A 115,343-nucleotide genomic window follows, 5' to 3' on the forward strand; every position below is an offset into this window, starting at 1 on the left:
AATTGTCGCACCTTTTAGAGAACCTTTTTCATAAATCAAGCTGTGGTCAAAATCATCACAGATATCCTTCAAAGCATTTTTTAAATCAGAAAAATCCACAAGCATTCCTCTTGTCTGACCCTCATCCTTTAACTGGTCTGCTGCTATTTCAACAACAACTCTCCAGCGGTGACCATGAAGATTCCTGCATTTTCCGTCATACCCCTTCAGAAAATGTGCAGAATCAAAGCTACTCTCGGTTTTTAAATAATACATTTTAGTTTCTCCTCTAATTTATTGTGGAATAAAAACAGAATTGCTTAGAAAAGAACGTGCCCCACTGTGAGCACATATAGAAAGCCCTGTAAATGTATACACACCTACAGGGCTAAATTACATAAAAAGTCTTCTTAGCAGCCCTGGTTTTATTTAACGACAGGATGGTACAAACGAACTGTCGCGCATTTTTATGCGATATGTCTATTATAAATATTTTTCTGGATATGTCAATGTAAATTTTCCCCCAGCAGCTGCACCTTTATCACGTTCATTATGCGTGCCGAGTATGTTTCCTGAATTTCTCCTGCAAATGTTATTGAAACCATATCATTTACTACCAGGTCAGACAGCGCAATCTCTGTTTCCTCCTTCGTCCATGAAGTTTTATATTTGACCCTATTAAACCAATCCTAAACCGATTAATCTTTTAATATATCTTATCAACCTCATCTTCATACACTGATTCAGTATGAGTATCAAATAGCACCCATTCCACCAGATCAAAACAATCTGGATTATCCTGCAAGAACCGGTTTACTGTATGTACCGCAATCTTTGCCGCCAACTCAACAGGAAAACTATATATTCCCGTTGATATTGAAGGAAATGCAATAGACCTGATTCCATTATCCATTGCCAGCTTCATAGAATTAAAATAGCAGTTAGCAAGAAGCTCCTCTTCTCTATCTCTGCCTCCATTCCATATCGGTCCTACAGTATGAATAACATAATCGCATGGTAAATTATAGGCTTTTGTTATCTTTGCTTCTCCAGTCACGCATCCGTGAAGTGTCCTACACTCAGCCAGAAGTTCCGGTCCTGCGGCTCTATGAATCGCACCATCTACACCGCCTCCGCCAAGAAGAGAGTTATTTGCTGCATTAACAATTGCCTGCACATCTGTTACTTTTGTTATATCTCCTTTTACTGTCTTAATCAAATACATCTTTCTTACCTGCCTGTTTATTATATTACCTCTGCCCCAAATGGCATCAGAGACAATTTAGCAATTTTGAAAAACTGCTTTCCGAAAGGAATTCCGATAATTGTTATACAACATATCAGACCTGCCAAAACCCACGACAGTCCACTCAACAATCCACCACATATAAACCAAAGTATATTTCCTAATATGCTCATATCAATATTCCTTCTCTATTTCTCCATCTATTCCATACATTTTCTTGAATGCATCAAGGTCTGCCTGATTTTTAATCAGCATAACCTCCTCTATCTTACCTGTATGAATGTCCTTAAAGCCTGCAACCTGCTCACCATTACATATGCTTGCCTTGATTACCGGTTTCTTATTTTCTTTATCATATGTCTTTATAACTGTCTTTTTCTTAAAAAGTCCCACTCTGAGCACCTTCTTTTGACTTTGCCATCAGTATAACAACTGCTTAAACCATTCATCCTTCGTCATATCATCACCACAAATCGTATGGTTTCATGGTTTCTGAATTTCGATATTCATGTTTCTCATAATATCCTATCAGCTTACTCTCATCTCTGAGTGCCACCATGTAAACATCTTTATTCTGTTTCTCATTATGAAAAGTATAAACGATATTATGGCTTTCATCTGCTGCAAACCAGTCCACGACCTGCTGTATTTTATCTCTTGATTCCGGACTATGACAATCTAACAAACTTCTTCCAATAAGTTTATCTCCGCCTCGCTTCGCATAGCTGGTAACAGCTGCCGGATTCATGTAGATAATCTCATGTTTGAGATTGCATATAACAACGGTTGCCCTGTCCTGATCAACAATACTCTTATAAAAGCTGACATAGGATTTAAACTTAATTACCTTTTCATTATCCAGCCTCTTTTGAAGTTGTGGTTTCTTTCTTCGATAATAATCGTATATCTCTTCATCAGGTATCCAGATTTGTGCCTCATTTATCTTATCAAGTACAGCTTCAACAATCTGTTCATCTGCCAGTAAATCAGGTACTTTATCATGCTCTGTTACATACTTTTTGTATTCTTCATACACCCATCCTGTAATCTTATCCTTCTGCTTCATCTTTAGATTACTAAATTGTTTGTTCATCTGTAAAATCTGACCATCAATCTTTTTATGTATTTTAGTTTTCTTACTTTTTGCCATCTTCAGCTATCCTTTAAAACTTCACTATTTCCGGTTCATGGGTAAATGATGAGAATGTGGCTGTTGCATTCTTGAAATAGAATACCTCGGTATTTCCATCATCTGCTGAGTACATATTCTGTAAAGATGGATAAGCATCAAGCATAGACTGTCTTGCTTCTCTTCTGTCATCTTCTACAAGTTCTCCGGCTACACGAAGCCACTCGCCATTTTTAAATGCACAAATTTCTACCTTCGGGTTTGCGTGAATCTGCTTTGAAACATCCTTTACCTTGCCAGTCTGAATATACAGCTTTCCTTCAAAAATGTGTGCTGTTCCAAAAGGTCTTACCCTTGGCTGGTCGCCTTCTACTGTTGCCAAATAATATGTCTCTGCTTCTTTTAAAAATTTAGCTACTCGTTCCATGATGTAATCCTCCTGAATTGATTAATATCGTTTCATATTTACAAACAGTTTCATTTTATTGGTTATAAAAGTATATCTTCAATAAATCTGTTGTTGCTTTGTCATTTATGACGGCCCGTCCTATTGTTATGCCATTGCTGATGATAATATATTCTCCGTTTTCATATCTGGCATTTACCAAATCATCTTCCCCTTTTAAGTCTATACATATACTTGATATAATTCCGCAAATCTCCTCTTGTGAGCTTCCGCTTTTTATCTCATAAGCATAATCCGCATCTCCTATCTCATTCAGATCAGTTACCAAACAATACTCCGCTCCATTCATCAGCATTTCTTCATTCAAAGTGGGTAATTGAGCCGTCTTATACTCATTAAATAAAAAGATAACTACAAGCGCAATGAATGCCGGAAAAAAGATACCGCCAAACCGCTGTGCATAATTTTGTTCTTCCCACCGCTTGCTATGACGACCAAACAGCGGTATTTTCATCTGCACCAAACCTGCTCCTATACTTACAAGCAAAAAATAAAATATAACTTTTATCAAAGACTCATCCCCCATTTAATCATTAATAAAAATATCGTTCCTAAAACGACGCCTACTAACCATATAAAGCGAAACACCTTGTTATATCTCGAACTATTAGAACAAGGAACAAGCCAATATTCCTGTGGAAACTCCAAAATGTATTCTTTTAATTCCTGCTTCAATTCCATGACTATACTCCACATTAATCCAAATAGCACAATGCACACCGTTCCATAATATGTAATTGATGCATTTGTAACCACAGCAAAGAAATAATGTGCCATCTTAAGAAGGAAGATACACCACGCAATACAGCATGAAATTGTAAACGCCCTTTTCATTTTCCACTTCAAACCAAATATAACCTCTGGAACGAATACAGTCAATGCCCCCATCGGCAATCCTCCTGTTCGTCCATGTGTGAAATCGCTCTCCGACTCCAAAGACCAAATTCCTATCAATACTATTACTGCTGGTATTAGTATGGTGCAGAACAAGTTATATGCAATAATCAACACATTTTCATTGTCGTCGTTCATAACTTAGCCCCAAATCAGTTCATCAAGCCTGATAGCCACTCTTCCTGATAATGAATAATACAATGCTGTTAGCTTTGCCTTGTCGTACAAATTTGCATACACATTATAATAACATAGCGATATTGACATACCGAAGCCAAATATTTTTAAGGGTATAGACGTTACATCAAGTTCTTAGTATATGAAATTTGCAAATTATTCTTGGATTTGGCTCAAATCAAATGCACCGTTCTCAATCAACTTCAAAATTGTGTCTACCAAGTTGTTTTTTACAGTTTCACTTTCATTTTCAACGCCAGAATACTCTACGTAAATAGTGTTCTCTCCCATATCAAAGGTTGCATAATATATTACGGTTTTGATACCTTGACTATTTGACTTTGTTACGAAATATCCTGCATCGATATCAACGCCGTCTACACTTGAAGTGATTGTATTTCCATCAATGATAGTATCTAATAGATTTACACCCTGTTTAGATACTACCATTCTTGTATCACTAATTTTTCCCTCAAAACCCAGAATATTATGATTGTCAGCATCAAAGTAAGCATCTGCGGTAACAGGCAGGTCTGCAAAAAGCATTTCAATCTCAGCATTGCTCAAAGGTCTTGTTGTTACATTTAAGTTAATTGAAGATTGTGATAAGTCATTTTTAACAAAAGTAATTGTTTCTCCACCATCCAGCGTGGCAATATCGTTTTTTGTACCAAACAGATTGCTTTGAAAAACTCCCACTCCAATCACAACAACGAGTACGAAGCAAGCAGCAACAGACACCCATTTTTGCCGATTAGTAATTTTACTTGTTTTTTTCATAGGTTCAGCCTCCTTAATATACTGATTATCGACATTTCCCAATGCCCTTAAAAGTTTCTTTTCTTTCATACAGAGATACCTTCTTTCTCTAATAATTTTTTAAGTTCGTTCCTTGAACGAAATAATGACATCTTGATTTTGCTCTCACTCATACCATATTCCGTTGCAATTTCTTTAATGGGCGATAAATACCAATATCTTCTCATAAAGATTTTTCGCTGTTCTAATGACAGGGAAGAAAGAAAGCGGTTGAGAATATCCGTTAGAGCAATTTCTTCAACAATGTTTTCTGTACTATCCAACGATGGTATGCACTCTTGTATTTCATCAAAAATCAATGACATTTGCCCGCCATTACGTTTCTTTGCATTGAGCAGTTCGTACCTGTCCAAAGATAAGTTGCGAGTAATCTTCCCTAAAAAAGTTTTTAGGACAGATGGACGGTTAGGCGGTATGCTGTTCCAAGCTCTTAAATAAGTATCATTTACACATTCCTCGCTATCTTCGTCATTGTGAAGAATATTAGAGGCTATATATCTGCAATACTTTCCGTATTTTTTTGAAGTTTCGGATATAGCAGCTTCGGAGCGCTCCCAATATAAATCTAATATCTGCTTATCATCCATAAGCTTCTCCTCCTTCCCCTTGTATTAAGGTCTTTCACCCTAATAGACGAGAAAAATGTGTCAAGCGTCACTTAAATTCAAAAAATATTTATTCAAAGATTAGCTTTCATTTTTTGAAAGAATATAATAAAACAGCAAAAGACGTACACCAACAAGTCTCTTAATATTCAATGCGGAAAAAGTTATTTCAAATGGGGGTTTAATTTTGCCCCCTCCAGGGTATTATACTGGTTCCACCAAAGGCGGGGTTTCGCAACACCATAATTACTTGTTGCTTCCTAAAGGAAGCTCATTACTTCCTTCCATCTTCTTACTTATCGTTTTCTTCCTGTTCCTGTATGTATTTTCTTACCGTTTCTTCATTCACATTTCCTACTGTCGATACGTAATATCCTCTCGCCCAAAAATGTCTATCTCCCCACTTGCTCCTATATTCCGGATGTCGGTCAAACAACATCAATGTGCTTTTTCCCTTCAGATATGACATAAACTCTGAAACACATAGTTTCGGTGGAATTGCAATGTACATATGTACATGATCAATACATACTTTTCCATCTGTTAGTGTTACCTATTTCATCTCACACAATTTTTTGATTGTTTCTACTAAATCTCTCTTTGTTTCACCATACATTATTTTTCTTCTAAACTTTGGAATAAAAACAATGTGATATGTGCAATTCCAGCGTGTGTGTGTTATACTTTGATTATCCATTTGGATACCTCCTGTGTTTTGATATGGTCTGCGAAACCAATATCATTATAACACGCAAGGTTTTATTTTCTAGCACTCTAGGTAACGCTACAGCTTTGCCTCGGCCCCCATTTCAAATGGGGGATTAACAAAACTTTTCATTTACGGTTCATCCGGGAGCTGTACTACCTCTACAATTGCTTCAATTGTTTCAACCGGAGCATCACTCCATGGATATGCCGCATCATCACAGCCTGCCTGCTCAAGTAATTCTTTTGCATCAGGACCTAATAATTTCTGATATGCATCATACACAGATGCAAGCTTATTCGAAAATTCCACCTGTTCAGAGTTTCCTTTATCAGAAAGCCATGATACTGTCTCTTTTTTAATCTCATCTGTGGTCATACTGGTTCCAACTCCCCAGTTAAGCAAATGTGCTGCAGTTTTAATAGAATTCATTCCATTTCCGGCTGTTCCCGGCTGAATATCCAAATCAATTTCATCTAATACACCTCTGAATTCTTTATATGACGGCTTCACATCCTGTAATTGATTTTGTTTCTTCGTCTCTGTTTGCTCCATCTTATTATCTTCTGCTGTTGCCAGCTCACTATTATCTTCGCTCGTAACGACCTGTTCTGTACTGTTTCCGGTATTAGTCATAGTTCCGGTTTCCTGCTGCCCACATGCGGTCAATGAACATACCATAACTACCATGATCATCAAAAATAACTTATTCTTCATATCTTTTTTTCTCCTGTCATTCTACATTATTATTCGTTCCATGATGTATAACTGCCCATCTTTATATTCTGCGGTAATGTCACCTCCCATTCTTTCAGTCTCTACTCTCATGAAAACACTCTTAAAACATCTGTATAATTCTTGCAATCTCCATAACTACAATCTTTAGCATCACTCCACCGAACATCACATAAAACCATATCTCACGCATATGCTGTGACTTTGCAATTGGTGTTGCTATTGCTGCAATAATTATGATTGCAGCTCCAACACATCCAACGATGTTCGGGACACTCACAAGTGAAAATATTCCCGGATTACAGCTTCCATCTATCGTATACTGAATTGTTTTATCCAATCCGTCCCTTGCCACTGCAAAGCAGCATATAACAAGTCCATATGCCAAAACAAACAGGCTCCTTCTGCCCCAGAAACTAATGTTGCTTCTGTTACTGATTGAGTATCCAACAAACCCAACCAACGATACAATCATAAGTGTAGTAACTGTTGTTACCATATTCCCAAAATAGAGTTTCATCCTTGACCTCCCATAATATAAATGACGCAGTGCAAAACTGTAATATTACAATCTGCACTGCGTCTTAGCGTCTGGCTTCCTTTACTATAAATTTTTCTGCGTCAATCAGGCTTTCTTCTTTACACTTTGGACAAAACAGAGGAAAATTTGTTAATACCGTATCCTTCCTTGCCAGTGTACTGTTTGTCGGGGCAGGCATCACGGAACATGACCAGCATTGCCCCTGTACCACAGCCACAGTCCAGTACGTCCTGACAGGGTTCTTTCAAAAGCTCCTCCAACAAGTCGGGGTAATCCTTGCGGCACAGGTTGTACACGCTGGGGTCACTGTCATCAAATTTCTCCGCCGCAGCGTCAAACTCCCGCAGAGTGAGATTTTTGTATTTTTGGTTTGTCATAATAGCACCTCTGCATATTCATTTGCCATTTAGTTAGTTTATACTAATCGAATATTATCATATTTCTACATAGTTTTCAACATCCTATCTGTGTCTGTAGTCTATCAGCAACTTGACCCTTTCTATTTTTATAAAAAGCTTAGATTTTTGTCTTGACAACTGAGCCACTATAGAGTAACGATATATGAAAAAGATGTGAGAGGAAAATCATGAAGGTTGAAACATTATCAGAAAAAGATATCAATGCGATCGGGCATGCATTCGGTTATTATGAATATGCTCAGGGCGAAAAGGGGCTTGTTTCCGCATACAGCAGCAAAGACGCAGTCGTCAGTTATATCAACGGCTATGTGGAAATGGTACTGCAGGCAGGTATGCTTTATACAACCGGTCCGCAGCAGGAAGCATTTATTGCCTATAAGCGCTGTGATGAAAAAGTGGGACTGAAGGCAGGTCAAAAGCTGATAAAAGGGATGTTTGCAGGATCATCCTTTGGTGAAGTGGTACGGATGCTCAGCATTCTCGGAAGCGGTGGATCATCTTCCATTGAAAAGAAACTGAAAAAGAAAAAACAAAAATACCTGTTTGTCGGATTGGTATGTGTGCGGGAAGAATACCAGGGGCAAGGCTATATGAGGAAAGCGCTGGAGCTTGCGTTTGCCGAGGGCAACAGACTGGGACTCCCGGTCGTACTGGATACCGATGCCAAACTGAAAAGTGATAAATACAGACACCTTGGCATGGAACTGGCAGGCGTCCGTACCTGCAAAAACGGCAGTAAATTATACGAACTGATCAAATATCCTGATTCCACGGTCTAATGAAATTAAAAATCATACACTGTCTAATGAAATTGGAATTTAATAATTAGTTTTTTTCGCAATCAAGACTCCAACAGGAGCTAAACCGCCATCCACCAAATTCACTTTGACAACTGTAAAGCCATAATCCGTAATAAACTCACAAAAATTTTCCTTGTTCCATTCTTTGTATGCTTTAAATCCTGTAATAGACATCAATCGCTTTCGTAAACCACTTGATTTTTTCTCTGCCCATAAGAAGGTTGGTGCGTACAAAATGCCGTCTTTTTTTAATACTCTACGAATTTCCTGCATTGCTTTTTCAGGCTCTGGCATAATGTGCAGTGCATTTGAAATTACTACACAATCAAAATTTTCATTCTCATATGAAAGTGCCGTTGCATCGGCTACGCAAAAACTAAGTTTTTCTGTTGTACCTCTCCTTTTCGCTTGCTTAATCATATTTTCCGAAAAATCGGTTGCCGTCCAGCTATTAGTACAATCAGACAATGGGAAAGATAGCTGCCCTGTTCCACAAGCTAATTCTAATACATTCATATCAGATTTGAGATAATCTCTAATATATCCGCAGATTGCATTATAAAATTTCTTATCTGACTCCATCAAAGGTGCATATATTTTTGCAAGTCGTTGCCAATAACCCTTGTTTGCCTTGTCTTTCATATCAAAATCTCCATTTTATTCAATAATACAACTTCTGAGTTATAGTGCTATTTTTTTCCATTTTCTAATCTTAGTTCTAAATGTTCCGAATGGAGCAACTGTGTTAACATGTATGAACTTGTATACTTCCCAGACAGCTGTCTTAGTTGCTTCGCCAGCCCATTTTCTCATATGTGGTTTAAATAATTCTTCCTCACTTAGCGAATCGATCATTGCATAAATAGAATTAATATTATCATTCAACATATCTTTCAACTCCTGCAGTGACAGATACGCATATGTATCTGTGAACCATTGATATAATTCACCAAGCTGATTCCATTTAAAATCATCTGAAGGAGTTTTGACATGAAGACCTTTTCTTTCATCTGCTTCCCATTTAAGGACGAGCGTTGTCCATCCAACTTGGTAAGCGAGATTTTCTGCCGGAGTTCGGTCAACTTCATCAACCCTCTTATCCTTTAAAGATTCTGGAATATCATTAAATTCAAAAATATACTTTGCAAAGCTTTTATTTATCTCTTTTTTAAGTTCGTCTTTATTCTCGTATGTTCTCAATAGTCTATTTCTCCAAACTTGAATTTGGAACGTGCTTTATAAATTTTTTCCGATCCCCTCAAGTTCGTTCATGGAATCCTTGTTTTTTTCAAGTTCATCTCTGGCTGTTGCGTAATATGATTTTTTGAAAAGCATATCCCATGAAAGATATTTTGCCATACAGTCAAACTGCTTATCAATCAGCTCATACTGGATACTGTCTACGGGAGAACCGCCTACAACAATCGTGCCAACTTTTTTATTTTTTAACTGCAATCCACGGCAGTAGCACTTATCAATGATAAGTTTCAATTGTGCTGACATTCCCCACCAATAAACTGGTGTAGCAAAAAGAATCATATCTGCGGCAGCAATTTTATCAATTGTAGGATTTGTATCATCCTTATCGACACATCCCTTAGAGCATTGACAGACACCACATCCCTTGCATGGTGCAATGTTGAGTTTGTCAGGTTCAATGATTTCAATTTCATTCTTTTCTGATGCTCCTTTTATAAATGCATTGATTGCTGTCAGCGTGTTTCCTTTTCTGGCACTTCCATTAATGATTACAATTTTCATGCGTGTATCCTCCAACTTCCGATTTAGTGTCCTTTTATAACGGTTGCATCATCTCAAGAATGATTCCATCCGGGTCTCTGAAATAAAACGCTCTGCTTTCCCCAAATCCATCTGCCCTGAAATCGAAATACTGCGGTTCAGACAAGCACTCCACATGATTTTCGATAAGGGCTTTGTAGACAGAATCAATGTCATCCGTATAAAAGCATACTTCCGAGATAGATGTCGTAAACAAGTCTGATTGTTCTTTGTGGATTTTGCTGTCTACAAATTGAATCAATTCAACAGGCGGTGTTTCAATATTCTCAGAACCATTCAAATAAGCAACCCTTGCCTTACAATTTTTCTTTTGAAACATTTTATCTGTCTCTTCGCCAACCATCATGATTTCTCCTTGATATTTAAGTCCAAGTATATCTCTATAAAATGCAATTGATTTATCTAAATCTGAAACCGTCAATCCTACATGATATATTCTTCCAACCATTTACTATTCCTCCTTAACAAATGATAAATACCGATTTGCAAAACACATTCTTTTTTACATAGGCGCAGTATACCACATTTCCTGTGCCTATGCGATATCATTTAATGCTTATTCCGATATGAACTCATCTTCTCCACAGTGACCTCCGGATAAAAGTAAGTAAGAATCGTTGCTTTCGGAACTCCTGCGGCAAGTGCTTTTTTCACCTCTTCCTTCTGCTCCGGCGTATATGACCAGTGCAGCATTCGGTTAGTGATGTTCTTTCTTTGGTTATGAAGCTTAATGAACAATCTTCATTGAAAATATCTGCTGATAAGGATAACAGATTGCTTTTATTTAATGAATGTATTAAAAAAATCCGCTAAATTGCGGATTTTTTCTTTAATCTCTTGACCTATGTTTAAATTATACAGGAAGCTTTTCTGTATTTAAGAGGTGATACCCCATACATTTTCTTAAAGCTGCGTATAAAGTAGCTCACATTCTGATATCCACTGCACATTGCAACCTCAGTAACGGATGTTGCTGATTCCTCCAATAGCTGTCTGGCATGCTCCAGCCTGAGATGATTGATATACTGCGACAGAGTAATATGAAAATGCTCTTTAAAGTAGCGTGATATGTATTTTTCTGACAAATGAAACTGTGCACCAAATTCCTTCAGTGAAATTTCCCTTGTATAGTTTTGCCGGATATACGTTATCATTTCTTTTTCTATTGTGTTGGTGCCATTTGTGCCATTTTCCAGTATCAGATTATTGCTCCACATTTTCTGGATGAATTTGATGAGAGTTATTTTGGTTTCAAATTGCGCCTCTATATTTGCAGCATCTGTGTTTTCTGCGTTTTTCCCTGATATCTGTGCATTTATCTCTATCAGCCGCTCGCATATATCTGCTGCTGTATCATTTATCTGAGGACTAATCATAAGTCTGCCTCGTTTGAGAGGGGATAGGATTGATTTTTCCATGAGATCGTCCGTCTGAAATGATATATATTCAAGAGGAAACAAAAATGTGTAATAATCTGCATCTCCTGTCGGCGAGCCCATGAAATGCAGACTGCCCGGAGATACCACAAATGTATCCTTTGGGCTTCCTATATAGTTTTCACCTGATATGGTCACATGCAGCTTGCCCTGCTTTACATATATAATTTCCAGCTCATCATGCCAGTGTACCGGAATCTGGAATGCACGCTTTACATCACTGATATGATATTGACTGAACGGATTTTCCGGTGTGCCGTGTGGCCGGTTTTCCTTTAATTCAAAATACATTTTTCTACATATTCCTTAGTCTCTTTTAATCCCCATCCGGTTTGTTTACTGTAATAATTACATATCAATTATTTTTTATTTTAACATATTACATGCATAAGGTGTGCATTTTTTATTTGTTCCCTAGGATTTAGTGAATCTACGCTGTGGTATGAGCATTAACTTAGTAATAGATAAAGTAGAAATAGTACAATTTTCCCTTGAAATAATACAAGAATTATTTGTGATAATGTAATATATTGATACATGCAAGCTTCTCTTCTTTATATCTTCCTCTCCCAAATGAAGCTTATAACGAGAAGTTTGCTTTCATTCTGTTAATATCACAAGGTATACATACATTATAAATGAGGTAAAATCTATATGCAGGTTCAAAGAAAAACACTTACACAGCTTTCCATTCCAATATGCTTCGAAACACTTTTTTACATGCTGGCAGGCATGGTTGACACTCTTATGCTGTCATCCGTGAGCGACCAGGCGGTTGGTGCTGTCGGCACGGCAAATACATACATCTCCGTTTTCATCATCATGTTTGGTGTCATCTCAAGCGGTATGGTTGCTGTCATGACGCAGAATATCGGTGCCGGAAAACCGGGTATAGCATATCAGGCAAGGCAGCTTGGGCTTATATTTAACGCTGTAATAGGTGTGCTCATGGCTGTTTTTCTGGCTGTTTTTTCCGGAAATATTCTCAAAATGGTCAGCATTGCACCGGCGCTTTTTGATTCGGCAAATACTTATCTGCGCATTGTTGGAGGTGCCTGCTTTTTAAATGCTCTCATACCGATTTATTCAAGCTACCTGAGAGTTTTCGGCTACACAAAGCAGTCACTTTGGGCATCAATTATTGGAAATGTCATTAACTTTATACTTAACGCTGTTTTTCTCTTTGTAATGCACTGGGGCGTTATGGGTGTTGCCACTGCAACGGTTATCTCACGTATTGTCAATCTGATTATTGTTGCCACAATGGGCGCTGTGCTCATCAAGGCAAAGAACAGTCCTGAGCGCATAGCTCCCGGAAAAATTCTCAGACAGATTATAAAGATTGGCTTTCCGTCTGCCTGTGAAACCGCACTTTACAATATCGCCATGACTCTTGTAGTGCGTTTCATGAACCAGATGGATGCTGACGGAATGAACGTCACAGCGCGTTCCTATGCCTCACAGATTGCTAACTTTTCGTACTGTATCGGTGCTGCCTTAGCTCAGGCAAATGCCATTCTGACCGGCTGGCATATCGGTGCAAAGGAGTATGACGAATGCGATAAGGGCACTCGCAAGGCCGCTATCTATGGTGTGATTACGGCATCCTGCCTTTCTATCACATTTGCGCTTTTGGGTAACTACATTGTGCGAATCTTCACGAATGACGTACAGATGATAAACCTAGTCACAAAGCTTCTCGCCATTGATGTTGTGCTGGAGCTTGGAAGAGTCACCAATCTGGTCTATGGTCAGGCACTGAAGACAAGCGGTGATGCCGTTTTCCCAGTTGTCATGGGTGCCGTTTTCATGTACCTTGCGGCGGTCGGCGGAACATACTTCTTCGGACTGCATCTGGGGCTTCTCGCAGTCGGTGCTTACATCGGACTCGCAAGTGACGAGTGCATCAGGGCTGTCGGCATGGTGCTGCGCTGGAAGAGCGGAAAGTGGAAGAACAAGGGACTGGTTGATTAGAATATTCGGTGCTTTGTGCCGTGTTTCGATTTTTAAACCGATTCAAAAGTCAAGTTCCTCTTAAAAATTAAATGTTTCTGGGTCAGAACCGTGTTTTTCGTTCTTGTTAAGCTCATTTATGGCATTCATATCACCATCAGACAATTCAAAATCAAACACGTCAAAATTAGAAATAATTCTTTCCTGATGCGTTGACTTTGGAAGTACAATTATTCCTCTCTGAAGCTCCCATCTTAAAACAATCTGTGCAGGTGTCTTACCATACTTGTCAGCCAGTGCAATAATCACCTCATTTTCAAGTGTTCCTGCTCCGTTGCCTCCAAGTGGGCTGTAGGCTTCTATTGCAATACCATTCTTCTTAGCATATTCAACATTTTCAATATTAGCGTAATAAGGATGAATCTCAATCTGGTTAACCGCTGGTACAACTGTCCAGTTTTCACTGAGAGTCTCAAGATGGTGAACATTGAAGTTACTTACACCGATTGCCTTGATTTTGCCAGCCTTGTACAGGTCCTCCATATCTGCCCACGCCTTCTCATAACCGTTAGCTGGCCAGTGAATAAGATACAAGTCTATGTAATCAAGTCCCATGTCTTCCAAGCTCTGTAAAAATGCTTCTTTAGTTCTTCCCTGTCTAATATCCTCATTCCAAAGCTTAGTTGTAACAAATATATCCCTTCTGTCAATGCCACTCATACGTATGCCTTCGCCTACGCTTTTTTCATTGCCGTAAACCTTAGCTGTATCAATATGTCTGTATCCAGCCTCAATCGCCCATTTTACTGCATTAGCTGTATCAGCTCCGTCTGGTGTTCTAAAAACACCAAGACCTATCTGTGGAATTTTAACTCCATTATTTAATGTAATATAATTCATATAATTCAAATCTCCTTTATCTGTTTTCTTTCATTTTACACCATGTAAACGTTCAATTTCAATTATAGTATTGAGTCCTCTTACCTCAAAATTGATATGAAAAAATAGGACTTAAATCATTCAAGCCCTTGTTTTATAAGGTTTCTCTTGATTTAGTCCTATTTTAACGTATGCCCCTTTTATAATTAACCTCCATATATTTTATGGTTATATTATACACCGTTTTACACTTTTATGAGGAAATCCATAATTATACTCTCAGCATTCTGTATCCTATACCAATATGCGTCTGTATATACTGCGGGGAATTGACATCTTTTTCAATTTTCTTTCTTAATGTTGCCATAAATACTCTAAGTGATGCCAGATCATTTTCCCATGAACTGCCCCATATATTCTTAGTAATATAAGTGTATGTCAGCACTCTTCCGACATTTCTTGATAATAATATGAGAAGCTTATATTCAATAGGTGTAAGATGCAGCTCCTCTCCATTCAGATATGCACAGCCAGCTGCATAGTCAATTTTTAAATCTCCATTCTCGAATACACTTGTATTCTGAGTCATATCCGTCTGCATAAGTGACAGTCTTCTTACTGTTACACGCAGCCTTGCAAGAAGCTCATCTACTGAAAACGGCTTTGTAAGATAATCGTCTGCCCCTGCATCAAGTGCTTCTATCTTATCCGCATCTTCAGTTCTTGCGCTTATAACAATTATTGGTGTATTAGTCCATGTTCTTATCTTTTTTATAACTTCCACCCCATCTATATCAGGAAGTCCTAAGTCTAGCAGAATTATATCAGGATTATGTGATGCAGTCTGTGAAATAGCACTCTCTCCATTCACAGCAGTTAAATACCTGTAATTATTAGTTTTTAATGTTGTTGTTATGAGATTTCTTATTGGTGAATCATCCTCAACTACAAGAATCTGTGTTTTATTCATTTAAATGTACCTCACTTAACTGCAGTTTGAATTCGAAAATGCATCCATGTGGTGTATTATCCCTTAATTCCAGTTCACTTCCATGTGCATTTATAATAGTTTTACATAAAGATAACCCAAGTCCGAGACTTCTTCTGTTATCTGCGATTTCATTGTTACAGGTAAAAAATGTATCAAATACATTTTCTTTCATATCATCAGGTATTCCCTCGCCATTATCTTCAATGGATATAATTACATATCTGCCTTCTTTTCTTGCTTTAATATATATATCAGAGCCTTCCTGTGTATACTTTATCGCATTATCAACTATGTTAATAATAACCTGTATTATAAGTCTGACGTCCATTCTCACAAGAAGCAGTTCTTTGCCGCAATCCACATGTATTTTATGTTCACAGCTTTTTCTGTTGATATGTTTTAACGCTTCAGCAATAACTTCATCTATCAGCTGGTCAGACATATTAAGAGTTACTGTTCCATCCTCAAATCTTGTTACAAACAATATATTCTCTACAAGACTGATTAACCATTCTGAATCATCATATATATCTGTAAATATCTGCTCTCTCGTATCATTATCAAGCTTATCATAATTGTACATAAGATTATTGGCATTACCTGATATTGATGTGAGTGGTGTTCTTAAATCGTGTGAAATCGTCCTTAAAAGATTAGCCCTTAACTGTAGTGTCTTTTCCCTGTAAGCAGCCTGTTCTGACATACGAACATGTTTTTTCAGTTTAGATGCCAGAGTTCCTGTAAGCATTGACGCAGCAAGCATAATAACACATGTGAGCGGATATCCTGTGTCATATGTATGTAAAGTAAATCTTGGTTCTGTCAGGAAGAAATTCATCAGAACAACACTTACAAGCGAACCCGCCACACTCCAGATATATCCATTAGTGAATATCGAAATCAAAAGCACGCACAGAAGATATACCATAATAACATTTGATTCTGTAAATCCAATATATATAAGCAGCATTCCTATTACTGTTGCAATGCTTAAAAGGCCTATTGTTATTAAGAATTCTTTTACAAGTTTTTTTAATGTCTTTTCCGTTATAATTACCACCTTATTTTATTTTGTATATAATAACACATTTTCAATTTAATATCTCTTTTTTTCGTTATCATCACTTTCATTCAATACAGCATTCATTGTATCTTTGTCATTGGTTCTTCTTGTTCTGTTCATAAATCCGTCTATTTTATTCATAACATACCATCCTGCTGCCATAAATAATAATATCACAACTATCAGTACTATTATAATTAATCCCGTCTTCATGCTCATGCCCCCTAATCTTAAACTTTAAAGCATTTTTTCAGATTTTTATAATCTCCTAACACAAGTAATGTAATATCTTCTGTAAGTACAATATCTGGTTCAACATTTACATTTATTGAGTCATTATGCTTTATAGCCATTATGTTTACTCCATATTTTTTTCTTATATCAAGTTCAATAATACTTTTTCCTAACCACGACTCAGGAACTTCCACTTCAAGAATTGCATGAGTATTATCCAGTTGTATTAAATCAAGAATATGGTCCGCAGTGTAGCGTACTGCAGCCCACTTTGCTTCGTGTTTTTCAGGATATACAACCGCATCTGCACCATTGCGCAGCAGGAATTTTTCCTGTACATCCCGCTCGGCTCTTGATACCACATATCTGGCGCCAAGTTCCTTTAACAGTGATGTTGTTTCCAGCGAATTCTGAAAACTGTCACCAATTGTCACCATACACACATCAAAATTCCCAACACCTAATGATTTTAAAAATTCAGCATTCGTGCTGTCTCCAATCTGTGCATTTGTGACTATATTCATAACATCGTTAATTCTGTTCTCATCAGTATCAACTGCCATCACCTGATGTCCAAGCTGATTAAGCTGCATAGCCATATGTTTTCCAAATCTTCCGGCTCCTATAAGTAATACATTCTTTTTCATATTGTGCTCCTATCCTATATTAATCTTTTCTTCAGGAAATTTTGAATAGCTGTTTCCATTTCCAGAAAAAGCAGCATATATTAAAGTAAGACCACCAACTCTGCCCATAAACATAAGAATAATAAGAACAATTCTTGATAATATTCCAAGCTGTGGAGTAATACCTAATGTCAATCCGACCGTACCTACTGCTGATGCTGTTTCAAAAAGACATTTCCCTAATGAAATTCCATCTGTGACATTTATAATAAATGCGCCTGTAACAAATAATGTAATGTACATCATAGCTATCGTAGCTGCATTTTTAACTGTATCGTTATCTATTCTTCTTTCAAAAAAATGAATATTCTTATTTCTCTTAAATGTTGCAACCATGTTTCCCATAAGAACTGCAAATGTAGTTGTTTTCATACCACCTGCTGTTGAACCTGGTGAACCACCTATAAGCATAAGAGCTATCATAATCATTACAGATGCCTGTTTCATTGCATTAAGGTCAACCGTATTAAATCCCGCAGTCCTTAATGTCACTGATTGAAAAAGTGCCTTAAATACAGGCATTTTCTCGTTTCCAGTCATCATATCATTTATCATAAATATAATTGCAGGTACTGTTATAAGAACGGCTGTTGTAACAATTATTAATTTGCTCTGCATCTTATATCTTTTAAAATGATACTTATTATTCTTAATATCTTCCCACGTAACAAATCCAATTCCACCTATCACAATAAGAAGCATCAATGTAATATTAATAACAGGATTGCAGGCATATGTCGTCATTGAAGCAAATTGATTATCCGCTGTTCCTAGCACATCAAATCCTGCATTACAGAATGCTGATATTGAATGAAATATTGCAAACCAGATTCCTTTCAATCCATAATCTCTGCAGAATACCGGCATCATAAGCAATGCTCCTGATAATTCTATAATGAATGTTCCTTTTAATATAAATCCGGTAAGCCTGACGACTCCGCCAACCACTGGTGCTGATACAGATTCCTGCATAAAGCTTCTCTGCATTAAAGACACTTTCTTTCCTGACAATAAAGAAAATGCAACAGCAACAGTAATTACGCCAAGCCCTCCTATCTGTATAAGCGTAATTATTACAAGCTGTCCAAATAAAGACCAGTAGCTTCCTGTATCCAGTACTACTAATCCGGTAACGCATACCGCTGATGTAGATGTAAATAATGCATCACCAAACGGTGTTACACAGCCACTGGCTGATGAAACCGGCAGCATAAGAAGCAATGCTCCTAATATAATTAATCCACCAAATCCAATTGTTATAACCCGGAATGATGACAAATGTTTTCTTATCCTGTTGTCAAACATAAAAAATTCCCCTTTTCTAACATAATTGAAATCTACCAGAATTATGTTAAAAAAGGGGTTAAGCATTTTTATATGATATTAAGATTATATTAAGATTATTATCTCTCCCGAATCATGATAATCAGAAGATAAGCTGCTCCGAATACAACTATACTCCCAGCCATGATTAAATACATCTGTGGCACGCCAACAACACGTCCCCTGAATACAGGATTACAGTCGAGAGTGTTCCTTATGACTGTGACCGCTTCTGACGGAAGCCCTGTGTCTGCCATCTCTTTATACACTCCGTTTAGCATATGGTTCTTAACCAGGGAAGTTCCGTATGTACCCGGAAGGTAGGACAATGCTTTCTGCAACCCTGAACTAAAATTAGATATCGGCATGTATGCACCACACACAAATCCATACCCTGCACTTACGATTGTTCCAACCGCCGACAACTGCCCCTGCGTCTTTAGCGGATAGCTTACAATGCTTGAAAGCGTGCTTCCAAATAACACCAGCAGAATCATATCCAATATAACAAATATTACATCTGACGCACTCATATACCAGCCCATCTTCAATATGTAAAGCAGGCATAATGCAAGTGCTGTGCCATTAACCATAAGCGAATTAAGTACTGTTGATAAGAAATATCCTATATAAATCTTTGTTTTGCTTACAGGCGAAACATCAAAATCTTTTCTTGCTCCGCTGGCTCTGTCCTGAACCATCGTAAGATTGACGCAGAATGTAACAGTTACACAGCTTACTGCAAGAAGTGCTGCAGCTAACTGTGCTGCCACTGTGCCGTTAATTATTTTGTCTGATAAATCAATCATGTCCTTAGTTGCAGAAACGAAGGAGTCCTTGTATACATTTGCTAAAAATGTTGCATACAAAACAATAAGAATTACCGGAGTTATCATTGATGAGAATAACATTCCTTTGTCCTTAAAAAAGAGTTTTCTGTTTCTGCTTACAAGTGCGGTTATCTCTTTCATCACTGACCACCTCCCAATATTTTCCCAGTCACAGCAAGAAATACATCGTCCATACCACCTTTTACGACTTCATAATCACGGAATATCTCCTGATGTTTCACAATCATTTTCGTAGCTTCAAGTGTGTTCTTAACCTGAATCCTGTAACCATCACGGATTGCTTTGTACTCTGTTTTCAAAGCTTTAATCTCATCCTCTGTAACTCCATACAAAGATATCGTATCATGAACATATTCATTCTTTAATTCCAAAGGAGTTCCCTCTGCCACGATGCTTCCCTTATCAAGAATCACAACATATCCGGCACTTGCCGCCTCCTCCATGTAATGAGTTGTAAGGAATACCGTCATGTTCTCCTCTGTACGAAGTCTCTCAATAACATTCCATATAATAAGCCTTGTCTGTGGGTCAAGTCCCGTCGTCGGCTCATCAAGAATCAGTATCTCCGGTCTGTGAATCAGCGCCCTTGCAATATCAATTCTTCTTCTCTGTCCGCCTGACAGCTTACCAACCGGTCTGTTAATGTAATCCCCGAAATCAAGTATCTCCACCAGTTCTGCCAGTCTTTTTTCAAATGCATTTCCAGTAATTCCATACAACGCCGCCCTGCTTTTGAGATTCTCCTTAACTGTAAGAGGTTTATCAAGAACACTGTCCTGAAACACAACTCCCAGCAGCCTCTTTGTTTCACTGCCTGCCCTGTCTGCTTCTTTATCCTTAATCCACACATTTCCGCTGTCCTTGCGTAACTGCCCGCATATAATAGAAATCGTTGTGCTTTTTCCAGCACCATTTACACCTAAAAATGCAAACAATTCTCCCTTCTTTACGCGGAAACTTAAGTCATTAACTGCCTTCACATCGCCAAAACATTTATTCAGATGTTCTATCTTAATAATATCCGACATACGCCCCTCCTTATTGAGAATCACTTCATGTATTTATTAATCCATTTTACCACATCCAGCATGCCAAGTTGCATTCAGACAAAAAAGACACAAAGCAATGTACTTCGTGCCTTAAAAATCATATTAGTTTCATAATATTTTCAGAATAAATCCAGCATATTATCCAGATATATCTCTTCTCTTACATGTATCTGGTACTCCGGCTTTATCATGTAATACAACAGGAATTCCAGCACCAGTGCGCTTCCAAGTCCCCGTCCTTCAATCTTAAAATTGGAAAATCCCATTGGCATATATGTATTCCTTATATCATCAACACTGATAAATGCCGGATTCTCCATTGCCTTAGAAAAGCGGTATCCACTCTGTGAATCAGGTGCAACGCATACATGATCTGGACAGTCCTCGCCAAGATTCTGGCGGCTCACAATCTCATAGCAGTTCTTTCTGTCGTAACATCCGAACCAGCAGCACTCATTACACAGGAATTCCACCTTATCCTTTTCTTTATCTGTCAGCTTCGCCAGCTTATCAAATGCTTTATTCAGCCTGAAATCCGGCACTACATACTGGAAATCTTCTCTTTTTACTTCATCCAGAAAATCATTGAAATCCGTCAGCACCTTCGTTGTCGATGATACAAGATAAAGATTGGGATAATGCTTTTTTATATACCCGGCAAGAAGGTCTGAATGTACAATCACGCCATTGCTGACTGCATTCCTCATGCCTTCGCTTTCATTAAGTGCCTTACATAACGCATTACATTTTTCATCAGCTAAATGTTCTTCGCGAAGCAGTGAATTGCTGAATGTCAGCCTTGCCGATATCCCATACTCACTCATCAGATTCATAACTTCCTGCACACCATGTTCACCGGAACCGATTCGTCCGCCGCCCCAGATACAGTCTGCAGGCGCACCATATATTGAGCCAATCTCACACCAGTCATAGAAATATTCCCTATGCTGGCGATATACCGGCAAAAATGCTTCGTACAATTCATAGAATTCAAACAACCCCGGAAGATGGTAATATGCCTTCTTTATACTATTCATATAATGTATCTCCCTTCCTGCTGTCTACAATCCCATAATTTCATATATATACTTCATATCCATATTTTCACGGATTGCATCTGCCAGCTTGTCATACTCTCTCTGCTTATATTCTTCAAAACTCATGTCTGAACCGCCGTGTATCGCAATCCCACATCTTTTACCAAGCATATTTATAAAACTGTCACAGAATTCTTTCTCATCAAATATTCCGTGAAGATAAGTTCCTGCCACATTCCCACAGACACACCCATCCATATATTCCGTTCCATCGACAGTATTATATATTTTTGCAAATGCATGCGCCTGTCCTTCACCCACAGTACTCTCTCCCATATGAATTTCATATCCGGCACATTTTTTCTTCCCAAGCATTTCCCACATTCCAGACTGGCTGCAGATTATTCCTCTTGCTCTTGTACGGTGCTTAGACAGTGTAAATGTAGTTGTAACTGGTAAAAGGCCTATTCCCGGAATAACCTCACCGGTTTCTGCATTACATGAATCATCAATAACATTTCCTAACATCTGGTAACCACCACATATTCCAAATACAGGTATCTCCTGCCTTGCACATTTTATAATCTGTGCTTCAATTCCATTCTTACGCAGCCATTTTAAATCATTAATGGTATTCTTGCTTCCCGGAAGAATTATAAGATTGGGATTTCCTATCTGTTCTGCCTTATCGACATATCTTAAATTAACCTCCGGCAGCCTTTCGAGTGCATTAAAATCTGTAAAATTCGAAATATGAGGCAGTCTTATTACAACTATATCCAGCTTTTCCCCTGAAACATCTGAGTCCGATGTTTCAAGCCTTGAAGCAAGGCTGTCTTCATCTTCAATATCAAGCCTTACATAAGGAATTACCCCGGCAACAGGAATCGGACATATGTCATATAACTGTTTTATACCTGGCTCAAGTATCTTCCTGTCTCCACGGAACTTATTCATGACCAGACCTTTTACACGCCTGCGTTCCTTTTCTTCAAGAAGCATGATTGTTCCAACAAGCTGCGCAAACACGCCACCACGGTCAATATCTCCAACAAGAAGCACCGGTGCATCTACAAGCTCCGCCATTCCCATATTAACAATATCATCTTTCTTAAGATTAATCTCTGCCGGACTTCCTGCGCCCTCAAGTACTATCACATCATATTTTCTGTCAAGAGTGTCATAGGCTTTTAATATGTCAGGAATCAGTTTCTTTTTATACTGGAAATATTCTTTAGCCGGCATATTTTTAAGCGGTGTTCCGTTTACAATAACCTGTGAACCCACATCGCTTGTCGGCTTTAACAATATGGGATTCATTTCTACACATGGTGCTATTCCTGCCGCTTCTGCCTGCATAACCTGTGCTCTTCCCATTTCCAGACCATCCGCTGTTATGTATGAATTCAATGCCATATTCTGTGATTTAAAAGGTGCTGCATTATACCCGTCCTGCTTCAGCACTCTTAATATTCCTGCCGTTATAATGCTCTTTCCTGCATTAGACATTGTTCCCTGAATCATAAGATTCTTTGCCATAATCACTGCACCCTGCCTTTCTTTTACACTTCCAGTATCTGTCTCATATTATTAATAAGAACTTCATTATCCGCATGCTGCTTTACTGCTATACGGTAGCAGTCAGCCGGCATATTATGATAACTCCCACATGACCGTATAAGTATCCCATGCTTTAATAATTCTTCCTGTATCATGCATCCTGCTTTACTTTGTGGCAGTCTGAATGTTAAATAATCTGCCTGTGACGGATAAACAATACATTTCATATCTGATAATTCATTGAAAAGAAACTGCCGTTCCCTCTGAATAAGTTCATGCGTATACTTCTCATAATCTTTATCCGCAAATGCCGCAATTCCTGCACGCTGTGCCACAGACGACACATTCCATTCCGGAAGCTGTAATGAAACCCTGTTAATTAATTCTGTATTGGCACTCATCATATATCCTAATCGAATTCCCGCCATTGCATAAAACTTTGTAAATGCATTTATAATCACAAGATTATCATAATCATCCAGAAATCTTTTACAGCTTATAATTTCATACTGCGGATTAAACCTTAAAAAGCACTCATCAGCTACAACTACAATGTTCCTGTCCCTGCATATATCAAGTATATTAACAAGAATATCTTCAGGTATAAGGTTTCCTGTAGGATTATTGGGATTACATATAAAACACATCTGGATATCCATATCCTTAAGCTGACCGCATACATCTGCATACCCAAATCCATTCTTTTCATCAAGTTTATAATATTGGATGCCGGCACCATATGCACTGACAGCGCGTTCATATCCCGAAAAAGATGGGGCTGCAACTGCACATTTATAAGGTCTTACTGCCCTAACCACAGCCATTATAAGTTCAGAAGCACCATTTCCACACAGTATTCTATCTGCCTGTACCCTCTCCTTACCGGCAACTGCCTCTCTTAACGCCATATACATGATATCAGGATATGTCTCATATCCGTTTATATCATTAAGAATCGCTTCCTGCACTCCATCCGGCATTCCAAGCGGATTAATATTAACCGAAAAATCAAGTGACACTTCCTTGTCATAGATATTCCCGCCATGTATCTGTTTTTCCATAAATGATAACCTTTCGTCTGATTAACAGAAATAACACATCACTGCACTTCTTATAATGAGCACAATAATAATCACAATAAATGCGGTGATATACAATAAAATATTACTTCTTTTTATATCTTCAATTTCCAGCTCCCGGATTGAATCTCCAATCTGCGGCTTATGTACAAGTCTGCCAAAATAATAATTGTCTCCTGACAGAGAAACCTTCAATGCTCCTGCACATGCCGATTCTGTCTGTGCGGAATTAGGACTGCTGTGTTTCATTCTGTCCCTTAAAAAAATCTTCCATGCATTTCCCATGCTGTAATGTGATAAATCTTTATTCCTTCCCATACACTTTTCTGCAAGCTGTGCAATTCCGGCAGCTGCAACCATAAGACATCCGCCTGCTCTTGCAGGAATAAAGTTCACAACATCATCCATTTTAGCCGCAAATCTTCCGAAATGCAGATATTTATCATTCTTATAGCCAATCATTGAATCCATGGTATTAACTGCCTTATATACGAAGCCCCCGACAGCACCGAAAAACATCATATAAAACAATGGCGCAACAACACCATCTGATGTATTTTCCGCAACCGTCTCAACAGCCGCACGCGTAATACCATGTTCATCAAGCTGGCTGGTATCTCTTCCGACAATCATTGATACAGCCTGTCTTGCCTGTGGAATCCCTTCATTTTTCAAAGCATAATATACTTTCATGCTCTCTGTTTTTAGTGATTTCACAGCAAGAATCTGATAGCACATAATCGTTTCGACTACACATCCAAGCACTATATTAATATAATAGCAGACCGCAAGTATGCCCGCTGTAACAATACCTGTTATTAATGGTGTTAAAACTGCCAGAACTATGCCTCTTTTATATTTCTTTGCTTGTGAATACTCTTCTTTTAACAAAATGCTTTCCAGCCATGAAATCATTTTTCCTATCAGGCGTACCGGGTGATACAGCCAGTGCGGATCTCCGATAATCAGATCAAGCACATATCCACACATGATTGCTATAGTCTGACATGTAAATATACATGTAAAAATATTATTATTCATTATTTCTCCGTAATCTTTTTTATTGTACTTATATGTCCTTCCTCAGTAACATCGCAGATATATCCATCCCCATTGCCACAATGATAATCATAATAGTATCCACCATAGATTTCTGACAAAACCGCCATTATAGTTCCTCCATGAACAACACATGCAGCCGTTCCCACCCCTGATTCCATGCACTCATTAACAACCTTGTTCCACGCATGGACACATCTTGTCCTGAAATCAGCTATATCTTCTCCCTGCGGAAAAGGTATTGTTCCATTACTGTCAATCCATTTCTGGTAATACTCATCGCCCGTCAGTTCTTTATAATTCTTTCCCTCGAATTTACCAAAGTCACATTCCCTGAAATCCTGCACAATTATCTGCTTCATGTCAGGATATATAAATGCTGCTGTCTGACTGCATCTTTTTAAAGGACTTACATATAATGCCTGTACCTGTGGATAACATCTGTCACTCATATACTCGTGTATCTGTGCCGTTCCTGTATCACACAATGGTTCATCCGTAGTTCCTATATATCTCTTTTCAATGTTTCCTGCTGTTGCTCCATGTCTGATTAATACAATCTCCATATTCCTTACTGTCCGCCTTTCAGACACTGTCCTATTCCACAGATTACTCTTTCCACATGCACAGCCTTCTTAACTGCACTGCAAAGTACGCGTCCGACTGCTTCCCTGTATATTCTGTCCTCTTTTTCTAACGGAACAATTCCGCTTCCAACTTCATCACATATTATAATAATTTCCGGATTGATATCATACAGACTGTCTATCAGAGAGTCTGTTGATTTTCCTTCTTTAACATATCTTTTTATAAGCAGATGCATATGATTTAATATTTCAGCATTTTCCAGGTCTTCAATATTACAATCTGCCCCATCTGCCACAACCGACATATTTTTCTTACTACATACATAATCAAGTTTTCCCTGATAAGCCCCACCAAAATATACTTCCATATTATCTCCATTCTGCTGGCTAAATTAATGTAATTACTGCAATTGCAGCCGTCATGCACAACTCACTCACACAAAGCAGATAGCCCGCAAGGTCACCTGTCACCCCGCCAAACTGCTTATATGCCATATGCCTGTAATAGAGTAAAACAAGGAATGCTACAATGACAACAACTATTGCTGTTATAATACTGCACATACACATACATGAAATACATAATATAAGCTGCATTACAAGCATTATATTTACCCTCTTTCTGGCTGTAACACTTGTAAATGTATGAAGCATTCCGTTATTTCTTGCACCGCGGAAATTAACTGCTGCCAGTCCGCTGATAATTCTCGACAGATAAAAAGTAAATGCCATAATAATAATCTGCATATTTCCCGCCTTCTGTACAACAATAAATGCAGCAGCAAAATACAGCACATAATAAACCAGAAGTTTAATAACTGCAAATGCACCAATATGCGAATCCTTTAATATTGCCAGTTTCTTTTCCCTGTCACCATATGAATTAAGTGCATCACATGTATCCATATAACCGTCAACATGGATTCCCCCTGTTATAATAACCGGCAGTATGATAAGTACCAAAGTCCTGCTTATATCCGGCACATATAAAATTTCCCCGGCATATATCCATCCATAAACATAAGCTCCAGTTATAAGTCCAATCAGCGGAAAGAATCCCATTACATATTTCATGTCTTTTTCATCTAATTCAAGATGTGGCATTGGTATTTTGGAATACATTGAAAATGCAATCACCAGTGATTTAATTATCGACATCGCCAATATCCCCCTTTAAAAATACAGGAATTGAATATACAACTTCTACAACTGCATCTGCTGCTCTGGAAAGCCTCACATTAATCTCCCCAAGCCGCCTGATATAATCAGTTGTACCGGCATCATATTCACATCCGTCTGAAAATACTTCATTTGTTACAATAACAAGATGCCTGCATCCTGAATACAGTTTCATACAGCCATCAAATATATCATCTGGTTTTCCGGCTTCTCCAAAACATTCGTTGGCAAGAAGGTTAGACATGCATTCAACTAATACCACCGGTCTTTCTTCTTTATCACAGCAATCCAATGCACTGCCTATATTCTGATACTGCTCTATCGTTTCAAAGCCTTTTCCCTCACGCTGCCTTTTATGCTTTTCAATTCTTATTCTGCCTTCCTCTCCGAAAGGCTGCATGGTTGCCACATAATATTTTTTATTATCTCCGGCAAGCCGGCAGCATATCTGTTCAGCATATTCTGACTTGCCGCTGCCGCTTACCCCTGTAATTATAATCAACATTTTCCATAATCCTCATATGCAGCTATCTGTATATCGTCAAATGTAGTATTTTCCCTGTACACCTGCAAAGCCATGTCAAAAAGCGGAAACATCATAACTGCCCCTGTTCCTTCTCCTAATGCAAGCTCTGCATGAATAACAGCTTTCTTTCCCAGACTGTCAAGAAGTGCTTTCATTGCCGGTTCTTTTCCCTGATGAGATACAATAATATAATCATTAATCTCCGGCTGCAGCTTCACGGCAATAAGCGCTGCAACCGCCGCGATAACACCATCAGCAACAACCGGTATCCCATACACTGCTCCGCCGATATACACGCCCACAAGTCCTGCTATATCAAGCCCGCCTATACTCTGTAAAAGTTTTAATGGATTGTCTGCGTATCTGCCATACATTTCTTTAGCCTTTGTAATGACTTCAACTTTCCTTTTAAGCCCTGAATCATCAAGTCCTGCACCTCTTCCGGTAACAGCTTCTGGCTCAAGGTTTAATAATATACTTGCAAGTGCTGTACTCGTAGTTGTATTGCCAATCCCCATCTCTCCTGTAGCAAGAATATTATATCCTTGTTCACTGCACCATTCCACCTGCTTAATTCCTTCGTGGACTGCCTGTATGAGCTGTTCCTGTGACATTGCAGGTTCTTTAAGGAAATTTCGCGTACCTGTCATAACCCGTCTGTTTACAAGACCTTTATAAGTTCCTACATCTGTTCCATCCGCAAGTTTATCTGCTGCAATACCTATATTTACAGGAATCACTTCTGTTTTACTGCAAGCTGCCATTCTGCATACACTCGATATTCCATCTGCCATATTGCAGCTTACAACTGCAGTCACATCCTGTCCTGTCTGTGTAACTCCCTCTTCAACTATTCCGTTGTCTGCACACATTACAATAACAGCCCTTTTGTCTATATGTACATCAACTGTATTCTGGATTCCTGCTATCTGTGTTATTATTTCTTCCATAAGCCCAAGACCATGTAATGGCTTTGCTATTCCATTCCAGTGCGCTTTTGCTTTAATCACAGCATCTCTATTAATACCTTTTATATTATCCAGCTCCGGAATAAGTTCTGCTGCCTGTCTGCTGTTCTCCTTATACTTCATACATGCATCCATAAATCTCTCTGCCACATTTTCATTACCATAAAAATAAATGTGTGGAAATCCTGCATATAAAGTATCACTTCCGTAACCGGCAGAAGCTGTGCTGTTATCAGAAGCCTTTATGACTTCATAATCACTACCCGGACAGTCACTGTTCCAATAATGAAATTCATGTGCACGGAAGCTTTGATTTTTATCTGCAAGCATTGTATCTTTTGCAGCCTTAACGCTCATATACCCGAAACGCTGTAATTTTCCGGCATTATAACCTGTTCCTCTGATAATTCCAGCCATTGGATATTTTTCTTTTTCCGGAGTTTCAAGATACTCATGCAGATATAGAAACCCGCCACACTCCGCTATACATGGAAGACCTGACCGTATTCTGTCAGCAATATCCTTTCGCATTGATATATTTTCTGACAGTTCTTCTGCATGAAGCTCAGGATATCCCCCATATAATAATAATCCGTCTATATTATCAGGAAGACTGCTGTCTTTAAGAGGACTGAAATATGCAAGTTCACATCCACTCTGTCTTAAATAATCAAGGTTATCTTCATAAAGAAAACAGAATGCTTCATCCTTTGCAACTGCTATTCTTAGATTTCTCTTTTTCTTTTCTTTGTAATGGATTTCATTCTCAGAGGCGTTTTCTGCAATCTTAAGAATCCCGTCTATATCCAACGTTTCTTTCATCTGACTTGCAATACAGGTGACTTTTTCCTGAAAATGTTCAACCTCTGCGGATGTAACAAGTCCAAGATGACGGCTTTCAAGAACGGCCTCCTTCTTATATGGCAGATAGCCTAATGGTTCTATCCCCATCTCTTTAACCATCTGTGCAGCATCTTTATATAATCTGGATGATAAATTGTTAAATATCACACCTCTGATATGACTATCTTTTTCATATCCTGTATATCCTTTTATGACTGCACCTATTGAATTACTCATCCCACGGCAGTTTACTATAAGTATAACCGGTGTATCCGTAATGCCTGCTATATCATAGGAGCTTCCCTTCGTGCCAAAGCCCTGGCCGTCAAAGTATCCCATAACGCCCTCAACTATGGTTATATCACTCTCACATTCTTTGCGTGCAAGCAGATATTTTATTGTCTCATCATCACAGAACCAGCTGTCAAGATTGCCTGTACGCATATTCAGTACACGAGAATGAAACATAGAATCAATATAATCAGGTCCGCATTTTAATGCTGATGTCTTAAGTCCCATATCTTTAAAGCACTGGCATAAACCACAGACAATTGTTGTTTTGCCACACCCACTGCCTGTTCCGGCTATCATTATACGACTCATTGCATTCTCCTTCCCTCTATAATAAATACTGGATTATTTGCAGACATCATATGATATCTGCCTGTTTTCTTTATCTGTGTTACAGCAATCTGGACTATATCAAGTACGCTCATATTATTCTTTTCCATTAATGAAATCATATCCTGTAGTGTTTCTAAAGTTACTGCTGTAGCCACAACATGGACATTGGGATTTTTTCTAAGAATACTGTCAAAAATGTATTCTGATTCACCGCCACTTCCACCAATAAACACTTCATCCGGCACTGGAAGATTATCAATTACATCTGCTGCATTGCCATGTATAATCTCTATGTTATTAAGTCCGAATTTCTCTGCATTACGGGCAATAAGACTGCATCCTTCTTCTGTTCTCTCAACCGCATATACAGTTCCGTATGGTGCATGCAGTGCAAGCTCTACCGAAACAGAACCTGTTCCTGCGCCTATATCATACACACATGAATTCTTTCTGACTGCCATACGGCTGATTACACTTGCCCGTATTTCCCTCTTAGTCATTGGCACATCTGAACGGATAAAATAACTGTCAGGAATTCCTGTTATAGTAAATGTATGTGAATAATCATTGTATACTGCCATTACAGTAAGCCCTGCTGACTCATATTCTGTAAATTCTGACACTTCACCACTGGATATCTTTTCATTTTCATATGAAAGATTTTCCCCTATCCAGACATGTGCCTTTGAAAGCCCCACACTCTGAAGCTGCTTACATATCTGTGATACATTTCCCTGTGTCAGAAAATATGTCATCTCATTCTGTAAAACTACAGGTATGTAACTCTGTTTTTTTCCATGCACACTTACAAATGCCGCATTTTCCCAAGGCTTTCCTATTCTTGCGGCAAAATATATTACAGAAGATATTCCAGGCAGGATACGGTATTCATATTTTCCTTCAAGCGCATCTGCAAGCTTTCTTGTTCCACTGTAAAATCCGGTATCACCAGACATAAGCACAACATATTCTTGTGCCTCTTCCTGCTCGATAATACTTACTATATTATCTGCTGTTACAGCATAAAATGTCTTTTTATCCGGATATTCCTCTATCAACCGCTTTGAACCTATTATAATTTCTGCATTATCAATTGCAGCTTTTACTTCCTCTGTAATGCAGCTTTTACTGCCCGGTCCCATTCCAGCTATAATTACCCTTTTCATTACTCACTCCATCTTAACCTGTTAACACTGTGAATCAATATTTTCTTCAAGATACGCTATAATTTCTGAAAGATTCTTACCACCATTTTCCAATGGCCGCCTTATTACAATGCAGTCAGTTCCTGTATTTAGTGTAGCAGATATTTTTTCTTCATATCCACCGTTATTTCCTGATTCTTTTGTAACAAGTACCCCGATATTAAACTGCCTTATTACTGCTTCGTTTAATTCCTGTGAAAATGGTCCCTGCATTCCAATTAAATGTGCCGGCATAATCCCTGCCTGTATTGCACTTTCCATCATCTGTGGATTAGGCAGAAGGCGAAGATACAGCCTGTCCTTAAAATCCTTAATATGGACATACTCAGGTATGTTCTTGCTTCCTGTCGTCATAAGAACGTTTTTATGAATATATCTGTCTTCATTCAGCAGCCTGACTGCATCCTTCATTGTTTCAGTATATATGATATTGTCTGCATTATTACCAGCTTTTTCTATATTCTCTTCTCTTAATACCCTGACATAAAAAATGTGTCTGCTGTCACATGCCTCTTTTATATTGTGGGTAACCTGTGTGGCATACGGATGTGTTGCATCAATAACTATGTCAGGATGGATTGCCTTTATCTCATCAGACATCTGTTTCTCATCCATTTTCCCGACATGTATATGCACATTATTCTGCCCAGGAAGCAGTTCTTTTCCATACTCAGTAGTTACATACACATGGGTAATACATTTTTTAACTGCAAGAAATTCACATATTCTGCGGCCTTCCGTTGTCCCGGCAAAAAGCATTATTGTCTTTTTCATACAACCTTATATCCTCTCGGTGTAACCATCTTTCCATTAATAATCTTAGTATGGCTGTTTCCAATATAAACTGTCGTGAACATATCTGCTTTGAAATCAGCCAGCTCCTTTAATGTAAGAACCCCGGCTGTCTCATTATCCCTGCCTATATTCCTTACATAGCCACATACTGTATCAGCCGGCTGTACTTCCATTACAATGTCACAGGCTTCTTTTAAATATCCTGCTCTCCTACGGCTTGAAGGATTATATATGCACATTACCATATCGCTTTCAGCCATTGCCCTGATTCTTTTCTTTATCAGTTCCCACGGAGTCATACAGTCACTTAAGCTTATAACCGCAAAATCATGTGACAAAGGTGCTCCGAGACAGGCAGCACCACTATTGGCGGCTGTGACACCTGATATTACCTTAATATCAGTTCCTTCATCTGCAAGTTCATATACCAGACTCGCCATGCCATATACACCACTGTCTCCACTGCATACAAGTACTACATCCCTGCCTTCATTTGCCATGTCTATGGCATACTGACAACGCTCCTTTTCCTGCATCATATTAGTTGAATAATATTCTTTATCTGGAAAATACTGCTTCAATATATCAACATAAGTATTATAGCCAACTATTAACTGTGCTGACGATATTGCAGCTGACGCTTCCAGTGTCATATTATCTTTTGCACCACTTCCAAAACCAACTATCTTAAGCATATCATACTCCTTAATCTATACCATTTTATATACCGCAACAGTTATTCCGTTATCTGCCGTTTTTCCTGCAAGCTTTCTGCCTCCACCCGATGCTGCACATGCGCTGCGCTCACATACATTATCCACACCTATCTGCTCATTTACAAAAGCTGATGATGAAAAATCTCCCTCAATCTCTCTTAATGCTTCAGGTGTATATGTCCTGTATGGAACTTTAAATTTCCTTGCAAATTCAATAATTCCCTGTTCATCCGCTTTTCTGTCAACAGAGGCAGCTACTGCAATAGCTTCTGGCATCAGATTATTCATATCAAAAACCTTCTTAACCACCTGCTCTATCTCTTCTGCTGTCTTTCCCTTTTTGCATCCGATTCCAACTGCCAGATTTTGTGGCACAAGTTTTAATGTTCTCTTAAATACCACATTTTCATCAGGATGAGAAATTATCTGTACACCGCTTTCATATTTACCGTCTGCATTATCTGTATATGTAATCTGCCCATTCCATTGTTTTTCTGTCTCTCTTAACATTTTGACAAATGTTTCATCTCCTGTAATTCCAACAGCTTCCCCATTAAGTATCCGGCCTGATATATCCTGTATCATGACAGGATTAACTATTTTCATATTATGCTCTGCTGCAAACATATCAACCGCAAACATTCCTCTTGTATCTGTAGCTGTAGTAATTACAGGTATTGCACCAATACTGTCTGCAAGTTCTTTGCACCATTCATTGGCACCACCTATATGCCCTGAAAGCAGTGAAATAAGAAATTTGCCACTCTCGTCTGCAACAAGTACTGCCGGATCTGTTACCTTACTTTTAAGATATGGTGCTATTGTTCTTACCGCTATTGCAGCCGCACACACAAATAATATCCTGTCGCACATTGCGAACTCGCTCTTAATAACACTGCCGACAGTGGCAAAAGAAACTGCATCTTCCCTGTAATCATCCCCACATCTTTTGTGGCAGTAAATTGTAACTTCTTCATCCGTCACCGTGGAAGCCTTTTTTGCCACCTTCATTCCCTCATGTGTAAATGCTATTATAACAGTTCTCATTTTCTATACTCCGTTTTAAATTCAGGATCATATAACTTGGAAAATGAATATTTATCTCCTAAGAATTCTCCCACCATTATAAGTGCTGTCTTTGTAATTCCTGCCTTTTCGGCTTCTCTGTCAAGATTTTCCAATGTGGTCTTTATACATTTTTCATCCTTCCAGCTTGCCTTATAACATATTGCACATGGAGTATCCGGTGTATACGCTCCCTTATATAATTCTTCCTTAAGCTCCTTTAAATGTGATGAACTTAAGAATATAACCATTGAGGTTCCATGTGCCGCCAGCTTTGCAATGCTCTCATTATCCGGAACAGGCGTCCTTCCCGGCATCCTTGTAATAATTACTGACTGTGCAACCTCCGGCACTGTATATTCACAGTTCATTGCAGCTGCCGCAGCAAGAAAGCTGCTGACACCCGGACATATTTCACATGTAATTCCATGCTTTGCAAGTTCCTCAATCTGCTCCCTTATAGCTCCATAAAGTGAAGGATCTCCTGTATGCAGTCGTACTATATTCTTTCCTTCGCTCTCCGCCTTCACAATTACATTAATGACCTCATCGAGATTCATGTATGCACTGTTATATATCTCACAGTCTTTTTTGGCATATTCAAGCAGTTCTTCATTTACAAGTGAACCTGCATATATAATCACATCTGCCTCATTAAGCATGCGCATGCCGCGAACTGTAATTAAATCTTTAGCTCCGGGTCCTGCCCCGACAATTTTAACCATAATTATTCTCCATTATATCTTCTAACAGCATATCCGCTGTTTTTGTCTTACCTAATATTCCATATTCATTAGAGAATACAATTGCCCCGATTCTTATTTTACCGCCACTTCTTCTTTGCAATACATCCTCTATGCGGATCATAAGCTGCTTCATTGTATTCTCAAGCATGTCCGATTTTTTCAATATATCAAGTGCAGCCTCTGTCGTGACACAGTCAAGTATTTTCCTTGCAGTATCAGCCTCTGCACCTGCTCTTATGGCACAGGCTGCCAGGACTTCCATACGCCCGTCTGCAGCTTTTGAATGTGTATTCATTATTCCTGCACCCAGTTTTACAAGTTTTCCTATGTGTCCTACAAGAAGCATCGCTTCTGCGCCTGCATCACACACCATATCTATTGTATCACCTATATAATTACTGCATTTGATACTTCTTTTAAGTTCAATTCCAAGAGTATTAAGCAGAAAATCCTGCCCATAATTTCCCGGTGCAATCAGAAGAACTTTTTCGCCTTCTGCTATATGCATTTTAATTTCTGTCCTTATTGTATCAATAAGTGCCTGTTCACTCATAGGCTCTACTATTCCTGTTGTTCCAAGAATTGATATTCCCCCTGTTATTCCGAGGTTCGGATTAAATGTTTTCTTTGCAATTTCAACTCCCTGTGGTGCTGATATTACAACCTTTAAACTTCCCTCATAAGAATAATTCTCTGCTGCTTCCGATACACCTTCTTCAATCATTTTAAGCGGAACCGGATTAATTGCCGCTTCTCCTACCGGGCGCGACAGCCCTTTTTTAGTAATTCTTCCTACACCTGTTCCTCCATCTGTTACAACTCTTTTATCTGTGCTGTCACGTTCTATATAAGAAACACTGGCATATATTAATATTCCGTTAGTCACATCAGGATCATCCCCGCTGTCTTTTTTTATAGCACATGTAACACTGTCCTGTTCCATTGTTATTTCATAAACAGGCAGCGTAAGTTCTACTCCCATCGGAGTAATCACACTGACACTTTCAATTCTCCTGCCTGACAAAAGCATACATGCCGCCGCTTTCGCCGCTGCGCATGCACATGTTCCTGTTGTATATCCACATCGCATTTTTTTCTGATTCTTATATACATATCTCTCTAACATCTGCGCCACTCTTTATCATCATCTGCTGCCATATAAAACAATGCGTTCATAATTGCCGCCGCAACATTGCTTCCGCCTTTTCTGCCTCTTGCAACTATATATGGCATACCGCTTTCAATTATTTCTTCTTTTGCCTCAACTACATTTACAAACCCAACCGGAACTCCGATAACCAGTCTTGGAGCAAATGTACCTTCATCATACAGTTCTCTTATTCTCATAAGTGCTGTTGGCGCATTTCCAACTACCATAATACATCCCGGATTGTCCTTTGCCGCCTTCTCCACACTGACCACTGCCCTTGTTGTCTCACGGCTTGCAGCTTCTTTTGCAACACCTTCATCTGCCATATAACAGTTAAGTGAGCAGCCGAATTTTTCAGCTATCTTATGACTTATACCTGATTTTGCCATGTTGGTATCGGTCACAATCTCCGTACCCTCACGTATTGCCATCAGTGCTTTCTCTATAACGCCATCTGAAAACATCATGCTTGTCTCATATGAAAAGTCCGCTGTTGTATGAATAACTCTCTTAACAACCGGCTTGTATTCAGGTGGAATATCTGTTGTAAGTTCTTTTTCAATTATTGCAAACGACTGTTTTTCAATATCCATTGGCTTCATAATATCTATTCTCCTGTGAATAATGATTTCAATGTATCTATGTCTGGTTTTTTAAGAATAATTTTTTTCTTTTCTGCTGCATACTCCAGTACATCCTTTAACATGGCATTCATCTGCCCTACCGGACACCCCGTATCTATTACATAATCTGATTCATCAATCTTTCTGCATGCTGCTTCAAATGTATCTTTTCCTATAGGTTCAAACATTTTTTCTGTAATAACTTCTGATGCCAGTGCTTTTGCTACAGGAAAATCACAATCATTTTCATAAAGAATTCCCGCTCTGAATGCTATTCCTAAACGCTGTAATTCCCTGTATATAAATACACCTGTTCCTGCACCACCGGCTACGAAAACTTTCGGCGTTCCTTCCGGCTTCTTTAATTCTGTGCTTCCATACATACAATTATAAGTTCCATGTATAAGTCCGTAAAGACTGCTTATCCTGTCATCCGTAAATATTTTTTCCGGTCTTCCGAATTCAATCTTTCCATCTGCCCCGACACACATAACATAATCTGCTATTTTCGCCGCCAGTTCAATTTCATGTAATGATACTATAACTGCAACATTATCTTTAACCGCCATCTCCTGCAATATATCAAGCAGTTCTATCTTATGTCTTATATCAAGAAATGAGGTTGGTTCATCAAGAACAATGACCTCCGGTTTCTGGCATATTGCCCTTGCAAGCATAATACGCTGGCGCTGTCCGTCACTAATCTGTGAAAAATCATTTTCGGCTATATCCAGTGCTGACACTTTTTTAAGTGACTCATTTACAATCACTTCATCTTCCTTAGTCAGTCTGCCAAAATAATTAGTATATGGATATCTTCCCATTGCCACAACATCACGGCATGTCATCATTTCTGTTTTAATTTTTTCCGTAAGAACAACCGACATTATCTTTGCGTATTCTTTACTTGTAAAGTCACTTATCTTTCTGCCCTTGACATATATATTACCGCTTATCGGGTTCATTTCTCTTATAATATTCTTTATTATTGTTGATTTGCCTGCACCATTAGGTCCGATTAATACAAGAATCTCGCCTTTTTTTACCTTCAATGCTATATCTGACAAAAGGACTTTTCCATGATATCCAACGCTTAAATCCTCTGTCTGCACATATATCTGTTCCATATATTTCTCCACTTTTTATCCAATATTACTTTTTCTGCTTTACCATAAGCCAGATAACCACTGGTGCGCCAAATACAGCTGTAACTGTTCCTATTGCCAGTTCTGATGGTGAAAATATTGTTCTTGCAATAAGGTCACAGAACATACAAAAGACTGAACCACACAGGAAAATCGCTGGAATCGTAACTAGTGGTTTTGTTGTTTTAAGTGATAATCTTGTAATATGCGGAACTGCTATCCCCACAAACGATATCGGGCCTGCAAGTGCTGTAACACAGGCAGAAAGCATACTCGACAGCATTACTATACACACCCTGAAAAATCTGATATTAATTCCCATACTCTGTGCATATCCCTCTCCCAACAGATAAGCATTAATTGGTTTTGAAAATAAAAAAGTAATGAATGATGTTGGAAAAACAACTATAGCTGCAAGCTTTACAGCAGTCCATGAGCTTCCGGAAAAGCTGCCCATAGCCCAGTGGGTAAGATTGGCAATATCTGAATCATTTGCAAATGTAATACATAAATCAGTTATTGCAGAGCATATATAACTTATCATAATTCCTACAACTAAAAGCATAGACATGCTCTTTACTTTATTGGCAAAAAGTAATACATACAGCATTGCAAAAAGTGAACCTATAAATGCTGCTGCAATCTGAGCCCATAATGGCATTCCTGACACATATTTCAGCAAGAAAATCATTGTAATGGCAACAAACATTTTGGCACCTGACGAAATACCAAGCACAAACGGACCTGCTATAGGATTTCTGAAAAATGTCTGTAATAAAAATCCCGACAATGACAATGCACCGCCAAGAATAGCAGCCATACATAATCGTGGTAATCGTATTTTCCAGATAATATTATATTCTGGTGTTCCAACATAATCCTTCAGAAATATTATCCTGAAAATCCTTATGGGAGATATATTTATATTGCCTGTATTAATATTGAATATGACTGCTGCAACAAGTAATATCACAAGCAGCACATAAACCAACTGATAACGGAGTATCTGTTTTATCTGCATTTTTTCTCCATTCTTATCTCTATTCTCAAAATGACTGCCTCATTAAGTACTATTTGCTTAATGTGACAGTCACTTTCAGACATAAGTTTTATTTTAACTTCTTTAAGTATGTAAGCTCTGATGTATCAGCATCAGCATTTAACATAAGATTGATATCGTTAATCATACTTCCAATTGTATCTGCAATCTGGAAGAAATCTGGTGTTGTACACCATACATTTCCATCCTTAACAGCCTTTATATCAGCAAGAATACTGTTATATCCTGTAAAATCATTAAGAGTTGATGGCTTTCCGCCTAAGTTCCATACATAAATTATATAATCTGCATCCTTTGCCTTTTCATAAAAGCTTTCTATTCCCATTTCCTGTGTGCCTGTTTTATCAGCATTTAAATCTGAGAAAATGTAATCTCCACCTGCTATATTTACCATCTGTGCAAGATAATCTCCTGCATTTCTGACATACAGCTTACCCTTTGATGTAATATAAAATACAGCTACAGATTTTCCTGTTTTTTCCGCCTTTGAAAGAGTATCAACATATGCAGCCTGCGCGTTAAACATATCTGTTGCAGCATCCTCTTCATTACAGAGTGCAGCATAAAGCTTAGCCCACTCTACTCTTCCTAATGGATGATCTTCATAAGTAGACTGGTCTAATATGTAGTTAATTCCTAATTCTTTTAACTTTTCTGCAACATCAGGAACACTTGTAAGCATTGTTGAAAATATTGCAAGTGTAGGGGCACCTGCTATTATTGTTTCATAATCAGGAGCTTTATAATCTCCTACATAAGTCAGCTTTCCATCATCAAATGCCTTCTTAACGGCATCAATATACCATGATTTTTTATCGTAAGTAACCTGGCTTATGTTATCAAGACAATTGCTTGCATTCATAAGAGATGTTACAGGTGTAGATGAAACAAGCATATTAGTCACAGGTGTTTTTAATATTACTGTGTCAGAATCAACTCCTGATGGTGCAGACATTCCGTCCGGAACCAGTAAAAGCTTTGACTGCTTTGATACGATTGCTGTATCCTCATCTCTGTTAGTTATTGTGATGAGTTTGTAGCCACCCTTGTAATAATCTACAGAGAACAGCTTGGCATACTGTAATTCCATTGAATGGTCGTATACAAGTTCTCCATCATAATTGCCCTCGTTACCTGATTTCTTTTCTGTTCCACATCCACTCATTACAAGTGTAGACACAAGCATTACAAGCATAAGTATGAGTGACAGAAATCTTTTTTTCTTCATTTTCATTCTCCTTTTCCTTTCTCATGAAGTGATTGGATGATTCCGTCATTATCTGCAGAAAAGGAACAGACACTTGTGTCTGCATAAAAAACAATAGTCAGTTGTTCTCGCAACGACTATTATGGCTCTGCCTGTAAGCCGGTCTTCTGACTCACAGATCATAAGCAATATCCGCCTTCCCAGAATAAGAATAAATACTTCTTCCAGTGGCATAATGGATATCGCCTCCCTGTATACAGCAGCGGAACTGTTCAGGATTCCCACCTGATTCCCTGAAGTACATATATACTTCGCTTACAGTGATTATTTCGTTATCATCTGGATTATATCCAGCGTTTATTATTCCATATTATTACTAGAAATGCAATTGTTTTTCTTTTTTACTATAACTGTTGTAAGATACCCTTGTGCCTCTTCAAGTTCATCCAGACCATGATATATCTTTTCATTGTCCATGCCACAATTCGAAACTGCATTTATTTCATATGATTCCCCTGTTGTTTCCTGTCTGAGACGCAGTGCTGAAATCAACGCTTTCAGCCCCTTTCCCGACTTCATATACACACATGTTCCATCATATGAAAATGTATCCTCAGGTTTATACGCTGACGGGATAATATGAATTTCTTCATTCTTCTCTCCAAGTGATATCCCAAGTCTTGCTGCAACAGAGCAAAATGAAGGAACACCAGATATTATCTGTGCTCTCCAGCCATTTGCTTCTGCTCTTTTATGCATGTACATATATGTAGAATATATAGACGGATCACCTATTGTAAGCATTCCTACTTTCTGGCCTTTGCTCAAATATCCTTCTATGTTTTCATATATTTTATTATGTGAAATTTCAAGTTTTCCTTCATCCTTAATCATTGGAAATGGCATGCATAATACAGGCTTTTCCGAAATTTCATGATAAGCCTGCTCTGCTATGCGGTATGCATAACACTCTTCCTTTGACACTGCCGGAATCACTATCAGGTCGCACTCCCTGATTACCTCCAGTTCCTGCAATGTCATCTGCTTCGGATTACCTGTGCCAACTCCAATACCATACAATATGCCTGATTGTTCATCCGGTATGTACTCAAGCTGTGTTACGGCTTTCTGCAAATGTGACAGATACACCTGTCTTACTGCCGGATATTCGCCAATTCCTTTCAGGACACATTCCGGCGCATATCCTTCTTCTTTTAATATACTTGCAAATGAATCACTCTCTCCTGCCATATCATTATTGGCATGATCTCCTGCCACTAACATAAATGGTGCAAGAACTACTCTTGTATTAACAATCCCTTCATCTTTCATCTGCCTGATTACATCCTGAATTGTTCTCTTTCCCTCAACTGTTGCAATATAAACAGGATGTCTGGCATACGCCCTTAATGCCTGCTCAATTATCATATAGCTTTCATCAGCCGAATGCTCCGTTCCATGCCCCATAAAAATCAAAGGTGAATCACCGGCTATTTCCTTTAATGACTCCCACAGTGCCTTCGAAACATCTGTGTAATCATCCACATTTGACAAAAGTGCATCAGCTGTAACTATCTTTTCAAAAAAAGTTCTGCATTGTTCAACTGCATTTTTCATCTGATTATTCTCTATGCCATCTATTACATGAGTTGGAAATACCACAACCCCGGTTACGCCCTGCTCTTTTAGACTCATAAGGGCTTCCAGCGGACTTTTTGCATCAATATGCTCATCCTGCTTCATATGATTTCTTACAATCCTGCTTGATACAGCCTCTTCTATAATCGTATCAGGATAAAACATTGATACCTGATTCTTAATAGCTGTAATATTCTTTATTCTTGTCTCTGTATATGTAGTTCCAAAACTTACTATAAGAATAGCCTTTTTCATTGTGAGTTTCTTCTCCTATCTCATCTTTTCAGATAAAAACTTTACTATGTAATCATAATTTTCCGGAATATGCGGAAATGTACAATTCGTACAATCCTTTATCCGTTTCCCGCTTTCTCTTGTTATATACCGCGGTGTTCCCGGACAATCCTCATAGCAGTTCATGGGACAATAACAAAAAAGGCAGTTGAAATCCTGCCCTTCTTCTATCTTATGACATGGGTAATATTTACACTGGTCGTTCTTAAAATACCTGTAGCTGTTCTGTGTCATAACAGTCTCCTTATAACCTCACCAATATCCTTATTAACACATACAGATTTGTCCCTAATCTCATCCGGCGCATATGCCTGTCCATAGTTAAGACATATATAATGCGCATGCTGCCATTTATCTGTCATCTGCCAAAACGGATATTTTATTATAACAGGTGTATTATACCCTATACCAAGTTCTATGAAAACAATATTTTAATTTTTATGTCTCTCTAAAAACTGTTCATACCTCTGCACATATTCTTCTGCATTTTGTCGGTCTTGCCATATCTTCTCAGCCATTTTCTCAGCTTGTTACAGTAATAGTTTATAACAATAGTACAATACAGATGTGGGTGAATGCTTATATTTTTGTACAATCCATTATGATTTTCTGACACATATCATATCCTAACACAGAGCTGTTCAAAGCCAGTGTATAATTGCCTGCCATTCCCCATCTCTGCTCCGTGTAAAAGTTATAATTTGTCATACGTCTTTTATCTGTGTCTGCCATCATTTTGACTGCTTCCTTCTCTTCAACATTATATAAGCCCATGATACGCTGTACTTTTTCTGGCATATCCCCATGAATAAACACATTTAACACATCATCCCTGTCTTTAAGAATATAATCAGCATTTCTTCCAACGATTACGCAAGGCTCCTTTCCAGCCAACTCCAAAATAACTTTTCTCTGTGCTTCATATACAATATCTTCTATGGACTTTCCTGTAATGTCACGTCCAGCAAATGCATATGCAAATAAACCTTTCTTTGGAGATAACTCAGCATTTTCCTTAATATACTCCGGTGATAAGCCTGACTGTTCTGCAATCTGTCCAATGATATCCTTATCATAATATGTAACTCCAAGTTTCTTTGCCACTTCTTCACCGATAAATCGACCACCGCTTCCAAATTCCCTGCTGATTGTAATAATCCTTTTTGCCATTTACGATTCCTCCTTAATTTAAAACATCTACTTTATTCTTTCTGATTCTCTTTAAAAATACATATCCTGCCAGACATGAAACAACCTCAGTTATTGGGAATGCCCACCAGATAAGAGAAACTCCCATCTGACCATTTCTGACAAACACAGAAAAAATTCCAGACAGTGGCAGGATAATGATAAGCTGTCTCAGAAGAGAGATAACCAATGATTCAACGCCGCCATCCAGTGCCTGATAAATTCCCTGATAAGCAACATTTATTCCAGCAAACAGAAAGCTTATTGAGATTATCCTCATTGCTCCAATAAAATATTCTCTTGACTGTCCTGCATTGAACAAAGTTGCAAAAGCTCCAGGAAAAATTTCCGTAATTGCAATTCCTAGAATCATTAGTACAACGGTATAGAGCAGTCCATACCTGATCCCATCCTGAATTCTCTTTTTACTTCTCATACCATAAGCAAATGCAATAATCGGAGTGATTGCATCTCTAAGCCCAAAGGCAAGGAACAATACAAACTGCTGTACTTTATAGAACAATCCATATGCAGTCTGTGCTGAAGGGCTGAATTTCAAAATCAGATTCATCACATATACCATGATAGACATAAGTGCCTGTGCAATAATTGCAGGAAGTCCAATTGCATATATTTCCTTGATTATTCTGCTATCCGGTTTCATATACTTTACATCATGTTCAAATTCCTTATTCAGTTTCATATGAAATACAAACAATAATATTGCAGACGCAACCTGTCCAATAACAGTTGCATATGCAGCCCCCTTAACTCCCATTTCAGGAACCGGTCCAATACCATAAATCATAATAGGATCAAGAATAATATTTACCACTGCTCCAACTACCTGACCAATTGTAGAATAAAGAGAACGTCCGGTTGCCTGCAGCAGCTTTTCAAATAGTGAAAAGAAAATAATTCCAAATGAAATTACACAGCATATTCTTAAGTAATCTGTTCCCATTAATATAACTTCAGGGTCAATTGTCTGTGATGAAATATATGCTCTTACTCCAAAAATCCCAAACAACAGGCACACCACATAAATAATCACTCCAAGAAACAAACTGTTTCCCGCAACTTTTGCTGCTTTTTTACCATTTCCCTGTCCAAGTGTTCTTGCAAGAAGTGCATTTGTTCCCACACCTGTTCCGATTCCAACTGCTACCATGAGCATCTGAACTGGAAACACCAGTGTAAGTGCATTAAGTGCCGCCTCACTTCCTGATCTCATGTTTCCAACAAAGGCACTGTCTACAATATTGTAAACCGCTTGCAATGCCATAGATAAGATCATCGGTATTCCCATCTGAACCATGAGCTTATTTACCGGCATCTCTCTCATCTTGTTACTTTCTGCCATTTTATAATCCTCCTTGTTTTGCGAAGCAAAATCCGACCCCTTTGGTGAGGAGAGGATTCAGCCTCCTTTTTTTGCATAAAAAAAGTGTGTACTTATCTCATAAGCTGGACTTACGCTGATAAGCTACACACTTTAAAATGCATTATATATTTTCATAATGTGCGACAGCAGACGCACAAAAAACGAGCAGCAAAACTGGATTTACGCTAGTCTGCTACTCGTTTAGAAGTTATTATATTTTTCTTTTTGAAAATTGTCAAACAAAAATTATCTTAACCCTGCCAGATATGTACGATCAAAATGTGCCATATTCTGTTTGCCAATAAATGCTCGCAATGCGATTGCTTTTTCAAATTATAACTGTTATAATTTATGTGGTGCTACCCTACACGGTAGGCGGTTATCCTCCATCAGAGAGTTATAGCTCTGTTTACATAGAAATCCGACTTGGAAATCTATCAAGGAGGTTTGTGCTTATGCTTACAACGGAGCTTTTTATAGCCATCATCAGCTTATGTATTACTTGCTTTGCTCTTGGTTATACTATTGGTTCTAAGAGCAAAAAATAAACACAAAACAACCGCCACGGTCTGCTAAACTTGGCGGTTGTTTTAACCAAAAAATATATCAGGCTAACCGTCTATCGGTAGCGCCTCTTTAATTATATTATCATTCAACGGGTTTTATGTCAAACATGTTATCTTTATTTCAGGTTCAAAATCTTTTGAACATCATTAGCCGTCATGCCAATTAAGCACGCTCACGAGCTCATCAATCAACTTTTTCAACCGGCCATGACTTTCTGAGTGCCACATAGGAAATCAGAAAATTTGCAAACCAGCCGGCTGGTACAGCAAGCCAGACAAACTCTATACCAAAACGCGGTGCACAAATCATAGCAACTGACAGACGGATTGCAAGGTTAACCATATTAGCTATAAGAAATGGCCGCATGATTCCCAGCCCACGAAGGACTCCATCCGTTGCCATCTTGATACCCATGAAAATGAAAAAGTAACCTAACCATTTCATGTAATCCCCTGACACCTGATATGCCAAAGCTGTTCCATCTTTACCAAGGAACAGCGAAGAAATGTGTGTATGCAGTGTCTCAATGACTATGAAAGCAAGGACTGCAAAACATATATCTAACACGAGTGCAGCATGATATCCTTTTTTGATACGCCCAATTTTCTTCGCGCCAAGATTCTGGGAAACATAAGGTGACACTGCATTTCCAATGGATACAAATATAAGAGCAAATACATTTTCTACTCTCATTGTCGCAGCATAACCTGCGAGTGCCTGTGTACCAAAAGGATTTACAACTGCCTGTACTATCATCATGCCAATTGATACTGTGGACTGCTGAAGAATTGATGGTACGGCAATCTGAAGCATTGAACGTAACTCCTTCCTGTCAAACCATTCAAAGTGACTTTTATACCTGCGCATCCGGCAAAAGAAAATTATAAATGAAAATACTGCTGAAATACCCTGTGCAATCAGGGTTGCAAGAGCTGCGCCAAACACGCCAAGTCCTAAACCAGCAACCATCCAAAGATCCATCAGAATATTTAAGATGGAAGAAAATATCAGAAGCACCAACGGAATCTTTGATTCACCGATTGAAGTAAACATTGTTGAAAGAATGTTGTACATAAACAGAAACGGAAATCCCACAAAATAAACACGAAGATACAGTACTGCTTCATCCAGTATATCAGCTGGTGTCTGTAATAAACTCATCATTGAATGTGATAACCCGAAACCAAAGATTCCCAATAATATACTTAGAATCAGGAAACTGATTAATGATGTTGATACAATGGTCTTCATTTTACTATAATTTCTTGCACCAAAATAACGGCTCACAAGCACCCCGGCACCTACCCCGGCGCCAAGTGCCACACAAATAAATACATTTGTGAGAGCAGCACAGGCTCCGACAGCCGCAAGTGCAGATGAACCGACAAACTGACCGACAATAATTGAGTCAGCCATATTATATACCTGTTGGAAAAAACTGCCCAGAATCATGGGCATGGCAAAAACAGTCAGTGCTTTAAGGGGCGCATCGGTAATTAAATATTCATCCTTTGACATTCTCTTATTTCTCCTTGAATTTCTCGTTTTTATTCTCTCCCCATATACCCCCTGATATAATTCACAGCATCACTTATTTCATCAATAATCTTATCTGGAATCTGCAGATTATACTGTCTTAAATCCACATCCTGTAATAACTGTCCAAGGCTTGTACCCTGATTGTATTGAACAATAAACAGGCTGTATAGAGGTATTTTGTCCCCGAATACATCCATATAATTATTAACAAGTGAGAAGTTGATAGTTCCTAGCATTGTGTGACATTCAACAAGATACAATTTATCGGGAATGTAGTCATACACATGCATTTTATCATTCTTAATCTCTTCTAACAATAATTCCTGCCCATTTTCTGATTCAGCATCCGTATCTTCTTCATAAAAATCTGATTCTGACGCAGCAGCTGTATCCTCATTTGAAGGAATTTCTTCTGCTGTCTCCGGGAATTCTGATATATCAATTCCTTCAAACAAAGTACTCATATCCCCCAGATTATTATCTTTTTCTCTCTCCCCAGCCTTGAGATCCCAGTCATCAACAAACTGCTTATAATTGCCATAATTGTTCTTAAGAAATTCCATGTTATCATATATTTCCTGTTCATTGACTCTCATCTTTACAATGGTAAGAATTGCATTGCCAAGCTGATCAATCGTTCCCACATATTTGCCGGTAAATACATCGTCCTTTAACACAAGCGACAGAAATAATGGTTCTCCTGACATATTTTTATAACCGGTATCAACAAATACATTGGTTGCATCATAACTTGTTACCATCTTAAGCTTAACATCCATATATATAATATGTTCATATGGATCAGCCAGAACATAATCTATTATCTTTGATATGGTTGGTGTCTCCACTGTTTCATCCACATTTTTTCTAATATTATATAAAACTTCTTCTTCTTTTCTCAAATAAATATTCTTATATATATTGGTCATTGCCCCTGCCTCCCCTCTCACTGTAAAAGCTTCATAAGTTCAGGAACAACCGCCTTCAATTGTTTCTGTACCTCATAAGGAATCTTTCCATAATCAATATTATCTGCCATATGAATTATTGCAGTATACTGATATTGCGGAATTGTTAATGTATATGCACTTCCGACAAACAAAGAATTAATAATACTTACATTAATCTTTCCAAATAATGTCGTTATCTCCGCTATTACATATGTACCCTTCTTAACCTCATAGACAACCGGCAAACTATTAATATTCATGCTCTGGATAATTGTCTGCTCCATCTCCACAGCATAATTACTATCGTCACCGGTATACATCATCTCCTGCTTCTCTTTTATCTTGTTACTAATAAAATCGACAGTTTTAGGAATCAGTGGCTTTAGCTCTCTTTTAGCACGCTGCCATCCAATCAGATAGCTATAATAAACAATATCATTCTTGTGTGCCTTATTAAATGGCAGTATGGACAACGAAGCTGCTATCTTGTTAAGCGTCCCACAGTAGCTTCCTACAAATGCGTCGCCTCTCTTAGTAAGATTAATATAAATAAGTTCTTTAGTATCAGGTTTTATATATCCGGTTTCAACCAGGGCATTAGTCGCTTTATGAACACTTTGTGGAGCCATTGAAGCATCCATATGATAAATCCTGTTTTCTATATCTTCATTGACATATGAAACAATATCTTCAACACTAATCTGACCAGCGTACACATGGAGCAGATAGGCTATATTATTCTTAAGACTCTCGATTCCCATAATTGTATAGCCTTCTGCAATGGTAACATTCCTTGACTCCACACTGACCCCTTTACTTTGATTACTAAAAACTCTCTTATTTCCTGATGGACAATAAAATGTGAGGTATTTGGCATCAATTTGTGCAAAATAATTCTCAATATCAGCATTCGCTTTTTCTAATGTCCTGATACATTGCCTTTTTCTGCTCTTCTCAAGTCTTCTGTTATCAAGAATCATTGCCAGCTCATTTGTCGGAATCCTTGTATCATCAAATGACCACTTGATAAGCGGTAATCCAGCATCTTTTAATCTTTTATTAAGGTTATTCGGATTCTGTGAATAATGTGTATCACTTATAAATGCTTTAATTTCCTTATGCTTAGGTGCATTAACATCATATAATGCCTCACTGTTCTTATGCATTACATGCCTCATGTCAGAGGCCCATTCAAGTACATCACACTGCTGTTCTGTCAGGCTGTCAGCCAGATTCGCAGATGTAGCTATTTCCTTGTTGCGCTCCATTCGCATTTTTACATATTCTTTTGATAAACTTATAAATATCCCTTCCTTCTATATTATTTTTAAACTTGACAAATGCTGTTTATATTATTTCACTCCCAGTTACTCTCTGCTTCATCCAGCTTCTTTACAAGTGTATCTTTAAGAGCTGTAAACGCAGGAATAAAGCTGTCGCGTATCAGCAGAATCAATTCATCTACTTCCTCCTCATTATATATATGAACAGAAATGTTGCGCTTTTTTAACATAAGCAGCCATGTTTCTGAATCATCTATAAACCCAAATTTATAACCAAGCTGCAGAATCTCTCGTGGTGATCCAGCAGAAGAATCTTCTACACCATGTTTTCTCATAATCTCCTGCAACGCTTTCCATGCAAGTTCAAAAGTAAGATTAAATTGTCCAATAACCCCTGTCCGGTATATATCATTAGTTTCTGCCATCTTAAAATCCGCATTAGCTAATATAGTCAGACAATTACTAAAGTTATCAAGCTTTTTCATAAATCACTACACCATCCTTTTCTATCTCCTCTTTTAATTCATCTGAAATTGATACATCTGCCTGTACAATATCGAACATCAGCAGAGAATGTGTTTTTTCCTTTACATCCCAATAAAAACCATCGAAATCTCCACCATACACAGCAATATCTATGTCACTTCGTTCCGTGTTCGTACCTCGCGCACGAGAACCAAAAAGTATGATTTTAGTAATAGAATGTTCCTTCGCAAAAGAAACAATTTCTCTTAATATCCGGTCTGGTAAATTGTATTTCATATTCAATATTGCCCCCTTATCTGCACTCATTATACTTAATTCTGTCCATAAGCACAATAAACTTACCCCATTGTTTTCCGATAAAACATATATGAATAAACTACTGACAAAATGCATGGTACAATGACTAGAGCAAAAGACACCATAATAACTGTATAAATCTTTTCTCTCAAACTCTGCTATAAACACACTAACTTCCTATAAATTCATGATTAATCTAAATCTTATAGGTATATTCCGCAATTCTTCTCAAAATTCTTCTATAAAAATGCTGTTTTTCAAAGATTTTTCCTATAAATGTATCAATTTCCATGAATTTATAGGCTAATTATTCAACTATTATTATAAACATTTTTCTTTTCTACCTATAAGAATCATAAAGATACGACTACTTATAGGTATCACGTTATTTTCATGATTCTCCTGCTACTTTTAATCCCATGAAACCGCCAGATAAGATAATCACAATTATATCACAATACATTCATAAAAATACGTTGGTTAAAAAGGGTGGGAAGAACCTAATCTTCCCACCCTTGTACCCTTACTATTCTTATTTATCGTATTCCAGATAAGCACCCTTCATTGGGCTTGCTGCAAGTTCACTGAATAATCTTAATACGCCCTTCTTATATTTACGTTCTTTAGGTTTCCACTGTTTTCTTCTTTCCATAAGGATCTTATCTATCTCTTCAGGTGTCATTCTCTTTCCTGCAACACCTACTATGTTAAGCTTTCTTTCCTCAACATCGATTTCAATAAGATCTCCTTCTTCAACGAGTGCAATAGGACCTCCATCTACCGCTTCCGGGCTGCAGTGTCCAATTACCGGACCGGTAGATGCTCCCGAGAACCTTCCGTCTGTAATAAGTGCTATACTCTTACCCAGCTCCTTATCACTGCTTATTGCCTCTGATGTATAGAACATCTCAGGCATTCCACTTCCTTTAGGTCCCTCATATCTTATAAATACAGCATCACCCTTCTGAACCTTATGATGAATTACTGCATCAAGACATGCCTCTTCGCTATCGAATGGTCTTGCATTAAGTACTGCCTTAAACATTTCCTTAGGGCAGGCTGTATGCTTAATTACTGCTCCCTCTGGGGCAAGATTACCTTTAAGAACAGCAATGCTTCCATTCTCTCCAATAGGCTTATCGTATGGTCTGATTATATCTTCCTTGGTAACATTTACATTGTAGCGCTTGTTGAAATCATCAAGCCACTTATTACATCTTTCATAGAATCCATTTGACTTAAGTTCTTCAAGATTCTCACCAAGAGTCTTTCCTGTAACAGTCATTACATCAAGATGGAGATGTTCCTTAATTTCTTCCATAATTGCTGGAACACCGCCTGCATAATAGAATACTTCTGCTGGCCATCTTCCTGCTGGACGTACATCAAGAAGATAATGTGCACCACGATGTAATCTGTCAAATGTATCTCCTGTAATCTCAATTCCGAATTCATGTGCAATTGCAGGAATATGAAGCAGACAGTTAGTACTTCCTGATATTGCTGCATGTACAAGAATTGCATTTTCAAAGCTATCCATAGTTACTATATCTGATGGTTTCATATTCTTCATCTTTGCAAGCCTTACTGACTGTCTTCCTGCTTCTCTTGCATAGGCTAACAGGTCAGGACTTGTAGCTGGCATAAGAGCACTTCCAGGCAGTGCTAATCCAAGTGCCTCTGCCATTATCTGCAATGTTGATGCTGTTCCGATAAATGAACATGCACCACAGCTAGGGCATGCATTACATTTTGCCCAGTCAAGCTTCTCTTCGTCAATCTCGCCTCTTTCATACTGTGCACTGTACATTCCAAGCTGCTCAAGTGTAAGCATTTCCGGACCTGCATTCATTGTACCGCCTGGAACAAATACAGATGGAATATTAACTCTTGCAAGTCCCATCAGATTACCAGGAACTCCTTTATCACAGCTTGAAAGATATACACCTGCATCAAATGGTGTTGCATTTGCATGTATCTCTATCATATTAGCTATCATTTCCCTGCTTGCAAGACTATAATTGATACCGTCAGTTCCCTGACTTTCACCATCGCATATATCTGTACAATAGTACCTTGCTCCGAATCCGCCTTCTTCAGCAACACCCTTTCGAACCTCTTCCACAAGTATGTTAAGATGTCCGCTTCCCGGATGACTGTCACCATATGTACTTTCTACCATGACCTGTACTTTTCCAAGGTCTTCCTTCTTCCAGCCTGTGCCAATTCTCAAAGGATCTAATTCTGGGGCTAATTTTCTCATTTCCTGACTTACTAAACACATAATAATTACCTGCCTTTCTTCTTATCTTAATAAATTCATCTGTTCTAATTTTTCGTACACCTTGTCTTTCTCAGTATCATCCACACACATCTCTACATTGTCAAACTGTGGAAGACTGAATACTCCGAGCATCGACTTGGCATCAACTAAATACTTACCACACATAAGGTCTACATCTTTATCGCAACCTTCTGCTATCTGTACCAGATGCTTTGCATCAGTCATATTGTTCAAACATACCGGTATTTTTACCATTTGCATCCTCCTGTTTTATATCTTCTTAATTAAATAGTGACCTTTAATAATATCTAAGCAAATATTGAAATAATCAGACTTACAATTAATGCTGTTATACCTATAAGTGTTTCCATAATAGTCCACGACTTTAATGTAGTTTTCTCATCTATCTCAAGAAATGTTCCTACAAGCCAGAAACCAGCATCATTTACATGACTTAATGCTGTTGCACCACCACATATTGCACAACACATTGCTGCTCTGTATAACATGCTTGTTGCCATAACTGCAGGCATAGTTGCCATTATTCCTGATGCCATAGTCATTGCAACCATAGAACTTCCTACAGATGCTCTTACAAGTAATGCAATAAGAAATGCTACAAGTATAAGTGGCATTCCGCTCTTCTCCAATGCCGGACCTATTATATCTCCAAGTCCTGAATCCTGAAGCATCCATCTGATTACTCCACCACTTGCTATTACCAGAAGTATCATTCCGACTGGGCGTAATGAATGATCAAGTATCTTCTTTAACTGGGCTCCTGTATATCCTCTTTTTATTCCAAGGAAATACATTGCAGCAAGTGTTGCTATTGTCAATGCAAGGAATGGTTTTCCAATGAATCCCAGCACATTTTTCACATCAACCGGAATCGGCATGTATTTAGAAACAGTACTTACCAGTATTAATACAAGTGGTATAAGAATCACTCCAAGCACCAGTCCAAATGGAGGCAGTTCCTTAGAATCTTCCTTAATCTCTTCCACATTAACCGGTAATTTAGTAAACACTTTGTTTCCAATGAATCGTCCCCATATTACACCTGCTACTATCATACATATCAATGCAGTTGGGATACCAACCATAATCATCACTCCAAGATTAACTCCAAGTGAATCTGCCACGAGAACAGAACCTGCTGATGGTGGAACAAATGCGTATCCACTTGCAAGACCTGCAAGAAGCGGTATTGCATAATATAATGTTGACTTCTTAGTCTGCTTTGCAACACTGAATGCAAGTGGTATAAGTACAACCACACCTGCTTCAAAAAATACTGTTGTTCCTATAACCAATCCTGTAATTCCCAGTGCAATTCCAGCCTTCTTCTGACCAAGCTTATCAATAAGTGTCTGTGCTATTCTTTGTGCCCCGCCACTTACCTCAAGAATTCCGCCAAACATTGAACCGAGACCTACAAGTAATGCTATTCCCTGAAGCGTTTTGCCAACACCCTTTTCAACCGTATCTGATATCATTGTAAGCGGCATCCCTGCTCCAACACCTATGATAATAGCTGCTATCATCATCGATATAACAGGATGAAGCTTAAATTTGATTATTAACAACAGTAACACAATAATTCCGACTGCTGCCGCTATCAGTAATCTGGTTGGATTTGCAACAAATACTGTCTGCTCCATATCGTTTTACCTCCTAATCATCTGATGTATCTTAGTTAATACATCATACCTTTTCTTTGTTTCTTGTAACTTTTTTGCCTTTTTCTGAGATTTATTTCGAAATTCATCTGATGTATTTAATATAATACATGGTATTTAGAAAAACAATACTGTAAAATTGCTCAATTTTTCTGTGCTTTTTTGTGCATTTTTTCATTTTGACAATTAAATAGAAGCATTATATCATTAATATTACTAACATAGGAGCATAGGAATCGTATGATGAATTTTGAATCTGATGAGAGAAATCTTCCACAGAAGATTTCCGAAGACATAATATCTTTTATATTAAATGAACATTTACAGCCAGGTGACAAGCTTCCTAATGAAGCACATCTTGCTAAAGAACTCAATATTGGAAGAAGTTCTCTTCGTGAAGCCATGAAATTACTTGCTTCACGTAACATTGTGACAATCAGACAGGGATCTGGAACATATGTAGCATCATCACCCGGTGTAGTTGATGACCCTCTCGGATTTACATTCATACCTGACAAAAAAAGCTTGTCCAAGATCTGCTTGAAGTCCGTTTTTTACTGGAGCCAGCTATCGCAGCTATGTCTGCAACGTATGCAGATAATAATGATATTAAGAAAATTGTTTCTTTGTGTGATGAGGTTGAAGAGCTTCTAAAACAGAAAAAAGATCATACCCAGAAAGATATAGAATTCCACACCGCAATAGCAATGGGAAGCAAGAATCTTATTATCCCAAGACTCATTCCGATTATCAACAGCTCAATTCCTCTTTTTGTTGAGACAACCGGTAATGTTCTTAAAGTAGAAACTATTGAAACACACCGTGAAATAGCTACTGCCATTGCACAGCATAATGCAATCAAGGCACAGGATGCCATGACCATGCACCTTATGTACAACAGAAGATGTATTAATTCTAAACAGAATTTATAATATATTGTAAACAGCCTTAATATAATGCTTTACATTTATATGAATATGTGCTTTAATAGTGCCTGTACAAATCAATTATATAAGCAGAGTAGGAATATGTGCGTTAAGTGCCATATGGACAGGGAGTTGCCATACGGACGAAAAGATTTCTTGCGATACATAATCCGCATCCCGCTGCTACATATACTGGTCAACAGCCTCTTATGTAGTGCGAATACTACTGCAAAGGAGGTTATTTTTATGTCAATTCTATTAAAGAATTTTGCATTTTCAGCAAAAGAGTTCAGATGTCTCAAGTCAATTGTTGCTGCGGCACTTCTCGTCGCACTTCACACTGTTTTAGCAGTTTTTGTATCTATTAATGTAACCCCGGCACTCAGAATTTCAGTATCTTTCCTTGCCAACTGTGCAATTGGATACATGTTCGGTCCTGTTATGGGATTCATGTGCGGAGGACTTGGTGATATAGTCCAGTATATCATTAAGCCAACCGGTCCTTATTTTCCGGGCTGGACATTAAGTGCTGCTTTAGCTGGTCTTATCTATGGTTTATTTTTCTATGACTGCAACATCAAAATTTCCAAGAAAAAAGTAACAGGTGAAAAACGCAGCCTTTTAGATATTATAGATTTCAAATTCCTTATTAGAGTTGTGCTTGCGCTTACTATTGATACACTTCTTGTAAATGTTCTTCTTGGAACATACTGGTGCAGCATAATGTACGGCAAAGGATTTATGTTTTATCTTACAATGAGATTTACCAAAAATCTTATCCAGCTGCCTATCAACATTTTCTTAACTTACAATGTTATAGGAATCGTTAAAGTAATTAATAATAAAATATATAAAAACGAATAAACAAAACGCAGGATATAGTGACTAACTCCCATATATCCTGCGTTTTTTGATTTATCATTGCTTACTGCGTATTTAAGCCGCTCTCCTGTTAATCTTTGCATGGCTTCAATTATTGATATGGAACTCTTATGAAACAATATATCCTAAAAAAGTGAGATTTCCCCTGTTTATACCCTCTTATAAATAATTGGTTCATCATATCCAAAAGTTCTTTTTCCGTTAACTTCCATGCTTTCAGATACTTCCAGGCAGCTATCAGAAAACTTTTCCCAAAGCTTAAATGTCATTACCGGTGAAAACTGGCTTATGCTGCCTCCCTCCCAGATTCCACTCTTTTCATGATAAAGTGCGGGTGTAAACTTTTCAGATTTTTTCAGTTCAGCATAATCAACATTCTTCATAGAATTATATGAAAATGTATTCTTGTCTTCTCCTGCTGGAATTTCATATGAAGAAAGAACAATTCCGTCGTCAGTTTCCATAATAAGGAAAATATGTGGTGATGCATGGCGTTTTCCATTGGTTTCATAATAACTTTCTTCAACAACAAATTTTCCATTAAAATCCTTAGGAATGTTTTTTATTTTATCATTACATATAGTATTGATGTGTTCTGCATAAGGATATATTTTTCCTGCCTTCTGCATCATATCAAACTGTTCTTTGTTATCAAAATGTCCTGTCATCATTCCTATAAATTTATCAAGTTTCATCTTATTTTTGCCTCCATCTTTAAATTTTATATAATTAATTTCGATGATTCACTACTCCATACCATCCTTAAGCCATTTGGCAATATTGGTGAAATCTATCTTAAGATTATCATCATATATATTCACCGGAACTGGCTTGTCAAATCCATAAATAACAGGATACACATCACTCTCGAAGAAATACACCAGAACCTTCTCCTGCATGTAATCAACTATCCAGTATTCACGCACCCCTGCTTCAATATACTTGGATAACTTCAAAGTGTAGTCCTTTTTCTTAGTAGATGGAGAAATTACTTCTACAAGAAAATCCGGTGCACCATATACACCAAAACGCTGAATCTTAGAAGAATCACATACAATGCCGACATCTGGCTGAACCATAGTCTTTTCATCACAATCAAGCTGTACATCTACTGGTGCAATAAAAGGACGACAGTTACCACCATTCTCCACAATAAAATTAGCAATCTGACGATGAATCTCTCCTCCAATTGACTGATGTCCAAAGGTTGGTGAAGCCATATCATAGAAATATCCATCAATCAGCTCAACCCTCTGTTCATCAGGCAAGGTACGGTAATCATCTACAGTATAACTTCCGTTCCTCTCATATCTGTTGGATACATGCTCTCTTACCTCAAGCGGTTCTTCAAAAAAATGCTCCAAAGCCATAAGCGTATCGTATCTTGGATTCACCGTCTCCCCGGAAAAAATCTTCTGCACAGTACCTAATGGTACACCTGATAAATTGGCAATCTGTGCATATGTATAACCCTTTTCCTTCTTCATGTTATGCACTTCCATATTTTAACCGTTTTATGATTGAAATAAGAACATTTACCGATAAATTATCCGACATAACCACATTTGACATGATAACACTGTAATGAAATTATCAAGATGATTGCCGGAGATGGAAAGATTTAATCTTTCTGAGAAGGACGCTGAGCAGACTATCTGGAAAGATGACAAGCGACGCGCCGACAACTACCACTACTATACAAACCGTATGTTAGGCGCTGCTGGCAACTTTGATATTACACTGAATACTGAACTTGGCTCTGATTATATTTTTTCTCTTCCAACCAGTTCTCCCCAATCATATTCCCCATCAAGCATCAGATCACCGTTAAATTCCATTGCCCGTTCTTCCAGTGATTTATGTTTATTACTAGTTGTTAATTTGTCATATAAAATAATCTCTTTTCCTGTATTTAAAAGCGAAAGATTCGCATTCACACAATCTTTAATATTTCGCAAAAACTCCAATCCCCCTATACATATAAAAAGGCTCTGCCTCACATCAGCAGAGCCTCTGACATTTTCCTTCAAAACCTATGGTTTCTAGCCAGATTGTGGTAAATGTCAAACCCGTATAAAGCTCATAAGGCACTGCTCTCTGGCACAACACCTTACTTCTTAGCTTGGCAGGTACTCAAGTTACCTATCTTTAATATTATATTACCTATCTTCAAGAAATATGTCAATTACAAATATTTTATTTTACTAAAAATTTATAATTTGTATTTTAAAAATCAAAACCCCATCTTCTTAAGTCCCGCAACAACCTGCACATAAAATTCCCGAACATCAAATCCTTTAATGTTCTCCCTGTTAAGATCTATCATATCACCATGCGATATACCTCTTTTACCGCTGACAGTAAGAAACTGATAGTTCTGTCCCCATCGAAAGGATTCTTCTCCAACAAGTCCGTCATTAGGTCCGTCAAAATATTTCACCAGTGGATATGTAAAATTAAGTGGAAATCTTCCCGAAGCCGGATGGTTTAGTTTAGAACCAACTGACTGATAATAAATGTCTGGATTATCCTTTATTTCATTGTTGAATTCACTGCATTTTTCTGATGTAAGGTCATATACGGCAGCAAGAAAATCAGGGTTAATGTCTCCGAGTTTAGCCGCTCCAGCGTTATATGCATTTGCAACCATCTGCTGCTGTTTTTCAGGAATTTTGCCAAGAAGATAATCAGCAAACTGACAGCCCCTGTGTGGTGTATTTATCGTTGTAAGAGAAGCCACATAAGGTGCAATATCTGTAAGTGCTATCGCTGCCCTCATGTCCAGTCCGCCTTTTGAATGGGCAATTACATTTACTTTCTCACAGCCTGTCTTAATGACAATCTGGTGAATCCTTTCTGCCAGCTCTTTAGCACTGTCTCGCACGGCCGCCGCACTGTTATGATTGCCATAACAAATCACTGCACCATTAGCCTCAAGCTCTGCCGGTATTCTTCCCCAGTAATTAAGATGTTCAAAATCCCTGAAAAATACGCCATGCACCATAAGAACAGGATATTTAGTACTGCATATCCGCTGTTCTTTGCGCTGCAGATTTCTCTTAGCACGCATTTCCTCCATGCGGACTTCCTCACCAACTGTCTTTATAATAATATGAAGCATGACAAGATGTGCAACAGGTATCCATCCACACACGATTCCAAGCACTCTCCATCTGATCCCAAGCTGCTCAGATGTCGCATACACCATAATAATTCCTATCCAGAAAATAATGCTTTCCACAAGAATTCCTATCCCTGCCCGGATAAGCCAGTAAACTGGCGTTTTTACTATTCCTGCCGGACCGCCAAACCATTTTTCATAACAGCCTGTAATACCTAATATAAGATATATTGCTAATATTACTGTCGTCCAGCAGAATATTTTCAGCATAATTCTGCCAAAGTTACATACTTTAATTCTCCCCATAATTAATCTCCCCTATTGTTTTTCTCAACTTTCTTGCCGCCGAACTCACCGGGTGTCTGCTGTCATAGACAAGACATATATTTCTCTTCGGAATATTATCCTTAAGAGATATCTTCACAATCTCTTTCTTATCAATCGATTCCTGCGCCATTGTCTCTGGTAAGAATGCAAGTCCTAATTCACATTTTACAAGAGGAAGTATCTGGTCTGTTGTCGCAGCCTCCGTATCAGGCTCTAATTCAACCCCATGTGACATAAATAAATCTTTATAGAATCTGAATGTCATAGTCTCTCTGCCAAGGCATATCAGTGGATAATCCGTCAATTCTCTTATTGATAATTCCTGACTTCCCAATGCTGTAAATGTAGTTCCTCCGACAAGTATTTCCTGAAAAGAATGCAACACCACCGTCTTTAGTGATGAATCTGCGTACACAGGTGATGATACCACTGCAAAGTCTACCAGTCCATTTTTTACTGCATCAATCGCCTCCGGCGTTGAATGATTATATATCTTAAGCCGGATTCCGGGATTGACCATGTGAAATGCTTTTAACTTATCAAGAAGAAATATATTAAGCGCAGTCTCACTTGCCCCTATGGAAATACTGCCATGTGAAAGACTTGCACTGTCCGCAAGCTCTTCTTCTGCTGCCATAAGCTGTGTCATAGCCGCTGTAACCCTTATATACAGTTTTTCCCCCTCTGGTGTAAGCTGTATTCCCCGGTTATTTCTTACAAACAGTGTTGAATTAATCTGCTGTTCCAGACAGTTCATTGCCCTTGTAACATTAGGCTGGCTGCTTCCTAACGCCTGAGCGGCTTTCGTAAAATTCTTGTACCTGGCTACATAATAAAATATCTTGTAATACTCAAAATTAACATCCATAACTTATCGCTCCGTAATATCTGACATATCATATTGTTATAGCATTTATATCAATTATAGTTTTTACTTATTTCTACCACAATAGTATAATCTAGCCGAAAATGAAAAACAAGAAGGAGCTGATGATTATGAAAGAAAAAACTATCTTTCCAAGAGAAGAAAAATCTGAGGTTTTATTTGATAAAATTCTAAATGACCCATGGGCTTATAATAAACTTTTCCAGACATTCTGTAACAATCTGTTTTGCAATGATGATTCTGAAGCAATACTTTCTCCGCTTCAATTCACGGAAGCATTATTCAACTGCTATTCTAATAAAGACTTATCTGCATTTCTTATGGCTATCACGCAAAATACCATGTTTGATTTACTGAGAAATTCATTTCTTATTCCATACCGCTTCAACGCTGATGGAAAGCAGAATCCCATAATTATGACCGACGATAAAGGTATGCTTCTTCCAGAATTTGCTGATTCTGTTCACGAAAAAGACTATCAGCATTTTTATAACATTTATAAGAACCTTGATAATAATAAAAATATGTTTCTTGCCGAGGCTTACAGATACAGTCACACATATGGTGATGACCCGTCTGTAGTGGAGCAGCAGGTTCTTGAGCGAAGCACTGGTATACTGCTTATCCGCGAACTGCCTGACACTGTCAGAATGAAGGAAACCGAGGCAGAGGCCTATAGTGCTGTATGGGATCTTATGCTTGAGCTTGAGAAGAATCTTCCAATGGCATACATATTCTATGGTCAGGATTCATTCGTTGAACACAATGAACATTTTGACGAACTTGGAATTTTCCTTCCCAATTCTATATTCTTACGAAACCTTGAACACCATGTTAAGAAAGCAGAGGCGATTATATATGCCAAGGACTAATTACATTGACATTATGGAAAAAAATCATATGGAAATTCCGTGGCACGACTATACGAATGCCGACAGCAATGCATTAATTGCTAATGCAGACCTTATAGAAAAAGCCTCCGTTATCGGTCGTGTAGGTCTGATTATGCTATCATGCGGCACTGGTGCATGGCGTGTCCGTACATCTATGAATAAGCTATCCAAGGAACTTGGAGTAACCTGTACCGTGGATGTTGGCCTTATGTCTATTGAATTTAACTGCTTTGATGGTAATGACTGCGTATCACAGTCGTTAAGCATTGCCAATACCGGTGTTAATACCTCCAAGCTTTACAGAATGGAACAATTTGTTGACAATTTCCCTAATGAAGAGGCCCACCTTACAGGTGAAATGATTCATAAAAGGCTTGATGAAATTGAACAGATACATACCCTGTATTCACCGGTAAAGCTTGGACTTGCCGCCGCTCTAGCATGCTGCGGATTCACATTTCTGCTTGGCGGCGGTCCTATAGAGATGCTTTTCGCATTCATTGCAGCCGGAACAGGTAATCTTATTAGGACAAAGCTTATTAAACATCATTTTACACTATTCATGAATATAGCAGTTTCTATATCTGCATCATGCCTTATATATGCAATTCTGCTTAAACTTGCTATTCTGATGTTTAATATCCCTTCTGTACATGAAGCCGGATACATATGTTCCATGCTTTTCATAATACCGGGATTTCCTTTCATCACCAGCGGCATTGACCTTGCAAAGCTCGACCTACGGTCAGGTATTGAAAGGCTGACTTATTCAATAATTATTGTACTGGTTGCTACCGTATTTGCATGGATTATGGCTTTGTTACTGCATTTGCAGCCAGAAGAATTTACTACATTACATATTGGAAAAATGTTACATCTGATATTAAGACTTATTGCAAGCTTCTGCGGTGTATTCGGATTCTCTATCATGTTTAACAGTTCTGTTCCGATGGCGGCTATGGCTGCTCTTATTGGTTGTATCGCCAATACGCTGCGTCTTGAACTTGTTGATTTTACAGGCATGCCTGCCGCTGCTGCCGCATTTATTGGTGCTGCTACTGCCGGATTACTTGCCTCATTTATTAAAAATTATAATGGATATCCTAGAATATCACTTACAGTTCCTTCCATAGTTATTATGGTACCCGGACTTTACTTATACCGCGCAATATACAATTTCGGCATAATGTCCCTGACAGAAGCGGTCTCATGGTTTACATCTGCAATTATGATAATTGTTGCACTTCCGCTCGGACTTATATTTGCCAGAATTATTACGGACCGCACATTCCGTTATTGCACTTAGTATTAACTATACATTTATATAAGGAGGAATTATTATTATGCTTACTTCTGTAACAGGTATTAACTGGGGCGACGAGGGCAAAGGCCGTGTAATTGACCTTCTTGCTGAAAATGCAGATATAGTCGTCAGGTATCAGGGCGGCAATAACGCCGGTCACACTGTTGTAACTAATCAGGGAAAATTCGTTCTTAATCTTCTGCCATCAGGAATACTTCACTCCGATGTTATATGTATTCTTGGAGACGGCATGGTTGTTGACCTTGAACACCTTGCCAACGAAATAAAGCAGATTGAAGACAGAGGAATACAGATTAATCCAAAACATTTGAAATTATCTAAAAAAGCTACAATATCTATGCCATGGCACAGGGTACAGGATGAACTTGAAGAAAACAGACTAGAACGAACCGGCTCTGCTTTCGGTTCTACAAGACGAGGCATAGCATATGCCTACAGTGACAAATACAGAAAAAAGACTCTGCGTCTTGGTGACCTTCTTCATTTGGATGATACAGCTGTACAGGCAAGACTTACAACTATTCTTGAGTCCAAGAACCTTGAGCTTGCCGGCTGCTATCATCAGGAGCCAATGTCTTATCCGGCACTTCTTGACTGGTGCAGGGAACAGGCTGAAAAGTTCAGTAAATACATATGCGATACAGGCACATTTATAGACAAAGCATTATCCTGTGGTAAAAAAGTTATTCTTGAGGCACAGTTAGGTGCATTAAGAGATATTGATTACGGTATCTTCCCTTACACATCAAGTTCATCAACCATATCAGCCTATGGTCCTATAGGTGCAGGAATCCCTGGAAGACACGCTGACCATGTTGTTGGTGTACTTAAAGCCTATTCTACCTGTGTCGGTGCAGGACCTTTTGTTGCTGAAAATGCTGTTTCAGAAAAATGGCAGCAAGACTTAAGAGCAGCCGGTGGTGAATTCGGTGCTGCAACAGGCCGTCCTCGCCGTGTTGGTCCTTTTGATGCAGTCGCAAGCAGATATGGACTCAGATGCCAGCATGCAGACAAAATCGCACTAACCAAGCTTGATGTATTAAGCTCTATGAAAGAAATTCCTATAATTACAGGCTACAATGACCCAAACGGCTCTCTGGTTGAATTCGACCCAACTGATAACCTTGATTCATGCACTCCTGTTATATACAAAGTTCCCGGCTGGGAAGAAGATATATCACATTGCAGGACATTTGACGAGCTTCCTGCTAATGCAAAAAATTACATTAAAACAATTGAGGATATGCTTCATGCAGAAATCAACTTTATATCTGTCGGTGCTAAGAGAGATGAATATTTATTAAAAGGAGAGTGGCTATGAGACATCTGATAACCCCTATGGATCTTTCCGTTGAAGAAACTATGAATATATTAGATCTTGCGGAGCGGATATCCATTGGACCACAATTATATAAGCATGTTGCCGATGGCAGACAGCTTGCTACACTTTTTTACGAACCAAGTACCAGAACCCGTTTATCTTTCGAGTCTGCTATGTTAAGTCTTGGAGGACAGACGCTGGGCTTTTCAAGTGCAGCTCAGTCTAGTGCTTCCAAAGGTGAAACCGTTGCTGATACTGCAAGAGTTGTAAGCTGCTATGCAGATATAATTGCGATGAGACATCCAAAAGAAGGTGCTCCACTGCAGGCATCAATATATTCACGCATTCCTATAATAAACGCAGGAGACGGCGGTCATGCGCACCCTACACAGACACTTATTGATATGATGACTATAAGACAGCGTAAAGGAAAGCTTAATAACCTGACTATCGGTTTCTGTGGCGACCTGAAATTCGGACGGACGGTACACTCCCTTGTCAGCAGCCTTACTCGTTTCTCTGATAATAAATTCTACTTCATATCTCCCGAAGAATTACGGATTCCGGATTATCTGAGAGACGATGTATTAAATCCATCTAATTCAACTTATGAGGAAGTGTCAAGCCTTGAAGATACTCTTCCTAAACTTGATGTTCTATACATGACAAGAGTACAGAAAGAAAGATTTTTCAATGAAGAAGAATATCTCCGTTTAAAAGATGTCTACATTCTTGACGAAGAAAAGTTAAAGCTGGCTGATAAAGATATGCCTGTTCTTCATCCTCTGCCACGAGTCGATGAGATTTCCCTTGATGTCGATGACGATCCAAGAGCTGCATATTTTGACCAGGTCCAGAATGGTAAATATATAAGAATGGCACTAATCATGGCATTGCTTGGTATTACTGATCCGGTAACCGGCAGAACAGTTCTTGATACACACAGCCTATAACTAAACATTCCATATAAAAACTGCCATCCGCTAAACTTAATGTTAAACGGACGGCAGTTTTATGTTTTTATATATTTATCCCCAGACTTCTTTCGGTTCTGCGTTATGCTCCCCAATCATCTTCTCCATCCACACCATATCGAACCACTGGTTAAACTTATACCCACTGTCATGAAAACGACCAACTTCTGAAAATCCCAATCTACTATGGAAGCGGATACTGTCATCATTAAGATACTTGCTTTCCTGTACAGGGCATGCAATATCCGGCATATGCATAACCGACAATCTGTCCATTGTCAACTGCCTTGATATATGGATATCTGTCTGAAATATTCACAATTCTTTGTCTGAATTCTTCTACCGAAGGCACATCATATTCAAATGTTATCGCTGTATTCTTAACATATGGTGCATATATTTCAAGAAGCTCCTCTGCGTCTTCAATTGTTACATTCTGAATTTCCATAATTTTCTCTCACTGTTTCAAGATTAGTTATCAATGCATATATTACCCTGCCATATCGTCCATTCTCAACAATTCTTCCATGGTCAAACACCTGTATATGCCCGCCATCTGCTTTCTGCATATTAAAATGCGTATAACCATTAGTATGTCCTTCATCTATCTGCTTCCATATATCCGCTATAACAGCTTCCCGTTCATCCACTCTAAGATATTACGGAAACTTCTTTTTGTATATTCAAGCAGTTCATCCATGTTCTTACAGCCTGCAAATCTGATAAATTCACGGTTTGCAAAAAGAATTTCATCATCATTCTTATCTGCTTTGTATATGATAAATGCTCCTGGAAGATTTTCAGAAACATCTTTAAGTGCAAAACCAAGCTGTGTACGAATCTCCATCCTGAGTCCGTTCTTATATGCCATGCAGCCATTTTTTCCACGAAGTTTCACCTCATAAAGTGCAGTATCAGCACAACGCATGAGCTTTGATGGCTTGTCAGCATGAACCGGATATTCAGCATATCCAACTGATATAGTGAACTGCTGCTCTTCACCTTCATATTTAAATGAACGTTTTAACTTTGTGAATTCCTCAAGTTTTTCCTTAACATCTGCACATGTGCAGTCTGGCAGGAAAATACAGAATTCATCACCACCATTTCGTCCTAAAACCACATTTTTATCAAAAAACTTCTGCATTCCCTCGGACAATACCTTAAGTGCCACATCGCCATAAACATGGCCATACATATCATTGATAGTCTTAAAATCATCAATATCAAATTCTACTCCTACACAGTGATTATCCGGATTCTGCTTAAGATACCTTGTTACTCTTTCATCATATCCATGACGGTTATATATTCCTGTCAAAGCATCTGTTATAGCCAGTTTCTTAAACTTCTTTCTGTGTTTGTCAAGCACAAGCAGAGCACATGTAAATCCTGTAAGAAGCAGAACAATAATAACTCCGCCTATTCCAGCCGCATACAGATATCTTCTTTCAGACTGAGTCTTATATGGCATTATATCAAGCTTCCACTTGCTGTCTCCTATATCAAATGTATATGAAACAGGATTCTTTAACTCTTCTTCCGAGCCATACACTTCTTCAAATTCAGACCCCCACGGAAAAGCAGTTTTATATAATATATAATTATAACCAAAATCAGAAAGTGCCTTCATTGAATCAGCAAAAATCTCAGGAACACGGATTATAACTATTGCAAATCCCCAGAAATCTTCATGTCCGTTTTCTTCAATATATACAGGATTTCTTACAACTATACCATATCCCCCTTGCTTTAATTGAAATGGTCCCTGCATTGTAACAACTTTATTATCTCTTCCATAACGGCATATTTCACCACGATCTTTGTCATTTAACAAATCAATCTTTCCCGCATCATTGCCTTCCTGAGGATAAATATCTGTCACAACACCATCTGGTGCAATCTGGATACTCTGAACAGAATCTGCCATCATCTCCTCTGCTATCTCACAGAATTTATTAAGCTGTCCATCTTCACTTATAATTATCTGTCTTAATGAGTCCGAAACGGCTATGCCTTTCATAATATCCGTCTTCATACGCTCTGCATAAGTCATTGCGTTAAGATTCGCCATTGTCCTGTTCTGCTTATTCTGCTCGTTATTTATGCTGCATACAATACCTGCCACAGCACTCATTCCGATTATAAATACAACAAGTGGAATAATAATATTTTTCTTTATAAAATGCATTTCATTCACTCCAAACTGCTGATTTGTAAATATTTATTTATTATATCACTTTAAATTTTATTCCGCATTAAAAATGACGCAGGAATTTCCTGCGTCACTGCATATGTCCTTATATGAAACCGCTTTATATATTAAGGAAATCTTTTCTATAATCCACCTTAAAGAATTCTGCAAGCTTAATCATATCTTCGTCTTTTATTGTATTCTTTCTCTCAAGTCCAGCTGTAAGCATATATATCTGTGCAGCTTTTTCAACAGTTTCAATAAGTCCAAATGTCTCATCAAGAGTTTTTCCAGCACCATATATTCCATGCATTGCCCATATAACAAGTCTGAATTCTTTCATTTTTTCTGCTGTTGCCTCGCCTATTTCATTAGTTCCGCAAAGCATCCATGGGAGAATACCTACACCATCCGGGAACACAACTATACACTCAGTACACATTTCCCAAAGTGTATGCGTAAATTTCTTCTCGTCAAGTTCATGAACATAATTCATGGCAAGTGTATTAGTTGGATGTGAATGTATAACAACTCTGTTATCTTTATCAACAGAAAGTCTTGCCATATGACTCATAAGATGCGCTGGTAATTCGCTTGTGAATTTTCCTCCATCCTTATATCCCCATAATAACTGCGCTGTTGTTCCATCTTCAGCTATTCTTATTATTCCAAGATTATTCTCTGGATCTGTCTTTACATTTTTAAAGTACTTACCTGTACCGGTTACTATAAATATTCTGCCAATAAGTGCATCTGCTTTGAAACCCGTCGGAATCTCTCTTAACACATGATTAATATCAAGATATTGTGCAACTTCTTCTTCATCAAGCATATAGCTGATATTACCACCATTTCTTTCGTCCCAGCCAAGACGATACATATTAGCTGTAGTATCACACATTTCTTTAACAAAAGGTGCTGTTAATATATCTTTCATTATCGTGCCTCCAATACTTTCTTTTCGTAATCCATAACCTCACTGACATAATCAGCTGCCACATTTTCTCTATTAAGATATTCCTGCCATATATCTCCAAATGGCATAATCTTTAATTCTTCCTGTGCTGCCATAAGTTCTGTGAACCTTCCTTCGTTCTGAAGATTGCGAAGTAATTCTGGCTCTAACAATGCATACAAAAGAGCTTTCTGAACACTTCTCATTCCGGTTATCCATGCAGATATTCTATTAATTGATGCATCGAAATAGTCAGTTGCTATAAATACCTTGTCAAGCGCATCTGCTCTGACAATTTCTTTAGCAATCTCTCTGGTTTCGTCATCATATAAAACTACATGATCGCTGTCCCATCTTACAGGTCTTGTAATATGTAATGCTAAGTGGTCATTGAATAAAAGCATTGATGATACCTTATCTGACACAACCTCTGTAGGATGATAGTGTCCATTATCCATAAGTGGGGTTATGCCTGCTCTTGCTACATAATTCATGCAGAATTCAGACGAACCAACTGTGTATGATTCAACGCCTATGCCAAATACTTTAGATTCAAGACACACAAACACTTTGCTCTTATCATATGGAATTGAAAGAATTTCATCTAAAGATTCTTTAAATCTCCTTCTTGGTCCAAGTCTGTCTGCCGGAATATCCTTATAGCCATCCGGAATCCATATGTTCATTACACATGGCTGTCCTGTTTCATTAGCAAAATATTCTGATATCTCAATACATCTCTTGCCATGTTCAATCCAGAATTTTCTTACTTCTTCATCTGGTGAGGATAATGTAAGTCCATCTTTAACCATTCTATGTGAGAAAAATGTTGGATTAAAATCAATTCCCATATTGTATTTCTTAGCAAATTCAACCCATCTGGTAAAATGTTTTGGTTTAATTGAATCCCTGTCTGAACCGTCATCTATAATGGCATAACTGGCATGAAGATTTAGCTTCTTCTTTCCAGGTACAAGTGTCAATACTTTGCTTATATCCTGCATAAGCTGCTCAGGAGTAGCTGCTCTTCCCGGATAATTTCCAGTAGTCTGTATACCACCTGACAGACTTTCTCTGCTGTCAAAACCAATTACATCATCTCCCTGCCAGCAATGCATTGATACCGGCACATTCTTTAATCTATCTAATGCAGCCTCAGTATCAACTCCTATACTCTGATATATCTTCCTTGCTGATTCATATCGTTCATTAGTCATATATAGCATTATCCTCCTTATATAATCTGAAATTTATTATCTTTTCTGCTCAAATCGTTTAATATCAAAGGAATCTCTTACACACGCTCTTGCTTCCTTCAAATTCTTAAACACACTATCTGCTATCATCTGCGCCATAATATTTCCAATAGCAGTAGCCTCTGCTGGTCCCGCTACTACTGTTTTCCCAGTCGAATCAGCCGTAAGCTGATTAAGATATCCAGCATTAGCACCTCCACCTATTACATATATTGCATCATATGTAATGTCCAGATTCTTTTCTATCTGCATAACTGTATCTGCATAACTGTCAGCCAGACTCTTATATACAACTGCTGCAATCTCTCCGGCTGTGTCAGGTATAATCAAATCATTATTATTGCAGTATGATTTGATTGCCTCTGTCATATTCTCTGGTGCAAGAAAGCATTTATTATTAACATCTATCCTTGATGTTATATAGTCTGTCTCCTCTGCTTCCTTACAAAGCTCTGCAAATGTATATCTGTCTTCAAATTCATGCCTTACAGATTGTATAATCCAGAGGCCCATAATATTCTTCAAATATCTAAATCTATAATCGTATCCACCTTCATTGGTAAAATTACATACCTGGCTTTTCTCATCACATCTTGCCTTTAGAAGTTCTGTCCCCATCAGTGACCATGTTCCAGAACTTAAATACAAAACATTATCTGCTACTGTTGGAACAGCCATAACTGCGGATGCTGTATCATGACTTGCACACATAACAACCCTTGTATTGTATCCAACAATCTTCTTAATACCATCAGTTAATTCTCCCAGTATTGTTCCCGGCTGCTTAAGCTCCATAAACATATTTCTGTTGATTCCAAGCATATCAATCAGTTCATAATCCCATTGTTTAGTTTCCGGATTAACAAGCTGTGTTGATGTTGCATTGGTATATTCCGATGCTTTAACCCCCGTAAGAAGAAACTGAAAATAATCTGGAAGCATAATAAATGTCTTCGCTTCCTTTAACTGTTCAGGTCTTATAAATTTATCCGACATGAGCTGGTAAATTGTATTAAACTTCTGTTTCTGAATACCTGTTCTCTTATATAATTCTTTTTCGGATATCACCTTATAAACTTCTTCATCCATTCCATCTGTACGTTCATCCCTGTATCCATATACATTTCCTATGCATTTGTCATTATCATCAAGAAGAACATAATCAACAGCCCATGTGTCAATCGACATGCTTACTGGAATTTTCCCGAGTTCTTTACATTTTTTCATTCCTTCAATAATATTGGCAAACAAGCTGTCAACATCCCATAACTTGTTGCCATTATCATTAATCATGCCATTATCAAAACGATATACCTCTTCTATTGTCATTCTGCCGTTGTCCATGGATGCAAGAATATGTCTTCCACTTGAAGCCCCAATATCAACGGCAAGGTAATATACCGGTTTCATACAATCTTACCTCCTGTATTAAATTCATGTATTAATCAAGATGAAAAACACACCTTAAATCATCACTCACAGGACTGTCGTCTGGATTAACCCTCATAAGAGGCGCCATATATTTCCACCACTTTCTGTTGATCTCCGTGTCTGCTGACTGTGCCCACTTTTCTTCATCTTCAATCTCTATATATCCATATAATATGTTAGTTTCATCATCTAGAAATATAGAATAATTATGTCCGCCATATTCATGTATCATTGCCTTCATTTCAGGCCATAATTCATTGTGACGCTTTTCATATTCATCAGCACATCCAGCTTTAAGATACATTTTAAATGCTTTTCTTATCATTCTGTAATGCCTCCACTAAAGCCAGTATTGTAAGTGACTGTCCATATGCCATAGGCGCTATAAGTATGTTCTTATAATGCTCCGCATCATATCCCATACCAGTTCCTCCAGATACATTAAGCACTGTTCCATCTGAATCAATATTTTTAAGTATTGCATTTATCGCTTTGTCAGCAACATCTATATAAGAATCATCAAGTATTCCCATTCTGATTCCCTTTAATATACCGGCTGTAATTGCAGCACTTCCGGATACTTCTTCATAACTTGATGAATCTGTAAGTACTGTATGCCATAATCCGCTTTTACTCTGCAGCTTCTTAAGAGCAGCTGTCTGGGCTTTATAAGCATCTATTATTATCTCTTTAACACCACTGTTAAGTGTTCCCTTAAACATATCAACATAATCAAGAATTCCTAATGTGAACCAGCTATTCCCTCTGCACCAGAATATACCACCGAAATTATTCATTTCATTAAATGTCCAGCCATGATAAAACAATCCTGTCTTGTTGTCGCAAAGATACTTTATATGCATAAGTACCTGATGTATTGACTCATTTATCCAATCCTGACGATTATACTTCTGACCCATTTTATTAAGGAATAAAACTGTCATAAACAGAGTATCTATCCACATTTCATTCTCATTGAGTCTTACTCCCTGTCTGTCTCCATTCGCACTTGTAACATGCTGGAATCCACGTTCCTTTGTTCTTGGAAGGCAGTTCATAAGCCACTCTGCCCATTTGATACACAGTTCCTCGAACTGTGTATCATTGTAATAGTTATTTAATTCAACAAGAGTAAGTAACGGTGTTGTTGTGTTGATATTCTTTGATGGAAGACCTTCTGCTATATTTTCTTTAAACCATTTGTAAAGAAATTCTCTATACTCATCATTGCCATTAATCTGCATTATCTTAAGCAATCCATATAAACCGACCCCCTGTGGCCAGTCCCACTCTTTAATTCCAAAGTCTCTTTTAAAGAAGCCTATTGACTCACCGCCTTTTTCCAGCTCTTCATCATTATCAGGTCTGCCAAGATTCATAAGCTTATCAATTACAAGATTAAGCTTATTCTCAATTTCTTTCTTGTCAGGTTTTTTATTGTTCATATATATGTCCTCCGTTTTTATCTTATTTTTATCCCAACAATCCAAATACTGTTGGCAGCCACATACTAAGCTGTGGTACAAATGTTACAAAAAGAAGTGCGACCAAAATTGCTACAAAGAATGGCACCAGTTTCTTAATTACCTCTTCTACCTGAAGATGCGATATACTACAACCTACAAATAATACGCTTCCTACAGGTGGTGTAATTGTTCCAATTGAAAGATTCATAACCATCATTACACCAAACTGAATAGGATTCATACCTAATGCCTTAACTACAGGAAGGAATATAGGTGTGAATATAAGTAACGCCGGAGCCATATCCATAAATGTTCCTACAATCAGAAGTATCAGGTTAATAATTAACAGAATAACAATCTTATTATCAGACACACCCAGTAATGCTGCACTTATAGCCTGTGGAAGACCTGTGAATGATAATACGAATGACAATACTGATGAAGCTCCTATTATAAGCATAACTATTGCTGTCATAACTGCTGTTTCTTTTAAAATTCTTGGAATATCTTTAATCTTAATGCTCTTATAAACAAACACAGCCAGTATAAATGCATACACAACAGCTACACCAGATGCTTCTGTCGGAGTAAAATATCCTGATAATATACCACCAATAATAATTACAATGAGGAAAAGACTTGGTATAGCATCCCAGATTGTCTTTAATACAACCTTAGCTGTAAGATGATCTCTCTTGATTACATATCCATGCTTTTTTCCATATACGAAAGCAACTACCATACACAGTAATGCCCATAATAATCCCGGAATCCAGCCAGCCATAAGTAATGCTGCAACTGAAACTCCACCACTTGCTGCTGAAAATACAATGAATGAAGCTGTTGGTGGAATTAACTGTCCTACTGGTGCTGAAGCAACATTTGCTGCTGCTGAAAATGCCCTGTCATATCCCTGTTCATTCTCAAGTGGCTGCATAACACCACCAATTGCTGTTGCTGCTGCAATACCTGAGCCTGATATAGAACCAAACATTGCGTTACCTGCAATGTTAGTCATTGCTAAAGAACCTGGAACCTTACCTAAAACAAGCATTGCCAGATTAATAAGCCTTTTTGCTATACCACCATTACTCATTAACAGACCTGCAAGTACAAAGAACGGAACTGCAAGTAATGTGAAGCTGTCAATACCTGTAACCATTTTCTGAGCTGATATAAACACACCAAAATGTGGTGTAAGAAACATAATTAATGTAACAAGTGATGCTGATATAATACTGAATGATACTGGAACACTAAATGCCAGTAATAAAAAGAATACTATTATCAATACAATTGCTGCCTGTATTTCCATATTGCCTCCTTCTGCATATATATGCATTATTCAATCTTAATTCTGTCTTAATTTCTTAAAATGATCTACAATCTTAAACACTCCGTAAATAACCATGAGAACTCCACATACCGGAACACATACATAATAGACCTGCATAGGAATCTGCATAGCTGGTGAGAGCTGTCCTGCTGCATTAGCAGTAACCATAATTCCACCAATAATCATTACTGAAACACTTAAAATCATAATAAGCACATCTATTGCAATCTGAGCAAGTGTTTCATTCTTTGGCTTGAACTTCTTAACTATAAGATTGATAGCCAGATGACTGTTTTGTCCATATGCGTAAGGAACGCCCATCATTGTCAGCCATATGAGCATATATCTTAATAATTCCTCTGTATATTTGCTTGGATTATGTAACACAAATCTTGTAATTACCTGCCAGCAGCATCCAAGTACCATACCGGCTACAAGCACCTCTAATATTATTTCAACTACTTTATTCAAATACTTCATGCTTTTCTCCTTTCTTCCTGCAAACCATGGGCTTATATGCATTAATCTGCATATTTCTGAATGTCATCATATAGCTTCTTATATGCTTCGCCCTTGTTATAGAAGTTGGCATGTATTGGCTGTACTGCCTCAATAAATGGTGTCTTATCTATATCCTTATATACATGCACGCCTTTACTTTCTGCATGTTCAATGGCATCCTCCATCATTCCATTATAAAGACTCTTAAAGTTATCATTTGTTTCCTCAAGTGCTTTTATAAGACTCTGTCTCTGTTTCTCTGACATCTTATTCCATGTCTTAGTACTTATAATGAATATATCTGGTGAAAACTGATGCTCTGTATATGTATAAGACTTAACAAGATCTTCATGTCCATCAACAGTAAGAGCAAGCTCTGTGTTCTCTGCTCCATCAACGACACCCTGCTGTAATGACGCATATGTCTCTGATGCAGCCATAGGAACCGGTGTTCCTCCCATTTTCTCAATCATATCCATTGATGTTGAACTTGGCATTGAACGAATTTTCTTTCCACTAAGAACTGATGTATCTGTAACTGGAACATCATCTTTAAGATAGAAATTTCTTGCACCATTAGCATAATATCCAACAGCTATATATCCATCATCTGCTGTATCAGCAAATAATTCTTTAACTGCTTCACTATTCTCCATCGCATTATAATAATGCTCCTGATTCTTAAACAGATAAGGAATTGCAAATATTGCATATCTGTCATCAAACTGACCTAATGTGTTAGAGCTTACTTTTGCCATATCAATAATTCCAGCCTTAACCATCTCTATTTCTTCTTTTTCTGTACCAAGAACACCACTGGCAAATATCTTAATATTTACCTCATCACCAGATTCTTTTGCGGCAAAATCTGATACCTTAGCAATTGAATCCGCTATTTCTGAACCCGCTGACTGATTATGCGCCAACTGAAGAACTAATTTATCTGATGAATTAATCCCTTTAACCTTAATAAATGTTACTATTACAATAATGAGACACACTGCAACAAAAGCTGTGCCTATTATCTTTTTATAAGCTTTCATAACCTTCTCCTTTCTTATGAGACCCCTTTATTGTTGTTACTTTTTATTTTTGAAATCCGCGCGTATTTCAAGGCTTGTTTCATAAGCCATTTCTTATCTTGTAACTGGATTATATCACCGCAAAATATTACTTTTCTTGAACAATATTGCTATATATGTTTGATTTTTTAAATATATTGCTCTATACTTTTTAATTAATAATAATTAATTGTGAGGTATTGTATGGCAGATAATAAAATCACTTTTTTTGGCAAATGCGATGGAATATCCGTAGAACAGCTTATCCGTTATAGCCGGTTCAATATGAATGTGAAGCATTTTCACAACCAGTATGAGATATTCTACATAATTGAAGGAGAGCGCCAGTTTTTCTTCGATAACAAAAGCTATAATGCTTATGCTGGAGATATTGCAATACTTGATACCAATCTGGTTCATACTACATGCTCAATATCAGATGAGGATAAAGGCTACAACCGTGTTATTCTTTACATTGATTATGAAAAGATGTGTGATTTTGACAAAAAGTATCCTGGTCTTAATCTTGTTAATTACTTTCATAATAATTATGGCATATACCACCTCAATGAAGACCAGCGTATAGCATTTCTTAATCTATACAGGGATTTAAGACATGAATTAACCAAAAAGAACAGTGGATATCAGTCAAGGGTGGAAATTGCAACTATATACTGGCTGTATAAACTGCTCTCCCTGAAACATGACAGTACGCAGATACATGCTGTAATTAATAGCCCAAAAGAATTATCTGCCTCTAACATAAGTGCCTATCTTGAAGCTAACTACACAAAAGAGCTCGCCCTTGATACTATCTCAGACGAGCTCTTTATGAGCAAATATTATATGTGCCGCATATTTAAAGAATACACTGGATTTACTATCACCGAATATGTTAATACTCTCCGCATTAAGAAAGCCACCCAGATTCTCGAATCCTCTAATCTCAGTATATCAGATGTTGCTGCTGAGCTTGGTTTTGAAAGTGCGTCATATTTCGAAAGAATATTTAAAAAAATAATGACTGTAACCCCTTTAAAATACCGTAAAACTCACCAGTCTGTTACAATTGAACATGAAGAACTCAACACACTTGATGATTCTGATTATCTTGACTAATTTTACAATTTATTAATAAACCAAATATTATCTTCTCATACCCATACCACAACTCATTGATGAGTCATTGTCTGGTATTTCTGAGACATATCTTGCATTAAAGGCTGCATTGACTTCTGAAATCTCTTTCACCCCGTCAATGTAGTCTTTAAAATATGTCATCAAATCTATTCCGCTGCTCTCGCAGCCTTCTGTTTCTTCCCATTCCTTTATTAACTGGATTCTTTCTGATTTAGTTGTGTCTTTTATTAATGTGCTTTTCATTGTGTGTCTCCTTATCTTAAAATCTATCCTTTATAACTCAAATTATTATATACAGATGCATCTGGCATTGTTCTCATACTTGGTCCTACTACAACAAATGTGCCATGACTATTGTAATAGCTGTATCCTGATACCTGATATACAGGTGGATTGCCATATACAAAATCAGGTCCGGTTCCGCCATATGGATTACCACCACCATTTGCATTATTAACTGCAGTTTTCGCTGTATATCCTATATATGCCATTGCTCCCGTTAACGCAAATGGTAATAATGTAAGTAAGATTACAATCGGATACATGGCTATATTTCTCATAGCAAGATAAAACTGACTCTTATGTGTTGCCCTGATTATAGCATATGTTATTACTGAAATTAATATTGCTGAAACAAGCACTGTTATTATTGAAATCTGTATATTAAAATAATATGCCGCTACAATTGGTGTCGCTTCTGCCATAGCCAGTGCAATATAATACATTACATTCATCACTCCTGATTTCCAGTTGTGGATTAACCATTTAATCTTAGATGATGACTTAACAACAAGCATAAAAATAATAAATATAACTAATAATGGCGGAAACACTATCATTAGAATAAACATCAAAATTTTTATTATATATCTTGAATTATCAGCAAACTCTTTATCCTTAATTTTCTTGTTTTCAAATTTTTCTTTTTCTTCATCCGTTAAATGATTATATATATACTCATCAGCTTTTTTCTTGTTCTTCTTTATTTTTCGTATACTTGCAATTCCAATTACCAACAAAAAAGTAAATGCAACAGCAGCACCAAAAGCTTCTCCTCCATTTGGAATATAGGGTCCGATTGCCGCAAATAAAAAAGTCATAAAAAATATAATATGATATTTTATATCAGATTTTTTCTTTCCTTCTGCTATAATAGGGATAATTACTCTATCCTGACCTTTTTCTTCCTGCTTATATCTTACTTTTTGTTCTGGTACTGGTTTTTGTACATGTATTTCATTTTCATTCTTTGACACTCTTTTTAACTTATTAATAAATGCTTTTCCAACTGATGACTTAAACACATCTCCTTTTTTATTCACGGCATCCAAAACATTTTTGGCATCCTCTGGATTATTAATATCATATTTTTGTTTAATCTTAAGAATAACCTGCAATTCAACTTTTGCCCGCTCATATTCCTGCTGCGTATCAAATGTAAACCCACCCAGTGAATATTTTTTATCTTCCATAATCTGTGCTTCATCTGCGAAGCTGCCTTGTTTGTAAATGTAAGCGCCACAATAGATGATGGCTCAACAAACAGTTCTGTTATGAGATATGCTATTCTATATGTAAGTACAAATGTTTTTCCCGAACCTGGAACTGACGCAACCCTTATGTTGCCTTCTGTCTGTGTTATTGCCTCTGTCTGTTCCTTCGTTGCCTTTTTTTCAATCAGAGAATCCAAGAAACTACGCATATTCTCAGATAAATCGTCCCTTGAACCTTCTGCATTTACAATTACCTTTGTTGCTTCATCACCAAGTGTCAAGGAGTGGTCCTGTTCACAGATATTGTTAAATGTGTAGATTGGAAGATTTTTACCAAAGACATCTTTCAGACATATAAATATAACATATGTCTTCTTAATATGAGTTATTATCATTACTAGATAATACTAATATAATTACACTATTATATTACCACATTTATATGAATATTGATATCAATAATCTTATATAGTATATGAATAGTTTGTTATCTAATCTGTCTCTAGTATGATAATGCAATATGTAATTTCATTAATGTGAATTAATTGAATCAAATGCATTAAAAAGTTCTGAAAACGCATTCAAATCTAAAAATCTAAGGTCGACAATGTCGCTAATGCGACAGTCAGTATCATCAATTCTGAATATACAAATGATCTCTTGGGAATAAGAACCTCATCAATTACTGTAAAATCAATGCATTCTTTAGGAATTTTTCCAACAGTGGGATAGAAGCATTTGACTTCATCAGTATCAAATGAAATACTTGCAATGTAATCATTTAAGGATATAAAGGGTGTATTTTCAATGCAATATGGTAGATTATAATTAATAGATAAGAACTTATGTGTTAAATCCAGATAGGATTTAATAATAAAGAAGTGATTAACTTGAATTTTCCAGTGCAGTTTTATCTATGAAATTTCATGAAAAAGCAATTTTATGAAATTTCTATCGCAATATATTTTCATTATAATTTGAAAAAATGAAAATTCCATGCTAAAATAACATTAGAAATTTCATTTTCCGTTTTTCGGAGGAAAGGAAACAATCATGACAAATAGAGCTGGAACATTTGTAAGTAATCTATCAGGCGAAATGGCTTATGATTCTTTTCGCCCGGCTCCTCTTCCACCCAATCCTCCTATTGAGATATCTGGAGAGCTTCTTACGAAACTTATTGATGCTAATAAGAAAATAGCAACACTTGAAGGATTATCATCTCGTATACCTAACATGGGGCTTTTCGTTTCCATGTATGTTAGAAAAGAAGCACTTCTTTCTTCGCAGATTGAAGGCACACAGTGTACTCTTGAGGATATCTTGAATCCTCTTATTGAAAATAACACTAATAGAGATGTTTCTGATGTTGTCAACTATATTCGTGCAACTGAATTTGCACTTGAGCGACTAAAAACATTGCCTCTGTGCAACCGTTTAATTAAAGAGACTCACGCAGTTCTTTTGGAAAGTGCGCGAGGACAGGAAAAAAATCCTGGGGAATTCCGATATTCGCAAAACTGGATTGGCGGACAGGGAAGTACTCTTAAGAATGCCAGATATATTCCACCAAACCCGGAAGATATGTTAACTGCCATGTCTGATCTTGAAAAATATATAAATAGTGATGATACCCTCGATCCATTGATTCAGGCAGCCTTAATTCACTACCAGTTTGAAACCACACACCCATTTCTTGATGGCAATGGACGTGTAGGACGACTACTCATTACACTTTTCTTGATGGAAAAAGGTATTTTGTCAACTCCGGCACTTTATATTTCATATTACCTAAAGATGAATCGTATAGAATATTATGATCGTATGACTCAGGTACGACGTACTGGTGATTATGAGCAATGGATTTCTTTTTTCCTTCAGGCATTTGCAGATTCTGCGGAGGATGCAATCCATACAATTGACCGACTTACTGAATTACATGATAAAAACTTAAAGTTATTTAATGCTTTAACAAAGAGACAGCGTACCAGTGCCCTTAAAGTATTTGCCTATTTGGAATCTAATCCTATTATTGATATTCAGAAAACTGCTACTGCACTTGAAATGTCGTATAATACTGTGGCAAAGGTAGTTTCCATCCTGATTGATGATGAAATATTGGAGCAAACAGATAAATCGGGAAAGGCTAAGATTTATTCATATATTGAATATCTTAATATCCTTCGTAAGGACACCTAAAAGGTAAGCATCAAACAGATGACATTTAATTAGAATTTTTATAATGCGAAAAATGCCCACCATCATCATATTTAATGGTAGTCCTTACTAATGCAGATACCACAACCTGATTACATTCCTTTGTTACATCGAATAGTTTTCCGTTTGGCAAAGGAATAGCTTCAGTTTCCAAATTAAAGCCCAATAGATCTCGGACCTTATTAAAAACTGTTGCTGATGGGAAATAAGCCTGATGGGTGGTATCTTCTTTGAATTTGTAATCTTCAAGTTTTAAAATGCCTGATAATTCAAAAAAGATATCCTTTTGTGATTTTCCCTGAATAGTTTTGTTCATAGACAACCTCCTTTTCTAGCCTTTGGCTTAATAATTTTCTATATAATCAGCATGGATTTAAGCAATAAAAAAAGCACGGAAAATCCGTGCTAATACATGCTGAATAAATAGCTCCTGATTTGTATGTCACAAGTCCATACAAATGACAAATTCTCAACAAGAGAATAAATAGGAATTACTGATATAATATGAAGTTATCATGGGTATAAACTAAACGCAAGAATATAATGATATTTTAGTATGATACATAATAAATGTATTAATTGATGTTTCTCATATACATAGTCTTGCGTCCGACTCCGGTTTTAATAATAGCTCCTTCTTCTACAAGTTTTTTAGTGCAGATTTAACAGAGGAACTGCTAAGGCTAGGACATGAAAGTAAGGCATCCTGTTTTGAAAACTTTCCAAGCGTATTTTCTGTGAATGACTTTACAATGTCGTAAGCACTGGTCTTCTTTCCAGTTTTTGTTGCGTGTTTCTCCCAAACGTTACATTTTTCTACCAATTATAATATATTTTGGGAGAAAAACAAAAGAAACGGGAGTAACATTTTACTATCTTATATATTTTCCACTTAAATTTGATTTATTTATTGTCTTCATTATTCTGTTCATGAAAGTTGAAGATACACCATTTTTGGAGGGGCATTCAACAGCAATGCAGAGCAAGGGAAACTCTGAAAAGAATGATTCCTTATTCCCTTTTACTCCCTTTGCACTAAAACCCAAGTGCTCTGCTGCTTTAATTACACCATATGCATTAGTTCCCTGTTTATCTGTTCCTGCAACTTCACGAATCTGGGTAATACCTATCTTGTAACCATTCTGTTTACAAATGGTCGCAAGACATGCGACACCACAATCAGTAATGTCGTGCTGTTTTATACAATAATATCTCATCATTTCCTCTATTTTCTATTTTTATAACAACGCATCATCCTATTACTAACATTAGCCAAGCCATAAAAATACTCAACACTAAATTTACAATAACAAATATACTAGTGTATTTCTCTTGGTATCGTTTTAAATCACTAATTTTCTCTTTCTCTCGATCAGTCATTCTCCATGTTGCTGGAAATAACGCTGCAATTGAAAAAATTATAAATAATAAAATTGCAACAAAGGACAAAGTAATTACTACACCCATATCTCCATCACAAAAAAGTCCTTTATATATACTAGATGCCAGAATCAATACAAAACATACAATTTCTAAGCATTTTTGCCAAATATTAAACTTGCCTTCCATTTTTATCACCTCCTTTTTTCTAGTGTACCACATAAATATTACTAACACCATATCATTTTTTATCAATAATTTAGTCTAGTTGAACGATACACCATTTTTGGAGGGGCATTCAACCACTATATTTAGTGCAATGTTTTATTTATTTTCTAAACATAGATAAGTGCTCTGTTACAAATCATATTTTTGCATAATATGACTATTTGTTCCAACTATTTTTTCTTGATAATCCGGTTCACCCGTCACCAAATATATATTATTATATTGCTTCTCTGTTAAGCGTAAAAGTCTCACCGTTCCGGTTTTAGGTGCATATTCTTCTATTCGTCTGAAATGTTTTTCGGATGCTTTCCGGTTTTGCACTATCCGCATATACACTTCCGGTGCAATTCGCAAATAGCCATCTTTATGTAAAAACTTTTTAAGCTTTGTATACTCTGTTTTGGTTCCCCATTTCTCTGTCGGACTAAGAATAAAAGTAATCTCATTCCGTAATCCCCTCCATACTTTCAAAATGTACTTGTCCATATAATAAATCCTCCAGTATAATATATTCGCACATACGTCACAGTTCTCCGATTGCCACATTCTGTTATATCTTGTTATCAGATTTTCTTGCCCTTGTGTTTACCCTTATCAGCTTCCAAGGGAAGAATAAAACAGTGTGAAATCGTATAATAAGTTAAGGTGAGCATTTTGCGATAAATCCTTTATTTTCAAGGCTTTTGGAGGATTTTATTAAAACCCTGTGGGGGTTAATAACCACTTATAAAATTGTGGTTTTCAAATTTAGATTTGCCGGAACCACAGGCTGGAGAAAAAACACTGCCGGATGGAGCGTTAGATGTTACATTAAAAGATGTGCACTTTTCTTATGAAGAGGACAGAGAGATTTTAAAAGGAATAGGCTTAAATCTTCCGGCAGGAAGTTTTGTATCACTGGTTGGTGAATCCGGATGTGGTAAGAGTACGATTGCCGGAATCCTTGCAGCAAAGAACCGGGGATATAACGGAGAAATCATCATCGGTGGCGTACCGCTTAATGAAGTGAATGAAACCAATCTGATGCAGAGGGTTGTTCTGGTTCGCCATAACAGCTACCTGTTCAAAGGTACAGTAGAAGAAAATCTGAAGATGGCAAAACCGGACGCAACGAAAGAAGAGATGGAAGCTGTCCTTCAGAAAGTGAATCTCTTAGGGTTCTTACAAACACAGGATGGCTTGCAGACACAGTTGTTGGAAAAAGCAAGCAACCTGTCCGGCGGTCAGTGTCAGAGACTGGTAATTGCCAGAGCATTGCTTCGGACAGACAGTGCGGTTTATATTTTTGATGAAGCTGCATCCAATATCGATGTAGAAAGTGAAGAACTAATCATGAATGTGATTCACGAACTGGCAAAGACAAAGACGGTACTTCTGATCTCCCACAGACTGGCAAATGTCGTGAAGTCTGACAAGATCTATTTCTTAAAAGACGGAGAAATCAAAGAAAGCGGAAAGCATGTCGAACTGATGAGCCAGAATGGTGCGTACAGACATCTGTATGAAAGCCAGATGGCACTGGAAAACTATGGAAAAGGAGGAATGGCATAATGAGTGAAAATACGAATACAACAAAACGCAGAAGTGCCATCCAGATCATGGGAAGTCTGATTGGTCTGGTAAAACCCTTGCTCCATATCATGCTGGCAGCAATCATCCTTGGAACATTGGGTTATTTATGTGCAATCTTCCTGACGATACTGGCAGGACAGGTTATCATGCATGGTCTTCTGACAGGAGTAGCCGGAATGATTGTTCCGGTGGACAATATGTGGCGGGTATTTACTCCAGTAAAAACGATTATTACAGTCATGATCGTAATTGCAGTGCTTCGTGGAATCCTGCATTATGTGGAACAGTATTGTAATCATTTTATCGCATTTAAGTTGTTGGCAATCATCCGTCACAAAGTGTTTGCGGCACTGAGAAAGCTCTGCCCTGCAAAATTGGAAGGACGGGATAAGGGAAATCTGATCTCGATTATTACAACCGATATCGAATTACTGGAAGTGTTCTATGCACATACCATTTCTCCGATTGCGATTGCAACGCTGACCTCAATTATTATGGTGATTTTTATCGGAAGATATCACTGGCTGGCAGGAGTGATTGCTCTGGTAGCTTATCTGATTGTCGGTGTTGTCATCCCGATGTGGAATGGAAAACGTGGAAGCCAGAAGGGAATGGAATTTCGGACAAACTTCGGAGAACTGAACAGTTTTGTTCTGGATTCTTTACGTGGACTGGACGAGACCATCCAGTACGGACAGGGTGAAAAGAGAAAAGAGCAGATGTCTGAGCATTCCAAAAATCTTGCAGGAATGCAGGAGTCATTAAGCAAAATGGAAGGCTCACAGCGTTCATTTACGAACATGGTTATCCTGCTTGCATCTTTTGGAATGCTTGCACTGACGATCTGGCTGTACGACAAAGGTGCGATGGGATTCGAGGGAATCTTAACCTGCACCATCGCAATGATGGGTTCTTTCGGACCGGTAGTAGCATTATCAAGCCTTTCCAATAACCTGAACCAGACACTGGCAAGTGGTGAGCGTGTTCTTTCTCTTCTGGAAGAGACACCGCTTGTGGAAGAAATTCCGGGTGACGTGGAAACTTCCGGTGCAGAGAGCATGGAACATGAATTTACAGGAGCAGAGGCAGAGCATGTAACATTTGCTTATGATAATGAGGTTATTTTAGATAACTATTCACTGAAATTACAGCCGGGTAAAATCACAGGGATTCATGGTGCGAGCGGCTCCGGAAAATCTACGCTCTTAAAACTGCTGATGCGGTTCTGGGATGTGCAGGATGGAAGTGTATCGGTAGACGGTACAGATGTCCGCAAGATTCCGACCAAGCATTTGAGAGATATGGAAAGTTATGTCACACAGGAAACGCACCTGTTCCATGATTCGATTGCAAACAATATCGCAATCGCAAAGCCGGGAGCATCCAGAGAAGAGATTATGGAAGCTGCAAAGAAAGCGTCTATCCACGATTTCATAATGACACTTCCGAAAGGATATGATACAGAAGTCGGAGAACTGGGTGATACGCTGTCCGGTGGTGAAAAACAGAGAATCGGAATTGCAAGAGCATTTCTCCATGAATGCCCTCTGATCCTGCTCGATGAGCCTACATCGAACCTCGACTCTTTAAACGAGGGAATCATTTTAAAATCATTGAAAGAATCGGCCAAGAAGAAAACGGTTGTCCTGGTATCCCACAGAGTATCCACAATGAACGTGGCCGATGTAGTATATGAAATGGAGAACGGCAGAATTTCTTAATAAATTCTTAGAACTGATAGGGTATCTCCAGAAACTGCAAATCATGATGCATGCCGGATGGAACATACAATCAGCGAAGAATCTTTCCAGAAGATTCAGGAACTGGTGAAGAAGATAAAAAAGAAGATTCATCAAAGGAACAAATGGAAAAACAATGGCAATGCCATTAAGTCAGTTGTTCGAAGTTTTGTTCGATAGCTCAGTTGTTGTCAAATATCCGATATTTTGAACTCAAAAAGCCAAAAACAGGTATGCCAAAAAGACAGATGCTGTCCATCTGCCAAAAAGAAGGATATTCAGTTGCAGAACTTACCGATATCCAAAATGAATTGCGCTGATTCCACGGAGAGGCCGTTGAAACTGCCGGAACCTGTCTTTCACTGCGTGGACATATTTCATCATCAGCCGGATAATATCGATGTGCCTTCCAGAATCCCTGCGCATGAAGAACTTTCTGGCTGTTTTTAATGCTGAAGAAAAGTCAAGTTCATAGAGATACTTGTTGCTGCCATCCCGTTTCTTTTTCAGGTTTTCTTCTGCCGCTTCGTTTGCGATAAAAATGCCGAAATTGCATTGGAACAATTGGTGCCTGACACAATAAACTTGCAATAGGCTGCTTTTTTCTGTTGAGCAAGAAGTATCTTTTAATTCATATTTAGGTGGTTTGTCAATAGCAATAATATTTAATGCATAATCTGATTTAAGAGTGAATTTCAAATTTTAGATTTTCAATAATCATGGGATAAAAATAACAGGGAGGATTATAGTTTTCGGAATAAAGCCGATATATAATATTAGAAACAATAAATAATAAAGAACGGATTCAGAGAAGGAGGACAAAGGATATGTCAATGAATGTGAATACAACGGGTACTGTTTATGGAAGTTATCAGAATACCTACAAGGCAGGTACAGTAGATAAGAAAAAAGAAACAGCGAAAACAACAGAAAATGATAAGGTCAAGAAAAATGTGACAGAAAGTATAGCCGAAAAAAATCTAAGTAAAGAGGCACAAAAAATGCTTAAAGATATGCGTGGCTCAAGAACAGATATGGACTTTATGGTTGCAGATTTTGAAAATGGTGATAATGCTAAAGATATTTTAGCACAAAGTGATAAAGAGTTTACGGTTATTTTCTCAAAGGAAGAAATGGAGAAGATGGCATCCGATCCCAAATATTATGCTGAAAAGATGCATAGTATTGAAGGTGCTTTGCGTATGTCGGATGAAATCAATGCTCAGTTTGGATTTGAAAGAGCATTTGGTAAGACAAACGGAATAGAAAACAGTGCAGATACTGATACAAAAATAACAAAGTTTGGTATTTCTTTTAATAGTGATGGAACTACAACATTCTTTGCTCAATTAGAAAAAACATCAGCTAGTCAGAAAGAATATCTTGAAAAAATTCAGGAAAAGAAAGCTGCGGAGAAGAAAGAGGCGAAGAAAAAGGAACAATTAAAGCAAATTGAAGTAAAAAAAGCTACTGTTCAAGCAAATTCAAAAGATGAACTTTTGGATAAAATTAAAAATATTGAATGGAATTCTATCAAACCAGAGGATAATAAAATCGGTGGAAGATTTGATTTTTCAATTTAGTATATTTAGATGGGGATGATTACATAAAGTATGGGGGTAGATTCATTATGAGAAAACGTTTTTTTTCTATTATTGTATGTGTTGTCATGCTTTTTACAATGAATGTCACAGCTTTTGCGGCAGAAACTCAGGAAAATTATTCGGAGACGGAGAAAACAATGACATTTGAAATAACTCCGACAGCATTAACTTCTGGATCATCACGACATTCTGTTGGAATGTTAAATTCCTTTTTTGGAACAAATGATACAGTGGCAACTTCCGCTCTTGGTTCTTTTACAATCAGCAGCACATCTGTTCCGTCAGGCTCCACAATCAGTAAAATAGTGGTTACATCCACAAAAAGTAGTGGAAGTAGTGGAAACATCGAATTATTTGTTGCTAAAGATGAGGATAATGGAGATGGCACATTTGACAGATATACAGACAGCAAAAGTTGGAATAGTTCTCTTACTTTTGCAGATTTTGGCAATTATAATTTAAGCCCTGTTGGAAATTATTATGTTCAATTTGAATCTACAAGGTATTCAACGGGAACTGTTGCAGCAGCAACATTAAAAAATATTTATGTCACAGTATACTATCATTAAAATTTTATAATCCCCATTCTAAACAAGCAAAGATGTTGTTATTCAGTTAGCAGCATCTTTGCTTTTAATTGTATAATTGATATGACTATTGAGTTAGAATGACATTGATAGCGATAGAAAGCTATATATTACAGAAGCAGACTTTGATAAAAAAGCATTTGAGAGATTATATAAATTGAATATTATATAATCAGAGGTATATAGAACATGCACAGAGACACTATATTTCAATATGAAACAATGGTGCCTGACACAATAAAAACGCATAGCCAAACTTCGCTCGGTATAACTGCCTGATTGTGTCGAAATTCGTATTTTATCAATTATATCTGATAAAACTGGATTTGCGGTATTGAAAATCAGTTATAGCCGTGGTACCATATAGACAGTTTCAGAAGGGAGGCTGGTCTACATGATTAAACGAGAAATTTATATGAGCCGTATCCGTCCTTTTATCGGAAATGAGCTGATAAAGGTTCTGACAGGGATTCGCCGTAGTGGAAAATCTGTCATGCTGAGCCTGATCCAAGAGGAACTTGCCCAAAACGGGGTCCAACCAGAACAGTTTATTTCCCTGAATTTTGAGAACATGAGCAATGCACACCTTTGTACGGCTGTTGCATTGCATGATGAAATCCTTCGCAGAACAAAAGAAATCAGCGGCAAGGTTTATCTGTTCTTCGACGAAATCCAAGAGGTGGCTGATTGGGAAAAATGTATCAACTCTTTCCGGGTGGAGCTGGATTGTGATATATACATTACCGGTTCCAACGCCAAGCTGCTTTCCGGTGAGCTTGCCACTTATCTTGCCGGACGGTATGTGGAGTTCGTGATTTACCCGTTTTCATTCAGAGAGTTTATGGAGCTGTATCACACCGTTTACGAAGGTGCAGACGAAAGACAATGCTTTACAAAATATCTGACGCTGGGAGGAATGCCCTATTTGAGCAACCTTCGCTACGACGATGCCGCCAGTCGTCAGTATTTGCGGGACTTGTTCAACTCCGTAGAGCTGAAAGATATTATCAAGCGAAACAATATCCGTGATGTGGATATGCTGGAGAGAATTATTGCTTATATAACTTCCAACATCGGCACTACCTTTTCTTCCACAGCCATTTCCAAGTATCTGAAAAGTGAAGGGCGCTCCGTTTCACCAGAAACGGTACTGAACTACATCAAAGCCTGCACGGACGCATTCCTGTTTTATCAGGTGAAGCGCCAAGACCTCCAGGGAAAGAAAATCCTGACCGTCAACGAGAAATACTATGTTGCAGATCATGGTGTCCGGGAAGCCGTGTACGGTGGCAACATGAAGGACATTAACCTTGTCCTTGAAAATGTTGTCTACATGGAGCTGCTGCGCCGTGGTTATTCTGTGACTGTTGGGAAAGTCTCTGACAAGGAGATTGACTTCGTATGTGAAGATCATGGGAAAAAGCTGTATGTTCAGGTTTCCTATCTACTTGCCTCGGAGGAAACCATCCAGCGTGAGTTTGGGGCGTTTGCCGGTGTTCGTGACAATTTCCCGAAATACGTTGTAACGATGGACGAACTGGATATGAGCCGAGATGGAATCAAACACCGCAATATTCGTGACTTCCTGCTGGCAGAGGAATGGAACTGAAATGTTCTTCTTTCACCAGAAGATATGCAGAAGTTCTTCCAATGCCGAGAATGAAAAAACAATGGTGCCTGACACAATAAATATTATGATATGTCTGTATTTAACCGCTGTATAGAAACCGGGAATGTTCTCTTAATACTGGAATGTTGGCAGGATGTCCACCCGGCGCTTGTCAGTATCCCAGTGAAATGGGAATACAGCTCGCCGTATGGACTTTTGTATGCTCTGAATCCGCCGGATGATGTTATGCAGTTTGAAAACAATGGTGCCTGACACAATAAATATTGTATAAATGTCAATGCTGTTGTGGTACATGTTGTATTCTGCGTAAATGGTATTCATGTTGTGTCTCCTTTAAACCAATAAAAATATAGAAGCATTTCAATCAGTTCACAATGTCACTTTTATTTTGTGTTATACTGTTTTATATAATTTTCTTGCCCTTGTTTTTGCCCTTATCAGAGTTCGTAAACACTGGTGGGACGATATAACGCAAGGGAAACAATAAGGGAAAGCTCACCTGCGATAAACTTTGTGTTTTCAAGGGATTGAGAGATATTTGATAATAAAATATAACAGTTATTAAATCCCTTGGAATATATGAAATCTCAATTCAAATTTTGGGGAGAAAGCATGAAATAGGGCTTATTATATTCATAAATGTATATATTATGTAATTTTAAATTTTATATTTAATTTTAGATTATCCGCATAAACACTACACTTTTAAACATTTTGAGGTATAGGAAATATTCATTTTACCACAGATTTACCACGATTGAATGAGCCTTGATATGATGATAAAACGACTAAGGGAGATAGCACAAATAACTGTGCATCTCCCTATATTTTCTTTGTTTATTCCGTTGATTACTTCATTTGATTTCAAACTTTAACGCCTTTTTATATCTCGTTTTTTAAGTCCAATCATAATAGAACACCTACCTTTTTATAACTTCTTCTGTTATCATATTTTCAAATTCCACATCAGAATAATCCAATCTTTGGATTGACATTGTAAATCTGAGCGTATCTTCTGATACCGGGAATTAGTTGATTTTCTTTTGCATGTTTTACAAATATATCTATTCTAAGCAATTCTGCAATTTCTAGATATTTTGGAGTGTTCATTTTATCCCTTTCTCTTTGAAATTTTCTATATCATTCAGAAATTGAAACCACCTACTCAATACATTATATTTTTCAATGTTGAGAGAATAGTATATCTCTAAACCCACTTTTTTAGATGTTATCAAATTTCCCTCTGCTAATACTTTTAAGTGATGTGAAATAGTAGCTCCAGTGAGTTCAAAATGTTTGGCTATATCTCCGGCACATAAGCATTTACTTTTTAAAAGGTAAATAATTTTTCTTCTAGTTTCGCAAGAGAGAGCCTTAAAACTAGAAGTTAGTTCTTTCTCATTCATTTCATAAAATTCTCCCAGTATTCTAGCACTAAGTCATTAAATTTATTTTTTTATTACACATTTGTCAAAAAATATTTTTTCTAATACATCAAAGTTTTGTGGGTTGTTACACTCAAAAATGCTATGTCTGTTATCTATAAAAATAATTTTATCACAGAAATTTGATACTAAATCTAAATTATGAACAGAAAATAAAATCATTTTTCCAGTATCTTTTAAATCAAATAATATTTTTTTGATAATGGAAGTACTTTCTGGGTCAATCGCATTAAACGGTTCGTCCAAAATAATGTTTTGAGCATTTGACATGAAAGCTCCTGCAAGATATATTTTTTGTTTCATTCCAAGAGAATAACTGGAAATAGTTTGTTCTAATGAATTTTCCAACTTCAATTTTGGTATATAGATAGCAAGCAGTTCATCAAACTTTTCTTTTTGATTATAAAGTTCACTAACAAATTGTAAATATTCTTTTCCAGTCAAATTTAAAAACATATCCTTTGTATCTGGAACAAAAGCATAGTGATATTTTGCTGTAAAATCGGTAGAAGGAATATCATCTATTTTTACACTTCCTTTATCCAATGTGCTAGGTTGGATAATCGAATTTAAAAAAGTCGATTTTCCAATACCATTTACCCCTACTAAAGCATATATACAGGAATTAGTTAATGTAATGCTCTCATTTTCAAAAATTTTATTTATACCATAAGACTTACTTAAATTATTTATTTCTATCATCTGAAAGACCTCTTTTCATATACATAACCACACCTATCAATAATAAAATCAAGATATTCATCATTGATAATCCAATAGAAAATTTAACAAAGGAAAATTTTTTCCAAAAATACATTTCTAAAATTGTTAAAGCCACAATCATGACTAAAACAAATATCTTGCTCATATTCCCATGTAATAATGTATTAGGTGTGATTTCAGTTCTGGGCATTTTATAGTCAAAGTACACTCCCATAAAAGAGCAAAGTATATTCGTAAATGTACCATACAGCAATAAAGATATATCAAAAAATAGCCCATTTTTACCAATACTGCAAACAATCCATGCACAAATGATGACAATTTCATTCAAAACAGAGCTTATCAATACCTTAGAAAAGAATATCCTACTGTTTTTGACTGGAAATAGGTTATAATATGAGATATTTTTATCACTGGTATATGATGTGCTGGAAATTGTATTCATAGCACAGCATAATACCATTAAAAGAATTTTTAGTACACTTTGAATTTCTATATAACTTCCAGATATTCTTTTTGAAAAAAGATTTACCAAAAGATACACAGTTATCACACTTTTTAAATTAGAGTAAAAAAGTAATTCCTTATTTCTTGAAACTCGACACCATTCATTCAAAATATATGGATTTTTGTTAAAATACTTAGATATATTTGCATGAAATCTAGGTTTGGTAAAACAATTTAAATAATGGTAACACCTAAGAAAATATGATGCACTTATTTTGATAGTATATATATAACTCAGAAATATAATCATTATAAAAATAAGAACACTTATCAAATAATTATTTTCAAAAAGATGGTATATTCCATTTATCATCAGCGGTTTTTCAAATGCAAATATAAGTAAACGTACAATCCCCCACATTATAAAAAGAAAACCACCATATTGAAAAGTAAGTAAAATATATCCGCAATATTTTTCACTAACTGTCGATATAACAATAGAAATTGAAAAGATAAATAAATCAATTATTATCAATATCAAAGCACATAATATGGTAGTTAAAATTAACGGTAAAATATTCCACTTAAAAAAATATATACTTGATAAAAAACAGCAGATAAATGACAATATTTGTATTTTAAATAATCGAATTATAACCATATAAATAATATTTGTAGGATTAACAGGAAAATATAGTAACTTTTCTATCTGTGAATTTACACATAGTTGTTCTGGAATTCGATACAAAGCTACAAGAACAGATATGCAAATCAAACTACAAACAGCCAATACTAAAGCATTTTGTATTGGCTGTCCTAGATAATCCACATTAAAATACCAAAACAAAACACCTAGATACAGTCCAATTAAAGTTAATGTACATTTGACAAAATATGATTTTTTTCTTCCAAATAGAATGATGTTAAGTGTTTTTTTCATTGGTCTTATCCTTTACTATATCAAAGTAATATAATATATGGTACTTCCAATGAGAAGTAATCCCATGATAATACTATTTAATGATGATAACTTTTTTTGCTTGATAAAAGTAAAATTCAGTACCAAAGAAATAACAGGAACAAGCCATATTCCCAAAATACTAGGGATAGGATAATAGGTATCTCCATTATGCAAAATATTTATCTTCTCCGGTAAGAAAAATAACATAATTGCGGAAACCAAAAACATAAGAATAACAATAATAAAATTGATTTTAGCATACTTTTCATTATTCTCAGTAAAATTTTCTCCTAAGACATCTTTTAATATTTTTTTAATCATAGTTCACTCTCCTAATTTGTTTTTTTTTGTTTGATAAAAGAATAAATTGTAGGAATTCCAACCCAAATAACAAGCCCAATGAACAAAACCCACTCTGATTGCTCTGTTATAAAATATAAAATCAACATAATGAAAACTAATGGAAATGTAATATATCCTAATAATCTATTCGCAATTTTCCATGTCTTTTCATCTGTCGTTGTCCAAGGTAATCGTAATCCCATATACTTATTTAAAGGAAGTTTTGTTGAAACATTTCCAGTAAAAAGCATAATGGTAACCACAAAAATAAATGATGTTGGAATGTTGACGATGAAATCATTATCTATTAGCGGAACAAAATATAATGCAACTGCCAATATTACCGTCAATCTATTCATACGACGCATTGTTTTCACTTTTGGATTATCTTTAGATAAATTTGTAATAACTGCCATTCTCGTTTGCGCAACACCCATTAAACTAATCAAACCTGCTCCTATAAGGAAATTAACATTGCTTAAATTTTTGAAAAAGGCGATCAGAAGTGCTGTGATAGATAACCCAAATATACATATATCTAAAATAAAAATTGATTTCTTCATTTCTAAATCACTCCTTTTTTCCAAAAATAGACATAAATCCAGACAATGCTTGTTGAAGTACTGTTACATTGATTGAATAAATGACAAAGTTTCCTTGCTTTTCTGAACTAACTAACTCTGCTTCTCGTAAGATATTCAGATGTTTTGTTAAAGCAGGTTTCGATATGTCAAAATGTTCCGCTATTTCTCCAGCACTTAAATCTTTCTCATTCAATAGTTTCAAAATTTCTCGTCTAGTTGGGTCACTAATAGCTTTAAAAACACTTCCCACACTCACACCCCTTTCATTTAATCAAAAAGTTAATTAACCTTACGGTTAAACACTAAACTAAGAAATGCTTCTTGTCAATAATTTTTAAAAATTATTTTCATAAAAAGACTTGCATACTACTATGCTCATACGTCCATAGATACCGCAAAATCAGAGGTTCAGCGTCTAATCGCATAAGAAGTATTTACCACGATTTTAACCACGCTTGATAGCGAAAATATAAGAAGATAGACCTAGATATGTGAGGTTTACCACAAAAGAAAAATGCCCGTAGAGCCGATAAAATAAGGCTTTGCGGACATTTAAGAAGATATAAAAAGATAGTCAAAAAGACATATATAATTTTAATTAAATAAACGATACTGTCTCTGTTAATGCTTTTCTGCTGTTATGATTAGGGAGAGGCGTAGTTGTTTTGTCAGCAACACCAATATCAAGAAGCATTAATATTTCCTCATCTTCTGGTAAATTAAAAGCTTTTGCCAGTTCATCAGGATTAAAGAAGTTAATCCAGCAGCTGTCAACACCTTCATTGTATGCAGCTAACATAAGATGGGTTGCAACGATAGTTGCGTCTTCTATTCCAGAGTTTCTTTTATCTCCCGGGTAAGTGAACACATTATTTTTATTAAAAGCAACAATTAGGACTGTAGGTGCGTTATATCGGCAAGGCGTTAATTTATCAATAGTCTCTAATCCACTTTCAGATTGTACAACATATATATGCTGTTCCTGAAGATTCTTTGCTGTAGGCGCTACTCTTCCGGCTTCCAAGATAGCATCTAATTTATCTTTTCCTATTTGTTCGCTGCTAAATTTTTTACATGAATATCTGTTTTTAATTACATCTGAAAATTCCATAAATAACCTTCCTTTCAGTGAATTTTATCTACGCTAATTATATCACTTATACAATAAAATCCCAGCACTGTAATTATATTAAGTAATCATCATCTATCATTTGTTTATATTCTGAAAAGTCACCATCATTAAAATTATATCTGTATCTTACATCTTCATCGTCTACCACGCATCGAAGTATCATTGTATCATCTTCTATGTACAGATAATTTTCCGGATTCAAATAATTCTGTTTTAAATTTGCCTCAGATAAACGATATGCAATTACTGTTGAAACTTCAAAAATCTCTGAATTGGCTCCTTAAATCTTTTCCATCCAGTTATTCAGCCATTCTTCTGCGTTATTAATGTGCATGCCAACAATAATCACATATCCATATTTTTTTGCCATATCATGAAGATACTGTACACAATATTTATACAACTCCTGACTCATGCTTTTGTATGTGGTGTGTCTGCTCTGCAAAAGCCTGAAATGTTCTATTATAATAACATTATATTTATTATGCCCATTGTCATCTGATAAAAGTTCAACATCTCTATCATCTATAGCTTTAAAATGAATATTATCACATTGTAACTTAAATAATTTTAGAGCCTCATCACATATTTCATCAAAACTTCTTTCATCATTTTCTTTATCAGGTGAAAAAGCCTGTTCATACATATGTGTTTCTATTCCTTGTAATATATTGTTATACACAGCCTTAGCTTTATTATTGGAACACATATATAGCACAGCCTTATGCCCTTTCATTATCAAATAATCCGCCAGCATTCCAAATGTATCATATCGTCCATATCCCTTAATATTATCTGTTACATATATCTTTCCCGGTTCGATAATGTCTTTGATTTTATCTAACCACATTTGTGCTAATTGCCAGTTATATGCTTCCATAACATTATCCATTACATTAAAATCCAATTACTCTGCCTTCTTTCTCTGATGTTTCTTTAACTTCCAGATTATTAAAATCCTCGGCTTCTAATGTTCTCAGTTCTTTTTCCGAAGGCTGACCTGTACTTCTTGCTATTCTTAATGTCTGATTCATTAATGCCTGTTCATATATATTTCTTACAAAGCGGCCATTTCCAAAATCCTTATGCTTACATGCATGTCCGAATATTTCAATAACTTTTTCATGCACTTCATCAGATAATCTGACCCCTGATTTTGATGCCATAGATATCAATATTTCATATAATTCTTCTTCGGTGTAATCATCAAAATTAATATGAAATGCTATCCTGCTGGTAAGCCCTGGATTGGTATCAAGAAATTGCTGCATTTTATCCGGATATCCGGCAAGAATAACAATAGTATCCTCCCTGTTATTCTCCATCTCCTGAACCAGCGTGTTAATTGCCTCATCTCCATATAAGCCTCTTCTGCCATCTACAAGAGAATAAGCTTCATCTATAAACAACACATTTCCCTTAGCCCTTCTGAAAAGACTTTTTACCTTGGGAGCTGTCTGTCCTACATATTCCCCGACAAGATCACTTCTACCAGCCTCTATTAAAGCTCCCTCCGGGAGTATTTTATTGTCTCTTAAAATGTCTGCAAATAACCTCGCAACTGTTGTCTTTGCGGTACCCGGATTACCTGTAAATACCATATGTACAGCACTCAGCGGTGGTTCAATTCCATTCGCGCGATATATTTTTCTTGTATTATAATAACTTATAATCTTATCTATAATGTTTTTAGGGTTGTTAAGACCTATCATGGATTTAAGTTCAAGATATGCATTTCCTTCTCTTTCCTTAATCAGTTCCACATGCTTTATCTCATAATCTGCATACTGTGAATATATATCTGTACACAGAATATTTCCAAGACATTTATGTATTTTTGCATCTAATTCATCCGGATAATATTCTATGTCGTCTGCTATATCTATTTTATCTGCGACAGATTCATCTATACCCTTATCTATTAAATCCCTTTTTATATATTCTCTGGCTTGGGCTCCCATATATGTGTTCTGTCTTATTTCACAAAAATTGGTGTTGTGGGCACTATCTTTTATTAATTCCTTAATTCGTTTATTGCCTCGTCTGACAAATACAAATGTCAGCACATTTGACGAATACTCTTCTATCATCAGCCCAATTCTATCTGCTGCCTTGCGCAATCTGTTCTTATCGTATTCATCATCAACATCTTTCATATCAGGAATAACAATTCCTACACTTGATGCCTCACAATACGAATATCCATACGATTCATTCTGGTCTGACAGCAATCCCGATATCCATATTCGGCTACTTCTTAACCTGTTTTGCTTATACAATGCTGCTATTATGACTTTCGCGATTTCATATCCAACACTGTTCCTGCTGCAGGTTATTATATATTGCACCGGATTCCCCAGATAATTAGTAGTATTCCTGTTAACAAATATTCTTTCCAGTTCTGGAAGTAGTGTTTCTGAACAATTAAGTTTTACTGCCCTGTCATATAGCTGCTTCTTTAAAATGTTTGTATCTACATATATTTCACGACATTTCTTTCTTCTTTCACCGCTCTTCATAAAATCGCAACTGAAAAATCTGTCTACAACTTCATAATCCAGATGAAAAAGTCGGTCTTCCATCTTATTAACCCGGTCATATGTAGTCTCTCGAATATTAAAATCATATATTTTCATACCGCATTTTTCGATATAGCCATATATGTGCTCCATCGCATTTTCCTTATAATTATTAGAAATAACCCTGAATTCTACTCTTCCATTAGATATATCCGTATCTATATAACACACAAATACAACAATCTTATACTCATGCTCACCCGAATACTCTATTGCACAATTCTCAAGATCACACCAGATTCTCTCATCCTGTTCATGGCAACTTCGTTCACCATTACTATTTTTCAAATATTTTTCTACAATTCTACAACTTTGAATTCTGGCAGATGCCTCATAAAATAACATAATCCCACACCCTTTCCCATAGTTAATAACTTTCGTATCTATTATTAATTATATAAAAGGTGTGGGACTATATTGGTACATGAATCTTTCTTAGTTATTATCAGCTTTATTAGAATTTTCTATTTCCGATAAAAATTCAATCCAATACAATACATGTTCTGGAATAATATTTTTTGGAATAACTTCATTAACTCCATTATATTCAGGAGCCGTTGCAAACTTATATATCTTATCCGGATTAACTGCAGTAATATTTTTGTACTTATCTGCATCTTCTACTATACCTTCTGTTGTCAGTAGATATACTTCATTTCCATCCTTTGCCAGATTTACATAATCAGAGGCTTTTAAATCCACTTTTCCCTTCTTTACCTGAATATATATATGTTTTCTTTTCTTTATTTTCTTGTCAGGGTCAACAAGAACACACTCATATTTAGCTGTTGCAATTTTATTGGTTGATGGAATACAAACATATCCCTTTTCAGCATAAAGCCACAGTGCCAGCAAATCTTCCACATCCGATGGACTCAATAACATATAAAAGTGTTTATCTAAACATAAATTAGGTTTTTCATATGTAAATTGTTCTTTTTCTGGGTCATGTATTTTGTTATACAGCAACTGGCTATACTCTTTTACGCCATCTTTATTAATTCTTTGTAAAGTTGAGCCTTTTATGAACGCAGTTGCTATCGCTCCCGGCACAGATTCTTCATCGGCTCTTGTTGATGCTTCATACCAATCTATATTTGTTAATTGGTTACCTGCATCCCTTTTTTCAGCAGCTTCACTATTAAAGATCCATTTGCTTTCCTTTTTTACCCTTCCAAAATAATACTTTCCTTCTTTCCTAGAATGCATCCATATAATATCATTCTCTTTAACCTGCTCTTTTAATCTTTTAACACTCGCATAACTTTTGTATACCTTATCCGCATATTTACAATAATCCTCAAAAGTTTTTATATTTTTTATGTTTTTTCTTTCACTTTCGGATAACTCTTTTAAACTCCATCCCATTGCAGCAACATTATTTTCTATACAATACTCTGCAATGCTATCTTCTCCTGTATTCACCTGCAATCTCCATACTTCCATAACTTAATCCTCCTGTATTTTATTCATATCGTTTTAACGCATGTCTTAAGTCATCAACAACCTGTTCGACCAGATTCTCAGGGCTTACAATTCTAATATGTCTTGCGTATTGTGTTGCAAAACATCTCATAGCCATAAGATTAGCATGAACCGTTACAATTACCTCATCTTCTGAATAATCAGCAAATTTGATGTCTTTACCAAACCAGTCAAGAAGCTCTGATATAATGTAACGATATGCACGGAAACGAACTATCCCGCTATCACCTGAAAACATATATATATGATCCGCCATATGCTTTGACAGATTCAGACCATTCTCCAAACCTTTAACTTTCTTCATTGGCTTTCTCTTAGTATCAAGAAGTTCAATATCTGTTATCCAGTCAATCCTGTAATTAGCATAGTTATCATATTTGTCATAATTACATATAAGATAATATCTTCCGTTTGTCGCAACCATCTGATATGGATTAATTATATATTCCCTTGGTGCACCTTCACTATTACATCTGTTATGAAGCTTATAATCCATGTCATAATAGTTATAACGAAATTTTACCTGTTTTCCTTTGCTTATTGCTTCATCCAATATCTCTATATTGTAAAATAGCTGTTTGTTAACAAGCGGATTTTCCTGCAGATTACATATATGCTTCACGCTTGACTTAAAATAACAGTTTGACAGGCTTTCCAACTTCTCAATAAGTTCAGTACACTGTTTATAGGGAATTGACTTTGAAAAAAGCAGACTATCTATAAGAAGCCTCAACTCTGAATTACTAAATGTTCTTTCTATGTACCAGTCTGTATATATAGTTTCCTGCTCCCCATTCTTTTTGGTTCTTATCTGTTCTGTATATTCAATATCATATCCACATTCCAACAGATATGACAGATTTCTTCTTACGGCTTTCCTGTCTACTTCCATACCATATTCTTTTCTAAGAATATCAATAAAATCTTTTTGTTTCAGTCTGTGTTCAGCATCTGAATATTTGTTAAGAATATCAAGTATATTAATAACCAGCAGTTTTTTTGACATTACCTCATACATATATCTTCCCCTACTCTTCAACCGCAATATTATAATCAAGTACCTGCTTAAGCAGATAATTGCTCATATTTAAGACTTTCATATTAAAATCACTTTCATTAAACAGCAGCGATACAGCAAAAAGATTAGCCTCATATTCAACATTTTTAAATGCATTTTTACTTGTTACAGCAAAATTATTAATATCATCTGAATGAAGAAGTGCATGTCCTAATTCATGTGCACACAAAACCAGCTGGCTTTTATGCTCATATCTTCCATTAATAATTATAATTGTTGGATAATTATCCGACCTTATCGTATATGCTTTCCTGTCTATCGGAAGCATTTTACTTACAACTACTCTTATTCCGTACTTTTCTGCTAATTCAAAAGGATTCCTTGTATTATAATTCTTCCTTAAATCTTCTGCCAGCTTCTTTATATCTTTAGCCTTCATGTTGTCACCTACCTGTACTTATAGCTCACAAGCTGTAACTGTTGTAAGATTTCATTTGCGAATGCAACCATTGTTTCATCGTCCATCTTGGATGGATCATATCCTCCATATGCAGCAACTGTCGGAAGCTTAAGCAAAAATTCCATTGCTTCCTTCGGATCTTCAAATGTTCCTGGAAGCTTGTTCGTATCATCACTTTTGTCGTGAGACATTTCTGGTACATTACCCATCATCTCTGCTGGTGTGGTTCCAAGAACATTACACATTTTTTCAAATGTTGAAACGGGAATTTTAACGATGCTTGAATCCTCATATCTGTAAACTGTGGATACTGACACACCTAATTCCTTTGCCATATATTCTGCAGATATTTTCTGTTCTTTCCTTTTTGCTTTTAATCTCTGCCCTAATTCCATATCTAATCAATCTCCTGAATACTCTATTTATATGTTAATTTTATTCTACTCTTTTTTTGCATTTACGCAAGTGACTTTTTGCATATTTGCAATTTTATATTGACATACTAGCATTAATGCATTATATTTCTTTTATAATTCGCATTTATGCAAATATAAGGAGGGTAAAAATGCTTGAAATAATGGATACAGATTATCAATCATCAAATATGCCAAACATAAAAGTAATTGGCGTCGGAGGCTGCGGTAATAATGCAATTAACAGACTTGCACACCAGACTCCTTATCCTATTCAATTCGTTGCTATTAATACAGATCAGATGGTACTTGATAAATCAGAGGCTGACACATGCATTACTATTGGAAAAAAGCTGACTGGCGGATTTGGTGCTGGTGGGAATCCAGAAATTGCCTATGCAGCTGCTGAAGAAAGTGCTGACGAAATTAAAGAAATTATAAACGATGCAAATATGGTAATTCTTACTGCCGGTATGGGAGGAGGTACAGGTACTGGAGCACTGCCATACATTGCTAAGATGTGCAAGGACCTAGGAATTCTTACGGTAGCAGTCGTTACTACACCTTTCAGCTTTGAGAATCCTAACCGCTCTGATGTGGCCCGTGCAGGAATACAGAATCTTGAAAAGTGTGTTGATACCTTGCTCGTAATATCAAATGATAAACTGCTTACATCTAATGAGAAAATTGTAACTATGTCATCTGCATTTACTCTTGCAGATTCTGTATTAAAGAACTCAATTGACACTATTACCAATATTGTGTTTAACTGCGGTACTGTAAATCTTGACTTTAATGATTTAAAAACTGTTCTCGGAGACAAAGGGTACGGACACTTAGGAATAGGATATGCTGATGAGAATACCTCTATTACTGATGCTGTCAAACAGGCTGTTAATTCACCTTTACTTAACACTAATCTTTCAGGTGCAAAGTATGTTATGATAAATTCATCTGGAGATGTTAATCTTATCGAACTTAATAATGCTATCCAGTATATTCAGGAAATTGTCGGAACGGAAGCTAAAATCATGTGGGGTACCGTTTCTTCTAAAGAACAACTTGAGGATAATAAAAATTCCCTTATAACCATTATTGCAACTGGACTTAATGATTCCAGTGGCACTAATAAAACTAGTCCTACCAACCTGCCTATGAAAAATACTTATAATACCGTTAAAGTCTCTGACATAAATAATCTTTTAGCTAAGTCAGAAAAGAAAGAAAATGAACTTGTCATTCCTACTTTTCTGCAGTCAAGAATGAAAAAATAGGGGGTTCCCCTATTTTTCCATTCTCTAACCTGCTTTAATTTTCAACATCTCCCCAGCTCTGCCCGAAACATCAGTCTTCTTGTTCCCCTGATATTCTCAAACTGGATTTCATATGTCTGTGTAACCTTATCTACCTTAACAATCTCGCCAGTTCCAAATACCTTATGTCTGACTTTATCTCCAACCTCAAATACGGCCTTTGGCAGCATCTGCTCAGTCACACCTCTGATTAATACTCTGCTGTTGTTGATACAGTCAAGAAGATTAGTATCAATGTCACTTAAAAATGCTGATGGTCTTGCAGCGAAACGGCCATCTTTCTTTCTATAAGTGCTGAGGTAAAGCATATTCTTAGCCCTCGTCATTGCAACATACAACAATCTTCTTTCCTCTTCATATTCGTCTTCATTACGAAGCCTGCTGCTTGGAAACTGTCCTTCAACGAGTCCTGGAACAAATACTGTATCAAACTCAAGTCCTTTTGCTGTATGAATTGTCATTACTTTTACAACATTATACTCTCCGTCCTCATCTTGCGCTGAAAATAATGCAAAATGGCTTAACAGATCAGCCAGCTCAACCTTTTCCTGATTATCTTCCTCCAGTGCCGTAATAGTCCTGATAAGCTCTGACACATTATCAAGTCTGGTCTGGTCGATGTCCTGCTCCAACGCCTTACGATATCCCATATCAAGACATTTGTTTACTATATCAGTACAGGTATAAGTAACATATGTATCATGCAATTCACTGATTGCATTGTAATATTCTATAACATTTTTCTGTGTTATATCGCCATCTTCAATCTGCTTTCCAAGTGCCTTGAAAAGACTGCAGTTGTTCTGTGCTGCTGCATTTTTAAGCTTCTCAACAGACTTCTTACCAAAGCCCCTTCTCGGTCTGGATATAGTATACAGCAAATCCATGTCCGTAAGACTGTACACCATTCTCATGTATGAAAGCACCGTTCTTATCTCTTCGCTTTCATAGAATTTCGCACCGCTTAGTATCTTGTAAGGAACTTTTCTTTTTATAAATGCTTCCTCTAACGACCTTGTCTGTGAAGCAGCCCGCACCAATATAGTATGGTCGCTGTACTTCATATTCTTAGCGACATTATCAAGAATAGTATCAGCTATCCACAAAGACTCTTTCTCCTCCGTGTCAGCTGCATTGAATACCGGCTTATTGCCATCTGGTCTGTTAGAAATCATCTGCTTTTCAAGCCTGTTCTGATTAGCAGAGATAAGGGATTTCGCTGCATTTACAATCTGAGGAGTACTCCTGAAATTCTCAGTAAGTGAATAATCCTGCAGATTTTCATGTGTTTTGTCAAAATTAATCATGTATTCAGGGTCAGAACCACGCCATGTATATATATTCTGGTCGTCGTCACCTACCACGAACAGATTCTGATACAAACCGCTTAGAATGTGAAGCAGCATATCCTGTTTCATATTGACATCCTGATACTCGTCGCACAGTACATACTGGCATTTTTCCTGCCAGCGAATCCGCACATCTTCATTCCTGTTTAAAATATATAAAGTGAAATTAATAAGGTCTTCAAAGTCCAGAGCATAATTGTCACACTGTCTCTTAAGATAATTATAGAAAACCTTTTTATCCACGTTTTTCTCGCTGGAAGCCCTTCTTTTAAGCTCTGTCTTATCAACGCCTGCCATAAGCTCAACATAGGACATATCCTGCTTGGTTATGTCTATATCACTCATTATCTTCTTCGCAGTATTGTCCTTGAGCGATATTCCCATATCCTCTGCCACGTCCTTAATCATCTCCAGCTCTGCCTTCTTATCAAGAATCGTGAATGTCTTGGGAAATGTCAGCCTGTGAATCTCCTCTTTAAGAAACATGTTACAATATCCGTGAAATGTTCCCGTAAAACAGTTGGCATTATCACCAACAATATTCCTTAACCTGTGCTTCATCTGCGAAGCTGCCTTGTTTGTAAATGTAAGCGCCACAATAGATGATGGCTCAACGAACAGTTCTGTTATAAGATATGCTATTCTATATGTAAGTACAAATGTTTTTCCCGAACCTGGAACTGACGCAACCCTTATGTTGCCTTCTGTCTGTGTTATTGCCTCTGTCTGTTCCTTCGTTGCTCTTTCTGGTATGTTCATAGTCCTCTTTACCTGTAAATATTTAGTATACCTTTGGTATCTCTCCATCAATTCCATACATTTGTTTAAATGTATCTATATCCCCAGTCTGCTTAATCAGCATTATCTCCTCTATCTTACCGGTATGGATATCCTGAAATCCTGCAACCTGCTCACCTGTGCATACGCTTGTTTTCAGTACCGGTTTCTTATTCATTTTATCATAGGATTGTGTGTGTTTCTTTTTAAATATGCTCATCATTTACAACTCCAAAGCCTGCCTGCTTGTATTGTGCTGCTTTCATCATTTTATCTATTAGCTTTCTTGCTCCAGTTCTAGATTTATAATCATTATATAAATTTTGCGACAGCATCAAGCTCTTTTCTCTTAGGTCTTTCAGGTGGCTCTTGTCCCCTGTGGCCGACAGCAATAACAGACACAACATTTTCACTGTCTGGAATATTAAGCAATTCTCTTAACGCCTCACCATCTCTAATGCCCATTACCAGAGTATCAAGCCCCAGTTCAGCAGCTTTAAGAAGCAGATTATCATTCTGCAGACCAAGGTCATAATAGCCCCAGCCGTCACCAGCCTCATTAACCGGACTGCCTGTATTCTTATCAAAGCCGACCATTCCCTTTACAAATGTTGTGACTATATATGCGCCTGCTCCTTCCGAATTAGCCTGATTAAATTCCGGAAGACATTTTTCTCTAAGTTCTTTCACCGCATTTTCAGATAATACACAGTAATATCTTGATGTCTGCAGATTCTTCCATGAAGGTGCATATGACGCAGCCTTAATAAGTTCCTCAAGCTGTTCCTTAGTAACCTTTCTCTCTGGATTATAATTTCTTATGCTTCTTCTTTTCTCCATTACTGCCTGTAATTCCATATGTATACCTCTTTTCTATGATTATAGTTACTAATGTTTCCGCTCAATCTACACATCATTATCTGCTTATCATAAAATGCCTCCTCTAAGTAAGTTCATATCCCTTTAACTGCTTTCTGTATGTTCTATACTCCGGACAGTATTTTTCAACCTCCGCCCAGAATTCTGCCGAATGATTCATATGCCTTCTGTGCGAAAGCTCATGCACGATTACATAATCCATCAGCTCCTGCGGCATATAATACAACTGGTAGTTGAAATTCACATTGCCTTTAGAACTACAGCTTCCCCACCTTGTTTTCTGGTTACGGATAGTTATTCTTCCAACGCTCACATTCATTATATCACAGTAATACTGTACTCTCTTTTCAAATGTATCCTTTATATTATCAAGTTCCTGATTCGACAGACATTCAATACCCGGCGCACCTGTACCGTGTCTGTTATCTGATTTCTGTCTGACAAAATCCAGTTTCTTCCTGATCCATTCATCATGTTCTTCTATAAATCGGTTAATCGCTGCTGATGACATTCGCAATGGAGTTCTTACTATCACTTTCCCATCTGCGTGAACCTCTATTCCTATTGTTCTTCTTCTGGATTTTATTACCTGTATGTTCATGATTCTACCTTGTAAATGCTTTATCTTCCCACAACCTTCTTAAGATATTCATTTTTCAGCTTATTCTGCTCTTCAAGCCTCTTATTTTCATCTTTTAAATGCTGTATATATTCCCGTGTCAGTTTAACACCTCCACGAACCGCTATGTCTTCATGCTTTTCCATCTCATCAAGCCACTGGAATAATGACTTTTCCCTGATTTCGTTATATGTGTTATCTTCTCTGTTAAACATTTTCCGCCTCCTTGCACACATCAACCCAGCCCTTAGCCTGTGAAGCGTCTTCTAACTCAGCAATTGTAAGTTTCACCGCAGAATGGTCGTCACCTGCTGCCGGATACACAATATCGAACTGTTTAAGGCTTTCATCAAGATATACATCAATGCCCTCATTAATGCCAAATGGACAGACTCCACCGGGAGCGTGTCCGATTATATTCTCAACCTCTTCAAATGGTATCATCTTTGCTTTTACATGAAATGTGTCTTTATATTTTCTGTTATCTATCTTCGCAGTTCCTTCTGTGATTATCAATACTGCCTTGTCGCCCTGAAGAAAAGACATTGTCTTGGCTATCCTTCCTGGCTCGACTCCAAGTGCCTCCGCTGCCATTGCAACCGTGGCTGTTGATTCACCAAGCTGTATTACATGCTCTCTGTATCCTGCTTTCTCCAGATATCCAAGTGCTTTTTCTAATGACATATAAACCCTGCCTTCTTTCCACATATTTTTAAACAGTTTCTATAATACCACACACGCGGCTTCCAATGGCATATATTCTTAAAATTTCATATTTAGCAATTGCTGATTAAATAAAAATCCCGCGACAGTCATACAACCGTCACGGGATTAAAATCATTTATTCATATGTGTGTTTCTTATGCTTACCAAAAGCTGCCTGTTCCTCGACACTGTGGTCTGCAACATTCATCTTCTGATGTACTTTCTTTTTCTTTAATGGATGCTTTGGATTCTTATCCATAACAATCGCTCCCTTTCTAATTCAATAATAAATGATTAGTCATTAGCCTTCAATAGCAATGTACTTCTTATTCTCAACTGCTTTAGCTTCTTTCTTAGGAACTGAAAGTCTTAAGATACCATCTTCATACTTAGCCTTGATATCTTCCTGTGTGACACCTTCACCTACATAGAAGCTACGGCTCATAGCACCAGCATATCTTTCCTTACGGATGTATTTACCTTTCTTATCCTTTTCATCCTTATCAAGTCCCTTAGCAGCACTTATTGTAAGGTAACCGTTATCAAGCTGTGCATTAATTTCATCCTTCTTAAATCCTGGAAGATCAATATCAACTTCATAACCTGTATCAGTTTCCTTAACATCAGTCTTCATTACATTATTTGCATGCTTACCATATAAAGCCTTGTCAACTTCAGGAAATCCGAAGTCCATCCAATCATCATTAAATAAATTCTCTCCAAAAATACTAGGCATCAACATAAGTCATTCCTCCTTTAACATATATCATTATCTTGTTACCTTGTTTCTTTGGAACCGGGATGTTTCAGTAACCTCTTGAGGTACTTTCCTTTACTTTCGTACCTCTTTTGGTTCCCTTCCTTTGTTCTTGGCTACGTTATATACCTTTTTATTAGCACTGTCAAGGGGTGAGTGCTAATTTTTTTTATTTTCCAATTATAAAATCCCGCAACCCCAGTATTTACATGGGATTGCGGAATTATAAAATATTTATAAACTATATTTTTTCAGTCGTTTCAAAAGAAAATTATATAATTCTTTATTAAGTTCTCCGTTCTTTTCCTCATCTTCCATATATTCAGGAAGCGGCATATTTGTATCACATTCTCCACATATATCAATACCTAAAACCTTCTGGTTTCTTATAATTATCCCAAGTATATGCTCTAATGTCCCAAGCTTCATATGTCCCTGACTCCAATTGGTTTCACTTATGCTTTCATCAAGAACATCCTTATCAATAGATATGTATACAGGAACTGATAAATCAATCTGGTTTGTTTTAGATTCCATTGCTTCGGCTCTTATCTCCTGTGCTGAATATGTTATAAGTTTATTACTTCTTAACCCAATCGCATTAATATCTTTCTTCTCTGGTCCCACCAGAATAAGCTGGCAAATATACGGATTGTCTTTAATCACCTTTCCTGCCCAGTCTCCGCAACTTGTTAATCCTTCAATCATAGGTTTTTGCATATCGGTATGGTGATCAAATACAACTAAAGAAAACGGTTCCTTAATTCTGTCAGTCATTATCTTAGTAACATAATGGTAGTTACCCGAATCAATAAAATGTATTCCATGAATTCCAACAGAATCAACTCTTTCACCTATCTGTTTTTCAGCTTCGTCTGATACATACATATCACATCCTGTAATATCAGTGCAGTCTATCCATGTAAGTGATGTTTTTTCCTTAGCAAATTCATCATCATATACACCTGTGAAATCAAGAATAAAATTGTTGTTTTTCTCTCTTTGCATTATTCAATCACCTCAATGGATGTTACTTTTTCTCAAATTCCTCGCTTATCTTCTCCACAAGATTATTCTTTGCAAGTCCATAAGCAATCTTAACTGTATTATACACTGTTTTGTCCGTTGCTGCTCCATGTCCCTTAACAACCGGCTTCTTAACGCCTAGAAGAATTGCTCCGCCTTCATTGTTGTAATCAAACTTTGGCTCAAGTCTGCCAATAAATGCCTCTAGCTGTGCCTTTTGGGTATCAGATGCACCTGCTGCTGCCCTTCTTATATCATCAAACACAACCTTTGCTGTTCCCTCGATTGATTTAAGAAGCACATTCCCTGCAAATCCATCACATACAACAACATCTGCGTTGCCGTCTAACACTTCTTTGCCTTCAATATTACCTGTGAAATTAAAACCACATTTTTCTAAAAGCTCATGAGCTTCCTTAATAACATCACTTCCCTTTCCAGCTTCAATGCCATTAGAAAGTGTTGCAACTGTCGGATTCTCAATTCCGAGTGTCTTCATGTAAGCTACACCGAGTCTTGCAAAATCGACAAAACGGTCTGCCTTGCAGTCAATATTGGCACCGCAGTCAACTATACAGAATGGCTTGTCATTACGGCCATTAAGAACTACTGAAAGTGCCGGTCTTGTCGCATTTAACTTGCCAAGTATAAGGATAGAACTTATAAGCACAACTCCTGTTGCACCACATGTCACGAATCCACCGATATCCTCATTCATGCGGCACATTTTAAGTCCCTTGATTAAGGACGAATCAGTCTTATCGTGGTAAGCGTCAACCGGGTCATCATAATTAGTTATCTCCTGTGTGCAGTCCACTATCTCAAGCTGCGATTCATCATAAGTTACATTGGCAAGGAAATCCTCCAGCTCGGTCTTCCTTCCCATCAGATATACATACAAATCTTTATTCTCACTGATTGCCCTGATTGCACCCAAAACAAGCTCTGTCTGCGGCTTGTCAGCACCAAGCAAATCTACAACTATCTTTATCAAATCTCATCCTCCTTGTTTTACGAAGTAAAATCCGAGTCCATTGACGAGGAGAGGATTTAGCCCTCCTTCTGCTCCCTCCAGAAATTATCAAGCAGATTCTTATACACTGCCTCTGAAAATGGAGCTTTTGACAGCTTCTGCTTTGTCTCCTCTGACAAATGCTTTGTCGCAGCAAACTCTTTTCCAGCCGCCTCATACTTTGATAAATATCTGTCAAGTCTTGAACTTGCACCCAGTTCAATTAATGTCTTTAACTGTGGACATAGAATTGCTGTAAATCCATTTTTACCACATATGCACTCATATTCCTTAAGAAGCGAATCATAGACTGACTCTGACTCCGAATAAGCACATCCCGATATAAGAACCAATTTCTGTCCCGTCTTTGGATTTCTTATGCCGTGAAATGACTCGCCATTTTCAGGTGGCTTCTGTCCCCTGTAAGTACACATCATGCTTAAAAGTCTGTCTGTGAAAAGCTTCATCTGTCCCGGCATGCCAAAAAAATACAACGGATAACTTTCAATTATAATGTCTGCTTCTTCTATTCTTTTCTTAACTGCCGGCATGTCATCATTTTTGATAACACACTCGCCCTCAGTCCTTGCCCAGCATGAAAGACAGCCCATGCATGGAGTAACATTTAAGTCGGAGATAGTAATTATCTCCGACTCGTATTCACCACCTTCGCACATTCCCTTTACAAATGCGTTGGTTACCGCCATTGTAGTGCTGGCACTCTTATGTGGACTTCCATTTAAAACTAATATCTTAGCCACGTCCAAATAATCCTCTTCTCTTTCTTGCAGGAGCCTGTGATACACCAAGTAACTGTGCTGCTCCAGGAACCTCTCCTACTGCCTCACTGTATTCGCTGTAACGGCCTATTTTTCTGTATTTCTCATATCTGTCATCAAGAAGCTTATCAACCGGCTTCTTCTCTAACTGCTTTATTTCTTTTGAAAGGTCGTCAGCAAGCTTTTTCATAAAATGTGATGTTTCTTTCTCTTCTGAAAAATCTTCCGGTTCTTCAACAACCTTTTCTACAATACCCATTTTATTAAGGTCTGATGCTGTAAGCTTGAGATGTTCTGCTGCCTCTGGCGCTCTCTTAGGATCTTTGAATAGAATACTTGCACATGACTCAGGTGTGATTACTGAATAATATGCATTTTCAAGCATCCATACTTCATCCGCAACAGCAAGTGCAAGTGCGCCGCCGCTCCCGCCTTCACCAATCATTACTGATATAATAGGTGTCTTAACATCTGTAAGCTCATACAGGTTGTTGGCGATTGCCTGTCCCTGTCCTCTTTCTTCTGCGCCCTTACCGCAGTTAGCACCCTGTGTATCAACAAAACAGATAACAGGTCTGTGGAACTTTTCAGCCTGCTTTATAAGTCTTAATGCTTTTCTGTATCCTTCTGGAAGAACGCAGCCAAAATTCCTTAAAAGTCTTTCGTTTAAATCTCTTCCTTTTTCAATTCCGATTACAGTTACAGGCTTTCCGTTAAGTCGTCCGATACCTCCAACAATGGCATGGTCGTCTGCAAAGCATCTGTCACCGTGAAGTTCTACAAAATCAGTTATTGTAGCATTTATATAATCCGATGCAGTTGCTCTGCCGCTCTTTCTTGTACGGCAGATTCTGTCATAAACACTTAAATTCTCGTTTGTCATGATTAATCTTTCTCCTTATATTGCAATGCAATACTGTTATGCACTTACTGTTTCTGCATGTATTGCAAGAATGTTAGCAAGATATGCCCTCTGTTCCTGTCTTGGCACGATATCATCTATAAATCCGTTCTTTAACTGGAACTCTGCGCTCTGGAAATTATCCGGAAGCACTTCACCTGTAACCTGCTCTACTACTCGCTTTCCTGCAAATCCAATCATTGCACCCGGTTCAGATATGATTATATCTCCAAGCATTGCAAAGCTTGCTGTAGCACCGCCCATTGTAGGGTCTGTTGTACATACAACATATAAGAGTCCTGCGTCACTATGTCTCTTGGCTGCTGCTGAAACCTTTGCCATCTGCATAAGTGACAGTGCACCCTCCTGCATTCTTGCACCACCTGAAACTGTATATCCGATAACCGGAAGTCTGTTCTTTGTAGCATATTCAAAAAGTGCTGTAATTCTGTCCCCAACAACTGTTCCCATAGAACCCATCATGAAGTTAGGCTCCATAATGAATATACATGTATCATTCCCACCGATAGTTCCTCTGCCGCATACAACGCCCTCTGTCTCACCGCTCTTTTCTCTGGCAGACTCATACTTTTCCTTGTATGATGGAAAATCAATAGGATCTGTAAATTCCTGATCATTAAACATTACATCAAACTTTTCTGTAAGCATCTGAAGTCTGTTCTTTGCCGGCATACGATTTAGCTTCCCGCATAACGGGCATATGTAGTAATTCTTCTCCAAATCCTCTTTATTGATTTCTTCTTTACATTTGTTACATTTGACTGTCATTATTATTCTCCTGCCTTGATGTTCTCAATTGTTTCATTCAACGCATCAACTGTTGTAACTGTGTACATCTTTGCTTCTGGAAGTGTCTTCTTAACAAATCCTGTAAGTGTCTTTCCTGCTCCTACCTCGATAAATGTGTCTATTCCGTCAGCCCACATATTCTTTAATGTATCCTCAAACCTTACACTTGAAGAAGCCTGAAGTGCTATTGTTTCTATAATCTGTGCTGTATCCTGTGGATAAGGCTTTCCTGTTCTGTTGGCATATATCTCTGTCTGTGGAGCATTAATTGTCATTACCTTAAGTGCCTTCTCAAGTTCTTCACTTGCATCCTTCATATAAGGAGTATGGAATGCACCGCTTACTGCAAGCTTAACTGCCCTGCCGCCTTTTTCCTTGATTGCTTCACAGAATGCGTCTATCTCTTCAGCACTTCCTGCACATGAAATCTGTCCAGGACAATTATAATTAACCGGCCAGATTTCCTTGAATTCCTTACATGTCTCTTCAACAACTTCTGGAGCAAGCTTAAGTGCTGCTGCCATTCCGCCTGCATACTTTGTAGAAAGCTCACCCATCTTGGTTCCTCTGATAACTACCAGTTTAAATGCGTCCTCTATTGATAAAACTCCTGCATAAGCAAGCGCCGGAATCTCTCCAAGTGAAAATCCTGCTACAGCGTCAGCCTTAATTCCGGCATCCTTAAGCGCATTGGCAAATGCAAGGTCTGTAAGGAAAAGTGCCGGCTGTGTATTCTCTGTCTTGGTAAGCTCCTCGCCTTCTCCTTCAAAGCACACCTTAACTGTTCCCGGGCGGAGCGACTCCCCCAAATCATATAATTTCTTTGCATCAGAATCTGAATCGTATAGGTCTTTGCCCATTCCTACATACTGTGCACCCTGACCTGAAAATAATACTGCTATTTTTCCCATTACTTTATTCCTCCGTTCCATATATATCCTTACGGTCTACTGTTGTAAATGTCATGCTTCCCTTTGCGTACACATTGCCATCTACCTTAACTACTGCGTCAAATGATGCGAGAACCTTGTTGATTCTTGTAGCTGTAACTGTAATATCAAGTGTATCTCCTGGAATAACAGGCTTTACAAACTTGAATCCGTCTACTTTAAGAAGCACATATAACTTGCCCTCTTCCCTGCTCTTTCCTCCATCATCGATTACAAGTGAGCAGAGCTGGGCGCAGCTTTCAATTATAAGTACGCCCGGCATTATAGGTGCGTCGGGAAAATGTCCCATAAAATATGGTTCATTAATTGATACATTTTTAATACCTCTGGCACTTACATTAGGCTCAAGCTCTAACACCTTCTCAATCATCTGGAAAGGTGGGCGCTGTCCGATTCTTTTATTAATCTCAAATATGTTCATCATAATGATAATCCTCCATCAAGCACGATAACCTGACCTGTTACATATGAAAATGCGTCTGAGCAAAGTGATGATACAACATTTGCAACATCTTCTGCCTTTCCTAACTTATGCATTGGGATTGCGTCTAAATACTCTTTCTTCTTCTCTTCTGGAATTGCATCCAGCATCTCTGTCTCTATAAATCCCGGTGCTACTGCATTTACACGGATTCCGTAACCCGCAAGCTCCTTAGCCATTGTCTGTGTCATTGAATTAACAGCACCCTTTGTTGCACTGTATACAGACTGTCCCGGAAGTGCGAATTTCGAGCTGACTGATGACATGTTGATGATGACACCGCTCTTCTTTCTGAACATTTTAAGTACTGCCTGCTGTGCGCAGTAGAAGTAACCCTTAACATTTAAGTCCATGCATGTATCAAGTGTATCCTTGTTGAGCATGAGAAGGTACTCATCTCTTACAATTCCTGCGTTGTTTACGAGTACATCTATTCCGCCAAGCTCCTTACTTACATCTTTAACCATCTGCTTAACCTGATTAAGGTCTGAAACATCTGCTTTATATGTTATGGCTGTTCCGCCTGCTGCCACGATTTCATCAAGAACCTTCTGTGCCTGTTCCTCTGAATGACTGTAATTGATGACTACGGCATATCCGTCTTTTGCCAGACGTATAGCACAAGCCTTTCCAATACCACGGGAAGCTCCTGTAACTAATGCTACTTTCATATCTGTGTGTCCTTTCTTTAAGAAAATGTCAGTTCTTTGTCATGGGCATCTGCCCCTGCTTCATTACTTGCTGAGTACGATTGCTGTGTATGAACCGCCTGCACCATATGCAACTACAAGTACATTGTTTAACTTAGAAGCTTCAACATTAGTCTTAGAAACGCTTCCGTCTGCTGCAATGCTGTATGCTTCCTGTGAAGGTATCTTTCCAGCAAACATAAGTGCTGCGTGTGCTGCTGCTGTTGTTGCTGCTGCTGCTCTTGACTCACCAAGAACTTCCTTTAATTCCACAACCGGTTTTTCTGCCAGTTTGTCACCAAATACTGCTGTCAATCCCTTGATTTCTACATCATCGACAGCCTTCATTCCGTTTGCGAAACCAAATACTGCATCTATATCATCAATTGTCATTCCTGCGTCTGCTAATGCGTTATTAACTGCATTTGTAAGGCCTGCCTCTGAACCTGTAAGTGTTCCGAACTTAACATTTGAATGAGCCATTCCGTATCCTGCTGCATGGCAGTAGATTCTTGCACCACGCTCCCTGGCTGCCTTCTCGTCCTCAATAAGAACTGAAGCACTGCCATCGCTTAATACGAATCCGTCATTTCCTGCAAATGGAGCTACAACTTTTTCAGATGTGACACCTAACTTACCGAAAAGCTCTGTCATTATGTCGCTGTTCTCATCAGAACCTGTGGCTAACATAGCATTTTCCTGACCTGAACGGAGTACGCTCATTGCATATGCCATGCTTGCAAGACCAGACTGTGCACCGTTAGTAACTGTTACATTGTAGCCCTTGATTCCTGAGCAGATTGAAAGATATCCACCTGCTGCATTGTATACAGTGTTAGGAAATTTGAATGCACTTCCTGAAGCATTGCCCTTCTCTGTAATCATGCTCTGGAAATCACAGCATGTTCCAAGTGCACCCTCTGACGTTCCCACAATTATTCCAATATCTGTTGCATTATCGTCTGTTACTGCATAATCAGCGTCCTTAAGTGCTTCCATACCTGATACTGCCTGAAGCTGACTGAAATTATCAAGCTTTCTATAGAATGACATCTTAAGTCCAAGTGCATCATAATCTTCCTTGCCGACTGAACTTCTTAAATTAGCTTCTGTCAGAGCTTCGTTTTTTACTGCATTTGCAACATATGAATCTACACCGTTGCCGCTTGGTGTGACCACACCAATACCTGTGATAACAAGGGGCTTCTTCTCTTCCTTAACTGTCACATTGCCAGCCTCTTTGCTAAAGATAATACTTGCGTTATTACCGCCGAATGCAAATGAATTGTTCATTACGCTTGTAAGCTCTTTTTCATGTGCCTTATTAGGGCAGAAATCTATCTTTCCGGCCTTTTCGGCAAGCTTATCCATATCCTCGTCCTTAAATCCGAGTGTTGGAACTACTGTATTAGTTGTAAGTGCCTTGATTGAAAATACTGCTTCAATTGCTCCTGCTGCGCCTAGGCAGTGTCCTGTCATAGCCTTTGTTGAGCTTACTGAAAGATTATTGTTCTCGCCGTCAAATATTGTATGTAATGATAAGAATTCTGCATCATCATTCTTAGCTGTTCCTGTTCCATGTGCATTAACATATCCGATGTCCGATTTCTTCAATCCCGAATTCTTAATTGCTCTGTTGATAGCTTCCATCTGACCTTCTCCATCCGGTCTTGGAGCTGTGATATGATGTGCGTCACTGCTGACACCAGCACCTAATACTTCACAATACATTTTTGCATTTCTTGCCTTAGCATGCTCGTAGCTTTCTACTACTACGACACCTGAACCTTCACCAAGTGTAATTCCTGTACATCTGTTGAATGGTGAGCAGCCATCTGCGTCAAGTGCATGAAGTGATAAGAATCCGGCATATGGTACTGCTGCAAATGTGTCTGAACCACCTGCAAGTACTACATCTGCCTTGCCTGCTCTGATAAGCTCGCATGCGTATGCAATACTGATTGTTCCGGCCGCGCATGCATTTGCAATATTAGTAACAACGCCGCCTGCATGGCACTGACCTGCAACCTGAGGTGCTATTGATGAAATTGGCATCTTAGTTACATCACTTGCTTTCTTGCCATGCTCATAATAATCAGAAATGCTGACTGCACCACCAACACAGCTTCCAATTATAACTGAAGCCTTAGGATCTCCTGCAAAATCATCAAGTCCTGCGTCCTTCATTGCCTCGCCAGCTGCCTTGATACAAAGCTGTGCTGAACGGTCTGCATCTTCGCTTCCCTCAAAATCTCCAAGTGTGTCGCACTTAACTTCTGCTGCAAGGTCTGCGTAACAGTCTGTTGTATCAAGTGTTGTTGTTTTATGTATTCCTGAAACCGAATTAATGGCATTATTCCATGCCTCATCTACTGAATTACCGATAGCACATATCATTCCAAGACCTGTAATGACTGCGCGGTTATTATTCTCTGTCATAATTACTCCTTTATTGTTATTTTCATAATTTCTTATAATACTTTTTTTGGGGGGTGGAGTGTGTAGTTGTCTTTGTTTTGGACTTTGTGAGGCATGTTCTTGCTTGTTATGTCCAATCTTCCAGCTCTGGTGCGTCGGTTTGGACTTTTCAAGTCCTGTTTCTGCTTCTAACGTCCAATCTGCTCGCTCTGGTGCGTCGGTTTGGACTTTCCAAGTCTTGTTTCTGCCCACAACATCCAATCTGTCAATCTCGTCACGCTGTTTTGGACTTTCAGGA

125 protein-coding genes, 8 pseudogenes and 2 riboswitches (1 of these 135 only partly in view) are annotated in these 115,343 nt (G+C 37.5%); of the genes and pseudogenes, 19 read left to right on the top strand and 114 right to left on the bottom strand.

Translation table 11 applies throughout. From position 1 onward, the window contains the following. The 15 genes and pseudogenes from queD to EUBELI_RS14740 all read right to left on the bottom strand — a co-directional run. On the bottom strand, nucleotides 1-255 hold the 5' portion of the coding sequence (gene queD, locus EUBELI_RS11020; protein WP_012740419.1) for a 6-carboxytetrahydropterin synthase QueD. 165 nt of this gene lie to the left of the window's left edge; the window shows 255 of its 420 coding nt (coding positions 1-255); it begins with the start codon at nucleotides 253-255; its stop codon lies off the left edge, out of view. Between the two features lie 430 nt (nucleotides 256-685). Then, nucleotides 686-1,204 carry an O-acetyl-ADP-ribose deacetylase gene (locus EUBELI_RS11025; protein WP_012740420.1) on the bottom strand — a complete coding sequence of 173 codons (519 nt, stop codon included), beginning with the start codon at nucleotides 1,202-1,204 and terminating at the stop codon, nucleotides 686-688. A 20-nt stretch (nucleotides 1,205-1,224) separates the two neighbouring features. Further along, nucleotides 1,225-1,398, bottom strand: a complete 174-nt coding sequence (locus EUBELI_RS14045; protein ID WP_012740421.1) for a YccF domain-containing protein — start codon at nucleotides 1,396-1,398, stop codon at nucleotides 1,225-1,227. 1 nt (nucleotide 1,399) lies between these two features. Further along, nucleotides 1,400-1,618, bottom strand: coding sequence for a hypothetical protein (locus EUBELI_RS11030; RefSeq protein WP_012740422.1), 219 nt, complete (start codon nucleotides 1,616-1,618; stop codon nucleotides 1,400-1,402). Nucleotides 1,619-1,688: 70 nt separating this feature from the next. Then, on the bottom strand, nucleotides 1,689-2,375 hold the full coding sequence (locus tag EUBELI_RS11035; RefSeq protein ID WP_012740423.1) for a PAS domain-containing protein: 687 nt from the start codon (nucleotides 2,373-2,375) through the stop codon (nucleotides 1,689-1,691). 13 nt (nucleotides 2,376-2,388) lie between these two features. Further along, complete coding sequence (locus EUBELI_RS11040; protein WP_012740424.1) at nucleotides 2,389-2,781, bottom strand: pyridoxamine 5'-phosphate oxidase family protein; 393 nt, start codon at nucleotides 2,779-2,781, stop codon at nucleotides 2,389-2,391. 55 nt (nucleotides 2,782-2,836) lie between these two features. Then, nucleotides 2,837-3,331, bottom strand: coding sequence for a hypothetical protein (locus EUBELI_RS11045; protein WP_148231385.1), 495 nt, complete (start codon nucleotides 3,329-3,331; stop codon nucleotides 2,837-2,839). Continuing rightward, nucleotides 3,328-3,708 (bottom strand): hypothetical protein, encoded by a 381-nt coding sequence (locus tag EUBELI_RS11050; protein ID WP_228003398.1) that lies wholly within the window; start codon nucleotides 3,706-3,708, stop codon nucleotides 3,328-3,330. The genes EUBELI_RS11045 and EUBELI_RS11050 overlap by 4 nt, the downstream gene beginning before the upstream one ends. Before the next feature lie 339 nt (nucleotides 3,709-4,047). Beyond that, nucleotides 4,048-4,740 (bottom strand): hypothetical protein, encoded by a 693-nt coding sequence (locus EUBELI_RS11055; RefSeq protein WP_012740428.1) that lies wholly within the window; start codon nucleotides 4,738-4,740, stop codon nucleotides 4,048-4,050. Beyond that, nucleotides 4,737-5,297 (bottom strand): RNA polymerase sigma factor, encoded by a 561-nt coding sequence (locus EUBELI_RS11060; protein WP_012740429.1) that lies wholly within the window; start codon nucleotides 5,295-5,297, stop codon nucleotides 4,737-4,739. The genes EUBELI_RS11055 and EUBELI_RS11060 overlap by 4 nt, the downstream gene beginning before the upstream one ends. A 310-nt stretch (nucleotides 5,298-5,607) precedes the next feature. Continuing rightward, nucleotides 5,608-6,012, bottom strand: a pseudogene (tnpA, locus tag EUBELI_RS14050) (IS200/IS605 family transposase). Nucleotides 6,013-6,153: 141 nt separating this feature from the next. Next, nucleotides 6,154-6,738: a hypothetical protein gene (locus EUBELI_RS11070; RefSeq protein WP_012740432.1), complete on the bottom strand. Its 585-nt coding sequence runs from the start codon at nucleotides 6,736-6,738 to the stop codon at nucleotides 6,154-6,156. 121 nt (nucleotides 6,739-6,859) lie between these two features. Beyond that, entirely contained in the window at nucleotides 6,860-7,276 is a 417-nt protein-coding gene (locus EUBELI_RS11075) for a hypothetical protein (RefSeq protein WP_012740433.1), read from the bottom strand. Between the two features lie 45 nt (nucleotides 7,277-7,321). Continuing rightward, nucleotides 7,322-7,451 (bottom strand): annotated as a pseudogene (locus EUBELI_RS14055) (cysteine-rich KTR domain-containing protein). After that, the gene (locus tag EUBELI_RS14740; protein WP_012740434.1) at nucleotides 7,396-7,674 is read right to left on the bottom strand and encodes a class I SAM-dependent methyltransferase; all 279 of its coding nucleotides are present in this window, start codon (nucleotides 7,672-7,674) and stop codon (nucleotides 7,396-7,398) included. The pseudogene EUBELI_RS14055 and the gene EUBELI_RS14740 overlap by 56 nt, the downstream one beginning before the upstream one ends. Before the next feature lie 209 nt (nucleotides 7,675-7,883). Here EUBELI_RS14740 and EUBELI_RS11085 point away from each other — a divergent pair, with 209 nt between their 5' ends. Next, nucleotides 7,884-8,495, top strand: coding sequence for a GNAT family N-acetyltransferase (locus EUBELI_RS11085; RefSeq protein ID WP_008119056.1), 612 nt, complete (start codon nucleotides 7,884-7,886; stop codon nucleotides 8,493-8,495). A 39-nt stretch (nucleotides 8,496-8,534) separates the two neighbouring features. Here EUBELI_RS11085 and EUBELI_RS11090 read toward each other — a convergent pair whose 3' ends face one another. The 5 genes from EUBELI_RS11090 to EUBELI_RS11110 all read right to left on the bottom strand — a co-directional run bounded on the left by EUBELI_RS11090 (nucleotide 8,535) and on the right by EUBELI_RS11110 (nucleotide 12,043). Beyond that, nucleotides 8,535-9,158 carry a class I SAM-dependent methyltransferase gene (locus tag EUBELI_RS11090; protein ID WP_012740435.1) on the bottom strand — a complete coding sequence of 208 codons (624 nt, stop codon included), beginning with the start codon at nucleotides 9,156-9,158 and terminating at the stop codon, nucleotides 8,535-8,537. A gap of 39 nt (nucleotides 9,159-9,197) precedes the next feature. Then, on the bottom strand, nucleotides 9,198-9,716 hold the full coding sequence (locus EUBELI_RS11095; protein WP_012740436.1) for a ClbS/DfsB family four-helix bundle protein: 519 nt from the start codon (nucleotides 9,714-9,716) through the stop codon (nucleotides 9,198-9,200). Between the two features lie 36 nt (nucleotides 9,717-9,752). Beyond that, entirely contained in the window at nucleotides 9,753-10,277 is a 525-nt protein-coding gene (locus EUBELI_RS11100; protein ID WP_008119059.1) for a flavodoxin family protein, read from the bottom strand. Nucleotides 10,278-10,311: 34 nt separating this feature from the next. Continuing rightward, nucleotides 10,312-10,764: a VOC family protein gene (locus EUBELI_RS11105; RefSeq protein WP_012740437.1), complete on the bottom strand. Its 453-nt coding sequence runs from the start codon at nucleotides 10,762-10,764 to the stop codon at nucleotides 10,312-10,314. Between the two features lie 400 nt (nucleotides 10,765-11,164). After that, entirely contained in the window at nucleotides 11,165-12,043 is an 879-nt protein-coding gene (locus tag EUBELI_RS11110; protein ID WP_012740440.1) for an AraC family transcriptional regulator, read from the bottom strand. Nucleotides 12,044-12,406: 363 nt separating this feature from the next. Here EUBELI_RS11110 and EUBELI_RS11115 point away from each other — a divergent pair, with 363 nt between their 5' ends. Next, a complete protein-coding gene (locus tag EUBELI_RS11115; RefSeq protein WP_012740441.1) occupies nucleotides 12,407-13,726 on the top strand; it encodes an MATE family efflux transporter in 1,320 nt (439 codons plus the stop codon). 60 nt (nucleotides 13,727-13,786) lie between these two features. Here the strand turns inward: EUBELI_RS11115 and EUBELI_RS11120 are convergent, their stop codons facing one another. The 39 genes from EUBELI_RS11120 to EUBELI_RS11310 all read right to left on the bottom strand — a co-directional run bounded on the left by EUBELI_RS11120 (nucleotide 13,787) and on the right by EUBELI_RS11310 (nucleotide 53,529). Next, complete coding sequence (locus EUBELI_RS11120) at nucleotides 13,787-14,605, bottom strand: aldo/keto reductase (RefSeq protein ID WP_012740442.1); 819 nt, start codon at nucleotides 14,603-14,605, stop codon at nucleotides 13,787-13,789. A 250-nt stretch (nucleotides 14,606-14,855) separates the two neighbouring features. Continuing rightward, nucleotides 14,856-15,554 carry a response regulator gene (locus EUBELI_RS11125; protein ID WP_012740443.1) on the bottom strand — a complete coding sequence of 233 codons (699 nt, stop codon included), beginning with the start codon at nucleotides 15,552-15,554 and terminating at the stop codon, nucleotides 14,856-14,858. Next, nucleotides 15,547-16,635, bottom strand: coding sequence for a sensor histidine kinase (locus EUBELI_RS11130; protein ID WP_012740444.1), 1,089 nt, complete (start codon nucleotides 16,633-16,635; stop codon nucleotides 15,547-15,549). The genes EUBELI_RS11125 and EUBELI_RS11130 overlap by 8 nt, the downstream gene beginning before the upstream one ends. A 36-nt stretch (nucleotides 16,636-16,671) precedes the next feature. Next, a complete protein-coding gene (locus EUBELI_RS11135; RefSeq protein ID WP_041688905.1) occupies nucleotides 16,672-16,851 on the bottom strand; it encodes a hypothetical protein in 180 nt (59 codons plus the stop codon). Between the two features lie 17 nt (nucleotides 16,852-16,868). Then, entirely contained in the window at nucleotides 16,869-17,519 is a 651-nt protein-coding gene (locus tag EUBELI_RS11140; RefSeq protein WP_012740446.1) for a potassium channel family protein, read from the bottom strand. A 9-nt stretch (nucleotides 17,520-17,528) separates the two neighbouring features. Then, nucleotides 17,529-18,863: a TrkH family potassium uptake protein gene (locus EUBELI_RS11145; protein ID WP_041688906.1), complete on the bottom strand. Its 1,335-nt coding sequence runs from the start codon at nucleotides 18,861-18,863 to the stop codon at nucleotides 17,529-17,531. Nucleotides 18,864-18,961: 98 nt separating this feature from the next. After that, the gene (locus EUBELI_RS11150) at nucleotides 18,962-19,852 is read right to left on the bottom strand and encodes an ABC transporter permease (protein WP_012740448.1); all 891 of its coding nucleotides are present in this window, start codon (nucleotides 19,850-19,852) and stop codon (nucleotides 18,962-18,964) included. Next, nucleotides 19,852-20,760: an ABC transporter ATP-binding protein gene (locus EUBELI_RS11155; protein ID WP_041688907.1), complete on the bottom strand. Its 909-nt coding sequence runs from the start codon at nucleotides 20,758-20,760 to the stop codon at nucleotides 19,852-19,854. Before EUBELI_RS11155 ends, EUBELI_RS11150 begins: the two co-directional genes overlap by 1 nt. Before the next feature lie 140 nt (nucleotides 20,761-20,900). Continuing rightward, the gene (locus EUBELI_RS11160; RefSeq protein ID WP_012740450.1) at nucleotides 20,901-21,818 is read right to left on the bottom strand and encodes a hypothetical protein; all 918 of its coding nucleotides are present in this window, start codon (nucleotides 21,816-21,818) and stop codon (nucleotides 20,901-20,903) included. A gap of 24 nt (nucleotides 21,819-21,842) precedes the next feature. Further along, nucleotides 21,843-23,357: a cobyric acid synthase gene (locus EUBELI_RS11165; protein ID WP_012740451.1), complete on the bottom strand. Its 1,515-nt coding sequence runs from the start codon at nucleotides 23,355-23,357 to the stop codon at nucleotides 21,843-21,845. 23 nt (nucleotides 23,358-23,380) lie between these two features. Next, a complete protein-coding gene (locus EUBELI_RS11170; protein WP_012740452.1) occupies nucleotides 23,381-24,439 on the bottom strand; it encodes a pyridoxal phosphate-dependent aminotransferase in 1,059 nt (352 codons plus the stop codon). A gap of 21 nt (nucleotides 24,440-24,460) precedes the next feature. Further along, entirely contained in the window at nucleotides 24,461-25,498 is a 1,038-nt protein-coding gene (cbiB, locus tag EUBELI_RS11175; RefSeq protein ID WP_012740453.1) for an adenosylcobinamide-phosphate synthase CbiB, read from the bottom strand. Beyond that, the gene (locus EUBELI_RS11180) at nucleotides 25,498-26,082 is read right to left on the bottom strand and encodes a histidine phosphatase family protein (RefSeq protein ID WP_012740454.1); all 585 of its coding nucleotides are present in this window, start codon (nucleotides 26,080-26,082) and stop codon (nucleotides 25,498-25,500) included. The genes cbiB and EUBELI_RS11180 overlap by 1 nt, the downstream gene beginning before the upstream one ends. Before the next feature lie 5 nt (nucleotides 26,083-26,087). Continuing rightward, complete coding sequence (locus tag EUBELI_RS11185) at nucleotides 26,088-26,471, bottom strand: bifunctional adenosylcobinamide kinase/adenosylcobinamide-phosphate guanylyltransferase (RefSeq protein ID WP_012740455.1); 384 nt, start codon at nucleotides 26,469-26,471, stop codon at nucleotides 26,088-26,090. Between the two features lie 19 nt (nucleotides 26,472-26,490). Further along, nucleotides 26,491-27,261 (bottom strand): adenosylcobinamide-GDP ribazoletransferase, encoded by a 771-nt coding sequence (locus EUBELI_RS11190; protein ID WP_012740456.1) that lies wholly within the window; start codon nucleotides 27,259-27,261, stop codon nucleotides 26,491-26,493. After that, nucleotides 27,248-27,787: a bifunctional adenosylcobinamide kinase/adenosylcobinamide-phosphate guanylyltransferase gene (locus EUBELI_RS11195; RefSeq protein ID WP_012740457.1), complete on the bottom strand. Its 540-nt coding sequence runs from the start codon at nucleotides 27,785-27,787 to the stop codon at nucleotides 27,248-27,250. Before EUBELI_RS11195 ends, EUBELI_RS11190 begins: the two co-directional genes overlap by 14 nt. Beyond that, on the bottom strand, nucleotides 27,781-30,222 hold the full coding sequence (locus EUBELI_RS13775) for a cobyrinate a,c-diamide synthase (protein WP_012740458.1): 2,442 nt from the start codon (nucleotides 30,220-30,222) through the stop codon (nucleotides 27,781-27,783). Before EUBELI_RS13775 ends, EUBELI_RS11195 begins: the two co-directional genes overlap by 7 nt. Further along, on the bottom strand, nucleotides 30,219-31,409 hold the full coding sequence (locus EUBELI_RS11205) for a bifunctional cobalt-precorrin-7 (C(5))-methyltransferase/cobalt-precorrin-6B (C(15))-methyltransferase (RefSeq protein ID WP_012740459.1): 1,191 nt from the start codon (nucleotides 31,407-31,409) through the stop codon (nucleotides 30,219-30,221). The genes EUBELI_RS13775 and EUBELI_RS11205 overlap by 4 nt, the downstream gene beginning before the upstream one ends. Before the next feature lie 21 nt (nucleotides 31,410-31,430). After that, nucleotides 31,431-32,222, bottom strand: coding sequence for a precorrin-6A reductase (gene cobK / locus EUBELI_RS11210; RefSeq protein ID WP_012740460.1), 792 nt, complete (start codon nucleotides 32,220-32,222; stop codon nucleotides 31,431-31,433). Beyond that, nucleotides 32,219-32,938 (bottom strand): precorrin-3B C(17)-methyltransferase, encoded by a 720-nt coding sequence (gene cobJ, locus EUBELI_RS11215; RefSeq protein ID WP_012740461.1) that lies wholly within the window; start codon nucleotides 32,936-32,938, stop codon nucleotides 32,219-32,221. The genes cobK and cobJ overlap by 4 nt, the downstream gene beginning before the upstream one ends. Nucleotides 32,939-32,953: 15 nt before the next feature. Further along, nucleotides 32,954-34,006, bottom strand: a complete 1,053-nt coding sequence (locus EUBELI_RS11220) for a cobalt-precorrin 5A hydrolase (RefSeq protein ID WP_012740462.1) — start codon at nucleotides 34,004-34,006, stop codon at nucleotides 32,954-32,956. After that, complete coding sequence (gene cobM, locus EUBELI_RS11225; RefSeq protein ID WP_012740463.1) at nucleotides 34,003-34,749, bottom strand: precorrin-4 C(11)-methyltransferase; 747 nt, start codon at nucleotides 34,747-34,749, stop codon at nucleotides 34,003-34,005. Before cobM ends, EUBELI_RS11220 begins: the two co-directional genes overlap by 4 nt. Next, on the bottom strand, nucleotides 34,742-35,896 hold the full coding sequence (gene cbiD, locus EUBELI_RS11230; protein WP_012740464.1) for a cobalt-precorrin-5B (C(1))-methyltransferase CbiD: 1,155 nt from the start codon (nucleotides 35,894-35,896) through the stop codon (nucleotides 34,742-34,744). The genes cobM and cbiD overlap by 8 nt, the downstream gene beginning before the upstream one ends. Further along, nucleotides 35,890-36,522 carry a precorrin-8X methylmutase gene (locus EUBELI_RS11235; protein ID WP_012740465.1) on the bottom strand — a complete coding sequence of 211 codons (633 nt, stop codon included), beginning with the start codon at nucleotides 36,520-36,522 and terminating at the stop codon, nucleotides 35,890-35,892. Before EUBELI_RS11235 ends, cbiD begins: the two co-directional genes overlap by 7 nt. Nucleotides 36,523-36,527: 5 nt before the next feature. Beyond that, the gene (locus EUBELI_RS11240; RefSeq protein ID WP_012740466.1) at nucleotides 36,528-37,670 is read right to left on the bottom strand and encodes an ABC transporter ATP-binding protein; all 1,143 of its coding nucleotides are present in this window, start codon (nucleotides 37,668-37,670) and stop codon (nucleotides 36,528-36,530) included. 25 nt (nucleotides 37,671-37,695) lie between these two features. Further along, a complete protein-coding gene (locus tag EUBELI_RS11245) occupies nucleotides 37,696-38,709 on the bottom strand; it encodes a FecCD family ABC transporter permease (RefSeq protein ID WP_012740467.1) in 1,014 nt (337 codons plus the stop codon). An 88-nt stretch (nucleotides 38,710-38,797) separates the two neighbouring features. Beyond that, nucleotides 38,798-39,976, bottom strand: coding sequence for an ABC transporter substrate-binding protein (locus EUBELI_RS11250; RefSeq protein WP_165437554.1), 1,179 nt, complete (start codon nucleotides 39,974-39,976; stop codon nucleotides 38,798-38,800). 119 nt (nucleotides 39,977-40,095) lie between these two features. Then, a riboswitch (cobalamin riboswitch) is annotated at nucleotides 40,096-40,289 on the bottom strand. 26 nt (nucleotides 40,290-40,315) lie between these two features. After that, the gene (locus EUBELI_RS11255) at nucleotides 40,316-41,848 is read right to left on the bottom strand and encodes a sirohydrochlorin cobaltochelatase (RefSeq protein WP_012740469.1); all 1,533 of its coding nucleotides are present in this window, start codon (nucleotides 41,846-41,848) and stop codon (nucleotides 40,316-40,318) included. 15 nt (nucleotides 41,849-41,863) lie between these two features. Next, nucleotides 41,864-42,121 carry a cysteine-rich small domain-containing protein gene (locus tag EUBELI_RS11260; protein WP_012740470.1) on the bottom strand — a complete coding sequence of 86 codons (258 nt, stop codon included), beginning with the start codon at nucleotides 42,119-42,121 and terminating at the stop codon, nucleotides 41,864-41,866. Nucleotides 42,122-42,466: 345 nt separating this feature from the next. Then, nucleotides 42,467-43,057, bottom strand: coding sequence for a cytidylate kinase-like family protein (locus EUBELI_RS11265; RefSeq protein ID WP_012740473.1), 591 nt, complete (start codon nucleotides 43,055-43,057; stop codon nucleotides 42,467-42,469). Between the two features lie 13 nt (nucleotides 43,058-43,070). Beyond that, nucleotides 43,071-44,438: an MATE family efflux transporter gene (locus EUBELI_RS11270; protein ID WP_012740474.1), complete on the bottom strand. Its 1,368-nt coding sequence runs from the start codon at nucleotides 44,436-44,438 to the stop codon at nucleotides 43,071-43,073. Between the two features lie 771 nt (nucleotides 44,439-45,209). Then, the gene (locus EUBELI_RS11275) at nucleotides 45,210-46,544 is read right to left on the bottom strand and encodes an MATE family efflux transporter (protein ID WP_012740475.1); all 1,335 of its coding nucleotides are present in this window, start codon (nucleotides 46,542-46,544) and stop codon (nucleotides 45,210-45,212) included. Nucleotides 46,545-46,573: 29 nt separating this feature from the next. Beyond that, a complete protein-coding gene (locus EUBELI_RS11280) occupies nucleotides 46,574-47,494 on the bottom strand; it encodes a hypothetical protein (protein ID WP_041688908.1) in 921 nt (306 codons plus the stop codon). Between the two features lie 17 nt (nucleotides 47,495-47,511). Next, nucleotides 47,512-48,681, bottom strand: a complete 1,170-nt coding sequence (locus EUBELI_RS11285; protein WP_148231386.1) for a hypothetical protein — start codon at nucleotides 48,679-48,681, stop codon at nucleotides 47,512-47,514. Nucleotides 48,682-48,872: 191 nt separating this feature from the next. Next, nucleotides 48,873-49,283: an HI0074 family nucleotidyltransferase substrate-binding subunit gene (locus EUBELI_RS11290; protein WP_012740478.1), complete on the bottom strand. Its 411-nt coding sequence runs from the start codon at nucleotides 49,281-49,283 to the stop codon at nucleotides 48,873-48,875. Continuing rightward, nucleotides 49,270-49,560, bottom strand: a complete 291-nt coding sequence (locus EUBELI_RS11295; protein WP_041688910.1) for a nucleotidyltransferase family protein — start codon at nucleotides 49,558-49,560, stop codon at nucleotides 49,270-49,272. Before EUBELI_RS11295 ends, EUBELI_RS11290 begins: the two co-directional genes overlap by 14 nt. Nucleotides 49,561-50,113: 553 nt before the next feature. After that, the gene (gene ilvD, locus EUBELI_RS11300) at nucleotides 50,114-51,865 is read right to left on the bottom strand and encodes a dihydroxy-acid dehydratase (RefSeq protein ID WP_012740480.1); all 1,752 of its coding nucleotides are present in this window, start codon (nucleotides 51,863-51,865) and stop codon (nucleotides 50,114-50,116) included. Between the two features lie 21 nt (nucleotides 51,866-51,886). After that, nucleotides 51,887-52,120: an HPr family phosphocarrier protein gene (locus tag EUBELI_RS11305; RefSeq protein WP_021866832.1), complete on the bottom strand. Its 234-nt coding sequence runs from the start codon at nucleotides 52,118-52,120 to the stop codon at nucleotides 51,887-51,889. A gap of 53 nt (nucleotides 52,121-52,173) precedes the next feature. Continuing rightward, nucleotides 52,174-53,529, bottom strand: a complete 1,356-nt coding sequence (locus EUBELI_RS11310) for a GntP family permease (RefSeq protein ID WP_012740482.1) — start codon at nucleotides 53,527-53,529, stop codon at nucleotides 52,174-52,176. Nucleotides 53,530-53,787: 258 nt separating this feature from the next. Here EUBELI_RS11310 and EUBELI_RS11315 point away from each other — a divergent pair. Both EUBELI_RS11315 and EUBELI_RS11320 read left to right on the top strand, forming a co-directional pair. Beyond that, nucleotides 53,788-54,479: pseudogene (locus EUBELI_RS11315) on the top strand (FadR/GntR family transcriptional regulator). Between the two features lie 82 nt (nucleotides 54,480-54,561). Continuing rightward, nucleotides 54,562-54,658: riboswitch (THF riboswitch) on the top strand. Between the two features lie 61 nt (nucleotides 54,659-54,719). Continuing rightward, complete coding sequence (locus tag EUBELI_RS11320; protein ID WP_041688911.1) at nucleotides 54,720-55,337, top strand: folate family ECF transporter S component; 618 nt, start codon at nucleotides 54,720-54,722, stop codon at nucleotides 55,335-55,337. 167 nt (nucleotides 55,338-55,504) lie between these two features. Here the strand turns inward: EUBELI_RS11320 and EUBELI_RS11325 are convergent, their stop codons facing one another. Together EUBELI_RS11325 and EUBELI_RS11330 are read right to left on the bottom strand one after the other, a co-directional pair. Further along, nucleotides 55,505-56,050 (bottom strand): hypothetical protein, encoded by a 546-nt coding sequence (locus EUBELI_RS11325; RefSeq protein ID WP_012740486.1) that lies wholly within the window; start codon nucleotides 56,048-56,050, stop codon nucleotides 55,505-55,507. Between the two features lie 51 nt (nucleotides 56,051-56,101). After that, nucleotides 56,102-56,842, bottom strand: a complete 741-nt coding sequence (locus tag EUBELI_RS11330) for a Uma2 family endonuclease (protein ID WP_228003390.1) — start codon at nucleotides 56,840-56,842, stop codon at nucleotides 56,102-56,104. 124 nt (nucleotides 56,843-56,966) lie between these two features. Between EUBELI_RS11330 and EUBELI_RS14840 the strand changes: the two are divergent. Further along, nucleotides 56,967-57,095, top strand: a pseudogene (locus EUBELI_RS14840) (cytidylate kinase family protein); the annotation flags it as partial. Between the two features lie 23 nt (nucleotides 57,096-57,118). On the opposite strand, the gene EUBELI_RS14255 reads toward EUBELI_RS14840, so the two are convergent. From EUBELI_RS14255 to EUBELI_RS11345, 3 genes are all read right to left on the bottom strand, one after another. Continuing rightward, nucleotides 57,119-57,313 carry a hypothetical protein gene (locus EUBELI_RS14255; protein ID WP_041688912.1) on the bottom strand — a complete coding sequence of 65 codons (195 nt, stop codon included), beginning with the start codon at nucleotides 57,311-57,313 and terminating at the stop codon, nucleotides 57,119-57,121. A 275-nt stretch (nucleotides 57,314-57,588) separates the two neighbouring features. Beyond that, on the bottom strand, nucleotides 57,589-58,782 hold the full coding sequence (locus EUBELI_RS11340) for an esterase/lipase family protein (RefSeq protein ID WP_012740489.1): 1,194 nt from the start codon (nucleotides 58,780-58,782) through the stop codon (nucleotides 57,589-57,591). After that, entirely contained in the window at nucleotides 58,769-59,671 is a 903-nt protein-coding gene (locus tag EUBELI_RS11345; protein WP_012740490.1) for a LysR family transcriptional regulator, read from the bottom strand. The genes EUBELI_RS11340 and EUBELI_RS11345 overlap by 14 nt, the downstream gene beginning before the upstream one ends. A gap of 128 nt (nucleotides 59,672-59,799) precedes the next feature. Here EUBELI_RS11345 and EUBELI_RS11350 point away from each other — a divergent pair, with 128 nt between their 5' ends. Genes EUBELI_RS11350 through pyrB form a run of 4 tightly spaced genes read left to right on the top strand, consistent with a single transcriptional unit; the run spans nucleotide 59,800 to nucleotide 64,180 of the window. Continuing rightward, on the top strand, nucleotides 59,800-60,561 hold the full coding sequence (locus tag EUBELI_RS11350; protein ID WP_041689052.1) for a DUF4866 domain-containing protein: 762 nt from the start codon (nucleotides 59,800-59,802) through the stop codon (nucleotides 60,559-60,561). Then, nucleotides 60,548-61,888, top strand: coding sequence for a threonine/serine exporter family protein (locus EUBELI_RS11355; protein WP_012740492.1), 1,341 nt, complete (start codon nucleotides 60,548-60,550; stop codon nucleotides 61,886-61,888). Before EUBELI_RS11350 ends, EUBELI_RS11355 begins: the two co-directional genes overlap by 14 nt. 37 nt (nucleotides 61,889-61,925) lie before the next feature. Next, on the top strand, nucleotides 61,926-63,227 hold the full coding sequence (locus EUBELI_RS11360) for an adenylosuccinate synthase (RefSeq protein WP_012740493.1): 1,302 nt from the start codon (nucleotides 61,926-61,928) through the stop codon (nucleotides 63,225-63,227). Next, nucleotides 63,224-64,180, top strand: a complete 957-nt coding sequence (gene pyrB / locus EUBELI_RS11365) for an aspartate carbamoyltransferase (RefSeq protein WP_012740494.1) — start codon at nucleotides 63,224-63,226, stop codon at nucleotides 64,178-64,180. The genes EUBELI_RS11360 and pyrB overlap by 4 nt, the downstream gene beginning before the upstream one ends. A 75-nt stretch (nucleotides 64,181-64,255) precedes the next feature. Here pyrB and EUBELI_RS14260 read toward each other — a convergent pair. The 11 genes and pseudogenes from EUBELI_RS14260 to dctP form a co-directional block, all read right to left on the bottom strand. Further along, a pseudogene (locus EUBELI_RS14260) lies at nucleotides 64,256-64,649 on the bottom strand (N-acetyltransferase family protein). Further along, entirely contained in the window at nucleotides 64,624-64,851 is a 228-nt protein-coding gene (locus EUBELI_RS14750) for a hypothetical protein (RefSeq protein ID WP_012740497.1), read from the bottom strand. Before EUBELI_RS14750 ends, EUBELI_RS14260 begins: the two are co-directional and overlap by 26 nt. Beyond that, nucleotides 64,827-66,392: a sensor domain-containing diguanylate cyclase gene (locus EUBELI_RS11375; protein WP_012740498.1), complete on the bottom strand. Its 1,566-nt coding sequence runs from the start codon at nucleotides 66,390-66,392 to the stop codon at nucleotides 64,827-64,829. Before EUBELI_RS11375 ends, EUBELI_RS14750 begins: the two co-directional genes overlap by 25 nt. A 124-nt stretch (nucleotides 66,393-66,516) precedes the next feature. Continuing rightward, entirely contained in the window at nucleotides 66,517-67,332 is an 816-nt protein-coding gene (gene rhaD, locus EUBELI_RS11380) for a rhamnulose-1-phosphate aldolase (protein WP_012740499.1), read from the bottom strand. After that, a complete protein-coding gene (locus EUBELI_RS11385) occupies nucleotides 67,332-68,567 on the bottom strand; it encodes an L-rhamnose isomerase (protein ID WP_041688914.1) in 1,236 nt (411 codons plus the stop codon). The genes rhaD and EUBELI_RS11385 overlap by 1 nt, the downstream gene beginning before the upstream one ends. A gap of 36 nt (nucleotides 68,568-68,603) precedes the next feature. After that, nucleotides 68,604-70,016, bottom strand: a complete 1,413-nt coding sequence (gene rhaB / locus EUBELI_RS11390) for a rhamnulokinase (protein WP_012740501.1) — start codon at nucleotides 70,014-70,016, stop codon at nucleotides 68,604-68,606. Between the two features lie 31 nt (nucleotides 70,017-70,047). Beyond that, nucleotides 70,048-70,362: an L-rhamnose mutarotase gene (rhaM, locus tag EUBELI_RS11395; protein WP_012740502.1), complete on the bottom strand. Its 315-nt coding sequence runs from the start codon at nucleotides 70,360-70,362 to the stop codon at nucleotides 70,048-70,050. Beyond that, nucleotides 70,343-71,482, bottom strand: a complete 1,140-nt coding sequence (locus EUBELI_RS11400; protein ID WP_022097385.1) for a glycoside hydrolase family 88/105 protein — start codon at nucleotides 71,480-71,482, stop codon at nucleotides 70,343-70,345. Before EUBELI_RS11400 ends, rhaM begins: the two co-directional genes overlap by 20 nt. Before the next feature lie 28 nt (nucleotides 71,483-71,510). Continuing rightward, complete coding sequence (locus EUBELI_RS11405) at nucleotides 71,511-72,818, bottom strand: TRAP transporter large permease (RefSeq protein WP_041688915.1); 1,308 nt, start codon at nucleotides 72,816-72,818, stop codon at nucleotides 71,511-71,513. 36 nt (nucleotides 72,819-72,854) lie between these two features. Beyond that, nucleotides 72,855-73,319 carry a TRAP transporter small permease gene (locus EUBELI_RS11410; protein ID WP_041689054.1) on the bottom strand — a complete coding sequence of 155 codons (465 nt, stop codon included), beginning with the start codon at nucleotides 73,317-73,319 and terminating at the stop codon, nucleotides 72,855-72,857. Between the two features lie 41 nt (nucleotides 73,320-73,360). Next, nucleotides 73,361-74,383 (bottom strand): TRAP transporter substrate-binding protein DctP, encoded by a 1,023-nt coding sequence (dctP, locus tag EUBELI_RS11415; RefSeq protein ID WP_012740506.1) that lies wholly within the window; start codon nucleotides 74,381-74,383, stop codon nucleotides 73,361-73,363. 222 nt (nucleotides 74,384-74,605) lie between these two features. On the opposite strand from dctP, the gene EUBELI_RS11420 reads away from it, so the two are divergent. Beyond that, nucleotides 74,606-75,520, top strand: a complete 915-nt coding sequence (locus EUBELI_RS11420) for an AraC family transcriptional regulator (protein ID WP_012740507.1) — start codon at nucleotides 74,606-74,608, stop codon at nucleotides 75,518-75,520. A gap of 27 nt (nucleotides 75,521-75,547) precedes the next feature. On the opposite strand, the gene EUBELI_RS11425 is transcribed toward EUBELI_RS11420, so the two are convergent. From EUBELI_RS11425 to EUBELI_RS14755, 3 genes are read right to left on the bottom strand one after another with little or no spacing between them, the layout of a single operon-like run. Beyond that, a complete protein-coding gene (locus tag EUBELI_RS11425; RefSeq protein WP_012740508.1) occupies nucleotides 75,548-75,784 on the bottom strand; it encodes a hypothetical protein in 237 nt (78 codons plus the stop codon). Between the two features lie 23 nt (nucleotides 75,785-75,807). Next, nucleotides 75,808-76,863: a hypothetical protein gene (locus EUBELI_RS15000; protein WP_012740509.1), complete on the bottom strand. Its 1,056-nt coding sequence runs from the start codon at nucleotides 76,861-76,863 to the stop codon at nucleotides 75,808-75,810. After that, nucleotides 76,860-77,429, bottom strand: a complete 570-nt coding sequence (locus tag EUBELI_RS14755; RefSeq protein ID WP_012740510.1) for a UvrD-helicase domain-containing protein — start codon at nucleotides 77,427-77,429, stop codon at nucleotides 76,860-76,862. Before EUBELI_RS14755 ends, EUBELI_RS15000 begins: the two co-directional genes overlap by 4 nt. Before the next feature lie 658 nt (nucleotides 77,430-78,087). On the opposite strand from EUBELI_RS14755, the gene EUBELI_RS11440 reads away from it, so the two are divergent. Continuing rightward, complete coding sequence (locus tag EUBELI_RS11440; RefSeq protein ID WP_012740511.1) at nucleotides 78,088-79,233, top strand: Fic family protein; 1,146 nt, start codon at nucleotides 78,088-78,090, stop codon at nucleotides 79,231-79,233. 25 nt (nucleotides 79,234-79,258) lie between these two features. On the opposite strand, the gene EUBELI_RS11445 is transcribed toward EUBELI_RS11440, so the two are convergent. From EUBELI_RS11445 to cas2, 4 genes and pseudogenes are all read right to left on the bottom strand, one after another. Further along, nucleotides 79,259-79,567 carry a hypothetical protein gene (locus tag EUBELI_RS11445; protein WP_012740512.1) on the bottom strand — a complete coding sequence of 103 codons (309 nt, stop codon included), beginning with the start codon at nucleotides 79,565-79,567 and terminating at the stop codon, nucleotides 79,259-79,261. 655 nt (nucleotides 79,568-80,222) lie between these two features. After that, nucleotides 80,223-80,471 (bottom strand): annotated as a pseudogene (locus tag EUBELI_RS11450) (cysteine peptidase family C39 domain-containing protein); the annotation flags it as partial. Nucleotides 80,472-80,502: 31 nt separating this feature from the next. Beyond that, nucleotides 80,503-80,820, bottom strand: coding sequence for a P-loop NTPase family protein (locus EUBELI_RS11455; protein WP_022097868.1), 318 nt, complete (start codon nucleotides 80,818-80,820; stop codon nucleotides 80,503-80,505). A 168-nt stretch (nucleotides 80,821-80,988) separates the two neighbouring features. Then, complete coding sequence (gene cas2 / locus EUBELI_RS11460) at nucleotides 80,989-81,345, bottom strand: CRISPR-associated endonuclease Cas2 (RefSeq protein WP_012740515.1); 357 nt, start codon at nucleotides 81,343-81,345, stop codon at nucleotides 80,989-80,991. 252 nt (nucleotides 81,346-81,597) lie between these two features. Between cas2 and EUBELI_RS11465 the strand changes: the two are divergent. From EUBELI_RS11465 to EUBELI_RS14070, 3 genes and pseudogenes are all read left to right on the top strand, one after another. Continuing rightward, nucleotides 81,598-82,410, top strand: a pseudogene (locus tag EUBELI_RS11465) (ATP-binding cassette domain-containing protein); the annotation flags it as partial. Further along, nucleotides 82,410-84,152: an amino acid ABC transporter ATP-binding/permease protein gene (locus EUBELI_RS11470; protein ID WP_012740517.1), complete on the top strand. Its 1,743-nt coding sequence runs from the start codon at nucleotides 82,410-82,412 to the stop codon at nucleotides 84,150-84,152. The pseudogene EUBELI_RS11465 and the gene EUBELI_RS11470, both read left to right, overlap by 1 nt. 3 nt (nucleotides 84,153-84,155) lie before the next feature. Continuing rightward, complete coding sequence (locus tag EUBELI_RS14070; RefSeq protein WP_118142279.1) at nucleotides 84,156-84,350, top strand: iron dependent repressor, metal binding and dimerization domain protein; 195 nt, start codon at nucleotides 84,156-84,158, stop codon at nucleotides 84,348-84,350. 111 nt (nucleotides 84,351-84,461) lie between these two features. Here EUBELI_RS14070 and EUBELI_RS11475 read toward each other — a convergent pair whose 3' ends face one another. Beyond that, nucleotides 84,462-84,869, bottom strand: coding sequence for a hypothetical protein (locus EUBELI_RS11475; protein ID WP_012740519.1), 408 nt, complete (start codon nucleotides 84,867-84,869; stop codon nucleotides 84,462-84,464). A 128-nt stretch (nucleotides 84,870-84,997) separates the two neighbouring features. On the opposite strand from EUBELI_RS11475, the gene EUBELI_RS11480 reads away from it, so the two are divergent. The 4 genes and pseudogenes from EUBELI_RS11480 to EUBELI_RS14895 all read left to right on the top strand — a co-directional run. Beyond that, entirely contained in the window at nucleotides 84,998-85,753 is a 756-nt protein-coding gene (locus EUBELI_RS11480) for a DUF6033 family protein (protein ID WP_171029228.1), read from the top strand. A 47-nt stretch (nucleotides 85,754-85,800) separates the two neighbouring features. Then, the gene (locus EUBELI_RS11485; protein WP_008116573.1) at nucleotides 85,801-86,343 is read left to right on the top strand and encodes a hypothetical protein; all 543 of its coding nucleotides are present in this window, start codon (nucleotides 85,801-85,803) and stop codon (nucleotides 86,341-86,343) included. Between the two features lie 412 nt (nucleotides 86,344-86,755). Then, complete coding sequence (locus tag EUBELI_RS11490; RefSeq protein WP_008116575.1) at nucleotides 86,756-87,970, top strand: ATP-binding protein; 1,215 nt, start codon at nucleotides 86,756-86,758, stop codon at nucleotides 87,968-87,970. Nucleotides 87,971-88,048: 78 nt separating this feature from the next. Further along, nucleotides 88,049-88,243, top strand: a pseudogene (locus tag EUBELI_RS14895) (LysR family transcriptional regulator); the annotation flags it as partial. 854 nt (nucleotides 88,244-89,097) lie between these two features. On the opposite strand, the gene EUBELI_RS11495 reads toward EUBELI_RS14895, so the two are convergent. The 14 genes from EUBELI_RS11495 to EUBELI_RS11555 all read right to left on the bottom strand — a co-directional run bounded on the left by EUBELI_RS11495 (nucleotide 89,098) and on the right by EUBELI_RS11555 (nucleotide 99,562). After that, on the bottom strand, nucleotides 89,098-89,397 hold the full coding sequence (locus tag EUBELI_RS11495; protein ID WP_012740521.1) for a metalloregulator ArsR/SmtB family transcription factor: 300 nt from the start codon (nucleotides 89,395-89,397) through the stop codon (nucleotides 89,098-89,100). 42 nt (nucleotides 89,398-89,439) lie between these two features. Further along, a complete protein-coding gene (locus tag EUBELI_RS11500) occupies nucleotides 89,440-90,138 on the bottom strand; it encodes an ATP-binding cassette domain-containing protein (protein ID WP_012740522.1) in 699 nt (232 codons plus the stop codon). After that, complete coding sequence (locus EUBELI_RS11505) at nucleotides 90,122-91,546, bottom strand: hypothetical protein (protein WP_012740523.1); 1,425 nt, start codon at nucleotides 91,544-91,546, stop codon at nucleotides 90,122-90,124. The genes EUBELI_RS11500 and EUBELI_RS11505 overlap by 17 nt, the downstream gene beginning before the upstream one ends. 15 nt (nucleotides 91,547-91,561) lie before the next feature. Beyond that, nucleotides 91,562-91,888 carry a hypothetical protein gene (locus EUBELI_RS11510; protein WP_012740524.1) on the bottom strand — a complete coding sequence of 109 codons (327 nt, stop codon included), beginning with the start codon at nucleotides 91,886-91,888 and terminating at the stop codon, nucleotides 91,562-91,564. Nucleotides 91,889-91,899: 11 nt separating this feature from the next. Continuing rightward, on the bottom strand, nucleotides 91,900-92,472 hold the full coding sequence (locus EUBELI_RS11515; RefSeq protein WP_012740525.1) for an SdpI family protein: 573 nt from the start codon (nucleotides 92,470-92,472) through the stop codon (nucleotides 91,900-91,902). Nucleotides 92,473-92,479: 7 nt separating this feature from the next. After that, complete coding sequence (locus tag EUBELI_RS11520; RefSeq protein WP_012740527.1) at nucleotides 92,480-92,749, bottom strand: autorepressor SdpR family transcription factor; 270 nt, start codon at nucleotides 92,747-92,749, stop codon at nucleotides 92,480-92,482. 342 nt (nucleotides 92,750-93,091) lie between these two features. Continuing rightward, nucleotides 93,092-93,604, bottom strand: coding sequence for a nitroreductase family protein (locus EUBELI_RS11525; protein WP_012740528.1), 513 nt, complete (start codon nucleotides 93,602-93,604; stop codon nucleotides 93,092-93,094). Nucleotides 93,605-93,677: 73 nt separating this feature from the next. Further along, the gene (locus EUBELI_RS14490) at nucleotides 93,678-93,827 is read right to left on the bottom strand and encodes a hypothetical protein (protein ID WP_012740529.1); all 150 of its coding nucleotides are present in this window, start codon (nucleotides 93,825-93,827) and stop codon (nucleotides 93,678-93,680) included. Between the two features lie 78 nt (nucleotides 93,828-93,905). After that, complete coding sequence (locus EUBELI_RS11530; protein WP_012740530.1) at nucleotides 93,906-94,532, bottom strand: hypothetical protein; 627 nt, start codon at nucleotides 94,530-94,532, stop codon at nucleotides 93,906-93,908. Beyond that, the gene (locus tag EUBELI_RS13785; RefSeq protein ID WP_012740531.1) at nucleotides 94,522-96,549 is read right to left on the bottom strand and encodes an AAA family ATPase; all 2,028 of its coding nucleotides are present in this window, start codon (nucleotides 96,547-96,549) and stop codon (nucleotides 94,522-94,524) included. Before EUBELI_RS13785 ends, EUBELI_RS11530 begins: the two co-directional genes overlap by 11 nt. Before the next feature lie 90 nt (nucleotides 96,550-96,639). Further along, complete coding sequence (locus tag EUBELI_RS11540; RefSeq protein WP_012740532.1) at nucleotides 96,640-97,650, bottom strand: hypothetical protein; 1,011 nt, start codon at nucleotides 97,648-97,650, stop codon at nucleotides 96,640-96,642. Nucleotides 97,651-97,669: 19 nt separating this feature from the next. Further along, on the bottom strand, nucleotides 97,670-98,707 hold the full coding sequence (locus EUBELI_RS11545) for a helix-turn-helix transcriptional regulator (RefSeq protein WP_012740533.1): 1,038 nt from the start codon (nucleotides 98,705-98,707) through the stop codon (nucleotides 97,670-97,672). A 10-nt stretch (nucleotides 98,708-98,717) separates the two neighbouring features. Then, nucleotides 98,718-99,146: an ImmA/IrrE family metallo-endopeptidase gene (locus EUBELI_RS11550; RefSeq protein ID WP_012740534.1), complete on the bottom strand. Its 429-nt coding sequence runs from the start codon at nucleotides 99,144-99,146 to the stop codon at nucleotides 98,718-98,720. A gap of 8 nt (nucleotides 99,147-99,154) precedes the next feature. Continuing rightward, a complete protein-coding gene (locus EUBELI_RS11555; RefSeq protein WP_012740535.1) occupies nucleotides 99,155-99,562 on the bottom strand; it encodes a helix-turn-helix domain-containing protein in 408 nt (135 codons plus the stop codon). Nucleotides 99,563-99,732: 170 nt separating this feature from the next. On the opposite strand from EUBELI_RS11555, the gene ftsZ reads away from it, so the two are divergent. Next, complete coding sequence (gene ftsZ, locus EUBELI_RS11560) at nucleotides 99,733-100,854, top strand: cell division protein FtsZ (RefSeq protein ID WP_012740536.1); 1,122 nt, start codon at nucleotides 99,733-99,735, stop codon at nucleotides 100,852-100,854. A gap of 41 nt (nucleotides 100,855-100,895) precedes the next feature. On the opposite strand, the gene EUBELI_RS11565 is transcribed toward ftsZ, so the two are convergent. The 17 genes from EUBELI_RS11565 to EUBELI_RS11640 form a co-directional block, all read right to left on the bottom strand. After that, on the bottom strand, nucleotides 100,896-103,001 hold the full coding sequence (locus tag EUBELI_RS11565) for an ATP-dependent helicase (protein WP_041688918.1): 2,106 nt from the start codon (nucleotides 102,999-103,001) through the stop codon (nucleotides 100,896-100,898). A 22-nt stretch (nucleotides 103,002-103,023) separates the two neighbouring features. Continuing rightward, entirely contained in the window at nucleotides 103,024-103,239 is a 216-nt protein-coding gene (locus tag EUBELI_RS11570; protein ID WP_012740538.1) for a hypothetical protein, read from the bottom strand. Between the two features lie 92 nt (nucleotides 103,240-103,331). Further along, entirely contained in the window at nucleotides 103,332-103,877 is a 546-nt protein-coding gene (locus tag EUBELI_RS11575) for a nitroreductase family protein (RefSeq protein ID WP_012740540.1), read from the bottom strand. An 85-nt stretch (nucleotides 103,878-103,962) separates the two neighbouring features. Then, nucleotides 103,963-104,499, bottom strand: coding sequence for a M48 family metallopeptidase (locus EUBELI_RS11580; RefSeq protein WP_012740541.1), 537 nt, complete (start codon nucleotides 104,497-104,499; stop codon nucleotides 103,963-103,965). A gap of 20 nt (nucleotides 104,500-104,519) precedes the next feature. Next, complete coding sequence (locus tag EUBELI_RS11585) at nucleotides 104,520-104,732, bottom strand: hypothetical protein (protein ID WP_012740542.1); 213 nt, start codon at nucleotides 104,730-104,732, stop codon at nucleotides 104,520-104,522. Then, entirely contained in the window at nucleotides 104,725-105,201 is a 477-nt protein-coding gene (locus EUBELI_RS11590; RefSeq protein ID WP_041688919.1) for a YbaK/EbsC family protein, read from the bottom strand. The genes EUBELI_RS11585 and EUBELI_RS11590 overlap by 8 nt, the downstream gene beginning before the upstream one ends. 157 nt (nucleotides 105,202-105,358) lie before the next feature. Then, the gene (locus tag EUBELI_RS14845; RefSeq protein WP_012740544.1) at nucleotides 105,359-105,481 is read right to left on the bottom strand and encodes a hypothetical protein; all 123 of its coding nucleotides are present in this window, start codon (nucleotides 105,479-105,481) and stop codon (nucleotides 105,359-105,361) included. A 42-nt stretch (nucleotides 105,482-105,523) separates the two neighbouring features. Further along, complete coding sequence (locus EUBELI_RS11595) at nucleotides 105,524-105,964, bottom strand: Hsp20/alpha crystallin family protein (protein WP_012740545.1); 441 nt, start codon at nucleotides 105,962-105,964, stop codon at nucleotides 105,524-105,526. A gap of 249 nt (nucleotides 105,965-106,213) precedes the next feature. Next, nucleotides 106,214-106,987, bottom strand: coding sequence for an arginase family protein (locus EUBELI_RS11600; protein ID WP_012740546.1), 774 nt, complete (start codon nucleotides 106,985-106,987; stop codon nucleotides 106,214-106,216). Nucleotides 106,988-107,009: 22 nt separating this feature from the next. After that, nucleotides 107,010-107,999: a phosphate acyltransferase PlsX gene (plsX, locus tag EUBELI_RS11605; RefSeq protein ID WP_012740547.1), complete on the bottom strand. Its 990-nt coding sequence runs from the start codon at nucleotides 107,997-107,999 to the stop codon at nucleotides 107,010-107,012. A 56-nt stretch (nucleotides 108,000-108,055) separates the two neighbouring features. Further along, on the bottom strand, nucleotides 108,056-108,778 hold the full coding sequence (locus EUBELI_RS11610) for a flavodoxin family protein (protein ID WP_012740548.1): 723 nt from the start codon (nucleotides 108,776-108,778) through the stop codon (nucleotides 108,056-108,058). Beyond that, nucleotides 108,771-109,682, bottom strand: a complete 912-nt coding sequence (locus tag EUBELI_RS11615) for an acetyl-CoA carboxylase carboxyltransferase subunit alpha (protein WP_408606602.1) — start codon at nucleotides 109,680-109,682, stop codon at nucleotides 108,771-108,773. Before EUBELI_RS11615 ends, EUBELI_RS11610 begins: the two co-directional genes overlap by 8 nt. Before the next feature lie 33 nt (nucleotides 109,683-109,715). Continuing rightward, nucleotides 109,716-110,486 carry an acetyl-CoA carboxylase carboxyl transferase subunit beta gene (locus tag EUBELI_RS11620; RefSeq protein WP_012740550.1) on the bottom strand — a complete coding sequence of 257 codons (771 nt, stop codon included), beginning with the start codon at nucleotides 110,484-110,486 and terminating at the stop codon, nucleotides 109,716-109,718. 2 nt (nucleotides 110,487-110,488) lie between these two features. Beyond that, the gene (locus EUBELI_RS11625; RefSeq protein ID WP_041688921.1) at nucleotides 110,489-111,418 is read right to left on the bottom strand and encodes an ACP S-malonyltransferase; all 930 of its coding nucleotides are present in this window, start codon (nucleotides 111,416-111,418) and stop codon (nucleotides 110,489-110,491) included. Between the two features lie 4 nt (nucleotides 111,419-111,422). Further along, complete coding sequence (gene fabZ, locus EUBELI_RS11630) at nucleotides 111,423-111,881, bottom strand: 3-hydroxyacyl-ACP dehydratase FabZ (RefSeq protein WP_012740552.1); 459 nt, start codon at nucleotides 111,879-111,881, stop codon at nucleotides 111,423-111,425. After that, nucleotides 111,878-112,609, bottom strand: a complete 732-nt coding sequence (locus tag EUBELI_RS11635) for an SDR family NAD(P)-dependent oxidoreductase (RefSeq protein WP_012740553.1) — start codon at nucleotides 112,607-112,609, stop codon at nucleotides 111,878-111,880. The genes fabZ and EUBELI_RS11635 overlap by 4 nt, the downstream gene beginning before the upstream one ends. Before the next feature lie 63 nt (nucleotides 112,610-112,672). Beyond that, on the bottom strand, nucleotides 112,673-115,066 hold the full coding sequence (locus EUBELI_RS11640) for a beta-ketoacyl-[acyl-carrier-protein] synthase family protein (protein ID WP_041688922.1): 2,394 nt from the start codon (nucleotides 115,064-115,066) through the stop codon (nucleotides 112,673-112,675). Nucleotides 115,067-115,343 lie beyond the last annotated feature (277 nt).

Origin of the sequence: [Eubacterium] eligens ATCC 27750 (assembly GCF_000146185.1) — a bacterium.
GTDB lineage: Bacteria > Bacillota > Clostridia > Lachnospirales > Lachnospiraceae > Lachnospira > Lachnospira eligens.

Coding starts and splice junctions, on each gene's coding strand:
- EUBELI_RS11025 (WP_012740420.1), bottom strand. CDS start 1,204: ATGTATTTGATTAAGACAGTAAAAGGAGATATAACAAAAGTAACAGAT.
- EUBELI_RS14045 (WP_012740421.1), bottom strand. CDS start 1,398: ATGAGCATATTAGGAAATATACTTTGGTTTATATGTGGTGGATTGTTG.
- EUBELI_RS11035 (WP_012740423.1), bottom strand. CDS start 2,375: ATGGCAAAAAGTAAGAAAACTAAAATACATAAAAAGATTGATGGTCAG.
- EUBELI_RS11040 (WP_012740424.1), bottom strand. CDS start 2,781: ATGGAACGAGTAGCTAAATTTTTAAAAGAAGCAGAGACATATTATTTG.
- EUBELI_RS11050 (WP_228003398.1), bottom strand. CDS start 3,708: ATGGGGGCATTGACTGTATTCGTTCCAGAGGTTATATTTGGTTTGAAG.
- EUBELI_RS11055 (WP_012740428.1), bottom strand. CDS start 4,740: ATGAAAGAAAAGAAACTTTTAAGGGCATTGGGAAATGTCGATAATCAG.
- EUBELI_RS11060 (WP_012740429.1), bottom strand. CDS start 5,297: ATGGATGATAAGCAGATATTAGATTTATATTGGGAGCGCTCCGAAGCT.
- EUBELI_RS11070 (WP_012740432.1), bottom strand. CDS start 6,738: ATGAAGAATAAGTTATTTTTGATGATCATGGTAGTTATGGTATGTTCA.
- EUBELI_RS11075 (WP_012740433.1), bottom strand. CDS start 7,276: ATGAAACTCTATTTTGGGAATATGGTAACAACAGTTACTACACTTATG.
- EUBELI_RS14740 (WP_012740434.1), bottom strand. CDS start 7,674: ATGACAAACCAAAAATACAAAAATCTCACTCTGCGGGAGTTTGACGCT.
- EUBELI_RS11085 (WP_008119056.1), top strand. CDS start 7,884: ATGAAGGTTGAAACATTATCAGAAAAAGATATCAATGCGATCGGGCAT.
- EUBELI_RS11090 (WP_012740435.1), bottom strand. CDS start 9,158: ATGAAAGACAAGGCAAACAAGGGTTATTGGCAACGACTTGCAAAAATA.
- EUBELI_RS11100 (WP_008119059.1), bottom strand. CDS start 10,277: ATGAAAATTGTAATCATTAATGGAAGTGCCAGAAAAGGAAACACGCTG.
- EUBELI_RS11105 (WP_012740437.1), bottom strand. CDS start 10,764: ATGGTTGGAAGAATATATCATGTAGGATTGACGGTTTCAGATTTAGAT.
- EUBELI_RS11110 (WP_012740440.1), bottom strand. CDS start 12,043: ATGTATTTTGAATTAAAGGAAAACCGGCCACACGGCACACCGGAAAAT.
- EUBELI_RS11115 (WP_012740441.1), top strand. CDS start 12,407: ATGCAGGTTCAAAGAAAAACACTTACACAGCTTTCCATTCCAATATGC.
- EUBELI_RS11120 (WP_012740442.1), bottom strand. CDS start 14,605: ATGAATTATATTACATTAAATAATGGAGTTAAAATTCCACAGATAGGT.
- EUBELI_RS11125 (WP_012740443.1), bottom strand. CDS start 15,554: ATGAATAAAACACAGATTCTTGTAGTTGAGGATGATTCACCAATAAGA.
- EUBELI_RS11135 (WP_041688905.1), bottom strand. CDS start 16,851: ATGAAGACGGGATTAATTATAATAGTACTGATAGTTGTGATATTATTA.
- EUBELI_RS11140 (WP_012740446.1), bottom strand. CDS start 17,519: ATGAAAAAGAATGTATTACTTATAGGAGCCGGAAGATTTGGAAAACAT.
- EUBELI_RS11145 (WP_041688906.1), bottom strand. CDS start 18,863: ATGTTTGACAACAGGATAAGAAAACATTTGTCATCATTCCGGGTTATA.
- EUBELI_RS11150 (WP_012740448.1), bottom strand. CDS start 19,852: ATGAAAGAGATAACCGCACTTGTAAGCAGAAACAGAAAACTCTTTTTT.
- EUBELI_RS11155 (WP_041688907.1), bottom strand. CDS start 20,760: ATGTCGGATATTATTAAGATAGAACATCTGAATAAATGTTTTGGCGAT.
- EUBELI_RS11160 (WP_012740450.1), bottom strand. CDS start 21,818: ATGAATAGTATAAAGAAGGCATATTACCATCTTCCGGGGTTGTTTGAA.
- EUBELI_RS11165 (WP_012740451.1), bottom strand. CDS start 23,357: ATGGCAAAGAATCTTATGATTCAGGGAACAATGTCTAATGCAGGAAAG.
- EUBELI_RS11170 (WP_012740452.1), bottom strand. CDS start 24,439: ATGGAAAAACAGATACATGGCGGGAATATCTATGACAAGGAAGTGTCA.
- cbiB (WP_012740453.1), bottom strand. CDS start 25,498: ATGAATAATAATATTTTTACATGTATATTTACATGTCAGACTATAGCA.
- EUBELI_RS11180 (WP_012740454.1), bottom strand. CDS start 26,082: ATGGAGATTGTATTAATCAGACATGGAGCAACAGCAGGAAACATTGAA.
- EUBELI_RS11185 (WP_012740455.1), bottom strand. CDS start 26,471: ATGGAAGTATATTTTGGTGGGGCTTATCAGGGAAAACTTGATTATGTA.
- EUBELI_RS11190 (WP_012740456.1), bottom strand. CDS start 27,261: ATGTCGATAATTAAATCACTGGTGATTGCATTTTCAATGTATTCCAAA.
- EUBELI_RS11195 (WP_012740457.1), bottom strand. CDS start 27,787: ATGTTGATTATAATTACAGGGGTAAGCGGCAGCGGCAAGTCAGAATAT.
- EUBELI_RS13775 (WP_012740458.1), bottom strand. CDS start 30,222: ATGAGTCGTATAATGATAGCCGGAACAGGCAGTGGGTGTGGCAAAACA.
- EUBELI_RS11205 (WP_012740459.1), bottom strand. CDS start 31,409: ATGAAAAGGGTAATTATAGCTGGAATGGGACCGGGCAGTAAAAGCTGC.
- cobK (WP_012740460.1), bottom strand. CDS start 32,222: ATGAAAAAGACAATAATGCTTTTTGCCGGGACAACGGAAGGCCGCAGA.
- cobJ (WP_012740461.1), bottom strand. CDS start 32,938: ATGCTTAAGATAGTTGGTTTTGGAAGTGGTGCAAAAGATAATATGACA.
- EUBELI_RS11220 (WP_012740462.1), bottom strand. CDS start 34,006: ATGAGAACTGTTATAATAGCATTTACACATGAGGGAATGAAGGTGGCA.
- cobM (WP_012740463.1), bottom strand. CDS start 34,749: ATGGTTAAAATTGTCGGGGCAGGACCCGGAGCTAAAGATTTAATTACA.
- cbiD (WP_012740464.1), bottom strand. CDS start 35,896: ATGTTAGAGAGATATGTATATAAGAATCAGAAAAAAATGCGATGTGGA.
- EUBELI_RS11235 (WP_012740465.1), bottom strand. CDS start 36,522: ATGAAGCCAATGGATATTGAAAAACAGTCGTTTGCAATAATTGAAAAA.
- EUBELI_RS11240 (WP_012740466.1), bottom strand. CDS start 37,670: ATGGAACAGATATATGTGCAGACAGAGGATTTAAGCGTTGGATATCAT.
- EUBELI_RS11245 (WP_012740467.1), bottom strand. CDS start 38,709: ATGCAGATAAAACAGATACTCCGTTATCAGTTGGTTTATGTGCTGCTT.
- EUBELI_RS11250 (WP_165437554.1), bottom strand. CDS start 39,976: ATGAAGAAAAAAAGATTTCTGTCACTCATACTTATGCTTGTAATGCTT.
- EUBELI_RS11255 (WP_012740469.1), bottom strand. CDS start 41,848: ATGAAAAAGGCTATTCTTATAGTAAGTTTTGGAACTACATATACAGAG.
- EUBELI_RS11260 (WP_012740470.1), bottom strand. CDS start 42,121: ATGACACAGAACAGCTACAGGTATTTTAAGAACGACCAGTGTAAATAT.
- EUBELI_RS11265 (WP_012740473.1), bottom strand. CDS start 43,057: ATGGCAAAAAGGATTATTACAATCAGCAGGGAATTTGGAAGCGGTGGT.
- EUBELI_RS11270 (WP_012740474.1), bottom strand. CDS start 44,438: ATGGCAGAAAGTAACAAGATGAGAGAGATGCCGGTAAATAAGCTCATG.
- EUBELI_RS11275 (WP_012740475.1), bottom strand. CDS start 46,544: ATGTCAAAGGATGAATATTTAATTACCGATGCGCCCCTTAAAGCACTG.
- EUBELI_RS11280 (WP_041688908.1), bottom strand. CDS start 47,494: ATGACCAATATATATAAGAATATTTATTTGAGAAAAGAAGAAGAAGTT.
- EUBELI_RS11285 (WP_148231386.1), bottom strand. CDS start 48,681: ATGCATAAGAACAGTGAGGCATTATATGATGTTAATGCACCTAAGCAT.
- EUBELI_RS11290 (WP_012740478.1), bottom strand. CDS start 49,283: ATGAAAAAGCTTGATAACTTTAGTAATTGTCTGACTATATTAGCTAAT.
- EUBELI_RS11295 (WP_041688910.1), bottom strand. CDS start 49,560: ATGAAATACAATTTACCAGACCGGATATTAAGAGAAATTGTTTCTTTT.
- ilvD (WP_012740480.1), bottom strand. CDS start 51,865: ATGTGTTTAGTAAGTCAGGAAATGAGAAAATTAGCCCCAGAATTAGAT.
- EUBELI_RS11305 (WP_021866832.1), bottom strand. CDS start 52,120: ATGGTAAAAATACCGGTATGTTTGAACAATATGACTGATGCAAAGCAT.
- EUBELI_RS11310 (WP_012740482.1), bottom strand. CDS start 53,529: ATGGAGCAGACAGTATTTGTTGCAAATCCAACCAGATTACTGATAGCG.
- EUBELI_RS11320 (WP_041688911.1), top strand. CDS start 54,720: ATGTCAATTCTATTAAAGAATTTTGCATTTTCAGCAAAAGAGTTCAGA.
- EUBELI_RS11325 (WP_012740486.1), bottom strand. CDS start 56,050: ATGAAACTTGATAAATTTATAGGAATGATGACAGGACATTTTGATAAC.
- EUBELI_RS11330 (WP_228003390.1), bottom strand. CDS start 56,842: ATGAAGAAGGAAAAGGGTTATACATATGCACAGATTGCCAATTTATCA.
- EUBELI_RS11340 (WP_012740489.1), bottom strand. CDS start 58,782: ATGGGGAGAATTAAAGTATGTAACTTTGGCAGAATTATGCTGAAAATA.
- EUBELI_RS11345 (WP_012740490.1), bottom strand. CDS start 59,671: ATGGATGTTAATTTTGAGTATTACAAGATATTTTATTATGTAGCCAGG.
- EUBELI_RS11350 (WP_041689052.1), top strand. CDS start 59,800: ATGAAAGAAAAAACTATCTTTCCAAGAGAAGAAAAATCTGAGGTTTTA.
- EUBELI_RS11355 (WP_012740492.1), top strand. CDS start 60,548: ATGCCAAGGACTAATTACATTGACATTATGGAAAAAAATCATATGGAA.
- EUBELI_RS11360 (WP_012740493.1), top strand. CDS start 61,926: ATGCTTACTTCTGTAACAGGTATTAACTGGGGCGACGAGGGCAAAGGC.
- pyrB (WP_012740494.1), top strand. CDS start 63,224: ATGAGACATCTGATAACCCCTATGGATCTTTCCGTTGAAGAAACTATG.
- EUBELI_RS11375 (WP_012740498.1), bottom strand. CDS start 66,392: ATGCATTTTATAAAGAAAAATATTATTATTCCACTTGTTGTATTTATA.
- rhaD (WP_012740499.1), bottom strand. CDS start 67,332: ATGAAAGATATATTAACAGCACCTTTTGTTAAAGAAATGTGTGATACT.
- EUBELI_RS11385 (WP_041688914.1), bottom strand. CDS start 68,567: ATGACTAATGAACGATATGAATCAGCAAGGAAGATATATCAGAGTATA.
- rhaB (WP_012740501.1), bottom strand. CDS start 70,016: ATGAAACCGGTATATTACCTTGCCGTTGATATTGGGGCTTCAAGTGGA.
- rhaM (WP_012740502.1), bottom strand. CDS start 70,362: ATGATAAGAAAAGCATTTAAAATGTATCTTAAAGCTGGATGTGCTGAT.
- EUBELI_RS11400 (WP_022097385.1), bottom strand. CDS start 71,482: ATGAACAATAAAAAACCTGACAAGAAAGAAATTGAGAATAAGCTTAAT.
- EUBELI_RS11405 (WP_041688915.1), bottom strand. CDS start 72,818: ATGGAAATACAGGCAGCAATTGTATTGATAATAGTATTCTTTTTATTA.
- EUBELI_RS11410 (WP_041689054.1), bottom strand. CDS start 73,319: ATGAAGTATTTGAATAAAGTAGTTGAAATAATATTAGAGGTGCTTGTA.
- dctP (WP_012740506.1), bottom strand. CDS start 74,383: ATGAAAGCTTATAAAAAGATAATAGGCACAGCTTTTGTTGCAGTGTGT.
- EUBELI_RS11420 (WP_012740507.1), top strand. CDS start 74,606: ATGGCAGATAATAAAATCACTTTTTTTGGCAAATGCGATGGAATATCC.
- EUBELI_RS11425 (WP_012740508.1), bottom strand. CDS start 75,784: ATGAAAAGCACATTAATAAAAGACACAACTAAATCAGAAAGAATCCAG.
- EUBELI_RS14755 (WP_012740510.1), bottom strand. CDS start 77,429: ATGATAATAACTCATATTAAGAAGACATATGTTATATTTATATGTCTG.
- EUBELI_RS11440 (WP_012740511.1), top strand. CDS start 78,088: ATGACAAATAGAGCTGGAACATTTGTAAGTAATCTATCAGGCGAAATG.
- EUBELI_RS11445 (WP_012740512.1), bottom strand. CDS start 79,567: ATGAACAAAACTATTCAGGGAAAATCACAAAAGGATATCTTTTTTGAA.
- EUBELI_RS11455 (WP_022097868.1), bottom strand. CDS start 80,820: ATGGAAGGCAAGTTTAATATTTGGCAAAAATGCTTAGAAATTGTATGT.
- cas2 (WP_012740515.1), bottom strand. CDS start 81,345: ATGGACAAGTACATTTTGAAAGTATGGAGGGGATTACGGAATGAGATT.
- EUBELI_RS11470 (WP_012740517.1), top strand. CDS start 82,410: ATGAGTGAAAATACGAATACAACAAAACGCAGAAGTGCCATCCAGATC.
- EUBELI_RS11480 (WP_171029228.1), top strand. CDS start 84,998: ATGTCAATGAATGTGAATACAACGGGTACTGTTTATGGAAGTTATCAG.
- EUBELI_RS11485 (WP_008116573.1), top strand. CDS start 85,801: ATGAGAAAACGTTTTTTTTCTATTATTGTATGTGTTGTCATGCTTTTT.
- EUBELI_RS11490 (WP_008116575.1), top strand. CDS start 86,756: ATGATTAAACGAGAAATTTATATGAGCCGTATCCGTCCTTTTATCGGA.
- EUBELI_RS11495 (WP_012740521.1), bottom strand. CDS start 89,397: ATGAATGAGAAAGAACTAACTTCTAGTTTTAAGGCTCTCTCTTGCGAA.
- EUBELI_RS11500 (WP_012740522.1), bottom strand. CDS start 90,138: ATGATAGAAATAAATAATTTAAGTAAGTCTTATGGTATAAATAAAATT.
- EUBELI_RS11505 (WP_012740523.1), bottom strand. CDS start 91,546: ATGAAAAAAACACTTAACATCATTCTATTTGGAAGAAAAAAATCATAT.
- EUBELI_RS11510 (WP_012740524.1), bottom strand. CDS start 91,888: ATGATTAAAAAAATATTAAAAGATGTCTTAGGAGAAAATTTTACTGAG.
- EUBELI_RS11515 (WP_012740525.1), bottom strand. CDS start 92,472: ATGAAGAAATCAATTTTTATTTTAGATATATGTATATTTGGGTTATCT.
- EUBELI_RS11525 (WP_012740528.1), bottom strand. CDS start 93,604: ATGGAATTTTCAGATGTAATTAAAAACAGATATTCATGTAAAAAATTT.
- EUBELI_RS13785 (WP_012740531.1), bottom strand. CDS start 96,549: ATGTTATTTTATGAGGCATCTGCCAGAATTCAAAGTTGTAGAATTGTA.
- EUBELI_RS11540 (WP_012740532.1), bottom strand. CDS start 97,650: ATGGAAGTATGGAGATTGCAGGTGAATACAGGAGAAGATAGCATTGCA.
- EUBELI_RS11545 (WP_012740533.1), bottom strand. CDS start 98,707: ATGTATGAGGTAATGTCAAAAAAACTGCTGGTTATTAATATACTTGAT.
- EUBELI_RS11550 (WP_012740534.1), bottom strand. CDS start 99,146: ATGAAGGCTAAAGATATAAAGAAGCTGGCAGAAGATTTAAGGAAGAAT.
- EUBELI_RS11555 (WP_012740535.1), bottom strand. CDS start 99,562: ATGGAATTAGGGCAGAGATTAAAAGCAAAAAGGAAAGAACAGAAAATA.
- ftsZ (WP_012740536.1), top strand. CDS start 99,733: ATGCTTGAAATAATGGATACAGATTATCAATCATCAAATATGCCAAAC.
- EUBELI_RS11565 (WP_041688918.1), bottom strand. CDS start 103,001: ATGAACATACCAGAAAGAGCAACGAAGGAACAGACAGAGGCAATAACA.
- EUBELI_RS11570 (WP_012740538.1), bottom strand. CDS start 103,239: ATGAGCATATTTAAAAAGAAACACACACAATCCTATGATAAAATGAAT.
- EUBELI_RS11575 (WP_012740540.1), bottom strand. CDS start 103,877: ATGGAATTACAGGCAGTAATGGAGAAAAGAAGAAGCATAAGAAATTAT.
- EUBELI_RS11580 (WP_012740541.1), bottom strand. CDS start 104,499: ATGAACATACAGGTAATAAAATCCAGAAGAAGAACAATAGGAATAGAG.
- EUBELI_RS11585 (WP_012740542.1), bottom strand. CDS start 104,732: ATGTTTAACAGAGAAGATAACACATATAACGAAATCAGGGAAAAGTCA.
- EUBELI_RS11590 (WP_041688919.1), bottom strand. CDS start 105,201: ATGTCATTAGAAAAAGCACTTGGATATCTGGAGAAAGCAGGATACAGA.
- EUBELI_RS14845 (WP_012740544.1), bottom strand. CDS start 105,481: ATGGATAAGAATCCAAAGCATCCATTAAAGAAAAAGAAAGTACATCAG.
- EUBELI_RS11595 (WP_012740545.1), bottom strand. CDS start 105,964: ATGTTGATGCCTAGTATTTTTGGAGAGAATTTATTTAATGATGATTGG.
- EUBELI_RS11600 (WP_012740546.1), bottom strand. CDS start 106,987: ATGCAAAGAGAGAAAAACAACAATTTTATTCTTGATTTCACAGGTGTA.
- EUBELI_RS11620 (WP_012740550.1), bottom strand. CDS start 110,486: ATGACAGTCAAATGTAACAAATGTAAAGAAGAAATCAATAAAGAGGAT.
- EUBELI_RS11625 (WP_041688921.1), bottom strand. CDS start 111,418: ATGGGAAAAATAGCAGTATTATTTTCAGGTCAGGGTGCACAGTATGTA.
- fabZ (WP_012740552.1), bottom strand. CDS start 111,881: ATGATGAACATATTTGAGATTAATAAAAGAATCGGACAGCGCCCACCT.
- EUBELI_RS11635 (WP_012740553.1), bottom strand. CDS start 112,609: ATGAAAGTAGCATTAGTTACAGGAGCTTCCCGTGGTATTGGAAAGGCT.
- EUBELI_RS11640 (WP_041688922.1), bottom strand. CDS start 115,066: ATGACAGAGAATAATAACCGCGCAGTCATTACAGGTCTTGGAATGATA.